Origin of the sequence: Pseudochrobactrum algeriensis, from assembly GCF_018436245.1 — a bacterium.
Classification (GTDB): domain Bacteria; phylum Pseudomonadota; class Alphaproteobacteria; order Rhizobiales; family Rhizobiaceae; genus Pseudochrobactrum; species Pseudochrobactrum saccharolyticum.
Map to the genome: position 1 here is coordinate 1,664,466 of NZ_CP075361.1, position 115,343 is coordinate 1,779,808.

General features: G+C 51.4%; 110 protein-coding genes and 3 tRNA genes (2 of these 113 cut by a window edge). 36 read left to right on the forward strand and 77 right to left on the reverse strand.

All coding sequences use genetic code 11. The annotated features are described in order from the left end of the window. From KHQ09_RS09810 to KHQ09_RS09920, 23 genes are all read right to left on the reverse strand, one after another. Positions 1-453, reverse strand: partial view of a hypothetical protein gene (locus tag KHQ09_RS09810; protein ID WP_213598003.1) — the beginning only. It extends 1,326 nt beyond the left edge of the window; 453 of the gene's 1,779 nt are visible here — the first part of the coding sequence; it begins with the start codon at positions 451-453; its stop codon lies beyond the left edge, outside the window. Positions 454-461: 8 nt separating this feature from the next. After that, complete coding sequence (locus tag KHQ09_RS18585; RefSeq protein ID WP_075655064.1) at positions 462-641, reverse strand: phage tail assembly chaperone; 180 nt, start codon at positions 639-641, stop codon at positions 462-464. Positions 642-661: 20 nt separating this feature from the next. Beyond that, entirely contained in the window at positions 662-1,078 is a 417-nt protein-coding gene (locus KHQ09_RS09820) for a hypothetical protein (protein ID WP_213598005.1), read from the reverse strand. Further along, positions 1,075-1,491 carry a phage tail tube protein gene (locus KHQ09_RS09825; protein ID WP_022711860.1) on the reverse strand — a complete coding sequence of 139 codons (417 nt, stop codon included), beginning with the start codon at positions 1,489-1,491 and terminating at the stop codon, positions 1,075-1,077. Before KHQ09_RS09825 ends, KHQ09_RS09820 begins: the two co-directional genes overlap by 4 nt. 43 nt (positions 1,492-1,534) lie before the next feature. Then, on the reverse strand, positions 1,535-1,999 hold the full coding sequence (locus KHQ09_RS09830; RefSeq protein ID WP_022711861.1) for a hypothetical protein: 465 nt from the start codon (positions 1,997-1,999) through the stop codon (positions 1,535-1,537). 2 nt (positions 2,000-2,001) lie between these two features. Continuing rightward, a complete protein-coding gene (locus KHQ09_RS09835) occupies positions 2,002-2,343 on the reverse strand; it encodes a head-tail joining protein (protein ID WP_022711862.1) in 342 nt (113 codons plus the stop codon). Further along, the gene (locus tag KHQ09_RS09840) at positions 2,340-2,711 is read right to left on the reverse strand and encodes a hypothetical protein (protein WP_022711863.1); all 372 of its coding nucleotides are present in this window, start codon (positions 2,709-2,711) and stop codon (positions 2,340-2,342) included. The genes KHQ09_RS09835 and KHQ09_RS09840 overlap by 4 nt, the downstream gene beginning before the upstream one ends. Positions 2,712-2,737: 26 nt before the next feature. Further along, complete coding sequence (locus KHQ09_RS09845; protein ID WP_075655058.1) at positions 2,738-3,769, reverse strand: major capsid protein; 1,032 nt, start codon at positions 3,767-3,769, stop codon at positions 2,738-2,740. Between the two features lie 27 nt (positions 3,770-3,796). After that, positions 3,797-4,150: a head decoration protein gene (locus tag KHQ09_RS09850; protein WP_022711865.1), complete on the reverse strand. Its 354-nt coding sequence runs from the start codon at positions 4,148-4,150 to the stop codon at positions 3,797-3,799. Positions 4,151-4,192: 42 nt separating this feature from the next. Further along, positions 4,193-4,702 carry a hypothetical protein gene (locus KHQ09_RS09855; RefSeq protein WP_213598007.1) on the reverse strand — a complete coding sequence of 170 codons (510 nt, stop codon included), beginning with the start codon at positions 4,700-4,702 and terminating at the stop codon, positions 4,193-4,195. 46 nt (positions 4,703-4,748) lie between these two features. Further along, positions 4,749-5,639, reverse strand: a complete 891-nt coding sequence (locus KHQ09_RS09860; protein WP_213598009.1) for a S49 family peptidase — start codon at positions 5,637-5,639, stop codon at positions 4,749-4,751. Positions 5,640-5,650: 11 nt separating this feature from the next. Then, positions 5,651-7,285, reverse strand: coding sequence for a phage portal protein (locus KHQ09_RS09865; RefSeq protein WP_213598011.1), 1,635 nt, complete (start codon positions 7,283-7,285; stop codon positions 5,651-5,653). Next, positions 7,282-7,506, reverse strand: coding sequence for a gpW family head-tail joining protein (gene gpW / locus KHQ09_RS09870; RefSeq protein WP_213598013.1), 225 nt, complete (start codon positions 7,504-7,506; stop codon positions 7,282-7,284). Before gpW ends, KHQ09_RS09865 begins: the two co-directional genes overlap by 4 nt. Before the next feature lie 11 nt (positions 7,507-7,517). Continuing rightward, entirely contained in the window at positions 7,518-9,548 is a 2,031-nt protein-coding gene (locus tag KHQ09_RS09875; protein ID WP_213598015.1) for a phage terminase large subunit family protein, read from the reverse strand. An 11-nt stretch (positions 9,549-9,559) separates the two neighbouring features. Next, on the reverse strand, positions 9,560-10,252 hold the full coding sequence (locus tag KHQ09_RS09880; RefSeq protein ID WP_022711871.1) for a hypothetical protein: 693 nt from the start codon (positions 10,250-10,252) through the stop codon (positions 9,560-9,562). Between the two features lie 190 nt (positions 10,253-10,442). After that, entirely contained in the window at positions 10,443-11,231 is a 789-nt protein-coding gene (locus KHQ09_RS09885) for a hypothetical protein (protein WP_213598017.1), read from the reverse strand. A gap of 505 nt (positions 11,232-11,736) precedes the next feature. Then, positions 11,737-12,462, reverse strand: a complete 726-nt coding sequence (locus KHQ09_RS09890) for a GGDEF domain-containing protein (RefSeq protein WP_075655044.1) — start codon at positions 12,460-12,462, stop codon at positions 11,737-11,739. Between the two features lie 307 nt (positions 12,463-12,769). Beyond that, positions 12,770-13,420: a transcription termination/antitermination NusG family protein gene (locus tag KHQ09_RS09895; protein ID WP_075655042.1), complete on the reverse strand. Its 651-nt coding sequence runs from the start codon at positions 13,418-13,420 to the stop codon at positions 12,770-12,772. Continuing rightward, positions 13,417-14,556: a helix-turn-helix domain-containing protein gene (locus KHQ09_RS09900; protein WP_075655040.1), complete on the reverse strand. Its 1,140-nt coding sequence runs from the start codon at positions 14,554-14,556 to the stop codon at positions 13,417-13,419. Before KHQ09_RS09900 ends, KHQ09_RS09895 begins: the two co-directional genes overlap by 4 nt. Beyond that, positions 14,553-14,951, reverse strand: a complete 399-nt coding sequence (locus KHQ09_RS09905; RefSeq protein WP_075655038.1) for a helix-turn-helix domain-containing protein — start codon at positions 14,949-14,951, stop codon at positions 14,553-14,555. The genes KHQ09_RS09900 and KHQ09_RS09905 overlap by 4 nt, the downstream gene beginning before the upstream one ends. Further along, positions 14,948-15,229, reverse strand: a complete 282-nt coding sequence (locus KHQ09_RS09910) for a DUF2312 domain-containing protein (RefSeq protein WP_213598019.1) — start codon at positions 15,227-15,229, stop codon at positions 14,948-14,950. The genes KHQ09_RS09905 and KHQ09_RS09910 overlap by 4 nt, the downstream gene beginning before the upstream one ends. A 189-nt stretch (positions 15,230-15,418) precedes the next feature. Next, positions 15,419-15,907 (reverse strand): phage regulatory CII family protein, encoded by a 489-nt coding sequence (locus tag KHQ09_RS09915; protein ID WP_075655032.1) that lies wholly within the window; start codon positions 15,905-15,907, stop codon positions 15,419-15,421. Positions 15,908-16,070: 163 nt separating this feature from the next. Beyond that, positions 16,071-16,322 carry a hypothetical protein gene (locus tag KHQ09_RS09920; RefSeq protein WP_075655030.1) on the reverse strand — a complete coding sequence of 84 codons (252 nt, stop codon included), beginning with the start codon at positions 16,320-16,322 and terminating at the stop codon, positions 16,071-16,073. Positions 16,323-16,487: 165 nt separating this feature from the next. Here KHQ09_RS09920 and KHQ09_RS09925 point away from each other — a divergent pair, with 165 nt between their 5' ends. The 4 genes from KHQ09_RS09925 (at position 16,488) to KHQ09_RS09940 (ending at position 18,217) form a co-directional block, all read left to right on the forward strand. Beyond that, a complete protein-coding gene (locus tag KHQ09_RS09925; RefSeq protein ID WP_238481608.1) occupies positions 16,488-17,093 on the forward strand; it encodes a LexA family protein in 606 nt (201 codons plus the stop codon). 129 nt (positions 17,094-17,222) lie between these two features. Then, the gene (locus KHQ09_RS09930; protein ID WP_075655026.1) at positions 17,223-17,441 is read left to right on the forward strand and encodes a hypothetical protein; all 219 of its coding nucleotides are present in this window, start codon (positions 17,223-17,225) and stop codon (positions 17,439-17,441) included. Beyond that, the gene (locus tag KHQ09_RS09935; RefSeq protein ID WP_075655024.1) at positions 17,441-17,950 is read left to right on the forward strand and encodes a hypothetical protein; all 510 of its coding nucleotides are present in this window, start codon (positions 17,441-17,443) and stop codon (positions 17,948-17,950) included. The genes KHQ09_RS09930 and KHQ09_RS09935 overlap by 1 nt, the downstream gene beginning before the upstream one ends. A gap of 60 nt (positions 17,951-18,010) precedes the next feature. Next, positions 18,011-18,217, forward strand: coding sequence for a helix-turn-helix domain-containing protein (locus tag KHQ09_RS09940; protein ID WP_213598021.1), 207 nt, complete (start codon positions 18,011-18,013; stop codon positions 18,215-18,217). Positions 18,218-18,354: 137 nt separating this feature from the next. On the opposite strand, the gene KHQ09_RS09945 is transcribed toward KHQ09_RS09940, so the two are convergent. Beyond that, entirely contained in the window at positions 18,355-18,885 is a 531-nt protein-coding gene (locus KHQ09_RS09945; RefSeq protein WP_213598023.1) for a hypothetical protein, read from the reverse strand. A gap of 320 nt (positions 18,886-19,205) precedes the next feature. Here KHQ09_RS09945 and KHQ09_RS09950 point away from each other — a divergent pair, with 320 nt between their 5' ends. The 3 genes from KHQ09_RS09950 to KHQ09_RS09960 are packed head-to-tail and all read left to right on the forward strand — an operon-like array spanning position 19,206 to position 20,748. Beyond that, entirely contained in the window at positions 19,206-19,469 is a 264-nt protein-coding gene (locus tag KHQ09_RS09950) for a hypothetical protein (RefSeq protein ID WP_213598025.1), read from the forward strand. Positions 19,470-19,471: 2 nt separating this feature from the next. Next, positions 19,472-19,660, forward strand: a complete 189-nt coding sequence (locus KHQ09_RS09955; RefSeq protein WP_075655016.1) for a hypothetical protein — start codon at positions 19,472-19,474, stop codon at positions 19,658-19,660. After that, positions 19,660-20,748 carry a tyrosine-type recombinase/integrase gene (locus tag KHQ09_RS09960; RefSeq protein ID WP_213598027.1) on the forward strand — a complete coding sequence of 363 codons (1,089 nt, stop codon included), beginning with the start codon at positions 19,660-19,662 and terminating at the stop codon, positions 20,746-20,748. The genes KHQ09_RS09955 and KHQ09_RS09960 overlap by 1 nt, the downstream gene beginning before the upstream one ends. A gap of 171 nt (positions 20,749-20,919) precedes the next feature. On the opposite strand, the gene KHQ09_RS09965 is transcribed toward KHQ09_RS09960, so the two are convergent. The 3 genes from KHQ09_RS09965 to KHQ09_RS09975 all read right to left on the reverse strand — a co-directional run bounded on the left by KHQ09_RS09965 (position 20,920) and on the right by KHQ09_RS09975 (position 21,881). Further along, positions 20,920-20,993: transfer RNA gene (locus tag KHQ09_RS09965), tRNA-Cys, on the reverse strand. Between the two features lie 155 nt (positions 20,994-21,148). After that, positions 21,149-21,409: a hypothetical protein gene (locus KHQ09_RS09970; protein WP_116087900.1), complete on the reverse strand. Its 261-nt coding sequence runs from the start codon at positions 21,407-21,409 to the stop codon at positions 21,149-21,151. Between the two features lie 253 nt (positions 21,410-21,662). Continuing rightward, positions 21,663-21,881 (reverse strand): hypothetical protein, encoded by a 219-nt coding sequence (locus KHQ09_RS09975; RefSeq protein WP_213598029.1) that lies wholly within the window; start codon positions 21,879-21,881, stop codon positions 21,663-21,665. A 10-nt stretch (positions 21,882-21,891) separates the two neighbouring features. Between KHQ09_RS09975 and KHQ09_RS09980 the strand changes: the two genes are divergently transcribed. Continuing rightward, positions 21,892-21,966: transfer RNA gene (locus KHQ09_RS09980), tRNA-Asn, on the forward strand. A 271-nt stretch (positions 21,967-22,237) separates the two neighbouring features. Next, a tRNA-Asn gene (locus tag KHQ09_RS09985) sits at positions 22,238-22,312 on the forward strand. A 134-nt stretch (positions 22,313-22,446) separates the two neighbouring features. Here the strand turns inward: KHQ09_RS09985 and KHQ09_RS09990 are convergent. The 12 genes from KHQ09_RS09990 to KHQ09_RS10045 all read right to left on the reverse strand — a co-directional run bounded on the left by KHQ09_RS09990 (position 22,447) and on the right by KHQ09_RS10045 (position 35,174). Next, the gene (locus tag KHQ09_RS09990) at positions 22,447-23,142 is read right to left on the reverse strand and encodes a response regulator transcription factor (RefSeq protein WP_213598031.1); all 696 of its coding nucleotides are present in this window, start codon (positions 23,140-23,142) and stop codon (positions 22,447-22,449) included. Further along, positions 23,139-25,898 (reverse strand): sensor histidine kinase, encoded by a 2,760-nt coding sequence (locus KHQ09_RS09995; protein WP_213598033.1) that lies wholly within the window; start codon positions 25,896-25,898, stop codon positions 23,139-23,141. The genes KHQ09_RS09990 and KHQ09_RS09995 overlap by 4 nt, the downstream gene beginning before the upstream one ends. A gap of 31 nt (positions 25,899-25,929) precedes the next feature. Continuing rightward, the gene (kdpC, locus tag KHQ09_RS10000; protein WP_213598036.1) at positions 25,930-26,493 is read right to left on the reverse strand and encodes a potassium-transporting ATPase subunit KdpC; all 564 of its coding nucleotides are present in this window, start codon (positions 26,491-26,493) and stop codon (positions 25,930-25,932) included. A gap of 11 nt (positions 26,494-26,504) precedes the next feature. Further along, positions 26,505-28,565, reverse strand: coding sequence for a potassium-transporting ATPase subunit KdpB (kdpB, locus tag KHQ09_RS10005; RefSeq protein WP_213598038.1), 2,061 nt, complete (start codon positions 28,563-28,565; stop codon positions 26,505-26,507). A gap of 93 nt (positions 28,566-28,658) precedes the next feature. Beyond that, the gene (locus tag KHQ09_RS10010) at positions 28,659-28,829 is read right to left on the reverse strand and encodes a hypothetical protein (RefSeq protein WP_213656852.1); all 171 of its coding nucleotides are present in this window, start codon (positions 28,827-28,829) and stop codon (positions 28,659-28,661) included. Positions 28,830-28,835: 6 nt separating this feature from the next. Continuing rightward, on the reverse strand, positions 28,836-30,533 hold the full coding sequence (gene kdpA / locus KHQ09_RS10015) for a potassium-transporting ATPase subunit KdpA (RefSeq protein WP_213598042.1): 1,698 nt from the start codon (positions 30,531-30,533) through the stop codon (positions 28,836-28,838). A 30-nt stretch (positions 30,534-30,563) separates the two neighbouring features. After that, on the reverse strand, positions 30,564-30,653 hold the full coding sequence (locus KHQ09_RS10020) for a potassium-transporting ATPase subunit F (RefSeq protein WP_022711895.1): 90 nt from the start codon (positions 30,651-30,653) through the stop codon (positions 30,564-30,566). 381 nt (positions 30,654-31,034) lie between these two features. Next, positions 31,035-32,171 (reverse strand): aldo/keto reductase, encoded by a 1,137-nt coding sequence (locus KHQ09_RS10025; protein WP_213598044.1) that lies wholly within the window; start codon positions 32,169-32,171, stop codon positions 31,035-31,037. Between the two features lie 58 nt (positions 32,172-32,229). Then, positions 32,230-33,069 carry a substrate-binding periplasmic protein gene (locus tag KHQ09_RS10030; RefSeq protein ID WP_238481609.1) on the reverse strand — a complete coding sequence of 280 codons (840 nt, stop codon included), beginning with the start codon at positions 33,067-33,069 and terminating at the stop codon, positions 32,230-32,232. A gap of 36 nt (positions 33,070-33,105) precedes the next feature. Further along, entirely contained in the window at positions 33,106-33,768 is a 663-nt protein-coding gene (locus KHQ09_RS10035; protein WP_238481610.1) for an amino acid ABC transporter permease, read from the reverse strand. Beyond that, positions 33,765-34,406: an amino acid ABC transporter permease gene (locus KHQ09_RS10040; protein WP_213598048.1), complete on the reverse strand. Its 642-nt coding sequence runs from the start codon at positions 34,404-34,406 to the stop codon at positions 33,765-33,767. Before KHQ09_RS10040 ends, KHQ09_RS10035 begins: the two co-directional genes overlap by 4 nt. Continuing rightward, positions 34,407-35,174, reverse strand: a complete 768-nt coding sequence (locus tag KHQ09_RS10045) for an amino acid ABC transporter ATP-binding protein (protein ID WP_420801475.1) — start codon at positions 35,172-35,174, stop codon at positions 34,407-34,409. Between the two features lie 501 nt (positions 35,175-35,675). On the opposite strand from KHQ09_RS10045, the gene KHQ09_RS10050 reads away from it, so the two are divergent. Together KHQ09_RS10050 and KHQ09_RS10055 are read left to right on the forward strand one after the other, a co-directional pair. Continuing rightward, a complete protein-coding gene (locus KHQ09_RS10050; protein ID WP_116087367.1) occupies positions 35,676-36,524 on the forward strand; it encodes a D-amino-acid transaminase in 849 nt (282 codons plus the stop codon). A gap of 387 nt (positions 36,525-36,911) precedes the next feature. After that, positions 36,912-37,943 carry a DmpA family aminopeptidase gene (locus KHQ09_RS10055; RefSeq protein ID WP_213598052.1) on the forward strand — a complete coding sequence of 344 codons (1,032 nt, stop codon included), beginning with the start codon at positions 36,912-36,914 and terminating at the stop codon, positions 37,941-37,943. 61 nt (positions 37,944-38,004) lie between these two features. Here KHQ09_RS10055 and KHQ09_RS10060 read toward each other — a convergent pair whose 3' ends face one another. From KHQ09_RS10060 to KHQ09_RS10075, 4 genes are all read right to left on the reverse strand, one after another. Then, positions 38,005-38,442 carry an OsmC family protein gene (locus KHQ09_RS10060; RefSeq protein ID WP_213598054.1) on the reverse strand — a complete coding sequence of 146 codons (438 nt, stop codon included), beginning with the start codon at positions 38,440-38,442 and terminating at the stop codon, positions 38,005-38,007. 4 nt (positions 38,443-38,446) lie between these two features. Further along, entirely contained in the window at positions 38,447-39,442 is a 996-nt protein-coding gene (locus tag KHQ09_RS10065) for an LLM class flavin-dependent oxidoreductase (RefSeq protein WP_213598056.1), read from the reverse strand. Between the two features lie 154 nt (positions 39,443-39,596). Next, positions 39,597-42,689, reverse strand: a complete 3,093-nt coding sequence (locus KHQ09_RS10070) for an efflux RND transporter permease subunit (protein WP_213598058.1) — start codon at positions 42,687-42,689, stop codon at positions 39,597-39,599. A gap of 9 nt (positions 42,690-42,698) precedes the next feature. Then, entirely contained in the window at positions 42,699-43,859 is a 1,161-nt protein-coding gene (locus KHQ09_RS10075) for an efflux RND transporter periplasmic adaptor subunit (protein WP_213598060.1), read from the reverse strand. A gap of 576 nt (positions 43,860-44,435) precedes the next feature. On the opposite strand from KHQ09_RS10075, the gene KHQ09_RS10080 reads away from it, so the two are divergent. Then, positions 44,436-44,741 (forward strand): hypothetical protein, encoded by a 306-nt coding sequence (locus KHQ09_RS10080; protein WP_238481611.1) that lies wholly within the window; start codon positions 44,436-44,438, stop codon positions 44,739-44,741. 213 nt (positions 44,742-44,954) lie between these two features. On the opposite strand, the gene KHQ09_RS10085 is transcribed toward KHQ09_RS10080, so the two are convergent. Both KHQ09_RS10085 and wrbA read right to left on the reverse strand, forming a co-directional pair. Then, entirely contained in the window at positions 44,955-45,230 is a 276-nt protein-coding gene (locus tag KHQ09_RS10085) for an HU family DNA-binding protein (RefSeq protein ID WP_022711909.1), read from the reverse strand. A 381-nt stretch (positions 45,231-45,611) separates the two neighbouring features. Next, positions 45,612-46,211, reverse strand: coding sequence for an NAD(P)H:quinone oxidoreductase type IV (gene wrbA / locus KHQ09_RS10090; protein WP_213598062.1), 600 nt, complete (start codon positions 46,209-46,211; stop codon positions 45,612-45,614). 276 nt (positions 46,212-46,487) lie between these two features. On the opposite strand from wrbA, the gene KHQ09_RS10095 reads away from it, so the two are divergent. From KHQ09_RS10095 to KHQ09_RS10110, 4 genes are all read left to right on the forward strand, one after another. Continuing rightward, positions 46,488-47,234, forward strand: a complete 747-nt coding sequence (locus KHQ09_RS10095) for a competence/damage-inducible protein A (protein WP_238481612.1) — start codon at positions 46,488-46,490, stop codon at positions 47,232-47,234. Positions 47,235-47,414: 180 nt separating this feature from the next. Continuing rightward, positions 47,415-48,311, forward strand: a complete 897-nt coding sequence (locus tag KHQ09_RS10100) for a universal stress protein (protein ID WP_213630831.1) — start codon at positions 47,415-47,417, stop codon at positions 48,309-48,311. A gap of 600 nt (positions 48,312-48,911) precedes the next feature. Beyond that, entirely contained in the window at positions 48,912-49,409 is a 498-nt protein-coding gene (gene gpt / locus KHQ09_RS10105) for a xanthine phosphoribosyltransferase (protein WP_022711913.1), read from the forward strand. 355 nt (positions 49,410-49,764) lie between these two features. Further along, entirely contained in the window at positions 49,765-50,244 is a 480-nt protein-coding gene (locus KHQ09_RS10110; protein WP_022711914.1) for an NUDIX hydrolase, read from the forward strand. Between the two features lie 236 nt (positions 50,245-50,480). Here KHQ09_RS10110 and KHQ09_RS10115 read toward each other — a convergent pair whose 3' ends face one another. The 9 genes from KHQ09_RS10115 to KHQ09_RS10155 all read right to left on the reverse strand — a co-directional run bounded on the left by KHQ09_RS10115 (position 50,481) and on the right by KHQ09_RS10155 (position 61,979). Beyond that, the gene (locus KHQ09_RS10115; protein WP_213598066.1) at positions 50,481-51,227 is read right to left on the reverse strand and encodes an SDR family oxidoreductase; all 747 of its coding nucleotides are present in this window, start codon (positions 51,225-51,227) and stop codon (positions 50,481-50,483) included. A gap of 130 nt (positions 51,228-51,357) precedes the next feature. Next, positions 51,358-54,018, reverse strand: a complete 2,661-nt coding sequence (gene alaS / locus KHQ09_RS10120; RefSeq protein ID WP_213598068.1) for an alanine--tRNA ligase — start codon at positions 54,016-54,018, stop codon at positions 51,358-51,360. A gap of 297 nt (positions 54,019-54,315) precedes the next feature. Then, entirely contained in the window at positions 54,316-55,401 is a 1,086-nt protein-coding gene (gene recA, locus KHQ09_RS10125; protein WP_213598070.1) for a recombinase RecA, read from the reverse strand. A gap of 320 nt (positions 55,402-55,721) precedes the next feature. Then, a complete protein-coding gene (locus tag KHQ09_RS10130; protein WP_075654967.1) occupies positions 55,722-56,384 on the reverse strand; it encodes a YiaD family glycine zipper/OmpA-like lipoprotein in 663 nt (220 codons plus the stop codon). Positions 56,385-56,624: 240 nt separating this feature from the next. Continuing rightward, on the reverse strand, positions 56,625-57,626 hold the full coding sequence (locus KHQ09_RS10135; protein WP_213598072.1) for an ABC transporter ATP-binding protein: 1,002 nt from the start codon (positions 57,624-57,626) through the stop codon (positions 56,625-56,627). A gap of 62 nt (positions 57,627-57,688) precedes the next feature. Further along, the gene (locus KHQ09_RS10140; RefSeq protein ID WP_213598073.1) at positions 57,689-58,756 is read right to left on the reverse strand and encodes a Gfo/Idh/MocA family protein; all 1,068 of its coding nucleotides are present in this window, start codon (positions 58,754-58,756) and stop codon (positions 57,689-57,691) included. Further along, positions 58,753-59,592: a carbohydrate ABC transporter permease gene (locus KHQ09_RS10145; protein WP_022711921.1), complete on the reverse strand. Its 840-nt coding sequence runs from the start codon at positions 59,590-59,592 to the stop codon at positions 58,753-58,755. Before KHQ09_RS10145 ends, KHQ09_RS10140 begins: the two co-directional genes overlap by 4 nt. A gap of 10 nt (positions 59,593-59,602) precedes the next feature. Beyond that, the gene (locus KHQ09_RS10150) at positions 59,603-60,532 is read right to left on the reverse strand and encodes a carbohydrate ABC transporter permease (RefSeq protein ID WP_022711922.1); all 930 of its coding nucleotides are present in this window, start codon (positions 60,530-60,532) and stop codon (positions 59,603-59,605) included. 172 nt (positions 60,533-60,704) lie between these two features. After that, entirely contained in the window at positions 60,705-61,979 is a 1,275-nt protein-coding gene (locus KHQ09_RS10155) for an ABC transporter substrate-binding protein (protein WP_121993202.1), read from the reverse strand. Between the two features lie 644 nt (positions 61,980-62,623). Here KHQ09_RS10155 and KHQ09_RS10160 point away from each other — a divergent pair. Beyond that, positions 62,624-63,502, forward strand: coding sequence for a glucosamine kinase nucleotide-binding domain-containing protein (locus KHQ09_RS10160; protein ID WP_213598075.1), 879 nt, complete (start codon positions 62,624-62,626; stop codon positions 63,500-63,502). Then, complete coding sequence (locus KHQ09_RS10165) at positions 63,502-63,894, forward strand: pyrimidine dimer DNA glycosylase/endonuclease V (RefSeq protein WP_151159099.1); 393 nt, start codon at positions 63,502-63,504, stop codon at positions 63,892-63,894. Before KHQ09_RS10160 ends, KHQ09_RS10165 begins: the two co-directional genes overlap by 1 nt. An 80-nt stretch (positions 63,895-63,974) precedes the next feature. Here KHQ09_RS10165 and KHQ09_RS10170 read toward each other — a convergent pair whose 3' ends face one another. Next, a complete protein-coding gene (locus KHQ09_RS10170; protein WP_022711927.1) occupies positions 63,975-65,378 on the reverse strand; it encodes an L-serine ammonia-lyase in 1,404 nt (467 codons plus the stop codon). A gap of 945 nt (positions 65,379-66,323) precedes the next feature. Here KHQ09_RS10170 and KHQ09_RS10175 point away from each other — a divergent pair. Continuing rightward, positions 66,324-67,286, forward strand: coding sequence for a heparan-alpha-glucosaminide N-acetyltransferase (locus KHQ09_RS10175; RefSeq protein ID WP_213598077.1), 963 nt, complete (start codon positions 66,324-66,326; stop codon positions 67,284-67,286). Between the two features lie 36 nt (positions 67,287-67,322). On the opposite strand, the gene KHQ09_RS10180 is transcribed toward KHQ09_RS10175, so the two are convergent. Together KHQ09_RS10180 and mgtE are read right to left on the reverse strand one after the other, a co-directional pair. After that, positions 67,323-67,709, reverse strand: coding sequence for a MerR family transcriptional regulator (locus KHQ09_RS10180; protein ID WP_022711931.1), 387 nt, complete (start codon positions 67,707-67,709; stop codon positions 67,323-67,325). 264 nt (positions 67,710-67,973) lie between these two features. After that, positions 67,974-69,395 (reverse strand): magnesium transporter, encoded by a 1,422-nt coding sequence (gene mgtE / locus KHQ09_RS10185; RefSeq protein ID WP_116087907.1) that lies wholly within the window; start codon positions 69,393-69,395, stop codon positions 67,974-67,976. A gap of 497 nt (positions 69,396-69,892) precedes the next feature. Between mgtE and KHQ09_RS10190 the strand changes: the two genes are divergently transcribed. Beyond that, positions 69,893-70,252, forward strand: a complete 360-nt coding sequence (locus tag KHQ09_RS10190; RefSeq protein WP_022711934.1) for a hypothetical protein — start codon at positions 69,893-69,895, stop codon at positions 70,250-70,252. After that, positions 70,253-70,600 (forward strand): VanZ family protein, encoded by a 348-nt coding sequence (locus tag KHQ09_RS10195; protein WP_213598079.1) that lies wholly within the window; start codon positions 70,253-70,255, stop codon positions 70,598-70,600. Positions 70,601-70,702: 102 nt separating this feature from the next. Here the strand turns inward: KHQ09_RS10195 and KHQ09_RS10200 are convergent, their stop codons facing one another. Further along, positions 70,703-71,968, reverse strand: a complete 1,266-nt coding sequence (locus KHQ09_RS10200) for a Glu/Leu/Phe/Val family dehydrogenase (protein WP_213598081.1) — start codon at positions 71,966-71,968, stop codon at positions 70,703-70,705. Positions 71,969-72,599: 631 nt separating this feature from the next. On the opposite strand from KHQ09_RS10200, the gene metE reads away from it, so the two are divergent. The 3 genes from metE (at position 72,600) to KHQ09_RS10215 (ending at position 76,880) form a co-directional block, all read left to right on the forward strand. Further along, entirely contained in the window at positions 72,600-74,948 is a 2,349-nt protein-coding gene (gene metE, locus KHQ09_RS10205; RefSeq protein ID WP_213598083.1) for a 5-methyltetrahydropteroyltriglutamate--homocysteine S-methyltransferase, read from the forward strand. 363 nt (positions 74,949-75,311) lie between these two features. Continuing rightward, complete coding sequence (locus KHQ09_RS10210) at positions 75,312-76,166, forward strand: acyl-CoA thioesterase (RefSeq protein ID WP_225684807.1); 855 nt, start codon at positions 75,312-75,314, stop codon at positions 76,164-76,166. Positions 76,167-76,376: 210 nt separating this feature from the next. Then, positions 76,377-76,880, forward strand: a complete 504-nt coding sequence (locus KHQ09_RS10215) for a Dabb family protein (protein WP_213598085.1) — start codon at positions 76,377-76,379, stop codon at positions 76,878-76,880. Between the two features lie 69 nt (positions 76,881-76,949). On the opposite strand, the gene KHQ09_RS10220 is transcribed toward KHQ09_RS10215, so the two are convergent. The 7 genes from KHQ09_RS10220 to KHQ09_RS10250 form a co-directional block, all read right to left on the reverse strand. Then, the gene (locus KHQ09_RS10220; protein ID WP_213598087.1) at positions 76,950-78,122 is read right to left on the reverse strand and encodes an iron-containing alcohol dehydrogenase; all 1,173 of its coding nucleotides are present in this window, start codon (positions 78,120-78,122) and stop codon (positions 76,950-76,952) included. Between the two features lie 34 nt (positions 78,123-78,156). Then, the gene (locus tag KHQ09_RS10225; RefSeq protein WP_213598089.1) at positions 78,157-79,542 is read right to left on the reverse strand and encodes an aldehyde dehydrogenase family protein; all 1,386 of its coding nucleotides are present in this window, start codon (positions 79,540-79,542) and stop codon (positions 78,157-78,159) included. Positions 79,543-79,710: 168 nt separating this feature from the next. After that, entirely contained in the window at positions 79,711-81,081 is a 1,371-nt protein-coding gene (locus tag KHQ09_RS10230; protein WP_022711943.1) for a glutamine synthetase family protein, read from the reverse strand. A gap of 82 nt (positions 81,082-81,163) precedes the next feature. After that, positions 81,164-82,234, reverse strand: coding sequence for a TRAP transporter substrate-binding protein (locus tag KHQ09_RS10235; protein ID WP_075654949.1), 1,071 nt, complete (start codon positions 82,232-82,234; stop codon positions 81,164-81,166). A 96-nt stretch (positions 82,235-82,330) separates the two neighbouring features. Continuing rightward, entirely contained in the window at positions 82,331-83,656 is a 1,326-nt protein-coding gene (locus tag KHQ09_RS10240; protein WP_075654947.1) for a TRAP transporter large permease, read from the reverse strand. Continuing rightward, on the reverse strand, positions 83,653-84,213 hold the full coding sequence (locus tag KHQ09_RS10245) for a TRAP transporter small permease subunit (protein ID WP_116087403.1): 561 nt from the start codon (positions 84,211-84,213) through the stop codon (positions 83,653-83,655). The genes KHQ09_RS10240 and KHQ09_RS10245 overlap by 4 nt, the downstream gene beginning before the upstream one ends. Before the next feature lie 129 nt (positions 84,214-84,342). Further along, complete coding sequence (locus KHQ09_RS10250; RefSeq protein ID WP_213599929.1) at positions 84,343-85,116, reverse strand: N-formylglutamate amidohydrolase; 774 nt, start codon at positions 85,114-85,116, stop codon at positions 84,343-84,345. A gap of 213 nt (positions 85,117-85,329) precedes the next feature. Here KHQ09_RS10250 and KHQ09_RS10255 point away from each other — a divergent pair, with 213 nt between their 5' ends. Then, positions 85,330-86,178 carry a MurR/RpiR family transcriptional regulator gene (locus KHQ09_RS10255; protein ID WP_213598091.1) on the forward strand — a complete coding sequence of 283 codons (849 nt, stop codon included), beginning with the start codon at positions 85,330-85,332 and terminating at the stop codon, positions 86,176-86,178. Positions 86,179-86,444: 266 nt separating this feature from the next. Then, complete coding sequence (locus KHQ09_RS10260; RefSeq protein WP_213598093.1) at positions 86,445-87,680, forward strand: MFS transporter; 1,236 nt, start codon at positions 86,445-86,447, stop codon at positions 87,678-87,680. A gap of 76 nt (positions 87,681-87,756) precedes the next feature. Here the strand turns inward: KHQ09_RS10260 and KHQ09_RS10265 are convergent, their stop codons facing one another. After that, positions 87,757-88,860, reverse strand: coding sequence for a branched-chain amino acid ABC transporter substrate-binding protein (locus tag KHQ09_RS10265; protein WP_213598095.1), 1,104 nt, complete (start codon positions 88,858-88,860; stop codon positions 87,757-87,759). Positions 88,861-88,975: 115 nt separating this feature from the next. Further along, the gene (gene cckA, locus KHQ09_RS10270; RefSeq protein WP_213598097.1) at positions 88,976-91,597 is read right to left on the reverse strand and encodes a cell cycle histidine kinase CckA; all 2,622 of its coding nucleotides are present in this window, start codon (positions 91,595-91,597) and stop codon (positions 88,976-88,978) included. 551 nt (positions 91,598-92,148) lie between these two features. Between cckA and KHQ09_RS10275 the strand changes: the two genes are divergently transcribed. After that, entirely contained in the window at positions 92,149-93,291 is a 1,143-nt protein-coding gene (locus tag KHQ09_RS10275; protein WP_213598099.1) for a flagellar biosynthetic protein FliO, read from the forward strand. A 95-nt stretch (positions 93,292-93,386) separates the two neighbouring features. Here the strand turns inward: KHQ09_RS10275 and dksA are convergent, their stop codons facing one another. After that, complete coding sequence (gene dksA / locus KHQ09_RS10280) at positions 93,387-93,803, reverse strand: RNA polymerase-binding protein DksA (RefSeq protein WP_022709440.1); 417 nt, start codon at positions 93,801-93,803, stop codon at positions 93,387-93,389. Positions 93,804-94,278: 475 nt separating this feature from the next. Here dksA and KHQ09_RS10285 point away from each other — a divergent pair, with 475 nt between their 5' ends. The 4 genes from KHQ09_RS10285 to KHQ09_RS10300 all read left to right on the forward strand — a co-directional run bounded on the left by KHQ09_RS10285 (position 94,279) and on the right by KHQ09_RS10300 (position 98,230). Next, positions 94,279-94,803 (forward strand): SixA phosphatase family protein, encoded by a 525-nt coding sequence (locus KHQ09_RS10285; protein ID WP_213598101.1) that lies wholly within the window; start codon positions 94,279-94,281, stop codon positions 94,801-94,803. A gap of 172 nt (positions 94,804-94,975) precedes the next feature. Beyond that, positions 94,976-96,451, forward strand: a complete 1,476-nt coding sequence (locus tag KHQ09_RS10290) for a YcjX family GTP-binding protein (RefSeq protein WP_213598103.1) — start codon at positions 94,976-94,978, stop codon at positions 96,449-96,451. A 9-nt stretch (positions 96,452-96,460) separates the two neighbouring features. Beyond that, positions 96,461-97,516: a YcjF family protein gene (locus KHQ09_RS10295; protein ID WP_213598105.1), complete on the forward strand. Its 1,056-nt coding sequence runs from the start codon at positions 96,461-96,463 to the stop codon at positions 97,514-97,516. 177 nt (positions 97,517-97,693) lie between these two features. After that, on the forward strand, positions 97,694-98,230 hold the full coding sequence (locus tag KHQ09_RS10300; protein ID WP_210307606.1) for a hypothetical protein: 537 nt from the start codon (positions 97,694-97,696) through the stop codon (positions 98,228-98,230). A 151-nt stretch (positions 98,231-98,381) separates the two neighbouring features. Here KHQ09_RS10300 and KHQ09_RS10305 read toward each other — a convergent pair whose 3' ends face one another. The 4 genes from KHQ09_RS10305 to folP all read right to left on the reverse strand — a co-directional run bounded on the left by KHQ09_RS10305 (position 98,382) and on the right by folP (position 100,982). Continuing rightward, positions 98,382-99,047 carry an O-methyltransferase gene (locus KHQ09_RS10305; protein WP_213598107.1) on the reverse strand — a complete coding sequence of 222 codons (666 nt, stop codon included), beginning with the start codon at positions 99,045-99,047 and terminating at the stop codon, positions 98,382-98,384. Between the two features lie 69 nt (positions 99,048-99,116). After that, complete coding sequence (gene folK, locus KHQ09_RS10310; RefSeq protein WP_075654932.1) at positions 99,117-99,644, reverse strand: 2-amino-4-hydroxy-6-hydroxymethyldihydropteridine diphosphokinase; 528 nt, start codon at positions 99,642-99,644, stop codon at positions 99,117-99,119. Further along, positions 99,641-100,003: a dihydroneopterin aldolase gene (gene folB / locus KHQ09_RS10315; protein WP_022710840.1), complete on the reverse strand. Its 363-nt coding sequence runs from the start codon at positions 100,001-100,003 to the stop codon at positions 99,641-99,643. The genes folK and folB overlap by 4 nt, the downstream gene beginning before the upstream one ends. 112 nt (positions 100,004-100,115) lie before the next feature. After that, positions 100,116-100,982 carry a dihydropteroate synthase gene (folP, locus tag KHQ09_RS10320; RefSeq protein ID WP_213598109.1) on the reverse strand — a complete coding sequence of 289 codons (867 nt, stop codon included), beginning with the start codon at positions 100,980-100,982 and terminating at the stop codon, positions 100,116-100,118. Positions 100,983-101,175: 193 nt separating this feature from the next. On the opposite strand from folP, the gene KHQ09_RS10325 reads away from it, so the two are divergent. Beyond that, complete coding sequence (locus KHQ09_RS10325; RefSeq protein WP_075654930.1) at positions 101,176-101,811, forward strand: DUF922 domain-containing Zn-dependent protease; 636 nt, start codon at positions 101,176-101,178, stop codon at positions 101,809-101,811. A 203-nt stretch (positions 101,812-102,014) separates the two neighbouring features. Here KHQ09_RS10325 and KHQ09_RS10330 read toward each other — a convergent pair whose 3' ends face one another. Together KHQ09_RS10330 and KHQ09_RS10335 are read right to left on the reverse strand one after the other, a co-directional pair. Beyond that, positions 102,015-103,040, reverse strand: coding sequence for an NAD(P)/FAD-dependent oxidoreductase (locus KHQ09_RS10330; RefSeq protein ID WP_022710837.1), 1,026 nt, complete (start codon positions 103,038-103,040; stop codon positions 102,015-102,017). Between the two features lie 610 nt (positions 103,041-103,650). After that, positions 103,651-103,974: a 2Fe-2S iron-sulfur cluster-binding protein gene (locus KHQ09_RS10335; RefSeq protein ID WP_028233614.1), complete on the reverse strand. Its 324-nt coding sequence runs from the start codon at positions 103,972-103,974 to the stop codon at positions 103,651-103,653. 621 nt (positions 103,975-104,595) lie between these two features. Here KHQ09_RS10335 and KHQ09_RS10340 point away from each other — a divergent pair. The 3 genes from KHQ09_RS10340 to KHQ09_RS10350 all read left to right on the forward strand — a co-directional run bounded on the left by KHQ09_RS10340 (position 104,596) and on the right by KHQ09_RS10350 (position 112,816). After that, positions 104,596-109,335, forward strand: coding sequence for an apolipoprotein A-IV repeat region-like domain-containing protein (locus tag KHQ09_RS10340; protein WP_213656853.1), 4,740 nt, complete (start codon positions 104,596-104,598; stop codon positions 109,333-109,335). 198 nt (positions 109,336-109,533) lie between these two features. Then, positions 109,534-110,985 carry an NAD-dependent succinate-semialdehyde dehydrogenase gene (locus tag KHQ09_RS10345; protein ID WP_213598113.1) on the forward strand — a complete coding sequence of 484 codons (1,452 nt, stop codon included), beginning with the start codon at positions 109,534-109,536 and terminating at the stop codon, positions 110,983-110,985. A gap of 187 nt (positions 110,986-111,172) precedes the next feature. Then, entirely contained in the window at positions 111,173-112,816 is a 1,644-nt protein-coding gene (locus tag KHQ09_RS10350) for an ABC transporter substrate-binding protein (RefSeq protein WP_213599933.1), read from the forward strand. Between the two features lie 68 nt (positions 112,817-112,884). Here the strand turns inward: KHQ09_RS10350 and KHQ09_RS10355 are convergent, their stop codons facing one another. Beyond that, positions 112,885-113,334 carry a universal stress protein gene (locus tag KHQ09_RS10355; protein ID WP_075654927.1) on the reverse strand — a complete coding sequence of 150 codons (450 nt, stop codon included), beginning with the start codon at positions 113,332-113,334 and terminating at the stop codon, positions 112,885-112,887. 321 nt (positions 113,335-113,655) lie between these two features. Here KHQ09_RS10355 and KHQ09_RS10360 point away from each other — a divergent pair, with 321 nt between their 5' ends. Next, positions 113,656-114,228: a hypothetical protein gene (locus KHQ09_RS10360; RefSeq protein ID WP_022711693.1), complete on the forward strand. Its 573-nt coding sequence runs from the start codon at positions 113,656-113,658 to the stop codon at positions 114,226-114,228. A gap of 70 nt (positions 114,229-114,298) precedes the next feature. Here the strand turns inward: KHQ09_RS10360 and KHQ09_RS10365 are convergent, their stop codons facing one another. Together KHQ09_RS10365 and KHQ09_RS10370 are read right to left on the reverse strand one after the other, a co-directional pair. Further along, the gene (locus KHQ09_RS10365; protein WP_213598115.1) at positions 114,299-115,096 is read right to left on the reverse strand and encodes a bestrophin-like domain; all 798 of its coding nucleotides are present in this window, start codon (positions 115,094-115,096) and stop codon (positions 114,299-114,301) included. Between the two features lie 193 nt (positions 115,097-115,289). Then, positions 115,290-115,343, reverse strand: partial view of an AraC family transcriptional regulator gene (locus KHQ09_RS10370; protein ID WP_022711695.1) — the end only. Its footprint extends 756 nt past the window's final position; 54 of the gene's 810 nt are visible here — the last part of the coding sequence; its start codon lies off the right edge, out of view; the stop codon is at positions 115,290-115,292.

Below are 115,343 nucleotides of genomic sequence, written 5' to 3' on the forward strand. Positions count from 1 at the left end.
TTTGAGCCGCTGCTTGACCTCCTCCGGAGACATACCAAGCTGAGCAAAAGCTTCTGCACCGGAGCCTTTGCCAGTCTGGGCATATTCATTTGCCCGCAGGTTTAACTCACGAAAGGCATCGGCCATCGCATCAACTTCAATGCGGTTGGTTTCAGCGACATATTTCATCTGCTGGAATGACTTAATAGTCATGCCAGCTCGCTTAGCAGCAGTCTCAATATTGCCGATATCGGCAACAATTTGCTTAACGCCCTGAATGGAAAGGCCAATACCAAGACCTGCCAATGCTCCCTTTACCAAAGACATAGAACGGTTAAGACCAGCAGATAGATCAGAGAATTCCCGTTGCGCATTCTTGGCAGTTGCCTTGGTATCACCGCGTACACGGGTCATGGCATCATGGAAGCCACGGGCATTGGCGCCGATAAACGCCATGATGTCATTACGGGACATGAATTCCCCTATCTGATGGATTTGGTAGGTGGATAATGACGGGCAATCTCTGCCGCCCTTGCCGGTGTGATAATGTCTTTTGAGCGTTTACCGGTACGCCCCTCGATAGCCGACTCCAGCTCCGGCCATGTGGATCGCCAAAAGACTTCCGGCGACCACCCTAATACTCCGGTTGCAAAACTAAGCATTTGCTGGATTTGATTAGTAATTACGAGGGGCTCAGTGCGTTTCCCGATGTGGCTTGCTCAAATGCCTTTTCCAACTGATTGAGATGATCGGTCTCACCGCGCAGTTTCTTGCCATCATTGATATGGCCGGAAAGAGCTTTGGTGATAGCTTTGCGGAATGACTGTTCATCCGCGGCACTCAGCTCTGCGATGGCTTTGTGCGCTAGATCACGCGTTACCTTGTCGCCATCCGGATGCCTGGTCAGGACACGTAGGGCTGCCATCACAGTTTTGGGATGAAAGCCGATCAACCGCGTATAGAGCAGATCCATCGTGTCACAACCAGCCACCTCACAAAGCGTTGCCAACCGGCCAAATTCAACAACCAAGACCAGATCCGTATTGCCGATCCGGCAGGCAGCTTCACCACGGAGAGGATTGGGTAAAGCATCCGTCATGGTGATACTGCCGGAGTAAAGCCAACAGTGCCGGTTGCAGACATTCGCCCCTGACACTGCAGCTCATTGGTCTTATCGCCCGAGAATGTCAGCGAAATCAGGAAGTCAGCTTCGAATGTCCCGACCCCGGGCACCACCACCTGATACGGCGTGACAACCTGATTGACTGCATCACCGATCATGGCCTTGGAGGCAGTGTTGCTGACGAAAGCACCGTCAAGCTGCACATTGATACGCTGGATGCCATACATCAGCTGCAACAAAAGCTTGCTGCCTGGATCAGCACAATTGGGCTTGGTGATGTCGATTTCTTCATTGTTGATTTCCAATGAGCGGGATTCTGTCACACACACCGAGACAAAATCATCCGGCGTCATCAGACGCTTGATCACAAGCTCACGACCTAAAGCCATGGACTTATCTCCTGTTTAAATAAATGGAATAAATGGTTTGCGATCAGGCTTGCAAGTTGGGATAGCCTGCATATGTGCGGTAAATCACATCAAACACCATGCGTCCCGCACCAAGACTCTGCGCCGTACCGGCATCGATAAAATGATCTGTGGCAGACAAAATCATATCGATGACCAATCCGCCCAAATCTGATGGAGGCAATGCGCTCTCGACAGCCGCCGCCAAAAGATCAAACTCTGCAGACGGATCTTTGCGACCTTTAAAATGAATGACCACATTGACGGTAAGCCGATGATTAAGCCGCGTCAGTTCTTGGCGAGTGACATCATCATAGACCACACCATCAGGCGTCGTCTGGTCACTGGTGTAGAGCACTGTGAAGGAGGGCAAATCCTCCTCCGGCACTGCCGTTGAGCGCATTGGTGTAACAATGCCCAGATATTGTGCTGCGACCGGCTGGAGCTGCTCTCTGATCTTATCAAGGATCGTTTGTCGAAGATGCACCATGATTATTCATCCTCATGCAGAAGTAGGCGTTTCATCGCTCGCCCGTCATCAACATGACCAGCCACCACAAAAACCCTACCGATATCCTGCGCATCATCACTACGAATGATTGTGATCGTATCAGACTGACGAACACCATCGAGCGCTGTGCCAGAAGCTGCAAAGCTATAGCTCACCCCTTCCAGCCCCATACCTTCGATGTCGAGCAAATCTGTCTCCCGAACTTTTCGCAAAATACCGGTCAACAGGACAGGACTACCCTTGATAGTGACACTGGCTTCGACGTTGCCGAGACCAGAAACAAAAGCATCGGCCATATCGGAGAAAATGGCAGGACGGCTCATTCGCCGCCCGCCTTTTCCAATGCCGCTTCCGCAGCATTCAGGCGCTCTTCCGCTGCTTCAAAAGCCGCGAGCTGCTCATCACCGGCATCCGGCTCTGCAAGCGCTTCCTTGGTATTGTCATAGACAAGCTGAGCCGCTTCAAGTTCCGCATTCAGCGCATCCAGATCAGTAGTCTTTACCGGCGCGGGAGGTTTTGTCACTTCCTGTAGCTTCGGTAGAGATCGATCCTCCGGCACAGTGCCAAACAAAGCGGCGATTTTATCCGCTTCCTCCTGTGGCAGGGTGACTGCGGTACCAGGCGGCACATCTTTACCAGCAATGGTCAGCGTTACCGCATAGGCCTGCCGCACAGTTTTGACTTTCGCCATAGTTTCATTCCTCTCAAATTAAGTGGTTAGCGAACCATGGCAAAGAGCGATGCAGACGCATCACCTGGTACCGGCAGTGGCGCACTCTGTGTCATCAGGAAGGTTGCCGACGGATCTTCGACATTCCACATTTTCGGGAAGCGAGACAACGGCCTCATCTGCGCTGCCACATCCTGAATGGCACCATGCGCCATAAAGCCCTGGAACTGGCTTGGAGCAACCACACCAACGCCGAAACTTGGCCACAGTTCAAGATTGTTTCCCTGATCATCTTCAAACAGCTGGGTATATTGCCAGAAGTTGAACTGCCCGACAGTGCCAAGATAAATCGCCACCATATCCTCAGAACCGGCAGCAACAGGGCCGAATTGCATTTCACCGCCCATCTGGCGGCGGTTATCCAGAATTTCACGAATTTCAGGATCGCTTTGCAGCAATTCTGCTGCCTCTGCCCCAAGGATCACTTCTGTGGCTGCACCGCCCGATGTGGTGGCAACACGTGTCGCCCATGAGCGGATAGATTTGCGGATGGATACGCCCGCCTCGCCCCAGCGATCCGCACCGGTCAGAGCAAGCGTGTGATTTGCTGGCCGATTATAATCAACAATCTGGGTTTCATAGTCCTCACCGCTGACGATGATCTTGCCCGTGCGCAGTGCCTCTGCCGCCATCACTTCTTCACGGCGCGTCACCTCATCATCCTGATCGGCCAGAATGTCGGTGACAGTCTGCAGGTAGCGATCTTCCGCAGACATATTGCCGTTGAGCGGCTCGCCGGGACGGCGGCGGAAGCCTTCGCCCGGGCGCACTGTGTTTTTCGGCTTTACATAGGCAGGCGTAAATGTTGAGGTCTGCCGGCCACGAATGGCGCGTTCTTTGCCCGGCACCAAAGGCGAGACGAACGGCGCCACATTGCGGCGGCGTTTCAGTTTATCAAAGGCGATTTCTTCCGCATCGGACTGAAAACCGTTCGGGAAGAATGTATCGCGGATAAAGGCTGTTGGCCGGTCGCGGGCTTCAATCACCGTCAACAGCGCGGCTGTGCTAAATAAATCCATTTGAGATTTCCTTAAATGAGCGCCGGATCAGGCGAGATTGTGCAGGAAGAGCGGAGCAGAAGCTTTGCGCCATGCGCTTTCGACACTCGCTGCCGTATGGCCTGCCCCGTAGATCAGTTTGGCCGCATCAAAATTACCGGATGCATAGGCATCCGTGATCACATCACCGGCAGTGGTATCGACATCGATAGCCAGCACCATGCTTGGCACTTCAGAACCATCCGAGGATGCAGAGGCTGAGACCAGGAATTTGCCACTGGCCTCACCCAGCACTGTGCCACGTTTGAGAACACCCTGCCCGCCTGCAATAGGCACAACACGGACAGCAACGGGAAAATCACCGACGAGCAAATCGCCGGGAATATAAGTTTCAGTGCGCATAGCGACACTCCTGAAAAAGTTAAGGGAACAGAATTACCGAGCTTAACGCTGCGGTTTACGTGACGCGGAACGCGCTTTGGCATGGGCAACCAGGCGCTCATCAGCACTACCGGCTTTAGGGGCAGCACCACCATTACCAAGCGCCGGTACACGTCCCTGCATACGGCCAGACAGGCTGGAAACTGCACGGGAGGAGCCGGAAGCCGCCAATGTGGCGACGGCCTGTTTGGCCGACATATTGGTATTGAACGCCAAATGAGCTGCCAGTGACGGGTTCTGTTCCGCTTTAGCCGAGCCTAAGATTGCCGACATGCGACTACGCTCAGCCTTGCGGCCACGGGCATAATCGCCGAGCTTTTCTTCATCATCGGCAACTGGCTCCTCTTCCTCTGCATCCGGATCTGGATCGGTTTCAGCGTCGGGATTTTCCGGATCATCCTCAGCCTCATCCGGCTGCAGATCGTCTTCCAGTTCTTCCGGCTTATCCTCTTCGAGGCGTTTGCGTGTATTGCGGCCACCAACAGCCGCGCGGATAGCGCTTGCAAGCGACATCAGCGTGTTCCTTTTGATAATGTTGAGAGTTTTTAAAGGGGAGAGATCAGCCACTCATCGCGGCAAGAAATGCCTCGAAGACTTGTTTTGGGCGCCCCACCGCATCGGCAAGACCAAGATCAACTGCCGCCTGCCCACGAAACGTATCCGCTTGCGTGGCAAGTGCGGCCTCTACCGAGAGACGTGAACCACGGTAGCGCGCAACCGTCTCAGCAAATAAGGTGCGCATGGCTTCAAGATCATTGACGGCTTCGGAATATTCTTCCTCGCTCATCGTCTCGAACATGCCAGGGCGGGCTTTTTTTTCACCGGCACGTAGAATGGTAACTGCAAGCCCCTGATTTTTTGCCCAGCCGGATGCATCGACATGCATGGTGATGACACCAATCGAGCCGGTATAACCGGTGGTAGGGATCACGATCTGGCGACAGGCTGCTGCAAGGAGATATGCGGCAGAACACGCATGATCGGTGAGAATGGCAATCGTCGGTTTTTCCTGTGAAAGTGCATAAAGCTCCTCGGCACAGGCGAAACATCCGTCCACTTCACCACCGAAACTGTCAAACTCAAAGACAACAGCCCTGATATCATCACGGGCAAGACAATCAGCGATCTGGATATTCAACCCCTCATATGAAGTCATGCCGGAGGTTTTCCCCACCCATGAACCCTTATTGACGAGGGACCCTTCCACCTCAATGACTGCAACATTGCCAACCATTTTGGGGCCACTATAGATTTTCTCGCCCGTCCAACCGTCGCGCAGTTCCCGCATATTCTCTGACAGCACACCCATTTCCGGTGAGTCTGCCATCGCAACATTCTGCCCCAGCACACGCGGTCCGAAAGCGCGAGCGATAATATTGGCTTTGGCCTCATGCAGCATCAGCGGCGTATCGAACAAACGCGCCGCAATTTCCGGCATTGCAAATGTCATTTACTCTGATCCTAATTGGTTTCTTCCGGGTCATCTTTCGGTGTCTCACTTCCAAAGCGTGACACCACGCCGGAACTGGCCACTTCACCGGAGGTAACACCATGCTTGGCTGCAAACCGTTGTTCACGGGCACGTTGCAGCATGTCTTCCTTCCAATCGCGCCCCTGTTCGGCGGACTCGGATTCCTGCGTTGAAAGGCCAGTAGCCAAACGAATAGCGGCAGCACGCGCTTCTTTCTCGGGATCAACCCAGCCACGCCCCGAGCCGATCCAAGCCGCTCTTGCCCAACCAATCGGATTGGCCTCAAAGGAAACGGCATGTGCTGGTAGTTTGATACGCCCCTGATCGAACACTTCTTCCAGCCATGCCATATAAATCGGCTGCATAAAGCTATGCGCAAAGCTGGTTTTGCGTGCAGTCAGCCCGCGCCAGATTTCCAGAAGTGCCGCACGCGCACTGGAATAATTGACCTTTGACCAGTCCATGGTCAGCTGCTCATAGGTCAGGCCAATGGATGATGCGATATTGCGCAATGCTGCATTGACGAAAACCTCAAACGCAGCGTTCGGATGTTCGGATTTGGTAAAAACCACATCCTCACCCGGATTGAGGAAGTTGAGCTGCGCACCCTTGAGTCGGATCGGATCAGCTTTATACGCTGCCGCCTGAGCTGAAGCCTGCGCATCAAAAAATGCGTTAATCGACTTGCCACTATCACCGGCACTGAAACTATCAGCCAGCTGATCCATATCCAGCGGCGTTTTGATGAAAGCCGCCATTACCGCATTGAGTGATGCTGCCTGCAGCTCATAATTATTGTAATCAGAGACTTGCTTGAGCTGCTGCAACACGGATGCCCAAGGGCTGACACCGCGTGTCATACCGGCACGACTGGCCTCAAAAGCATGAACAGCTGTCGGCCTGCCCCATTCAGTCTCCCGTTCTACCCGATCCCAGATAAACATATCATGCATCGGTCTGGTGATATCGCCGGGATGTGTGCGTCGCACATGATAAGCCAGTGGCGCGCCATAGGCATCAAGCTCAACACCATCACGCAGAAACTCGCTATCCATCGCCCCTTTCGGATTGGAGATCCGCGCCGGATCAATCACATGCACACAGGTACCATAACCATTGGCTCCCATCCGATATGGCAAAACCGCAAAGGCTTCGCCGTCAGAAAATCGGTGTCGTGCTGCCAGACCCAACAGGCCAGCAACAGACTTGGTACGTTCTGCATCAAACCAGTTACCGGGATCGGTCGCCACATCCGACCATAGCCCTTCGATCTGGTCGCCAATCTCATCGGCCTCATCAGCGCTCAAATTCAGAGTTCTGGCATTTGGTTGACTGGATAAGCGCCATCCGGAACCAATCACTGTATCCACGAGACGGGACACACCAGCCGATGCCCAACCGTTATTACGCACCGCATCATTGACACGATCAATAACAACATCGCGCGACAATGTGAGTGCAGCTTGTCCGGAATATGTACCAGGTCGCCAACCAGCCATAGACGAATGATCCGAACCGGCAGCGCTATAAGCTGCCGCATTCATCGCATAACGTCTGCGGGCTGCAACACGCACCTCCGGTGGCATTGGAGCGCCGTGAGCGTCCAGAATAACCGGTTCGCTCATAGAAACACCACACGGCGCGAGCGGGTACGTGCTGCACTGGCAATCCCCAGCTGAGTCCGTAGCTCACCAATATAAAGCCGCAACCGCCCTTCATCTGCTGTGGTGAAATTCACACTTTCTCCCTGATAGCTGAGTTGCACTGATGCTTTACCAACCATGAGTTTATGCAGCGCTGCCTCTGCTTCTGTGAGGCGCGCCAATAAAATGCTTCTGTCTGTCATGTTGTTTCCGATCAGCCGCGGCGACTGGCACGCGCCATCGCACGGGCGATTGCCGCTTTTACCAAGGGCGATTGTTTCTGTTCATCTGCAAGTTTGGCTACCGACACCTGAGGCTGGCGTAAAAGCTGGTCTTCAAGATCCAGCTGTGCCGGTGGCTGCTCTTGTGAAAGACGTTCTGCCAATGCGTCCCATTCATCCTCAGTCCAGTAATTGATCCCTAAGCGCAGGGTCGCGGCCAAAGACTGGTTGAGCATATCCAGCGCCTCATTGCGTTTTCCAGCTGGCAAATCCCATTCATAATAAGGATGGCCAGAACGGCCACGGCGCTGAACACGTATCTCGGATGTTGCCTGTTCAAAGAAGTCATCCCCCAAACCATGCACAAAATCGATATAGCCAGTCTGTTCCGGATCTTCCTTGCGGTATGAACGGTAAAGAGCTGCTTTCATCACCGAAGCATTGAAGTTAAAAAAGCGCCGTGAGTATTTGAGTTGCCTACCTTTTTTGTCTTTCTCTTTTTTAACTTGCGCCAGCATTGGAGCGGCTTCGCGATTATCACCACGCACCATAATCACATCCGTGATCGGATGACACCGCGCCCACTCCCAAACATCTTCGGTATAGGCATTACCATCAATCGCCGTCAGATCGACCTTGCGCCGATTACCCCAACAATCCAGCCATTCACGTTTAACCAGTTGCGACAATGCCTGTTGCACTGCAGGCTCGGAGATATGGCCGGAATGCGCTGTAAAACCCGGTAGATTACGACCGGTATTATCGTCAAATATCCCGCGATCTATCACCACGCGGTAACGGTTCTTGCCATAACCAACCAGCAGCCATTCAACACGATCCCCCTGCACGTCTATGCCAATTGTCAGGATCAGTGCCTTTGGTGGGATAATCCCACGCGGCAGGCCAGTTTGCGCTGCCCTATCGCGCAACACTTCCCAGCCAATAGATTCCCCGTCAGTCTCAAAGGGTTGTCCCAGCCAGTCATTGAAGAATACCTGCTCAGCACCGGCCTTCTTACCTTTATCATCGGGACCGCCACGCTGCACATTGAGATAGGCACGCGCCAGCGCCTCCCAACTTTCCAACGGCGAATAGGCAACCCAGATATGAAATGAGCGATGATAGCGTGCTCGTTCCGGATATTTAGCAATCCATTTGGCACCATTCTCTCTCGCTACCATCCATGCGCGATGATGCTCCTTGATTTCGCCGCCACATTTAACGCAGTAAAAACACGCTTTCTCAGGATGCTCCGGATCAATGAGATCACGCATCTGCTCCCATTCGAGCGGTTGCAACTCCAAACAATGCGGACACGGCACATGGTAACGCTCCTGCGTGCCCTGCTCAAAGTTGGAGCTGATACGGCAGCCCGGCGCAATCAGCGGCGTTGAGATTTTCAGGATCTTCGCCGCGATGAATGCTTTTGACCGGCTCTCTGCCTGACTTTCCGGATCACCTGCCTCATTGTTTTGCCATTTCGACAGATCATCCTGCACCTGCTTACGCGGTGAGATCATCGACAAGCCGGAAGGTGAATTGGCGCCCGCTGCCTGAATAGCCCCGCGCCCGTCTGCACGCTCCTTATAGTGGATGGAATTACCACCCTCGCGGCTTTTCTCAGGAAACAGTGCCGTCAAAGACGTAGTTTCGCGGATCAGCGGCATCAGCTTCTGTTTCGACCAACGAGAGGCATTTTCCTCTGTCGGATGCACATACAGAAAATCGCACGGATCCATATCCATAGTGCCGAGCGTGAAGATATTCGCCAGCACCGTGCCGCCGACCTGTGCCGATTTGGCAATAGTCACAATCCGGCACGGGTCTTCCGGTGAAATAGCTTTCAATATCTCCGAGAAGAACGGAAACAGCGTTTCATTATAGGGACCAGGAAACTGTGTGATACGATCAGAAAAGACAATATTCTGTTTTGCCCAAGCTAGATAATCAACCGGTGGCGGTGGCATCGTCTCCTGTGCCAGAATGGAATATGTCAGCCATGCCGGATTGCAAAGCAGTGTCATGTACCAACCATTCAGTCTGGGTGTTGATCCTCACTTTCAAATAAATCAGGATCAATCACGTTTTCCGGCTCTGAAGCCTGTTGCTCTATGAAACCCTGTGCTGCTCGCTCACGTACTTTGCGGAAAGCTTGCTGCAGGTGATGTAGGATGTCGCGTTGTGGTAGTTCAAACTGGCCGGCCAGATGCGTTGCCATATCAGCCAGCCCGCCCTCCATCACACGGTAAGCCATCGCCACTGATCGCGTGATTTCTGATCTGGCTTCATCCGCCAACATGAACCGGCCAGATGCTAATGCTTCTTCGCGTTTGGCACGCGCTGTCTGCATTTTGGCTTGTTCAAGCTTTTCGCGGGCTATCTGGTCAGCAACCAGATCACTTGGTGTCTGAAACACTTCCGGTGGCCGCTTTTCTGCATTCTGCAGTAAAGGTGCATCCGTTTGTTCGACTGCAGCGCGTGGTACCGGTGAAACAGATATTCGCGTGCCTAGACCATTAATGCCTACACGCTGTGAGACATCAAGGCGCCCGCTCAAGTGGCGCTTGGCGCGTTCCACTACAATACGGGCGCTTCGTCCTTCGCCTTGCAAAGCATCCGGTCCAATCTGGCCGGACGCAATATATTGAGATATTCGTCCGGCAGAGACATTGATCAGCTTGGCAAACTCGCCCTTGCTCATCGTCTGATCTGACTGGATGGCCGTCATAACTTTTCCTGAGAATACAGCCGGATATTTAATCCTCTGAGTTTAGTGCCTGACTTTAGTTCTTTAGCCTTCGACTTTAGGCTTTGATTTCACGCTCAGACTGACCAAGACCCGCGGTGCGAAATACCCGCAGGCAAGGTGCGTCAGGAAGGACCCGAAATGTTAGAAATGATCCATATCGACTGACCAACTATCGGTGGCTTCGCTTGCCGACCTCTTCCGCGAAGTATCGGGCGAAACGTTCTTCTGCCACGCGCTTTACTGTCTCATGGAAGTTAACGGTTTGAACATAGGAGCGCATACGAACAAAGAGCAGCATGGGTTTTATTGAGTTATCCATGGGGTTTCGCTGCCATACCCCCGGATGCAAATGTGATCCGCGCTCTGGCACAAAGAACCGGGCATTCTTGTATCGCGCATTGCGCTTGGTGGAAGCTGCCGTTCGCTTACGATTATAACCAGCAGTACGTTCAGCAATTTGCAAATCAGCCAGAATGCGTACAATCAATGCCACGCGAACATTGCCATACTGATCAAGAGGACAATCCTTTGAAGGAACGACATAAAGCCCCTTGTCCATATGCCCTGCGGAGATCAGCTGGCGCTCAAAGGATTTGAGATTGCGCTGACCACCGAAAAATTGCGGCGTCAGAAAATTAGCAGGCGGCGTTGAATTCTTAGCCCATGACTTTCCTGCAATGATAACAGCTACTGAAAGACTAGAACTACTTGCCTGCTCATAGGCAACACCCCGTTTTGCAAAAGGTGTCACTCGATCAAGCTTAGCCTCCATCTCATCCTGCACAGCCAATCGGCCAACTGCCGCGGTTCTGTTCAATGCACTGATCGTTGCCTTTGGAACTACTTCCTGCTCGAACCGGTCAAGCTCCTGCTCCCACCCCTTCGTGTCAAAACTCATGAACACGGATGGACCATCAGATAACAATGGTCCACTCAATGATGAGGTGACATTCAGCATGGTCAATTATTCCAGTGAAAGAGAGATCAGCAATACTCAGTCCTGACCGCCAAATATTCGCGCATGTTGAAATGTGCATGAATCTCAACACTCATGGTCCGCACGCATTTTACCGCGCACTACATTAATTCATACGCATTTGACGGAATAATATTCGCATGATTAGTGAAAGATGCTGCTGGCGGGGAAAATAATCCGGTCGGCAATTTCTATTGTACTTACGTGCAGCAAAGTCACGACTAGAACGTGGCTTGAGTGACGGGCTCGCCCCCGTCTGCACCGGAGTGTGAATACAATGGAAACAAAGTTGAAACGCAAGTTAGTCGCCGTTCGGGCTTATGTTCGTAAGCGATGTGGAAAGTTAGAATATGTATGTGCGCATTTTCGCTCACATCCTAATCAGCTTTCCTTTAACTTTTAGGAAGAGTCACGCCCTTTCCCCTCAGCCAGCAGCACCCATCACTAAGCACCTTCATTATCTGGTTTGCGCCCCGCCATAGGGGCGCTATCTTGCTCTTTTCTTGCGATACATTCGCTCATCAGCAAGAGACATAATATCTTTGAATTTCTGCTTGGATTTTAATGGCATATATCCAACAGAAAGCGATAAAACATGCGTAATACCTGTCTGTCGCTGCTGAAACTCATCATGCGCTTTCGCATTCATCTGCTCAATTGCACCATCAACATCAGCACATGAGGCCTTTGATATGAAAGCGCAAAACTCATCCCCTCCAATACGAGCAATCAAACTATCTGTCGGCAATACGTTGACCATTGCGTGAGCGACAGAAACAACAGCATCATCACCGACAAGGTGACCATATTTGTCATTGATCACTTTCAGATAATCAATATCAGCTAACATAAACCAGCCTCGAACACCCGCTGCGCTTGCTGCATTAAACTGCTCGATAAAACTACGGCGGTTAAGGATACCGGTTAAAGGGTCAACACTTGCGATGCGCGCAAGCTCATTGGCTCTGCGGATGGCGCTGCGATAAGAGAGTTCCAGTTTTTCCAGACGAGAAAACCAATAAATACCAATCGGTATTGCGATCAGAAATGGTAGCGTCAATCTGACAAAGACCGTTATTAAATCGGACTCTGTTCCTGTGATTATTCGAATACCAGTTGAAAATGATATTGAAATAGCCGCTGCAAATATTGCGACTATTGCCGTTCGTTTCAACACAAACTTCGATAACAACCGCCCACCTTCCGGGATCATATCTTATTAAAAAACTGCAATCTAGCTTTTTAATCCGCCATGCAGTTTTACCGATATGGATTTCAGAAACATCTACATTTGTGCTTCGTCCGAATATAATCCACAACTCAGGTATGATGCAGTTATATTAATTTCTTAGGGTACGAAATTTCCTCATAGCTTCGCACTGGAGGAGAAGCGGTTGCCGAGTTATCGGTCGCTTCTCCGGGATCCGCAGGGAGCTCACTGCGGCTAATGCCGACTTACACCGCTCACCGTCTCGGAAGCATTACGCTTCACAGTCTACAGGTCGTCCCTGTTCATAGGGCTATGCCGATTTTATTAAATTGGCAAGGGGCACTTCTATCGTCCGCTGTTGACCAAATATAAAGGCGAGAACACGGGCTGCTCTTGTCCCGACATAGCCTTCTATGACGCCCTCAAAAACACCTGCAGAGCCAACCGGAAACGATACGCGTTCACCGTTTTTGTAACGCGGAAAATCCTTTAAATCATTAAATGAACCAACCTCGGTCAAATATCTGAGATCATTCATATATTTATCATTAACAATAATTGCTCCATTCTGTCCAAAAATGAGAGAAATTGCCCCATCAACACGTGATAATCCCACCCAACTTTCCACACATGGGACTACTCTTACAAACAAGTATCCATTGAAAATAGGCACTTCAATTTTCTTTGAACGGCGTGTGTATTTGACTGAACGTGCCTCCGATTTCATGGGCAACCATGTCTCAATTCCAAAGTTACTCACCGATTTACTAACAGCTTTCTCTTGTTTGTTCGCAGTTTTGAGAACAAACCATTGTTTTTCAGACTGCTCATTACCGGCAGCAATAGCCAAAAATTTCTCTTGCATCCGTATTTTGATACGATCTGGATCGCGCTCATCGAGCTGTCGTGCTATTTCCAAGATACGCGCTTCCTCAAATGGTCTGTTATTTGGCATCATCATTTTTCAATTCCTCGCAACAGAGCCTGTAATTCTTCCAGTGCATCGGGACCGCCTTCCGGCAGATAGACATATTCCATAGTTCCGGTATTCGGCAGCCAAGGCCAGCCACGCGCAGCATGAGCATCAAACCACGCCTGCCACAAATCACCACCAACCTTCACCGCAATCATGCGCTCAGCCACTGGCTGAAGATAAGCCGGGACAAGCGCACCACGTCTACCAGCTGCACGATCGAACAAATCATTCACTGCCGGAAACCCGAACTTGATCTGTTTCTCAGCCAGCAAATGCTCGACAGTAAAAGTACCAGCCTCAACCATGCGCTGCTCCAACGCTGTCAACTGGCCGAGATGAGTGGCACCAGTCAGTAACAGCTCATAAACTCGTGCCGCCCACATCTTGCCGAATGGCGCAGCCTGTGCCGGAGCGTTCGCAGAAAGGTGAGCAGAAGCTGGCAGCTTTTCCCAACGCTTTTCGCTCAGATAAACCGCAAACGAGCAAATGTGCTTGCGTCCTGTTGCCCGTGCTGCCTCGACATAGCGCCCGATTTCCTCAGAAGCCAACTGCCGATTATCAACCGAAAGATTCAACCACGCCCGATAAGCACCCGGTTCGCTGTCAGTCAGCCAAGTAGGCCAAGAAGCGAAAGCTTTTTTGAACGCCTTTTCGTTCGCCTTCCGAATTTCCTTGCTTTCCTGCTCATCCCCGCGCTCTCTCACTGTTACTGGTTCTATTACTGGTTCCCTTACAAGGTTAGTGTCCGAATTCCGGACACGGTTTTCGCCATTTTCCGGACACGGCTCCGGCTGTTTTTCGGACACGGCTTCACCCTGCCCGAGTCCGGATTTCGGACACGGAAAATCAACCTGAAAAGCGAAACGATAATAGGTAGAAATCTGCTTTCTGGAGTGCCTGTCGCGGCGCTGCTCTCGCAAAATCAAACCGGCCTGCTCCAATACAGCCAAATGGTCATTCAGGGCAGAACGCGACATTTCACAATCATTTGCGAGCGTTTCCTGACTAGGAAAACAGCCATGGTCTGGGTGATAGCGGTCGCATAAGTGCCAAAGAACCAGCTTTGTAGCCGGTTTAAACCCACGCTGTTTTAAGGCCCAGCTGGTAGCGTCGTGGCTCATTGTACAGCCCTCCGCAGTTCGCGCAAATTCCGCCCCATAGCAGCCCGTTTGCGCCGGTAGGTTCTAATCCCATACAACACGGTGGTGTGATCACGATTACCCATGCGACGGCCGATCTGGGAGGATGAAAGCTCGGTCAGGCGCCAAGCCCAATAATAGATGGCCTGCCGTGCCATAGAGACTTCACTATCACGGCGTTGAGAACGGATTTCCGTTAAGCTGACATTGAACACACGGCAGAACCGGTGCGCAATCTTATCAAGACGCGGCCTATACCCCTTATCGCCTGGCATTTGTGCAATCAGGGCCGCGTCATTTACAACGGAAGCAATAAACCGCTCGAATTTGACGGCTGTCGCATTGCGCATCGCAATAACTGCAGGATTGAAATTCATATCAGCCCCCGAAACAAAGTCATGCCAAGCGCATCAGCATAGAGCTGCACCATGGCCTCCTCTTCCTGCCGCTCAAGACCCTCTTTTTTGCGTAACCGGATGATCGTGCGTACAGCCTTCGTGTCGAAGCCGGAGCCTTTCAGTTCGGCAAAAACCTCTTTGATATCAGCACCGACAGTTTTCTTTTCTTCCTCAAGACGCTCAATTCGTTCAATAAAAGCACGAAGTTGCCCCACTGCGATGGTCTGCGAGCTGTCTCCTCCAACATCGTCAGTCATGATCTTGCCTCCGCTTTTTATCGGAACGAACAGGCACGAGACAAAGCCGCTGCAAACGGCCTTCTATGGTCAGCCGCGCCAGTCGGTCAGCATTATTAGGAAATTTTTTCAGCACGGCTTTAGATTTGGCCGCACCATACCGAGAGTGGGAAACAAACGGTTCGGAGCCGTGGAAGCGAAAGTGGCACATCATGCGTCACCGCCTTTTGAAAGCGCGCCATCAACCTTCCGTTGAAATGCTCGAAGCATTTGCACGGCTTCCTCAATTTCAATGTCTATTTGCTGCTTTTCACGGGGTGTGATTGAACCGTCTGCAATCGCCTGCGCGTATTCCTGCATCACATCAGATACAGACTTACTCAGGCGCGACATATCCCCGATATCCGGCAAGGTGTTGCCGAAATTCTGATTGCCAAGCGAAACCAGTTTATAGCCGAGCTGTGCAGCCATGATGGACACAATGCCGTTCGAGCGGGTGTCGAGCATCAAATCCATAGCCACATCAATCGGCATATGGTTGATCGCCTCATCAGGTGCGCCGTATCGAGAAAGCGCAGAGGCATTAACCCGTGTCACTTTTTCAAAAGCAGAAACGCCACCGGCCATTGGCAGCAAACGGCGCACGGCCGCTTTCAGCGCCTGCCTATCATGCTCAGTTGTGGGGCGAATTTTCACCATGACAGAACCTCATAAAAAAGACCTGTCTTCGCGCACACGGGAGCCAAAGCACGAAGACAGGCCAGCATCTGCCGTGAGAGGTGCCGGCAGAGATAAGGGAAAAATCTTTTGTGTGATTTTCGGTGACAGCCGCACTGCTGTCGTGTTTTGTGAGGAGGCACACTCATTGCACCACCTCAGCAACAGAAGGACGAATGATATTCTCAGGCCACACAGCCTTTTCCGGCCAATTGTGAGAAAACCACAGGACCACGTCATCGAATTTTTTAATCGTGAAGGTTCTACCGCCACGAATTCTTGAAAAAAAACGAGCATCAGCAGCGCATTGCCTACCGACCGTTGTCTCCTGCAATCCTATCGCAGCACCATAAATCGTGCCGAGAGTAATGAGAGTATTTGCGAGTTCTTTTTCCATATCCGCACAATAGTTGGTTTAAACCAACTTTCAAGCGGAAATTTCCAATTTTTAACCAGAAGGGATTTCCAATATCTTAAACACATGACAAATTTTAGAGACATTGTTGCTAAACGACTTGAGGAATTAGACCTGGGCCCTGTAGAAGCAGCCGTCCGTGCAGGCATGGAACGCAGCTATATTCGAGATATTGTTGAGGGCCGCAAGAAATCAGTTCGCAATGACAAACTTCAAGACTTGGCAAGAGCACTCAAATTGGATGCCGCTGCCCTTGCAAGCGGCGAACTCGTACGAGTTGACACCCAAGAAGGTCTAAAAGCCACGAATGCACCGGCGGGTTACGTAGCTGTGACAGGCAAAGTTGCAGCTAATACATGGCTAAGCGTTGATGATATGGACTTTAGTTACGACGATGTTGAGTATGTGCCAAGCATAGGAGACTACCCAATCGGCCATCAATTTGGCCTGATTATTGACGGTAACTGCCTAAATAAAATTGCAAATCACGGCGATCGCCTGATCTGCTTGGATGTAATTAAGGCCAATATTGATGTCGTACCGAACGATCTTGTGATCGTTGAACGCAGCCGATTTTCAGGCCAAATGGTAGAGCGGACAGCTAAACGAATTCGCCAAACTTCTGACGGATATGAGTTATGGCCGGAAAGTAATGACCCATCCCACCAAGCACCTATAAAATTAAACGGTGCAAACGAAGATGAAACAGTACGCATCGTCGGAAAAGTCCTCTGGATAGTCAGAAAACCATAAGTATGATTCTCTTATTTTCCAACTCCTTAAGCTCCCCACAATTAAGAAAGTTGGATTAATCCATTTTTACAGTTGACGAGTTGGTTATATCCAACTAGCATTTCATCAAATCAATGATGAGGTGCATTTATGATTATTTATGAAACCAGCCCCGCCCGAACACCCACAGCATGGGATACGCTGACTGTATCTGAAATGGCCGCGACTATGCAGGATATGGATGCTGCAGGCGATCCGGTAACACCAGACAATCTTAGACTGCGCGGCTACTCATCCGAAGATATTACACGCTATGGGCTCAAAGCCGCCCATCTTGCACGTTCTCTCTCTGTCAAAACGGTGATGTGATGAGCATCGCAACAACACTGGAACCACGGCCACACCAGCTCACCGATACCCTCCGCATGAAAATCGCGCGTGAAATCGCGCAAAAACTCTTCGACGATGACCTGATCAACGGTGAGGAAAGCATAATACCATGTGCAAACGATATATCGAACAATGCTTTAATCAGCATGGACGGCTATGAACTTGCCAGAGAATTAGAAGAGCGTTGCGGCTGGATACCGACACTCGAAATCGCGCAAATTCTTGACAACTACGGAGATGATGCACGGAGCGCCATAGATGATCTGCAAAAAGATTGGGTCATCCGGAATAACATACAGCCACCCTATTCTGTCGGCACACGTGTAGCCGTAAAACGCGGCTGGGATGACCGTTGCGGAGTCATCGTTAAAATATTCGAACACGGTCCAGCAAAGTACATCGTCAGGCTTGACGGGCAAAGCGCGACCACTGGTGCAATTGTGAACTTTGAAGACGTTACAACTGAACTGAGCAACCAGCCAACCTAATCACCCCAACAACCAGACACTGCCACAATTGCCGCACCTTCCGGCAGAAGGAGAACTTGTATGCAAATTAAGGTCAATATTAAAACACGTATGGCTGAAGCAGGCATCCGCGGCCGCCAATTGGCACCACTGCTCAATATCACCGAGCCAAATGTCTCCTTGCTCATAAACGGCAAATCCAAATCCATTTCTTACAAGCAGATGGCTACACTGTGCCAACTATTAAATTGCCAGCCCAACGACCTGTTTGAGTTAGTGCAGCCATGACAAAGGAACAGGCAAAGCTCATACACAGCTACAAGCTCCTGCTATCCAGTGTCTGCTGTACGAAGCGCATTACGCTGCAGACTGTAGATCTGCAAGCACTGCTGAATGTCGCCAAGGTTAATCATGTAGCACCACGCTCAACGATTGATTTCACTCGCCTTTTGGTACGTATGCCCTTCAAAGGAGTTCCAATTTTTAAACACCAAATGCCAAAAGGGAATGACCAAACGATCATCTGCGGGCAATTCCATCGCGGCATGCGCATCATTGTAAGCCTTAGTATCAATCGCACACATCGTCGGAGGCTCATCTCCCGTAATGCGAACCATATTACTATACCAATGAGCACATTGCTGCTCATCTGGATTGAGCGTAACTTCAATATCCGCCAGCAGGTTGTAATAATCACGTTGCAATTGTTGATGTGTCCTAGCCATACCACCGAGATCGAAGACCAGCTGAGCCGCAGCTATTATAGCAACGGCCGCACCGATCCAGGATTGCGGAATAGACAGACCGGAGAATATCTCACTGAAAGCAGCCGCACCCAGCAAGACTACTGCGAAATTCATAAATCTATTCAAGCGCTCAAAACGCAAACGTCTGGCCGTGTGATACAGCGCATTTCTGAGAACGTTGAAACGGATATTCTCAAGTCTGTCTTCCATAGTTCCTACTTTCCGGGCTTCGGCGCGCTAGGCCGTGTCGCTGGCTGGCGCGGACCTACACCAGCACCAACTCCACCTGAGGAGGTTGGTCGCGGCTGGCGCGTTCCCAAACTTCAGATTTCATATTCAAGATTTCTATTCATTCAGACCGTTCCTTTGTGCTGTTTCCATGAAGGAATGAGAGGTGATGGATCGCGTTCCCGCGCGATTCATCACCGCCAATCTTGCTACAAATATTTGATTTTGTCCGTTTATAAGGCCGCAAAAACAGCTCTCTCCCAGCTATTCACAGGCCATGCAGCACTATTGGAGGCAGGCAAATGAAACTGACAAAAAGACAGCAGGCGAAAGCGGACAAGCTGCAGGCCATTTGTGACAAATTCAATGCCTCCTATCCAGTCGGAACAGCCATGCTTTTGAAAAAGGACGGCCACGACGAATTGTTCCCGACAAAGACACGCAGCACGGCAAAGGTATTGAGCGGCCATTCAGCAGTCATTTGGCTTGAGAATGTGTCGGGCTGCTACCTGCTCGACCGAGTAACGCCAGCAGGCCGCGCAACCTTGGCGCAAGGAGGTAAATAAGCATGGATCACAAAGCCGAAAGAGAGAAAATGCGCTACACCCGCGCGCAAATCCGCAGTGCAGCGATCATTGCCAAAGAACAGGGCGTGAGCGTGCGCCTAGAAGCTGATGGCTCTTTATCAGTGCAACCTGCACCACTCACAGATACCTATCCTCATTTGATTGAACATAAAAATATAGTGCGGCTGTAATGACCAAACTGAGACGCAAACTCCCACCTCATGTTGTGCGTGAAGTGAGCCGCCACGGCAAAGTGAAATATTTTTACAGGATCGGGAAAGGTTTACGCGTGCGCCTGCCCGATGATGTGAACTCACGGGAATTCAAAGAAGGCTACAAGCAGGCTGTAATGGGCTATAAAATCGAAGAAGCCCCGCGTGGTATTCCTGCCCAGCCCTACAGCTTGCGATGGCTTATTGACCGTTATCGCGAAAGCTCCACCTGGAGAGCATTTTCGATTGCAACACAGCGCCAACGAGAGAACATTTTTATTGAGGCAATAAAACGCTCCAATAATACCCGCTACACAGCAATTGACCGCCGCTCGTTGGTTATGGCTCTTGAAGCACGAGCTGATACACCTGCCCAAGCTAATCACTTCCTGAAAGCAATGCGAGGCTTGTTCAGTTGGGCGCTCCAAAATGATTACGTGACCATTGACCCAACTGCAGGCGTATTACCATTGAAGTACAAACCCGTGGGCTTCGCACCCTGGACAATGGAGGATCTGCTACAGTTCTATGATAAATGGCCAGTAGGCACCAAAGCCCGCCTTGCTGTTGAGCTACTACTTCATACCGGATTGCGTCGATCTGACGTTGTACGAGCTGGCCGCCAGCACATGCGCGGCAATATTTTCAGCATTAAAACTCAAAAAACCGGTTCCCAGATAACAGTGGAGTTTCCTAAGGCGTTGCTAGACGTAATTTCCGTTACTGAAACCGGCATCAACACATTCCTCATCAGTGAATCTGGTAATGCATTTGAAGTTGCCAGTTTTGGAAACTGGTTCAGAGACAGATGTAATGATGCCGGCATCAAGAAAAGCGCACACGGGTTGCGCAAACTTTCAGCAACTCTATCTGCAGAAGCCGGTGCAGCCACACATGAGCTAATGGCACAATATGGTTGGTCTAATGTTAAACAGGCAGAACTCTACACCAAAGGCGCAGACAGAGTTCGCCTGGGCATTAAAAACTCCAGACGAGTTGCAGACCAGATTGAGAGTGAAATCGCTCTCACCCGCTCAAGAAGAAAAAATAAAAAACAAGCCGATTAAAAACGGAATTTTACAACCATAAATGCCAGCTAATTCTCTAGCTGGCTTTTTAATTTCATTGTTTTTCATGATAGAAATTTAGAGATTATCTACGCACTTTGCCCTCACCTAGTTGGCTAGTGAGGGATTTAAGCAAAATAAATCATATATAACAAATGCTTAGATTTTGGATGGAGGCCTCGCCCGGAATCGAACCGGGGTGCAAGGATTTGCAGTCCTCTGCGTAACCACTCCGCCACGAGGCCATCCGTATGTGGTTGAGTGCTGAATAGGTTAAGCCGCATGACTCGTCAAGTACCCCCGCCATGCTTTCCGCGAAATTTTAAATTTCCTATCAAAATAATGCAGATAGCCGGAATTTTATTCACAGCACATACAATAATCACTCAGGAAAAGCCGGTCACTCCTTCTGCTCCGCCTTCTCTGCTTTCTTGCGCGCCCTGTATTCACGCCAGCGACGCAGCAAACCAACCTCAGACTTGCGCCTGATCCGTCTTATTCGGCTGGAATCACGGGAAAGGATAATCAGCCCGAGCGGAAGCATCCAAACGCCGAGCACCGGTAAAAAGCTAAATACGCCACCAACGATAAGCCCGCCACCGAGGATTCGCCTGAGCCAGACAGACTGCGGGAGCGGCAAATGTTTCCCAAACAATCTGATCCGGTGCTGCGTAGCCGCCTCCCCGCTTTCAGTGCTCTGCTGTTCTGCAGCATTATTTATATCAGCATCCGGTTTCAGCAATCTGTCTGTCCTGCCTGCACTCTCTCTGTTTATATGCCCCTTATATAAGTGCCCTTTTGTTCAAAAAAATACCACTTCCGCCAAAGCTGCATTTTTCTGAAAATTACGACTGCTGTGAATGTGATTATGCAATGCTCTTCCACTGAGCATCAGGAATCAGAACGCATAATCATTACTCCTGATTCCGCAGTTTGTTGCGTGCAATGCACAGCGCCAGCAACTCTAAGATGTTGGAAACACTCAAAGCAGCGTCTTTAAACTGCGATATTTCAGATTTTAACACCTGAAATGCACGTCTCATCCACAGTTCCGCTAAAAAGTTGATTGAAAAGCGAAAAAGGGCTTGGCAAAACCAAAATGCTTTTGCTATACGCCAAATCGCTGAAAGCAAGAGCACCTGTTCCTCGGTAGCTCAGCGGTAGAGCAACCGGCTGTTAACCGGTTGGTCGCTGGTTCGAATCCGGCCCGGGGAGCCACTCTTTTCTCATAAAGAGCGTGCATAAAATTTCCAAAAGCTAAAATCAGAAATGCCTGTACTGCGTATAGTAGCGCTCGTTTTCACGCATCATCTAATTATTTGAAATAAATGATTTTTATCATTTTCAGATGATGGTCGCTGTCTTTCAAACTGGAAAACAATACTCCCTGTCATAAATCTGCTTTTTTCCTGTACAATATCAAAATTAGGGCTTGGCAAGAGCATTTTGCGTTGCTATACGGCTGTCATTGCAAATGCAGAGCAACTATTCCTCGGTAGCTCAGCGGTAGAGCAACCGGCTGTTAACCGGTTGGTCGCTGGTTCGAATCCGGCCCGGGGAGCCACTCTTCTTTAAGAGTTTCAATCTGCATAAATCACCCAATCAAAACTATCTTAATTCTATTACTCAAAGTTTTTCGACGCGTATAAAATACGTTTCGCCAGAGACTTTGTAAAATATCCGGCGAATCCGTCACATTTAAACGTCCGGTTCGCGTAGCCGGTAGCCGACACCTGTCTCTGTCAGAATATAAAACGGCTGATCGGGCGAATCTTCGAGTTTTTGACGCAACTGGCGCACATAAACGCGCAGATATTGCACATCACTCATGCCGCCCCAAATCTGATTGAGAATGAAGCTATGAGTCAGCACCTTGCCTGCGTGCTGCACCATGATCCGCAAAATATCATATTCTTTCGGCGAGAGCTTAATCTCCTGCCCTTTGAGCCGTACGATACGCTTCACCAGATCAACCGACAGCTCGCCGGTTTGGAAGACCGGCTTTTCGCCCTGCTCCTGCAATTTATGGCGCAGTGCCACGCGGATTCGTGCTGCCAGTTCTTTCATACCAAACGGCTTGGTCACATAATCATCAGCACCAAGCTCAAGCGCTTTAACGATTCCGTTTTCATCTGTGCGGCTTGAAAGAATAATCACAGGCAGATCAATCAGTTCCGAGCGCCACAGCGTCAGAAGATCATGCCCCGACATATCCGGCAGGCCGAGATCCAGCAGCACCAGATCAGGCCGGTCATCGCGCATAATCTCTCGGGCGATGGCCGCTGATGGTGCCTCAAGGATCAAAAAACCTTCCGTCCCCAGCCCTACGCGCAAAAGTTTACGGATTGGCGGCTCATCATCCACCACAAGGATTTTGACAATATTCTGTGTCATCGGGGAGATAATCCCTCTTCTGTTCCGCTCATCATTTCAGCGCAGCTGCTGAGCGGTAATCGGATTGTAAAAACAGCACCACTGCGACCGCCATGATCGCTGCGATTGGCAGCTGTAATGGTGCCGCCCATCGCCTCTGTAAAGCCCTTGCAGATTGCCAGCCCCAGCCCTGTACCGGCACGCACCTGATCGGTTTTGCGCACACGGTAGAAACTGTTGAAAATCCGCAATTCATCACCCGCCGGTATGCCCGCGCCCTCATCACTGATGCGCAATACAATATCGCCTTGCTCCGTCTGCCCCTGAATATAAACCAGACTGCCTTCCGGTGCGTATTTAGCGGCGTTGTCCAGCAAGTTGAACAACACCTGCTCAAACAAAACCGGATCAAGTTTCAGCATCGGCAGATCAGCGGCAATATCGGTTTCAACACGGTGATGTTGCAGAATTTTCGCGGCACGTTTCAAAGCACTGCCCACAATGTCGCCCAGATAATGCAGCGATTTATTCGGCTGCATGGCACCTGATTCAATCCGTGTCATATCCAGCAAATTGGCGATAAAGCGGTTGAGCCGCTCGGACTCATCCACCACGGTGGTCAGCAATTCAGCACGGTCAGTATCGGGCAGAGAGCCGGAATAGCTCTTCAATGTGTCTGCAGCGCCAAGAATGGCAGCGAGCGGCGTTTTCAAGTCATGAGAGATCGAGGTCAGCAACGCCGAGCGCAACCGGTCTGCCTCAACAGCAAGCTGCGCGCGATCCAGATCATCCACCAGTTGGATACGCGCAATCGCCAGTGCCGCCTGCTCTGCCAGTGCATCAAACAACCGTTGCTGCTCCGGCGTGAGGATAGGCCCTTGCCGGTCATCATCCAGCCCGACCACACCAATTGTATTACCGACTGCACGCAACGGCAGATAAAGACGCTTGGCACCGGGTAAAGTGTCTGCCCCACGTCCTGCAGGATGGTCATGCTCCCACGCCCAGCGGGCAGCAGCAATATCTGCATCGGCCAGCGTATCATCCGGCGGATAACCGGCACGCACGGAAATAGACGTATTGGCTGTACCTTCATCCGGCAACAGCACCACCACACGCACTTTGAGCAGCGCTGCAATCTGATAAACCGTTGCCCAGAGCACATCTTCCAGCGTTCCTGCACCCGCCAGCTTTTTACTGAACTGATAGAGCCCTTCCATTGTTCTGGCACGGTTACGCGCCGCGGAAGCCTGCCGCTGCACACGCGCTGTCAGATTACTGGCGACCAGCGCCACACAAATGAAGAATGCCAGTGCAATCACACTCTCCGGCCCTGCAATATGCAATGTGTAGAGTGGTGGCAGGAAGAAGAAATTGAAAACAAGCGCACTGACCAGCGAGGCAAACAAGGCAGGCCGCAGACCGGAGGCCACAGCCGTCGCCAGCACCGCCATCAGAAATACCAGCGCGATATTGCGCACATCCAGCACATGATCGAGCAAAGTGCCAACAACCAGCGCAATCGCGATATAGCCAAGGCTCAGCAGATAAGGCCGTAGCGAAAATGCTTTTTCCTCAGCGGTTGCCACCTGACGCACCGGCGCAGCCTCCTGCTGCGTACCGGAAATAATATGGATACTGAGATTACCGGCCTTACGGATCAGGTCGTGCGAGACTGACCCTTCAAACATTTCACGCAGACGCGATTTATTCGGCTTACCGATAACAATATGGCTGAAATTATGCGCCAAGGCATAATTGATAATGTCTTGTGCCACATCATGGCCGGTCAGCGTAATAATTTCACCGCCGAGCTGCTCTGCCAGCCGTGAGGTGGCGGCAATACGGTCTTTCTCTTCTTCCGAGAGCGTTGCCGCGCGGGATGTCTCCACATAGAGCGCTGTCCACGGCGTACGCAGCCGGTCGGCCTGTCTGCGGGCATAGCGGATCAGTGCCGCACCATGCGGCTGTTCATCAATGCAAACAAGCACACGTTCACCCGCCGACCAAGGGCCAGAAATGGCATTAGCCTGCATATGGCTGAGTAGCTGATCGTCCACACGTTGCGCCGTGCGCCGCAGAGCAAGTTCGCGCAATGCTGTGAGATTACCGGCCGAGAAGTAATTCTGTGTGGCGCGTTTCGCCGTCTTGGGCAGATAGACCTTGCCTTCTTTCAGGCGTTTAATCAGGTCTTCCGGTGTAATATCAACGATCTCAATATCATCGGCGCGGTCGATAATACTATCCGGCACGGTTTCGCGCACGCGGATACGGGTGATCTGCGCCACCACATCATTGAGGCTCTCGACATGCTGGATATTCAGCGTGGTATAAACATCAATCCCGTTGGCAAGCAGTTCTTCAACATCGAGATAGCGCTTGGGGTGCCTGCTGCCCGGAGCATTGGTATGCGCCAGTTCATCCACAAGCACCAGCTTGGGGCGACGCGCCAGCACAGCGTCGAGATCCATCTCCTCAAGTACATGGCCTTTATAATCGACACGTGCACGGGGAATAATCTCATAGCCTTCAGTCAGCGCCTGTGTTTCCTGACGCCCGTGGGTTTCGACAACCCCGATCACCACATCCTCGCCGTCAGCCAAAAGACTACGGCCGGACATCAGCATTTCATAGGTTTTACCAACGCCCGGAGCCGCCCCGAGAAAAATCTTGAGGCGGCCGCGTGTTTCCTGTTCGGCTTTGGCGAGCAGCGCATCCGGCGACGGTCTGTTGTCACCATTGCGCATGCTTTCCTGCAGCTGACTGTCATCATTCATCAATTATGATCCGGACTCTGCATGTTCTGTCTTATTTAACCTGATCCAGTGCGAGATTAAGCGCAAGCACATTCACAACCGGCTCGCCCAGCACACCCAGCAAACGCTCCTGTATCTGAGCATCCACCAGTGTCTTGAGTTTGGCCTCATCCAGCCCGCGTGCCTTGGCAATGCGCGGTATCTGGAACAAAGCCGCTTCCGGCGTGATATGCGGATCAAGTCCGCTGCCGGATGCTGTCACCAGATCAACAGGCACAGGCTGATTTGGATTCTCTGCCTGCAGCTTGGCCACATCGGCCTTTACGCGATCCAGTAACGCAGCGCTGGTTGGCGCAAGATTGGAACCGCCGGAGGATGCAGCATTATAACCATCACCTGCAGCACTCGGGCGACCGTGGAAATAACGATCAGAAGTGAATTGCTGGCCGATCAGTGATGAACCGATCACCTTATTATCCTTCACAATGAGACTACCATTAGCCTGAGAAGGAAACAGGGTCTGCGCCACGCTGGTCATAGCCAGCGGATAGGCAATACCGGTAATCACAGTCAGACTGACAATCATCACCACAGCAGGACGTAATTGTTTCAACATGTGTCTATTCCTTACACCAGAGCCAAAGCGGTAATCGCCATATCAATCAGCTTGATCGCCACGAAAGGCACGATAATCCCGCCAAGACCGTAGATCATCAGATTGCGGCTCAGCAGTGCGCCCGCACCAACCGCCTGATATTTAACCCCGCGCAGTGACAGCGGGATCAGCGCCACGATAATTAACGCATTGAAGATGATGGCCGAGAGAATGGCACTCTGCGGACTATGCAGCCCCATAATATTCAGCACCCCGAGTTGCGGGTAGAAAGCGAGGAACATTGCCGGAATAATCGCGAAATATTTGGCAATATCATTGGCAATCGAGAAGGTTGTCAGCGCACCGCGTGTCATCAGCAATTGCTTGCCGATTTCCACGATCTCGATCAGCTTGGTCGGATCACTATCGAGGTCGACCATATTCCCTGCTTCACGCGCAGCTACTGTACCGGTATTCATCGCCACGCCCACATCAGCCTGTGCCAGCGCCGGCGCATCATTGGTACCGTCACCGCACATTGCCACCAGCTTGCCCTTAGCCTGCTCCTCACGGATCAGCGACAGCTTGTTCTCCGGTGTTGCCTGCGCCAGAAAATCATCCACGCCCGCTTCTGCGGCAATCGCGGCAGCAGTCATCGGATTATCACCGGTAATCATCACCGTGCGGATACCCATGCGGCGCAGTTCTGCAAAACGCTCACGGATACCGCCTTTGACAATATCCTTCAGCGAGACAACGCCCATCAGCTGCCCGTCTTTGACCACAGCCAGCGGTGTACCGCCCGCCTTGGCAATCTGCGCGGCAATTGACTGGATTTCCTGTAGCTGGGCAGGTGTAGAAGCTTTGCTGCCTTCCGCCTCAACATATTTCAGCACTGCATCCACCGCGCCTTTACGGATGATACTGCCATCCACGTCCACGCCGCTCATCCGGCTTTGTGCGGTAAAAGGCACAAAGCTTGCGTGCAGGCTTGCCATATCACGGGCACGGATGCCGTATTTCTCTTTAGCCAGCACAACGATGGAGCGGCCTTCCGGTGTCTCATCGGCAAGTGAGGCGAGCTGTGCCGCATCGGCCAGTTGCTGTTCGCTGACACCTGTGACCGGACGGAACTCTGTAGCCTGACGGTTACCAAGCGTAATCGTCCCGGTTTTATCCAAGAGCAGCGTATCCACGTCACCGGCAGCTTCCACCGCACGGCCGGACATTGCCAGCACATTGAACCGCACCAAGCGATCCATACCGGCAATACCAATGGCTGAGAGCAAAGCGCCGATTGTGGTCGGGATCAGCGTAACGAACAAAGCCACCAGCACAATCACCGGCACGGAACCGCCCGCATAAGTGGCAAAGCTCGGAATGGTCACAACAGCAAGCACGAAGATCAGGGTCATACCGGCAAGCAGAATGTTCAGCGCAATCTCATTTGGTGTCTTCTGGCGTTCTGCGCCTTCTACCAATGAGATCATCCGGTCAATAAAGGTCGATCCGGCAGCGGCGGTAATGCGCACGCGTATCCAGTCGGACAGCACTTGCGTGCCGCCGGTCACCGCCGAACGGTCACCGCCGGATTCACGGATTACCGGAGCGGATTCACCGGTAATCGCCGCCTCATTGACCGAGGCCACACCTTCAATCACCTCACCATCGGACGGAATAATATCTCCGGCTTCCACCAGCACAATATCACCGACTTTTAGGCTGTTGCCTGCAACGATAGTGTAATTGGTTTTGCTGTCACCACTCAGCAATTTTGCTTCGGTTTCGGTACGGGTACGGCGCAGAGATTCCGCCTGCGCTTTACCGCGCCCTTCAGCCACCGCTTCGGCAAAATTGGCGAACAGAATAGTAAACCATAGCCACAGAATGATCTGGAACGAGAAGCCCAGATCCGCTCCGCCGCTTGCCATATCTTTGATAAACAGCACGGTTGTCAGCACGGTGACAACGGCAACGACAAACATCACCGGATTTTTCGCCAGCACCCGCGGGTCGAGTTTGCGAAAAGCGCCGCCTATCGCAGGCAGCAGGATTTTGGCATCCAGAATACTGGAAGATTTTGACTGGCTCATGAGAGCCCTCCATCTTTATTTTATGCAAGTTATTTTAAAACTGCATAGAATTTTCATTGATGTAGAGTGATAAGTTAATGTTTTAACTTAAACTCAGGTCAGCGCCTTCACGAGGAAAACACCGGCCAGCATCGCCAGCACAAGGATCAGCATGATACTGGTGAGTTTGGGACAATCATCCTTGTCCGTGCCGCGCAGATTTTGCTTCTGTGCAGTTTTGGAGCAGAATAATTGCTTCATCAGAAAAGAATTCTTCGCCATCATGCACCTTTAAAACAGCTGACCGGAGAGCATTGCGAAATGCTCGACAACCGGCCCCAGCGCCAAGGCCGGAAAGAAAGTCAGACCGCCGACAATCATCGTCACGCCAAACACCAGACCAACAAACAGAGGGCCTGTGGTCGGCAATGTACCGGCAGAGGCAGGAACGGTTTTCTTGGCGGCTAATGAACCGGCAATCGCCAGCACCGGCACAATGAGGAGAAAACGCCCCATCAGCATCGCAAAACCGATGGTGAGATTGTAGAAAGGCGTATTGGCATTGAGACCGGCAAAGGCACTGCCGTTATTGTTGGCACCGGAAGAGTAAGCGTAGAGCACTTCGCTGAAGCCGTGTGGCCCTGCATCCTGAATGCTCGACAACCCTTGCGACAAAACCACAGCCAATGCAGCAAAACCGAGAATGGCAAGTGATGGTCCGAGCGTGGCTAGCAGGCTCATCTTGACCTCTTTGGCCTCGATTTTCTTGCCCAGATATTCCGGTGTGCGGCCAACCATCAGACCGGCAATGAAGATCGCCAGAATGAAGAACAGCAACATGCCGTAGATACCGGCACCAATACCGCCGAGATTAGGGATCTGCATATTGAACAGCGGTACCAAACCACCGAGCGGCATCAGGCTGTCATGCATATTATTGACCGCGCCGGTAGAGGCGGCTGTGGTCACTTCGGAGAACAAGGCAGACAATGCAATGCCGAAGCGCGCTTCTTTGCCTTCCATATTGCCGCCGACAACGCCCAGAGCCTGCATCAGCGGATTACCACCGGATTCTGCCCAATAGAGTACCGATGTTCCCAGCACCACCAGCACACCGAAGACCGCGAACAGCACCCAGCCCTGACGTTGATTGCCGACCATACGGCCGAACACATTGGTCATGGCAGTAGAGATAACGAAAATCGACAGCAGATGGATAAGGTTAGTCAGTGCAGTCGGATTTTCAAACGGATGCGCTGAGTTAGCATTGAAGAAGCCGCCGCCATTGGTGCCCAGATGTTTGATAATCATCTGCGATGCCACAGGCCCTTGTGCAATAGTCTGCTGTGCACCTTCCAGCGTGGTTGCAAGCGTATAGGCATTGAGGTTTTGCGGCACACCCTGCCAGACCAGCACAAGCGTGCCGATAATGCAGATCGGCAGCAGCACATAGAGCGTGGCGCGGGTCAGATCGACCCAGAAATTGCCGATTGTATTGCTTGAAGAACGGGCAAAACCACGGGTAATCGCCATAGCACCAGCGATACCCACTGCGGCAGAGACAAAGTTCTGTACTGTGATACCGGCCATCTGGGTGAAATAGCTCATCGTACTTTCACCGCCATAGCCCTGCCAGTTGGTATTGGTCATAAAGCTGATTGCTGTATTGAAAGCAGATGTCGGCTCCACAGCCTGCATACCCGCAGGATTATATGGCAATGCCCCTTGCAGGCGCTGCAACAGATAGAGCGCCACAAAACCGGCAATGCTGAACATCAGTAGCGACGCCGCATAGACTGTCCAGTGCTGCTCTTCTTTTTCATGGGTTCCGGCCAGTCTGTAGAGGCCGCGTTCAACCGGTGCGATCACTGGCGAGAGGAAGGTTCGTTCTCCGGTGAACACGCGGGTCAGATACCCGCCAACCGGTTTCACCAGCAGAATTGTGAGCCCGAACAGGATCGCAATCTGCAATATTCCGTTGAAAGTCATTGGAAAATACTTTCCGTTTCTAAAACAGTTTTAAAAGCGCTCAGGTCGTGCCAGTGCATAAAGCAGATAGAGGCTGAGCAATGCGGCTACCGAGCCGCCGAGAACATAATCAAACCACATGACGCGCCCTCACAGCCGGTCACAAACAAGGGCGTAGAAATAAGACAAACCGATAAATCCGGCGCCTGCGGCAATCATGATGACATCCATTTTTCAAACTCCTGAATTTCAGCCGGTGCAAGTGCAGCAGCTGCTTCCGGCAGCAGCGCTAAGCGCGACGAGCCGAAATCAGGCGGAACTATGGCGCCAAAACGCATAGTGGTTCGAGAGAGGGAAAGAAGGAGAGATATAAAAATCTCATATATAAAACGCAGTGATTTTGCGTATCACACCAAGTGAAATAAACTAAATTAATTATGATAATTCATAATTTTATTTAAATATCTTAAGATATAAATTTAATGAAAGCGGCATTACATACCACTCTCCGTATAATAAAAATCAGCCCTTACCATAGGTGAAATCATCCACCTTCGGCATCCATTGTGGCGGCGCGTAAGAAGCAGGCTTATCACCAACCGATGCACCGGTGTTCAGCACCCCTGCCTGATAATCCGCATCAAATAAAGCATAAGGCTGCGGTGAAGGCAGAGCACTTGCGGCATCCAGTCTTGCGCTCAGTTCCGCAGGTATCTGCAATTCAAAGGCCGCAATATTATCCTGCAACTGTGCCAGTTTACTCGCACCGATAATCAGTGATGCAACAGACGGGCGGTTCAGCACCCAGCTCAAAGCCACCTGTGCCATTGGACGCTCAAGCTCTGCTGCCACATCCTGCAAGGCCGAGAGAATGGCGTGATTGCGCGCCGTAAACAGCCCCATGCCTTTGCCGGATGCATCTGTAGTCAGACGACCTTCTCCTGCCCAGCGATCACCCTCAACGCGGTATTTCCCTGAAAGCAGCCCCATGGATAACGGGCTCCAGACAGTAATACCCAAACCCATATTTTGCGCCAGCGGCACAAATTCCTGTTCGATATTCCGTTCAGTAAGTGAATATGGCAGTTGCAGACCTATCAGTGGTGTCAGCGCATGGCATTCCGCCCATGTCTGCGCCCGCGCAGCATACCATGCCGGCACATCAGACAGCCCGCCGTAACGGATTTTACCCGCCCGCACCAGATCATCCAGCGTGCGCACCACCTCTTCCGCAGGCGTTATGCGATCCCATGTATGCACCATATAGAGGTCGATATAATCGGTTCCCAAACGGCGCAGGGAATCTTCAACCGCCCGCATCATGGCCTTGCGGCTGTTACCGCCTGCATTGGGATTGCCGGGTTCAAGACTGTTGCTGTATTTGGTCGCCAGCACCAGCCGTTCACGATTACCTTTCTCGCGCATAAACTGCCCGATCAGGCTTTCACTGGCACCTGCACCATAGGAATTGGCAGTATCAATAAAATTGCCGCCCATATCGGTATAATGATCAAATATCGCGCCTGATATCTCATCGGCACTGCCCCAGCTGCCGCCGATCCCGCGAATAGCTGCATTGCCGAAAGTCATGGTGCCGAGCGCCATCCGGCTAACCCGCAAACCTGAGCGACCAAGCGTATAATAATGATCCAGCGCCATGAGCTTTCTTCCTGCAAAAGAGAGACCGGACTAAAATTAATCCGGTCTTTTATTATTTTTAGTCAATCAGACGTGGCTCGCCGACATCACCGGCTGAAGCTTCCATACCATTGGCAGTCAGAATAGATTTGATTGTACCATCTTCATGCAAGGCCTTGATATTGGCATCAAGCGCCGCACCAAGTTCAGGATTTTTCTTGGAATAAGGAAAGCTGCCCTGTCCGGCCTCAGTCGTGGCTTTCACACGATCATCACTCTTGGCAACCTTCACTTCAATATCCGGCATGGCTCCGGCTTTCTTGGCGACAACACCGGTAGAATAACCGTCAATACCAACAGCAATACGTCCGGCAGCCAGATCCTGCTGCATGCTCACGGAATTCGGATAGAGTTTGAGATTGCTGCCGAGCAGCTTCTTTAGGTCAGCAACCCAGAGATAACCCTGCACGGTGCCAACGCTTTTGCCCTCAATATCCTTGACCTCTTCAAAACCTTCCTTGGTATAAATACCCATCTGGTCATTATAGAGCGGCCATGACAGGTTCATCACCTTGGCGCGTTCTGCCGTGCGATACCAGTCACCGGTGGTGATATCGGCCTTGCCTGACAGCACATATTGAATACCGGCAGCGGTATCCACGGCCACAGCCTTAACTTTCAGACATTCCATCTCGGCGATCTTATTGGCAATATCGCCGTCAACGCCTTTGGCTTCACCTTCCGGTGAGAGATAGGAATAAGGCGCATAAGTGGTAACAGCGATGGTCAGCACACCTTCTTCAACTGTTTTAAAACTGTTTTTCGGTGTGCAGCTCTGTGCATTGGCCTGCACTGCAGCCAGTGCCGTCGCACCGGCAAGAACCGATGCTGCGACGATCATTTTTCCCATTAATTTCATATCACTACCCCATATTGTTTATGTTTATTGTTATATTTACCGCGAGAAACGTCCCGCACGTTTTTCAACCCAGCTTACCAGCATAGATGCCGGAATGCAGATCATTGCATAGAGAATACCTGCCGCCAGCAGAGCCGGAAAATACAGGAAGGTCGTCGAACCGATTTCATAGGCACGGCTTATCAGTTCCGGCATGGCAATGGTGAAACACAGAGATGTTGCCTGAAAAATCAGGATCGAAAAACCGAGCAAGGCAGGCACAGCCACCCGTAATCCCTGCGGCAGGATCACATAGCGCAAACCGTCAATCCGGCTCATATTCAGCGCCATCACCGCTTCTTTCTGCCCTGCAGGCACAGATTCAAGCCCTGCACGGATAATCTCGCTGGTATAAGCGCCGGTGTTCCAGCTCAGCGCCGCAATCGCCGCCACAATCGATGTCATCGTGATACCGGCACTAGGCAATCCGAAATAGATGAATTGCAGCAGGATCAGAGCCGGAGCACCGCGCCCGATTTCGACAATCACCAGACACAGCCCGCGCGTGAATTTCGACCTTGCCTGCACACCCAGCGCCAGTAGCAAGCCAAAAGGAATGCCAATCGCCAGACTGGCCAGCGTGACTTTGACGCTCAGCGCCAGACCATCAAGCAGTTCCGGCATCCATGAAATGACATCATCAATCGGAAAATCAATCATCGCGCCACCTTCGCCCGCAGATAGATATCCGCAGTCCGTGACAGCCATGCAACCGGCAGGCTGAGAAGAATATAAAGCAAGGCCACCACGGCAAATACCTCAAGGCCACGGAAGGTCATTTGCGACAGCTGGCTGCCCTGATAGGCCAGTTCTGTCACGCCAATGGCTGAGGCAATCGCACTGTCTTTAAGCAGGCCAATCGCATAGCTGGCGGCAGAAGGCAGCGATACGCGTAACATTTGTGGTGCCACCACATCCTTGAAAGCATGATAACGGCCGAGATTAAGCGCCTCTGCGGCTTCAAACTGCCCGTGATGGACAGCCATCATGCCACCACGAAAAATCTCTGCCATATTGGCTCCGGCAATCATGCCGAAACCGGTCAGCGCCGCCATAAACGGATTGATGGTAATATAACCGGTGCCAAGACCGAAAAAGATCACAAACAGCCACACCAGAGGCGGGATACCGCGAACCAGATTGATATAGGCGGTTGCCAGCAGGCGCAGCGGCCAGAACTTGGAGCGCCGCATCAACATCAGGATCAGCCCGAGTATCGTACCCACAGCCAGAGCCGAGACTGTCAGCGCAACAGTCCAGGGCAAACCGCGAATGATATAGGAGAAATCTGCCAGCATTTAACGCTCATTCACCGCTTTGAGGAAACGCTGCGCCCGCTCCGTCTGCGGATTGCGCATCACTTCGCGGCTGGGCCCGCTTTCAATCACATTGCCGTCGGCCATTACCATCACCGTGTCAGAGACATTCTCCGCAAAGCCCATCTCATGCGTCACGACAATCATCGTCATGCCGCTGTCAGCCAGTTTGCGCATGACGCTCAGCACTTCCAGCCCCAGTTCGGGATCAAGCGCCGAGGTCGGCTCGTCAAACAGCATCACTTTCGGATCAAGTGCCAGAGCGCGGGCGATGGCGATACGCTGTTGTTGGCCACCGGAACAACGCATCGGATATTGCTGCGCTTTGTCGGCAAGACCGACTTTCTCCAGCAGATCCATCGAGCGCTCATCGGCCTCTTTTTTAGAGCGGCCAAGCACACGCTCCTGCGCCAGACTGACATTGCGCAGCACACTCATATGCGGAAACAGATTAAACGACTGAAACACCATGCCGATTGAATGGCGCAGATCATGCAATTGTTTGGCAGAGGCTTTTTTCTCGGCCTGCAGGGTCACATCACCAACCGTGACAATACCGGCATCCGGCGGCTCGATATAATTGATGCAGCGCAGCAATGTGCTTTTGCCCGAACCGGAAGGCCCGATAATCGCCAGCACCTCACCGGAGGTCACAGTCAGATCGATCTCTTTGAGAACAATATGCGCGCCATAATGCTTTTGCAGTTTTTCAAGCCGGATAACCGTTTTCTGACTGGTTTTCACCCGCAGTTTCTCCCCTTATGCATTCTCCATGCCTGTCCGCAGCATTGCACAACCGGCACAGGATATTTCAACGGATCACAGCGTTCTTTTATCTGATTGCAGACCGACGCTTTATGCCGTCCGGCTTGTTTCTGTTTTTATTGTTATAAAACAAAGCCCGTCATACATATTTATAAACCGGACAGGCTGAGAGCCTGTAACCGGCATAGTTCCTCTTATGCTTATCAGCTTAGGCAAACTGGCCGTGCCAGCGAGAGCATAAAAAATAGCGGTTCCGATAACCCGTGGTTATGACTTGACCGCTATTAAAAGTTATTGCTCTTTTTGCGCCCCGAAACACGCTTTTCCGGCATTTTATGTCGCATTATCACAGACAGAATATCTGTCATGCAGAATATGCAAATCTTGCATAACAACCAAAAAACAAAGCATTGGCTCTGCCGGATTTTTTTTCATAGCTTCAGTTTCAGCAGATTCCCATAAAATTTTAACGCCAAGGAATGCGTTGTGAGCCGAATTGTATATGTAAACGGTGCCTATGTCCCTGAAGAAGAAGCCAAGATCTCGGTCTTTGACCGCGGTTTCGTATTTGCAGACGGGATTTATGAAGTCAGTGCAGTTATCGATGGCAAGCTCGTTGACAATGATGCCCATATGGCACGTCTCGGCCGTTCCCTGAAGATGATTGATGTACCGGCGCCGATGAGCGACGAAGACATCATCGCCATGCAGAAAGAGCTGATCAAGCGCAACAATCTCACTGAAGGTGTGGTCTATATGCAGATCACCCGTGGCGCTGCGGATCGTGACTTCGTTTACAGCGCGGATATGAAACCGACACTTGTTGCTTTCACACAGGTGAAAAAGCTGATCGGTTCCGCCTCCCAGCAGAACGGTATTGCCATTCATGTTGTGGATGATATCCGCTGGCAGCGCCGCGACATTAAAACTGTGATGTTGCTGGCTCAGGTACTTGCCAAGCAGGAAGCAACCGCGCATGGTTGTCAGGACGCATGGATGCAGGAAGACGGCTATATTACTGAAGGTGCGTCCTCCAGTGCATTCATCATCACCGCAGAAGGCTCACTGATTGTGCGCCCGAATTCGAATGCAATTCTGCCGGGCTGCACACGTCTGGCCATGCTTAAAATTGCTGAAGAACAGAGCCTGAAGATTGAAGAACGCCGCTTTACGCTTGAAGAAGCCTTCAAAGCGAAAGAAGCATTCCAGACCAGTGCTTCCGGTTTTGTGACCCCTGTTGTGAAAATTGCAGGCACAGTCATTGCAGACGGCAAGCCGGGTGCAATTACCCGCAGCCTGCAGGAAAAATATATCGAGATTGCTAAAGCAGTTTAAAAAACAGAACCGGTTTTCTTTGAAAACTGTGTTTCTAAAAACTGTCGGCTTAATTTTTCGATAAAACTGAATTCATCCGGCCATAATTTCGTAATTCTGGCCGGATACCGTCATGATCGCAAGCGCCCCGTAAACGGTTCTGATCTTTTGGGCCTCCCCCGGAAAAGACCGTTTAATTTCCTTGGCACTGATCATATGTCGGGCATTAGCACCACACTGAAACGGCAGTATCGCCGCAGAAGTGATACTACGTTTCTTTTTAATGCCTGATGATAATGCCCTGACAGCCCCTCCGGAAACCGGTCGGGCTGTCATTCTTTATCTACAGAATCTTGGCTTTATCTGCATCTTATCAGCCTGCATTTACGGATTTTACAGGAGTATCCCATGTCTGCTTCAGCACGCGATTTCGGTATTGTTTGCGGCATCATGCCGACCGGTGCGCATAATGCCATTACCGATGTTCCGGGCGTTAAAGTCGGCCACACCACCATCCGTGAAGGCAATGTGAATACCGGTGTAACCGCGATTGTGCCGCATGACGGCAATATGTTCCGCAAGAAGGTTCTGGCAGCATCCGAATCCATCAATGGTTTTGGCAAAAGCGCCGGTCTTGTGCAGGTCAACGAACTTGGCTCGCTGGAAACGCCGATCCTGCTGACCAATACACTCAGCACCGGCACCTGCGTGAATGCACTTATCAAACGTGCGATTGCTGCGAACAGCGATATCGGCCGCACGACCTCGACCGTCAATGCGGTTGTCGGCGAATGCAATGACGGCCCGCTCAATGATATCCAGGCTATGGCCGTTACCGAAGAGCACGCTTATGCGGCACTCGATGCTGCAACCACCGGTGCAGTGGCACAGGGCAATGTCGGTGCCGGCACCGGCATGACCTGCTTCGGCTTCAAAGGCGGTATCGGCACTTCATCCCGCCGCATCAAACTGGATGGCAAAGACTATCATCTGGGCACTTTGGTGCTTTCCAATTTCGGTCGCAAAGGCGATCTGACGCTGCCGGATGGCCGCCATCCGACACCGGATTTCCCCGATCAACCTGAAAAAGGGTCGATCATGATGATTATGGCGACCGACATTCCGCTGGAACACCGCCAGTTACAGCGCGTCATTCGTCGCTGCGGTGCGGGTATCGCACGTCTTGGTGCATTCTGGGGTCATGGCAGTGGTGATATTGTTATCGGCTTCACCACCGGCAACACTATTGATCACGACCAGAAGTCCGATCTGGTGACCATGCAGGCACTGAATGAAGACAAGATTGACCAGCTGTTCCGCGCAGCAACAGAATCCACACAGGAAGCCATTCTCAATTCCATGTGCGCTGCAGAGAGCTTTACCGGCCGTGACGGTAACAGCCGAAAATCACTGGCAGACTGGCTGAAGCTCAATAGCTAATCGCCAATATTCCACCCAATGAAAAAGCCTGCCGTGATAATCGCGGCAGGCTTTTTTTAATTTATCCAGAGACCGTGAAAGCCACATCAGCATTGGCCTTCAGTGTATTGCTGACCGTACACATGGCTTCAGCCGCTTCTGCCAGTTCATGACGTTCTTCATCAAACAGTTCACCGGCAATCAAAAACTGCACAGTGAACCGCGTGATGCGATACGGCTCATGCTCCGTCTTCTCACCGCTGACTTTGACCTCATAGCTGCTGATACGCTCAATCAAACCGAGCTTGCGCGCGGCTATGCGTGCACTCATCACCAGACAAGCCGAGAGAGACGCATAAAGCAGATCAATCGCATTGAAACCCGCACCGGAGACTGTATTTTCCAATGTCAGTTCACCGCCGGTCAACGAGCGGATCAGCGGCTTCTCTTGCCCCTGTCCCTGCCCTTGTAATGTCGCCATTGCGCCTGTTTCTCTGGTACGTACTGCCAATCCAACCATGCTCTTATTCCGGTTTCAGTCCGACTGCTTCCGCCAGCAATTCAAATGAATGCAGGCGCGCCTGATGGTCAAAAATTTGCGCTGTAATCATCAGCTCGTCAACATCAGTGCGGGCAACAAAAGCATCAATCTGCTGGCGTATCGTTTCTTTATTGCCCACAGCAGAGCAGGCAAGTGCGGCCTTGATAATCGGCACAAAGCGCGGATCGAGATTTTCCTCATAGCCTTCGACCGGCGGCGGCAACTGCCCTGCATTGCCGGTGCGCAAATTCACAAAAGCCTGCTGGATGGAAGTGAACAACAAACGGGCTTCCGCATCCGTATCGGCTGCAAAGACGTTAAATCCGGCCATCACATAAGGTTTATCGAGATATTGCGACGGCTCAAACCGATGGCGGTAAAGCGCAATCGCATCATCGAGATCACCCGGAGCAAAGTGGGAAGCGAAAGCATAAGGCAGACCAAGCATAGCCGCCAGCTGTGCTCCAAACAGGCTGGAGCCAAGAATCCACACCGGCACATTCAGGCCCGAACCCGGATAAGCACGCACACGTTGTTCTGTAGTCGGCTCGCCGAAATAGCCCACCAGCTCCACCACATCCTGCGGAAAGGACTGCGCATCCGAACTGGAATTGCGCCGCAAAGCATAGGATGTCACCTGATCCGTGCCCGGTGCACGCCCTAAGCCCAAATCAATACGGTTCGGATAAAGCGAGGCCAAGGTGCCGAATTGTTCGGCAATCACCAGTGGCGAATGGTTCGGCAGCATAATACCGCCTGCCCCGACACGGATGGATTTTGTGGCACCGGCCACATGGCCGATCAGCACGGCTGTCGCCGCACTGGCAATGCCCGGCATATTATGATGCTCGGCCAGCCAGTAACGCCGGAAGCCGAGTTTCTCGGTATGTTGTGCAAGCTCAACACTGTTCTGCATGGCTTGCGCTGCGGTGCTGCCGAGTGTGATCGGCGCGAGATCGAGTACGGAAAATTTGGTCATGGATCATATATATAGTAATGACTACATAATACCAGAGCCTGAAATCACCACAGTGAAAAATTTTGTATTTTTACCGGTAAAATTTGGAAGCAACATCTTCAAATAAAAAGGCCGGTCATGAAGACCGGCCTTTTTCTTATTTTACAGAACCACCTTAGTGATGGGCAGACTGCACTTCCGCCTTCAGCTCTTCCTCTGTAGGAACCGAAACCAGAGGTTTAACGGTCTTCGCAGAGATCAGCGTGTAGAACATCGGCACCACAAAAAGGGTGAACATTGTACCGACCATCAGACCGGTGAAGATCACCAGACCCATGGAGTAACGCGCTGCCGCACCGGCACCGGTTGCCATCATCAGCGGCACAACGCCGAGCGCCATAGCTGCAGTTGTCATCAGGATCGGACGCAGACGGGTTTTAGCCGAAGCGATAATCGCATCGTGACGGCTCAGTCCATGTTCATGGCGCTGCTGATTGGCGAATTCCACCATCAGAATACCATGCTTGGTAATCAGCCCCACAAGGGTAATCAGACCAACCTGCGTATAGATATTCAGCGTACCGAGACCAAGGTTCAGCGGCACGATCGCACCGAAAATCGACAGCGGAACGGTCATCATAATGATGAACGGATCGCGGAAGCTTTCGAACTGTGCAGCCAACACCAGATAAATCACAACAACAGCCAGCGAGAAGGCGATCAGGATTGTATTACCCTGCTCGATTTCCAGACGCGACTGCCCCGAATAGTCAATGAAGAAGCCTTCAGGCAGCTTGGCATTGGCAATATCAAGGATCGTTTTCAGACCGTCACCGGTTGTAACACCTGGCAGAGGCAGAGCCGAAATTGTTGAGGAGTTCAGCTGGTTGAACTGTTCAATTGCAGTCGGGGAAGCCTGATTTACAATCTTCACCACGGCAGACAGCGGCACCATCTCACCCGAAGCACTGCGAACATAGAATTCACCGAGCTTGGACGGATTGCGGCGATACTCATCCGGCACCTGCATGATAATATCATAGCTGTTATTATCACGGTCGAACTGAGCAACCTTACCACCACCGGTCATCAGACCGAGGGTCGCACCGATTTCGCTGACAGTCACACCCATTGCGGATGCACGTTCACGGTCAACTTCAATCGTTGTCTGCGGAGAATTGAACGACAGGGAGTTCTGAACAATGATGAACTGTCCCGAAGCCTGCGCTTCATTCTTGATTTCCTCAGAAATTTCGAAAACCTGATCCGACGAACCTGTCGACTGGATAGCGATCGAAATCGGCAGACCACCACCGGTACCCGGCAGCGACGGCGGAGCAAAGATGAAGGCCTGTACGCCGGTCACATCTTTAATACGCTTGGTCAGGTCTTCCTGAATCTGCTTCTGCGAACGGTCACGCTGCGACCAGTCTTTCAATGCCCACAGAGCAATACCTTCATTTGTCGCACTGCCGAAACCGACAATGTTAAAACGGGCTTTCAGTTCAGGCAGATCTTTTGTCAGTTCATCGATCTGGTCTGCATAAAGCTTGGTATAGTCTGATGTCGCATATTTAGGGCCGCTGAACATCGAGAACAGCGCACCGGAATCTTCTTCAGGAGCCAGTTCCGATGAGGTGTTCACGAACAGGAAGCCCATAACACCAACCAGAGACACAACGACCAGCATGGTGATCGGACGATAGTTCAGAGAACCGGAAACCCAGCGTTCATAGCCGTTTTCAAAACGGGTGAACAAACGGTCTACAAACTGGGCAAAGCGGCTGGCTTCACCATGTTTCAGCATGCGCGAACACATCATCGGAGAGATGGTCAGCGCCGCCACACCGGACAGAATAACCGCACCGGCAAGTGTGAACGCAAATTCACGGAACAGCGAACCGGTCAGACCACCGGTAAAGCCGAGCGGTGCAAACACCGCAGCCAGTGTAATCGTCATCGCCACGATGGAAGATGTGATTTCCTTCATGCCCACAAAGGATGCATGGATCGGTGTCAGACCTTCTTCAATATGGCGGTGAATATTCTCAAGCACCACAATCGCGTCATCCACCACCAGACCGATGGCAAGAACCATCGCCAGCAAGGACAGAAGATTGATCGAGAATCCGAGAATGAACAGGAAGAAACACACACCGATCAGCGAGATCGGAATGGTAACAATCGGGATCAGAACCGAACGGAACGAACCAAGGAACAGCAGGATCACAATAACAACGATAATCATCGCTTCTGCAATTGTTTTGAAAACCTCAACAATCGAAGAAGAAATCTGCTCGGTCGCATCATAAACCAGAATGATGTTCATGCCCTGCGGCAGGCTGTCCTGAATGCTCGGCAGTTCCTTGTTCACGGCTGTTGCCATGTCAATCGGGTTAGCCGAAGGCGTCGGGAACACACCGATAAATGTACCGCTGGAGCCGTTGAAAGTCACAACAGTATCCGTGCTCTTTGCTGCCAGTTCAACATTGGCAACATCGCGCATACGGATAATATCGGAACCTTCCGCACGGATCGGCATCTCCGCAAAAGCCTCAGGCGTCTGCAAAGTGGAACGCAGGGTAATCGCAGTTGCGAAATATTCGTTCTTTGTTTTACCCGGTGCCGACAGGAAGTTGGATGCTTTAATCGCAGCCAGCACTTCCGAAGCTGTCACATTACGGGCAGCCATACGGATAGGATCAACCCATACGCGCATGGAATATTCCTGACCACCGAGGATCTGCGCATCAGCCACACCTTCAATGGTGGACATGCGCGGACGGATCACGCGGTCAATATATTCCGTAATCTGCTCATTGGTCATATTCGGGTTCTGAACGGCCAGATACATGGTCGCAAAGGACTGACCGGTACCTTTGGAGATGACCGGATCTTCCGATTCACTCGGCAGATCGCCGCGAACCTGATTGACCTTGGAGATAACCTCTGTCAGCGCCGCATCGGGATTAGCCCCGAGCTTCATCTGAACCGTAACAGTGCTGAGTGACTGGCTACTTTTGGAAGTCACATAGTCAACATTTTCAGTCGTCGCCACTGCTTTCGCAATAGGCGCGGTGATGAAGCCCTGAATGAGCTCCGCGCTGGCACCGGCATAGGCGGTCGTAACGGTAATAACCGTTTCGTCCACTTCCGGATACTGCCGCACTGACAGATTGAAAATTCCCTGCAAACCAAGCAGGATAATCATCAGCGCAACAACAATCGAAAGAACCGGCCTGCGTATAAAACTATCAGAAAAGCTCATCTCTCGACCTTATGGTTTCTTCTGGGCATCAGCAGGATTGACCTTATTGTCAATATGCGCACCCATCCCGTTGCTCAGGCGGTTCTGGCCGGAAGTCACGACAATATCGCCTTCCTTGACGCCGCTCAGAACTTCAACATTATTACCGGTACGGCGGCCAAGCTTCACAAACACCTGATGCAGAACCAAATCATCAGCTGTTGCTGCTGCATCTGTCTTTGGTGCATCTGCTGCCTGAGCGGTATCGGTTTTCGCAGCTTCTTTTTTCACCACAGTGAAAACATAGTCACCATAAAGGCTGGTCACGACACTGGTCAGCGGCAAAACAATCACATTGTTTTCTTCTGGCAGAACAACACGAACCTGTACGAACTGACCCGGTACCAGTGATTTTTCAGAATTATCAACCTGTGCCTGAATGGAAACCAGACGGCTTGCAGGGTCGATTTTCGGGTCAATACCGATGATTTTGCCTTTGAAAGCGTAATCTGCAGCGGATTCACCGATCTGAACTTCCTGACCGATCGACAGGTTCTTCAGTTCCTGCTCCGGTACGGTGAAGTCCACACGCATCGTGTCAACATTCTGCAATGTTGCCACAACATTACCGGGTGCCATGAACTGGCCGATATCCACGCGGGAAATACCGATCACACCGGAGAAAGGTGCAATAAGGCGTTTCAGATCAACTGTTGCCTGTGCCTTGGCAACATTTGCCTTTGCGGAAGACAAAGCCGCAGCAGTTGTATCAACATTGGATACAGCGCCGACGCCCTGTGTGCGCAATGTCTGCGCACGCTTGTAATTCTGCTCGCTCAGCTCGGCTTCAGCCTTGCTTGCTACGAGATCAGCTTTCTGGATTTCATCATCCAGCTGCACCAGAAGATCGCCTTTTTTGACGTGCTGGTTAGGCTTGAAGAGGATTTCTTTGACAATACCGTCGATCTGGAAAGTCAGATTGACACCGTCTTCAGCACGGGCGGAACCGATTGCTTCAACGCCGGGCAGCCACTGGCCCGGTTTGACCTCAAGGGTTGAAACGGCCTGTGACGGCTGCTTCATATTTGCAAAGAAGTCCTTAATGGCCTGCGCACGGAACAGGTTAAACCCGATCAGCCCTCCGCATACCAGAACAAGCAATATAATCGCGATGATGAAACGCTTAATCATCTTATGTGGCACTCCTGCCGCAGAATGGATACAGAACGAAGAATGTCCAATCGGCATGGCTGGACACACGTTTTTATTAAATAGGGTGCGATAACTGTACGTTAAGCTGAAAATTGTCAACTCATGCTTGGTCACGCTATGGTCATCAGCATTGTCCGGCAACGAAATTACCGGCGCATATCAGGCCGGTTGGTAAACCCGTTTCCGGCTCAACGCATTCACAAGAAGGAAAATGCGGATCAGAAATGTCAGGATTTGCCCAATTTCGGCGCAAGATTTTGTCTGCAAACGGTAAATTTATCTCCGATCAATATAATTTTTGCCGTTTTCACATCAATTCTTTGAAGCTTAGACTAAAAACCGGATTTTTACACCTTATATTATCGGCCGCGCATCTTCCGGCATTACTCACGAAATTGTTATGAATTTTAACCATTCCGCCGGCGCGATCCGGCGGTTGTGCACTACGGGAATTGTTTTCCTGCACTATATTATGCCATGATTCATTGCTGATTATGAAGACAGCTATTATGCCTAAATTCATCTCAGCCAGTTACAAACGGACAATGCTTTCCCATGAGAAAACGACAAACGGCAACATTATCCGCATTCATGACAGGGGCAGCCCTGCTGCTGACCTTGCCCGCCACGGCTCAGGACATGCGCGCACCGGTAAAGGCAACGCAGGAAGCTCCTGAACCTGTCTACTCCCTGCCCGGTGTTAAACCTGCCAAACCCATTGTGACACCCCCGCAGGCAGAACCGGATGAAACCTATCTTCAGAGCAATCCGGACGGCAGCTTTATGGTCGGCAAGACAAGAGTGAAAATCAGCGGCTCGATCATCATGGATATCGGCAACAATCCGCCAAGCAATAAATAACAAGCGCCGCTCAAAATTCGGGCCACATATATTCCTGCATAAAATAAAAGCCGCAGAGACCAGACAGTCTTCGCGGCTTTTTTATATCAATTCAGATCGGCCGGAAATTACCGGCACTTGCTGCTCTTGTTAAAAATCACAGCAATGCCGTTTCCGCAGATCTCTGGCAGAGCAGGAATAATCTGAATTTCCCCTGCCCTCGTCACAGACTGATTAGCTGTTAACAGCGTCTTTCAGGCCTTTACCAGCCGAGAATTTTGGTACGTTGCGCGCAGCAATTTCAACTTCCTTGCCGGTCGAAGGATTACGGCCTGTGGAAGCTGCGCGATGGGAGACGGAGAAAATACCAAAACCTGGCAGACGAACTTCGCCGCCGTCCTTCAATGCACCGGTGACGGATTCAAGCACAGCGTCAACGGCTGAAGCAGCATCGGTCTTGGTGAGACCTGATTTTTCTGCAACGGCAGCAACCAGTTCATTCTTGTTCATGAGGTAATTCCTTTCGTGTTTTTTTCCGCTGGTTACGACTCAGCCGGATTGGCGAAGTTTATTCAAAGAAACAGCTGAACCAAGCAGAGTTTTCCTTTTCGACCCCGCAAAAGCAGGGTTAAACACAGAAATAACCCCTGAAAACCGGCATTTTGCCCTCTGTAGCACCAAGTGGTTCCCAATTTTACACAATCCAAGGCACGAAATGCCGGCATTGCGAATCTGCAGACTGCTAAGGGATTCTGTCGCTGACAGGCCAGGATTCACCTGTTTGCCGGTCATTTTTCATGCAAGTTTCCGGCCGTGAGCGCACAATAAAAAAAGCGGCCGGAGCCGCTTTTTCAGATTATCCGCGAGGGTATTCCTGCCCTGCTCTATAAATCAGCCGTGAACTTTAGCGGCGATTTCTGCAACGCGCTTGCCCTGGAAACGTGCACCTTCGAGCTCCTGCTCGGAAGGCTGACGGGAGCCGTCACCATCGGCTGTGGTTGTCATACCATAAGGTGCACCACCGCGAACAACATCATTACCGAGCTGACCCTGATAGGCATAGGACAGCGGAACAATGATCATACCGTGATGCTGCAGCTGCCACTGGGTGGAGATCAGCGCCAGTTCCTGACCGCCATGCTGTGTTGCAGACGAAGCCATAACGGAACCGATTTTATTCACCAATGCGCCTTTGGCCCACAGACCACCGGTCTGGTCAAAGAAGTTTTTCATCTGTGAAGACATGGTGCCGAAGCGCGAAGAAACGCCAACGATGATCGCATCGTAATTTTCGAGATCTGCAGGTGTTGCAATTTCTGCTTCCTGATCCAGTTTGAAGCCGGAAGCCTTGGCAACTTCAGCAGGCACCAGTTCTGCAACGCGCTTAATATCCACCTGAGCACCGGCTTCGCGCGCACCTTCTGCAGCGGCTTTTGCCATCTGTTCCATGTGACCATAAGCGGAATAATAAAGTACCAGAACCTTAGCCATATTCGAAAATTCTCCGTTTTAATCAGGTCTGCCGATGCTGTTCTGAGACAAAACCGACAACCACATTGATATCCATGCATCCTATTTAATACAGAAATTGAAATGCACCAGTCGCGACTTACAGGACGCACTGTTCAACATTCAGGACAATAACCGGCCGTTAGCACAGCAATGCTTCCGCTTTATGAAACAATGCGGATCGCAAATCAGCACATCAGGATCACTTGACGATCGGTGCCCAGTCCGGTCATGTTCTGGTTGTGAATGGAGTCTCCCATGACGAATAAACAACCCGTGATTATCCGTGCGGCAATGCTGGCAATCGGCGACGAACTGCTCTCCGGCCGTACCAAAGATAAAAATATCGGCTATATGGCCGACCGCCTTTATGATGCTGGTATCGACCTGACCGAAGTTCGTATTGTCGCCGACGATCAACCGGCCATTGTTAAGGCCGTGCTTGAGCTGAGCGAAGCATATGACTATCTGTTTACGTCCGGCGGTATCGGCCCGACCCATGACGATATCACTGCGGATGCCGTATCTGCCGCTTTCAGCCTGCCTTGTATTTATGATGAAAAAGCCATGGCATTGCTGGCTGCGCATTATAAATCCAGAGACATGGAATTCACACCGTCGCGGCAGCGCATGGCGCGTATGCCGCAAGGCGCACAGCATATTGACAATTCGGTTTCTGTTGCCCCCGGTTTCATTATTGCCAATGTCTATGTGATGGCCGGTGTGCCTTCCGTTTTTCAGGCAATGGTCGAGAATATTCTGCCGACTTTGCGTACCGGCAGCCGCTTTCATTCCCGCACAATTATCTGCCCGTTTGGCGAGGGCGTGATCGGCATTCCTCTGCGTGAAGTTCAGGAAACCCATCCTGAAACAATCATCGGCTCTTATCCTAAATTCGAGAACGGCAAGTTTTCAACAGAGCTGGTTGTGCGTGCACGCGACGAGGAAAAACTCGCCGCAGCAGCCGCAGCCGTTGAAAAAATGCTGGCAGATATTCAGCAATAATTGCAAGCATTTGCGTTTATCACCGCCATAAAATACGTTATAATACACGTCAGGCATTATTGAGGAAACGGACAGCAGATTATGACTGATCCCCCCGCTATAAAAGGGGGATTGGTGCCGAGAAATAAAGTCATCTGAATTTGCGCAGCTTTCACGCGTAACGAATACGGAGTGTTATCCATGTCCTATCGTACCGTCATCGCCTATATCCGCAGCACACAGGAATTGCAGAGAATATACAGGGCTCTTGCGCTGCTCGCGCAAGACGGGGAGCCCATGCATGTAACCGGCCTCTATGTTATTCCGACACCGGTTATTTATTCTGATGCAAGCGGCTTTATAGATGCCAGTTTTTATGAAGGGCATCTTCGGCATCATCAGAAAAATGCCGAGGCTGTTGCCCACCTCTTTCAGGAACAAATTGCCCGCTATGCCACAACGTCTGAATTCCTGATCGTCCGCTCCGAAAGCGACAATGCGAGCCAGACCATCAATGAATTCGGCATGGCTGCAGATCTCATCCTGGCCGGACAGGCCGATCCGGATGATCCGGACACACAGATCACCCCTCTGGATCAGCTCGTATATAATACCAAAACCCCGACACTTATCGTGCCGTATAATTTCCATCCGCCCCGCAGCATCCGTCAGCTCGCTATCGCTTTTAACGGAAAATATGAAGCGTCCAGCGCTGCTTTCGATGCTTTGCCGCTGGCACGCCATTGCGCAACCGTGCGCATTGTCTGGGTCAATGCACCAAAGCCCGAGAGTGAAGAAGCGGCAACAACGGTTATCCCTGCCCCGCAACGCGACCCTGACGCGCCGCGCGAAGCACCGGAAATCGCGGTCAGATTGCAGCAGGCCTATCAGCGCCACGATATCTCAGCCAGAATTGATCTGATCCCTTCCGAAGGGCAAACCGTTCAGGATCGCCTGCGTGCCTATGTCGAAGCCAATGAAATTGATGTGCTGATTATGGGGGCCTACAGCCAGTCGCGCCTGAAAGAGCTGATCTTTGGCGGTGTCACACGCTCATTTTTGGCGAATATGCCCTGTCTGACACTGTTTTCACGCTGATCCTTGTTTCCAGAGCATTTCCGGCAAAAGTGCGAAGCGGTTTTGCGTAGGATAATGCGACAAACTAAAGAATCTAGAGCGAGTATTGCGACCAGCATGGACGTAAACCGCTCTAGAGCGTGTTGCGTTGAATTGCATTCACTGCGCTCGCTCTATCTCTTTGTTTTTACGCATGTCACTATCGGAAAACCGGTACCCACTTTTCCGCGACATGCTCCAGCGCAGAAGTACTCTATATCCGGCACGAGAAACGAAAGAAAACGAAAACAAGTGAAAATCATACACAACTGCAGATTTATCTGCGGTTGTGGCAAAGTTAATATTGCCAGAAAAGCGTTTTTTCGTTTATCACGGTAAATCACCTGAAAACGGTAAATCTGCAATGATGTGCCGAATTTAGGGTCTTGTACTCTGCCGGAATACCGTCATTATTTCTGATAAGAAGCGGATGTAATGAATCCGGTTCCCGGCGGATATTTTACTGTTTTCAAACTCTCTGCCGGTTTGAATCATACTGAAACGAAACAACAGTACAGAGCCACCGCAACTTTCATCTGAGACGGCGGATCTGTCAGACTATTTTATAAACGGAGCATTTCGATGTCCTTGCCTGATAAAGCTTTCCCGGTTTCCTGGGACCAATTTCATCGCGATGCCCGCGCACTCGCATGGCGTATTTCCGGACAGGGTAAAGACTGGCACGCAATTGTCGCCATCACCCGCGGTGGTCTGGTACCGGCAGCCATTATCTGCCGTGAGCTTGGCATCCGCATGATCGAAACCGTCTGCATTGCCTCCTATCATGATTACAGTGAACAGGGTGAATTGCGCGTTATCAAATCCATCGGTGAAAAACTGCTGGAAAATGGCGGCGAAGGCGTTCTGGTCATTGATGACCTCACCGACACCGGCAAGACCGCAAAAATTGTACGCGATATGATGCCAAAAGCACATTTTGCGACTGTTTATGCCAAGCCGCAGGGACGCCCGCTGATTGATACATTCGTCACCGAAGTCTCGCAGGACACATGGATTTATTTCCCTTGGGATATGGGTTTCACCTATCAGGAACCGATTGCCAAAGGCCATCGTGGTTAAATGATTTGTGTCGCCGTCAGATTTTTCTGATGGCGACACTGCAATGCCGGCTCCGAGCAACTGATAAAACCGGCAGCTGTGCTAAATTTTTATCTGCATAAACTACAAAAAATAAGCGCTGCCAGATCATACTGACCGGAATGGGTGGTCAACATGATATCCTGACAGATAAAGCGCCGGAACTTAACAAATATAATTCGCCTTATTCTTAAGACGATCACACCTCAGACAATTTAAAACCATATTGATGAGGATAATGATTTGCATAAACAATATGCATCTCAGAATAAGTATATGAATAAATGCCATATATTCAAAATGGCCAACAAAATATATAAAAAGGTAAGTAAACTCAGTGAATATACAGGGAAGCGGAATTGTCGCGACAGATAAACGGATTTTAACAGCTGCAGGACGCCTTCTGCAGGTTGCGGCATTGGTCTATCGAAATCCCGGCCCCTCTCCTGAAATTCTGTTGATTACAAGTCGCGGCACCGGTCGCTGGATTACACCAAAAGGCTGGCCGAAAGCCGGCAAGACATTGCATGACATGGCATTGCGTGAGGCTTTTGAGGAAGCGGGCATTCGCGGCTCTGTTAATCCTGATCCTGTTGGTCAGTTTGATTATATGAAATATGATCTGCCAGCCGAAGCCATTCCAAGCTTTACCGTTAATGTCTATGCCGTTGAATTTGAACGCATGGCGAAGAACTGGCCGGAGCGCGGTCAGCGTATCAGTGAATGGGTCAGCCCTGAAGAAGCTGCAGCGCGCGTTGATGAACCGGAATTGAAAAAACTGCTGCTGAACCTGCCGGACTTCATCTACAGCAAATAAATTTCAGTAGAGCGCCATGTGCCGGACTTGGCACACAAAACTCGCTTTAACACTTTAAAATCAGAGCATAATGTTGCCTTGAACTGATCCAAGTTTAAGGTAATATGCTCTAAAATTGTAAAGGCGTCGTGCATCAAACACAGCGCCTTTTATTTTGACTCAGATTTCCGCTGCAATGCTGCCGCGCCTCACATTTTCGCCTCTGCTTAAATCAGCACGGTTTTGGGCATTATGCTTCAGCGACCACCGGATACATCCAGCAGCGCACCGGATGTATAAGATGAAGCATCACTCAGCAGCCAGACAATTGCTTCGGCAATTTCAACAGCCTCCCCCGGCCGCCCCAGTGGCGTATTCACTCCCAGCCTGTGTGCTCTGTCCGGCTGCCCGCCGCTGGCATGAATATCCGTATTCACCAAACCCGGGCGCACAGCATTGACGCGCACCTTTTGAGCGCCGAGTTCTTTCGACAGACCGAGCGCCAATGTATCCACGGCAGCTTTTGAACCGGCATAGTCAATATATTCAAACGGAGAGCCAATCCGCGAAGCAACGGATGACACCAGAACAATCGAACCGCCCTTGCCGCCCCGTTCAACAGACAGGCGTCGTGCACTTTCACGCGCGCAGAGATAAGCACCCAGCACATTTACGTCGAACATGCGTTTCAGCCGTTCCGCACTCATATCAGCCAATTGCTGTGACGGCGCAACAATACCGGCATTGACCACAACGCCATCCAGCTGACCAAACTGCTTTTCAGCCTCGTCATACATGGCAATGACATCGGCTTCAACAGCGACATCGCCCTGTAAGGTGGTCGCTTGTCCGCCTGCTTTGCGCACATCCTCGGCAGTCAGCTCTGCAGCTTCGTGATTTCCGGCATAATTAATCCCGACTGACCAGCCTCTTTCACCGCATAAAATTGCTGCCGCCCGACCGATACCACGGCTTGCACCTGTAATCAGAACAACTTTACTCATAGTTCTCCGCCCGTTTCCTCAACCCAAATTCGTGATGAAGATACCACCTCCGGCATCTTGCATATCTTTTATAAACAAAAAGCCGCCGGAAAATTCCGGCGGCTTTCTTATCTCAGCATTTTATCAAAGTTCAGCCTTCAATGGCTTTAGCAAGGGCAGCCAGTGCTTCATCAGCCTTGCTGCCATCAGGACCACCAGCCTGCGCCATATCTGCACGGCCGCCGCCGCCCTGACCGCCAAGCGCTGCCGACGCAACACGCACCAGATCAACGGCACTAAAGCGGGATGTCAGATCATCCGTTACAGCAACAACTGCACTGGCCTTACCGTCTTCGCTTACACCGATGAAAGCAACAATGCCGGAGCCAAGTGCCTTTTTACCTTCATCCGCCAATGGCTTCAGGTCTTTCGGTGCAACACCGGTCACACTGCGCCCCATGAACTGAACGCCATTAATGGTCTTCGCTTCATTATCCGATTTGGAAGAACCGCCGCTGAGAGCCAGTTTCTTACGCGCTTCCGTCAGCTCTTTTTCCAGCTTACGGCGTTCATCAATCAGACTGTTCACGCGATCAAGCGCTTCCGACGGCGTGGTCTTCAGAGCAGATGCAATCGCTTTAACACGGTCATCCTGTTCTTCCAGATAAAGACGCGCAGCCTCACCGGTCAGCGCTTCCATACGGCGAACACCGGCTGCAACCGCGCCTTCCGATACGATGCGTACCAGACCAATATCACCGGTCTGACGGACATGCGTACCACCGCACAGTTCCAGAGAATAGGTTTTACCGGCTTTATCGCCCTGTGTCGCAGTACCCATGGAAACCACGCGCACTTCGTCGCCGTATTTCTCGCCGAATAACGCCATAGCACCGGCTTCAATCGCATCATCCACTGCCATCAGGCGGGTAGTTACCGGTGAGTTCTGCAGAATGATCTCATTGGCAATGCTCTCAACCTTACGCAGCTCTTCTTCGCTGATCGGTTTCGGATGTGAGAAGTCAAAACGCAGACGTTCAGGAGCAACGAGAGAACCCTTCTGCGCCACGTGATCGCCAAGCGTTTCGCGCAGAGCTTCGTGCAGCAGATGGGTTGCCGAGTGATTGGAGCGCATACGGCTGCGGCGGTCATGTTCAACCACCAGCTCAACGGCATCACCGGTTGCGAGCTTACCCTCACGGATTGTTGCCTGATGGACAAAAACGCCGTCAGCTTTTTTCACCGTATCGGTCACTTCAATGACAAAACCATCGCCATAGATGAAACCGGCATCACCCTGCTGACCACCGGATTCCGCATAGAATGGTGTCTGGTTGACGATAATGCTGACAGTTTCACCCTGTGCTGCTTTATCGATGATCTGACCATCACGAACCAGAGCGGTTACAACGCCCTCAGCCTTCTCGGTATCGTAACCGAGGAACTCTGTCGCGCCGACTTTATCGCGTACAGAGTACCAGACTTTTTCCGTTGCCGCATCACCGGAGCCTGACCAATTGGCACGGGCTTCAGCCTTCTGGCGTTCCATAGCAGCGCTGAAACCATCGGTATCAACAGTAATGCCGCGTTGGCGCAGTGCATCCTGCGTCAGGTCAAGCGGGAAACCATAAGTGTCATAGAGTTTGAACGCAGTCTCACCATCAAGGCTCTGACCTTCACTCATATTCTCTGTTGCATCGCTTAAGAGACCAAGGCCGCGTTCCAGTGTTTTACGGAAACGGGTTTCTTCAAGCTTCAGCGTTTCAGAAATCAGAGCTTCTGCACGCACCAGCTCCGGATAAGCCTGTCCCATTTCGCGAACCAGTGTCGGCAGCAAACGGTACATCAGCGGATCGCGTGCACCAAGCAACTGTGCATGACGCATGGCGCGACGCATGATACGGCGCAGCACATAACCACGACCTTCATTGGACGGCAAAACACCATCGGCAATCAGGAAGCTGGCAGAACGCAGATGATCCGCGATCACGCGATGGCTGGCACGCTGTCCGCCTTCAGCTTTCACGCCGGTTGCTTCTTCCGAAGCACGGATCAGTGCTTTGAACAGATCAATATCATAATTGTCGTGCACGCCCTGCAAGACGGCAGCAACACGCTCCAGCCCCATACCTGTGTCGATCGACGGACGCGGCAGGTCAATGCGCTCTTCTTTTGTAATCTGCTCGAACTGCATGAAAACGAGATTCCAGATCTCGATGAAACGGTCACCGTCTTCATCAGCTGATCCCGGAGGGCCACCCCAGATATGGTCGCCGTGATCGAAGAAGATTTCCGAGCAAGGGCCGCAAGGGCCGGTATCACCCATCGACCAGAAATTGTCATTGGTTGCGATACGAATGATACGATCATCCGACAGACCGGCGATCTTCTTCCAGTAATTCGCAGCATCGTCATCCGTATGATAAACGGTAACAAGCAGCTTATCTTTGTTCAGACCAAATTCTTTGGTGAGCAAATTCCATGCAAAGGTAATTGCCTCTTCTTTGAAATAATCGCCGAAGGAGAAATTCCCCAGCATTTCAAAGAATGTGTGGTGGCGTGCAGTATAGCCGACATTATCCAGATCATTATGCTTACCACCGGCGCGCACGCATTTCTGCGCAGTTGCAGCACGGCTGTAAGGGCGCGTTTCAAGACCGGTAAAGACGTTCTTGAACTGAACCATACCGGCATTGGTGAACATCAAAGTCGGGTCATTGCGTGGCACAAGCGGGCTCGACGCCACCGCTTCATGGCCATTCTTACGAAAATAATCGAGGAATGTTGACCTGATCTCGTTAACGCCGCTCATTATTCACCTTTGGGTTCTGCCCGATTTAAACCGTAGTAACACGGCCTGTCATATCTCAAATAAGTATGGGATCCGGTTTGCGCAACAGCTTGATCCGGCCAGATAATTACCCGATCGCCTTCAGCATGTAACCATATCCGTTATTGTTACTGCCTGCTTTTAAACAGATGATCATGCAGTGTCCAGATATCCGCCCATATATCTGCATGCATTGAAGTGCCGCAGCAACAAAATACCCCGCATCACGGCATGTAATGCGGGGTATTGCGATCTTATCAATGATCTGAGCGCAATCAATTACGCTTCAGCGGCATCCGGTGCATCATCTGCACCGCCGCCATTGTCGAGCATCTGCTCGGCAATCAGACCGGCATTCTGACGCAAAGTCAGCTCGATCTCATTAGCCACTTCCGGATTTTCCTTCAGGAAGTTTTTCGCATTGTCGCGCCCCTGACCAAGGCGCTGCGAATTATAGGAGAACCATGAACCGGATTTCTCAACAATACCGGCCTTTACACCAAGATCGATCAGCTCACCGGTCTTGGAGACACCCGCACCATACATGATATCGAACTCAACCTGCTTGAACGGAGGAGCCAGCTTGTTCTTAACAACCTTAACGCGGGTCTGGTTACCTACGATTTCATCGCGCTCTTTGATCGAACCAATACGACGGATATCCAGACGAACCGAAGCATAGAACTTCAGCGCATTACCACCGGTGGTAGTTTCAGGCGAACCGAACATCACACCGATCTTCATACGGATCTGGTTGATGAAGATAACCATCGTATTGGACTTGGAAATCGAAGCGGTCAGCTTACGCAGAGCCTGACTCATCAGGCGTGCCTGAAGACCCGGCAGGGAATCGCCCATCTCACCTTCAATTTCCGCACGCGGTGTCAGAGCCGCAACGGAGTCGACAACCAGCACGTCAATCGCACCGGAACGCACAAGCGTATCCGTGATTTCCAGTGCCTGCTCACCGGTATCCGGCTGCGAGATCAGCAGGTTTTCAAGATCAACGCCGAGCTTGCGGGCATAGACCGGATCAAGTGCATGTTCCGCATCCACGAAGGCACAGATGCCGCCTTTTTTCTGCGCCTCAGCAATTGTATGCAGCGCCATTGTTGTTTTACCCGAGCTTTCAGGCCCGTAAATTTCAACAATACGCCCTTTAGGCAAACCACCGACGCCCAGCGCAATATCTAGAGACAGCGAACCGGTCGGGACAGTTTCAATTTCCACTACCTTGTCATTCTGGCCAAGGCGCATGATCGAGCCCTTACCGAATGAGCGCTCAATCTGTGACAGTGCCGCGTCCAGAGCCTTTGATTTGTCCACTGATTTATCCTCAACAAGTCGTAATGAATTCTGAGACATTTTACACTATCCCTTTGCGTCACTTGAAGTCCGCAGAATGAAACTTTATGGATAATATGTATCCTATTTGTTCTCAATCTGCAATAGGATTAAGTCATTGATTTTAAATCAATATAACATTTTGTTCTTCTGATGTTCTAATTTATAAATAATGCAACGCTAAAAAAGATTTCGAAAATTAAAACAAGACGGGAACGAATTTAGCCAAACGTCGATTCGATCATATTGTCGTACCGGCACAGACTTAGCCCTCTTCCAGCAGGCAATAAAAAACCGCCCCGGCATGACCGGAGCGGCTCTTTGAAACAGCTTTAAAAGCCTTACACGCCTTTGAGCGGAGAAATCTCGATTTCCACGCGACGGTTCTGCGCACGGCCATCCGGTGTTGCATTGGAAGCAACCGGCTGGGTTGAGCCGAAGCCCATAATCGCAAAACGACGGCCATCGATGCCCTGACCGCTCAGATAATTACCAACGGACATAGCGCGGCGCTGCGACAGGTTCTGGTTATGTGAAGCAGAACCGGTTGAATCCGTATGACCTTTAATATCAACCAGTGTCTTGTCGAATTTGCGTAGAACAATCGCCACTGAAGACAGTGTCGAATAGAATTGCGGCATTACAACATCCTGATCGGTGTTAAAGGTAATGCTGGAAGGCATGTTCAGAATGATGCGATCACCGTTACGGGTAACCGAAACGCCGGTTCCCTGCAGCTGCGCGCGCAGCTCATTTTCCTGACGATCCATATAGTTACCGATTGCACCGCCACCCAGCGCACCAAGACCGGCACCGATCAGAACAGCATTACGCTGCGCAGTGCTCGAGCCGCCGACCATCAGACCGCCCAGCGCGCCGACAGCAGCACCAATACCTGCACCGCCGGCGGTGTTGGAGATCTTCTGTTCGCCTGTATAAGGATCTGTTGTACAACCGGCCAGAAAGGTCGCTGCGGTTGCGGCAATAGCAATCTTTTTCAACATGGTTCAATTTTCCTGATTCAAGATGTGCCGCAGGATAACGGCAAATACGGCAGCATGTTGGTTAATTTTGGACGTAAGGTCAAATTCATATCGCGAAAAGCATGTTTTAAAGTTTCACACTTCAATAAACACGCTTTAAAGCTGATAATTACATCCATAATTGCCCGTAATATTGGGCAATGCAGAAGTGCAACCGGAAAATCCGCAAGGATTTTGCTGTTATTTCAAGAATCGCAGCACTTAGCGGATCGCACGCCCCTCGCCGTCAAAACGGTGAATTTTATCACTCTCCGGCGTCGCATAAATGACAGTTCCCGGTTCCACGCGATACTGGCCGAAAATACGCACTGTCAGCAGCCCTGCAGTTTCGGTATCCAGATAGACATTGGTATCAGCACCAAGTTGCTCAACATGAACAACAGAGCCTTTCCACTGACCTGAATTACCATCCAGCGTAATATGTTCCGGCCGGATGCCGATGCGCTTTGCCTGACCGTCATTCAGCGCAGCAGCATCGACGAAATTCATCTTCGGTGAACCGATAAAGCCCGCAACAAATTCATTATCCGGTGCATTATAGAGATCCATCGGCGCACCGACCTGCTCAATCTTACCGGCATTCAGCACAACAATCCGATCAGCCAGTGTCATCGCTTCCACCTGATCATGAGTCACATAAATCATGGTTGCAGACAGCTGGCGATGCAGCTTGGCGATTTCCAGACGCGTATTCACACGTAATGCTGCATCAAGATTGGAAAGCGGCTCATCGAACAGAAACAGTTTCGGCTCGCGTACCAGTGCACGGCCAATCGCCACACGCTGACGCTGACCACCGGAAAGTTCGGCCGGACGGCGCTGTAGATAGCTTTCAAGCGAAAGCATGCCGGAAGCCTGCGTAACCCGCTCACTAATTTCAGCTGCCGGTTTACCAGCCTGTTTAAGACCCAGCCCCATATTGGCTTCAACTGTCAGGTGCGGATAGAGCGCATAACTCTGAAACACCATGGCAATACCGCGCTTGGCAGGCGGCGTCTGATTAACCACCTGATCGTCAATACGCACTTCACCGGAATTGGCATCCTCCAGCCCCGCAATAATACGCAGCAGTGTGGATTTTCCGCAGCCAGACGGTCCGACGAAAACGACCAGTTCCCCGTCCCGCACATCCAGATCGATACCTTTGATAATATCGACCTGACCATATGATTTACGGATATTATTGAGTTTCAGAGTTCCCAAAGTCGTTTTCCTGTCAGAATGTTTTCAAGGCCAAAGCTACGCAATGCAAATCGCAGGCTGTTTTATAATTTCACAGCCAGACCGCTGCGCACGCTTTCATCCGCCGCAAGACAAATACGCAAAGACTGCACTGCATCATCCATATGGCGGGTCAGATCAATATTCTCTGTGATTGCCTTGAGCATAAAAGCCTGTTCGCGGTCACACAGTTCCTGATGATCCGGCTCACCCTGCATGGACAAAAGCTCATCCTGCTTTTTGAATTTGCCGTCAGCATCCGTTTCAGCCTGATGCACACGGATGACCGATGTCTTGGTATGGGTGTTAATGTCAGCAGAACTCGCGCCTTCTTCCATCACGATGGAAACACAGCCCTTCGGCGAGATCACATCTTTCACGAAGAATGCAGTTTCCGACATCATCGGCCCCCAGCCCGCTTCATACCAGCCCACCGAGCCATCCGCGAACAGCACCTGCAAATGGCCGTAATTATACATGCCTTCCGCAACTTCATCGCTCAACCGCACGCCCATGCCGCGCACTTCCACAGCTTTGGCATCGGTGATCTGGCACATCACATCCAGATAATGTACACCGCAATCGACAATCGGCGATGTGGTTTTCATCAGCTGTTTATGGGTCTGCCAATGGGCGCCGCTGGACTGCTGGTTCAAATTCATACGGAAAACATAAGGCCCGCCAAGATTGCGCGCCTCTTCAATCAGACGTACCCATGACGGATGATGGCGCAGAATATAGCCGATCACCAGCTGGCGGCCTGTTTCCTTGGCTTTTGCAACCACACGTTCAGCATCAGCTACGGTAGTCGCCAGCGGTTTTTCAACGAAAACGTCACTGCCTGCTTCCATTGCCATGATCGCATAATCCGCATGGCTGTCCGAATAGGTCGCAACACAAACCAGATCAGGCTTCAACTGCTGCAAAGCCTCTTCATAGGAGGTCAGCAGCGGATAGGAGCGCAGCTCTTCAGGCAGATTGATGCTTGAGCGATTGACCAGACCGACAATCTCGAAGCCCGGATTTTTATGATAGGCCAGCGCATGGCTAAGCCCCATATTCCCCAGACCGGCGACCATTACGCGCAGTTTTTTTGCCCCGACTTCACTCATTTGACTGCTCCTGCGGTAATGCCGCGAATTAACTGACGGGAGAATATGAAATACAGGATCAGTACCGGCAGGATTGCCAGCGACAGCGCGGCCAGAACCGCATTCCAGTTGGTTACATATTGCCCGATAAACATCTGTGCGCCCAGCGTAACGGTTTTGGTTTCCTCAGACGGCGCAAGGATCAGCGGGAACCAGAGATCATTCCAGATCGGGATCATCGTAAACACCGCAACTGTTGCCATAGCCGGACGTACCAGCGGCAGCACGAGGCGGAAGAAAATGCGATACTCACTCAGACCATCCATACGGCCGGCATCTTTGAGATCTTTCGACACCTGCCCCATAAATTCAGACAGGATGAAGATCGCCAGCGGCAAACCCTGTGCCGTATAAACAAGGATCAGTGATGTCAGCGTATTCACCAGACCACTGGCAACCATCAGCTCCAGAATGGAAACGGTGCCGAGGCGGATCGGGATCATGATGCCCAGCGCCAGATATAGCCCCATCAGCGTATTGCCGCGGAAGCGATATTCCGACAGTGCGAAGGCGGCCATTGCCCCGAAAATCAGCACCAGCGCAATCGCCACCACGGTGACAATCATACTGTTTTGGAAATAGAGGAAGAAATTCCCCTGTGATGTGACTGTCTGATAGCCGATAAGACTGAATGTTTCCGAATTCGGCAGCGACAAAGGCGAGCGAAAGATTGCCGCCTTGGTCTTGAAGGAGTTGATGATGATAATCACCACCGGAAACAGGGCGATCAGCGTATAGAGGATAAGGATCGCATGGGCGGCGATACTGCGTACCGGAGACTGTGTTGCGCGGCTCATATTAATATCCTCAGAACTGGTAGCGACGCAGACGTCGCTGAATACCGAACAGATAGACACAGACGCCGATCAGAATGATGAAGAACATCAGCGAGGCGATCGTTGCACCCATATTCTTGTCGCCAACCTGAAGCTGGAAGCCGAAGAAGGTGCGGAACATGAATGTGCCGAGAATATCGGTGGAATAATTAGGCCCTGCCAGCGCACCCTGCGCCGAATAGATCAGATCGAACGCATTGAAATTGCCGACAAAGGTCAGAATGGAGATAATCCCGATGGATGGCAGGATCAGCGGCAGTTTGATCTTCCAGAACTGCGATGCGCCGGTAATCCCGTCGCATTCCGCAGCTTCAATAATCTCGTCAGGAATAGACAGCAGCGCCGCATAGATCAGCATCATCGGAATACCGATAAACTGCCAGACCGAAATCAGGCCAAGGGCTGTCAGCGCATATTCTTTCTGGCCGAGCCATGGTGCGAACAGGCTCTTCAGCCCAACCAGATCCAGCATATTCGGCGCCACGCCCCAAAGCGGTGACAGGATCAGCTTCCACACGAAGCCGACAATCACAAAGGACAGAATGGTCGGAATGAAAATCGCCGAGCGGTAGAAAGCGGCAAAGCGCAATTTCGGATGGCTGAGCAATGCGGCAAGCAAAATACCGATCGGGTTCTGCACCACCATATGGATGATAAAGAACCACATATTATTGCCCAGCGCGTTCCAGAAACTCGCCGACCAGCGCTCATCACCGAGCAATGTGCGGAAATTATCCAGACCGACAAAAAAGCTTTCCTGATTTTCAACGCGGAACAGCGACAATTGCATGGTTCCGAAAAGCGGCAGGATCATAATAGCCGTATAAACCAGCACCGCCGGTGCCAGAAAAACCGCTATATGCCAGCGGAAAGGCGGTTTGCTTGTCGAATTTCGCGCCATACCGGTCGTAAGCTTTCAAACAGGGCATTTCCGGCAGAGCAACTTTCGTCTTGTGCCGGAACATGCATAAAAAACAGGTAACAATAATAACTGGCAAAAAGCCACCCGCCTGCTCCGCACCACATCTTCATCAGACAGTGGCACGGGTTGCGGCGAATGGCTTTAATTCATGTTATTTCGCAGGCTTGTACCAGCTGTCGAGGCCTTTTTGCAGCTTTTCGCCGGCCTGTTCAGGTGTCACTGTACCATTGATAACATTCGCGGATTCAATCCAGGTTTCGTTTTCCAGATTTGGTGTACCGCGTGAGAGGATCTGGTAGGTCGAACGGATGGTCGACTTACAATCCTTACGCCAGCCAACCATTTCCGCAGCCAGCGGGTCTTCCAGTTTGATTTCATTGGAAGACAGGCTGAAGAAGCCCGGCAGCGCATTTGCATAAATGGTTGCGAATTCATCCGATGCCACCCAGTTCAGGAACTTGGCAGCCGCTTCCGGATTTTTTGTCTTGGCATTCATGCCGATACCCAGATCGTTGTGATCGGAGATATAGCAGGTGTCGCCGTCTTTACGAACCGGAGGCGGAAACGCGCCCATTTTGAAATCAACCTGCGGGTTGAAAACGCTGATTTCCCATGAACCGGTCGGATAAATTGCGGCGCGGCCGAGGGTGAACAGGTTCTGGCTGTCCGGATAGGTCTGTGCTTCGAAACCGTCGCCCAGATAATCTTTCCATTTTGCAAGGGTCTTATAAGGGTCAACCCAGTCTGCATCGGTCAGCTTCTGTGTACCGGCGATCAGAGCCTTACGGCCTTCCTCACCCTTCCAATATGTCGGGCCGATATTCTGATAGCCCATCGTTGCGGCTTCCCAAAGATCTTTGGTGCCCATAGCCATCGGAATATAATTGCCGTCAGCTTTGATCTTGTCGAGCGCTGCGAAGAATTCTTCTTCAGTCTTAGGAACGCTGACGCCTACTTTTTCAAAGGCATCTTTGTTATAGATGAAACCGTGAATAACCGAGGCAACCGGCACGCAGAAAGATGTCTTGCCGTCATCGGTCTGCCATGCGGATTTTGCCACATCGCTGAAATTCTTCATACCATCGAGATCGTTGAGCGAAGACAGCTGACCTTTTTCATAAAGCGCCAGTGACTTGTCGAACGGACGGCAGGTGATGATATCACCGGCAGTACCGGCATCAAGCTTGGCACCCAGCGCCGCATCATATTCGGTTGGTGTAGAAGGATTGAAGGTAACTTTAATACCCGGATTAGCTGCTTCAAAAGCCGGAATGAGCTTTTCCTGCCAGATCGGCAGATCATCATTACGCCAGCTTTCAATAGTCAGCGTTACATCCTGCGCCGAAGCGGCTGATACAGCACCCAATACGGAAGCACCAAGAACACTTGATGCCAGCAAAGCGGAACTGAAGTTTTTAAAGTTCATTTTACTCTCCCCGCGCGCACTCATTCAGAGGCGTCATTGAAATATGTTTGTTTCTGTTCTCAGAGCACTTCCGATTTTCCGGATAGTCACTTTCAGATTTACCGTTGCAAAAAGCTGCACCGGTTGTTCATTATCAGCTGCCAATTCCGGCATACGGACAAAAATCATGTCCCTCAGCCTCAGAACAGAACCATTGATTGCAGAAAGAAAAACTTCGGGAATTTTTATGATGCAGGTTGCGGTATATTCCTCAAAATACCCCGTCCGGCACTCACAGCTCCCTTAAGACCTCTTCTCCCGTCTGTCCTCGCATAGAGTAATGCGTAAATATCTTTTCCTGTCCAGCAAAAGCAAAGATTTTATCACCATTACTTGCATTCTCGGGCAGTCGTCTTATTCAAACAGCAATATTGGTTCTATTTTTTTCGACCATATGGATCATCATAAAAGACCATCCTTGAATACCAATTCACGTAACCGGAGTGAAAGCAGAGAGATGCGACTCGCAAAAGCATTTGGCGGGCAATTAACTGGCCTTGCGGATAATTTAAAACGGTTTAAATGAAAATATTCTCGGAATTGGCAATTTGTGTTACCTGCAATAAAACCCGTATCAGAAACGGGCAGAGAATCGGGAGCATAATGTGGCGGATTATATTCTTGGCATAGACGGTGGCGGCACCGGATGCCGTGCAGCAATTGCAGATACAACAGGTAAAGTCTTGGGTACCGGTCAGGCTGGACCTGCCAATATCATGACCGATATGGATATATCTGTCGTGAATATTCTTGCGGCTACCGATGCTGCACTGCTTGCTGCCGAATTGCCGGTAAAATCCTATAGCCGCATTACCGCCTGTCTTGGATTGGCGGGTGCCAATGTTTCCGGCGTTGCCGAACAATTGCAGCAAGCCCTGCCCTTTGCCAGAAGCAGCGTGGTCTCCGACGGTATTATCGCGTTACAGGGCGCTATCGGCGATCAGGACGGCGTTGTGGTTATCCTCGGCACCGGCTCTGTCTATATTTCCCGTCGTAATCATACTGTTACTATGAAAGGTGGCTGGGGTTTCAAAGTCAGCGATCTGGGCGGCGGTGCACGCCTTGGCCAGAAACTTCTGGAAGAATCCCTGCTGGCCTATGACGGTATTTATCAGCGTACACCGCTCAGCAATGCGCTGCTTGATCATTTTGACAATGAGCCGCACGCGATTGTGCGCTTTGCCCATGATGCACGCCCGAATGATTTTGGTCGTTTTGCGCCAATGGTTTTTGAATATGCTACGCAAAATGACCCGCTGGCAGAAAAAATCCTCAAACACTCGGTCGAGACGATTGAAGCAGCTCTCGACGTATCCATGAGTGATGATCAGCCGGTTTTGTCTCTGATTGGCGGTCTCGGCGCGCTTTATGGCCCGCGCCTCTCTGCCCGCTATCAGCCACGCCTGCGCGCACCAGAAGCCGACGCTCTGACCGGTGCAGTTGCTCTCGCAGCCAAACTGAACAGTAAAGCCGCTGCGCTCTGATGACCCGTATCAATTGCATACCACCACAGGAGCTGACGGGCCCGCATCTGGTAGCTGAATATCGGGAACTGCCGCGGATTTTCACCCTTGCCCGCGCAGCCATTGAGCGCGGAGAGAAGCCGGATGATCCGCGCAATCCGCGCAGCTATACTTTGGGCAAAGGCCATGTGCGATTTTTCTATCCGCGTCTGGGCTTTCTCGTGCAACGGCAACAGGCATTGATTGATGAAATGCTGCGCCGCGGTTATCAGCCGTCTTATCAGTCAACAGCACATCTCATTGAAGGCATTCCGCAACACTGGTGCGCTGACTGGCAGCCGGATGAAGCGGCAATTGCTATCAACAAAGCACGCATTGCTGAACGGCTGAATAAACCTGTTTCAAAAGATTAAAATATTACAATATCTTATTGATAAAAATAAAAAAACTCCGCATTCATCATGCGGAATTTTTATATTCTATAAAGCTGAAATCAGCACTCAACCACATTCACGGCAAGCCCGCCGAGACTGGTTTCCTTATAGCGCTCGTTCATATCCACGCCGGTCTGGCGCATGGTTTCGATACAGGCATCCAGCGGCACGAAATGCGTACCATCACCCTTCACGGCCAATGATGCACCGGTTACAGCCTTCACCGCACCCAGCGCATTGCGCTCGATGCAAGGCACCTGCACCAGTCCGGCAATCGGATCACAGGTCATGCCCAGATGATGTTCCAGCGCAATCTCGGCTGCGTTTTCAATCTGCTCCGGCGTACCGCCCAGCACAGCGGCAAGCCCTGCAGCAGCCATAGCCGAAGCCGAGCCGACCTCACCCTGACAGCCAACCTCAGCGCCGGAAATCGACGCATTATGTTTGATAATACCGCCAACCGCTGAAGAGGTCAGCAGAAAGTCACGAATGCCCTTCTGGTCAGCATCATCATGGAAATGCAGGTAATAGCGCATGACGGCAGGTACAACACCAGCTGCACCATTGGTCGGTGCGGTAACAACGCGGCCACCGGCAGCGTTTTCCTCATTCACCGCCATTGCATAGACGGACAGCCAGTCATTAGCGAGCAGCGGATTATGACGGTTCTGGCGCCATTCTTCATTGAGCCGGTCATGCAGCTGCTTGGCACGGCGGCGCACCTTCAGTCCGCCCGGCATAATGCCTTCCTGTGTCAGTCCGCGCTCAATACAGCTGCGCATGGCATCCCAGATTTTATCCAGTCCCGCATCCAGCTCTTCACGGCTCATACGGGTTTCTTCATTGGCGCGTTTCATTTCCGCAATGGAAAGGCCGCTTGCCGCCGACATTTGCAGCATCTCTTTCGCTGTGGAGAAAGGATAAGGCACATTATCGTCAACCTGTTTTTTGCCGCCGCTTACACGCGTTGCATTCAGCTCTTCTTCGGTAACGATAAAGCCGCCGCCGATCGAATAATAAACGCGGCGCAGCAAAACACGGTCGTCACGATCCAGCGCTTCAAATGCCAGACCATTGGCATGACCCGGCAAAGCCACTTTACGATCCATTACCAGATCGGCTTTGGGGTCAAAATCATAGGCGGGATGACCGCTCGGGCGAATTTTGTGCTCTTCATTCACTTTGGCCAGCAGATCGTCCATTTTATCCGGATCAATATTGGCCGGCAAAAAACCGCAAAGGCCGAGAATAACCGCCCGATCCGTCGCATGGCCGATACCGGTAAAAGCCAGCGAACCATGCAGATAGGCTTTGATACGCGTCACTTTCGCATTATGCGGACGTGGCCACTCGCCGTCTTTCAGCTCTTTCAGAAACTGATGCCCTGCCGTCATCGGCCCCATTGTATGGGAGCTGGACGGCCCGATGCCAATTTTAAACAGATCAAAAACTGACAGGAACATAGAAGATACCGTTCTTTCATATCCAGAGCATATCGCAGTTAAATGGACTCATTTAGCGTCCGCGAATATGCGACAAAGCAAAGAATCCAGAGCGAGCGTTGTAGCTACAATTATGCGCCACACGCTCTAAAAAGCGCAGGCAAATCACCGCCCGCAAACTCCCTCATCTCAAGCTCTATATAACCCGTTATGCGGTTCTGTAAAACCGGATCAGATAAGTGTCTCATTTAATATGGTGGCAACATGCGCGGATTGCACCAAAAAACAGCAAGAAAGCGACAATGTTTGAAATATCGCCCTTTGAAAAAGCAGGTTCCAGCAAAACCGGAAGCACAATAAAAAATCACCGGGCTTTGTAAGCACCGGTGATCTGAACGCTCTGAAATTTCTTTTGAATATCCGTAATTACACGGAGAACAAATAGGTCAACAAAATTACAGCGGCCAATCCAATAACTGCCCAAAGGGTTACACCCCAGCAGGACTTCTGAACTGTTTCATCCATGGAATATTTTACTCGTTTCCGGTATTTCATTCATGAGAACATGCACCGCACTCATTGCTATGCCTGTCCTTTATTTATAATCCAAAGCCGGTTCACAAGCAATCTGCAATTGCGACGAAACCATGACATAGCAGCTATGCAAATTTACCATGATATAAATTATCATTTAAATTCAATAATTTAATTACAAAACCTCATCTTGTCATATTTACCATTTCGGCCAAAATCTGTCTGAACTGCATGTAATAACCACACATTAAAGCCAGTTACCCTCCGTTACCACACCAGTCTGACCACCAAATCACGACAAATCTCCTGTCATCTGTCAGCTTGTCACCGGCATGAACTCATTATAGCTATAGGCAATCAAATCCGTACAAACGCATCAGCTGAAAGTCTGCAATGAATCCGGCCAGCACTGCCCTTAACGCTGAAACACCCATGAAATCCGGCTCACGTCTCGGACGACTGGATATTGCCCGCGGGCTGGCACTGATTGCCATGGCGATCTATCATTTCGGCTGGGATCTGGAATTTTTCGGTTATCTGGTGCAAGGCAGCGCCAGTCAGGGCTGGTGGCGGATTTTTGCCCGCTGCATTGCTTCCAGCTTTCTGTTTCTGGTCGGTTTCAGTCTGGTGCTTGCCCATGACCGCACCATTCGCTGGCAGCCATTTTTCAAACGTCTGGCGCAAGTGGTTATTGCCGCCGCCGCAATCAGCCTGCTGACATGGTTTTTCATGCCGCAAGGCTTTATCTTCTTCGGCATTCTGCATCAGATCGCACTGGCAAGCCTGCTCGGCCTGTTATTCCTGCGCATGCCCGTATGGATCACTATTGCACTGGCCGCAGCAATCATAGCAACACCGGTTTATTTCCGCGCAGAAATTTTCGACCATCCGGCACTGTGGTGGGTTGGCCTTTCGACCGTTAATCCGGTTTCCAACGATTATGTGCCGCTGTTTCCGTGGTTTGGCGCAGTGCTGCTTGGCATTGCGGCGGCGCGCATCATGCAGTCAACCGGTTTGCTGCGCTTGCTGCAAGGCGGGATCAAACCGCAATGGCTGGAACGCCTGCTCATCTTTATCGGCCGTCACAGCCTGATCTTTTATCTGGTGCATCAACCGGCTCTGATCGGTCTGCTCTATGGGGTTTCGGCAATCTTTCCGCCATCACCGGCAATTCAGGCGGCCAATTTTGTCCAGCAATGCACTGTTCAGTGCAGTGCCGACAGCGATCCGCAACTATGCCGGATCTATTGTGGTTGTATGCTGGAAAATATCCAGAGCAACCAGCTGACCAATCTCTTGAAAAGCAGCACCACAACAGATGAAGAGCGCGAAAAACTCAGCACATTCTCCGCGCAATGTGTCGCTAAAACGCAAGAAGGGCAGCCTGTTCAATAAGAATAGACTGCCCTTCCGCTTAATTAAAACTCGCTGTCAGGTACGCACACCCAGCTCAGCCATACGTCCGATGCAGGCTTCTTCAACCTGATCCAACTCGCTCAATGTCTCGTCAATATCGCGGCGTTTCTGGCGTAAATCCTCGCGCTTTTCTTCAACGCGCTTAATGAGCAGACGCAGCTGACCGGCCTCACCCGGCGGTTCGCGATACATCTGGATAATTTCGTGAATTTCAGCAATCGAAAAGCCGAGCCGTTTGCCACGCATAATCTGTTTAAGCAAATGCCGGTCTGAAGGACGGAAAAGACGTGTCCGACCACGACGCAGAGGATGAATTAACCCCTCGTCTTCATAAAAGCGCAGAGTTCGTGTGGAAATCCCAAACTCCCTCGTCAGCTCCGTAATCGAATAATATTCACGCATTCAGTCCACCAACTTGTTTTCTTCTCTTTGTGACATCGCATTTACGTAAAAGTCAATATTTCATTCGCAATTGCTTGATAGTCATTGCCGGATTGTTTTTGGGAGTGCCCGAAAAACAATCCGGCCTGTAAAAATCTCATTTTTGCTGTAAATCGCGAAAATCCCCGCTCACAAAGCAAAATATCATTCAATATTAAATAATAAAAAATACGCAACAAAAAATCGCATAAGACGCATATTACGCAACTTTAAAACACACAGGATTTAAGAGAACGAGAAGCCGAACCACCAGGTCGCCAGACCGAGAAAGGCGAAGAAGCCGATCACATCCGTCACTGTGGTCACAAAAACCGCAGATGCAATGGCCGGATCCGCCCCCAGACGGTGCAGCAGCAGCGGAATGAGAATACCGCCCAAGGCTGCCGCCAGCATATTGATAATCATTGCACTGCCAATAATGCCGCCGAGATGCCAGTTATCAAACCAATAACCCGCAACTGTGCCGATCATAATTGCAAACATCATGCCGTTCAGCAGCCCGATCAGCGCCTCACGGCGGATAACGCGTGCCGCATTGTGAATATCAATATTACGGGTGGCAATTGCACGCACAGTCACTGTCATCGTCTGGGTCGCTGCATTACCGCCCATTGAGGCAACAATCGGCATCAGCACTGCCAGCGCGACCATTTGCTGGATTGTCCCGTCAAACAGACCAATCACTGAGGCAGACAGAAAAGCCGTAAACAGATTGACGAACAGCCACGGCGAGCGCGAGCGGGCAATCGTCATGAAGCTGTCGGACAGTTCTTCATCACCCACACCACCGAGACGCATGATGTCTTCTTCGGCTTCTTCCTGAATAACATCCACCACATCGTCAATCGTCAGCACGCCGACGAGACGTTCATTCTCATCGAGAACAGCGGTGGACAGCAGGTTATATTGTTCAAAAATCTGCGCCGCTTCTTCCTGATCCATCGTCGCGGGAATAGCGTGGCGTGCCTCAACCATCAGATCTTCCACACGCACAACACGCTGCACACGCAACAGGCGGTCAAGATCAATCGTGCCAAGCAGATGAAAAGCCGGATCGATTACAAAAACCTGCGAAAACCTGTCCGGCAGATCATTATCCTCGCGCATATAGTCAATCGTCTGCCCGATCGTCCAGAATGGCGGCACGGCGACAAATTCCGTCTGCATACGGCGCCCTGCACTGTCTTCCGGATATTCCAGCGCACGACGCAACCGGATACGCTCGGTAAATGGCAGCTTGGCCAGAATCTCGTCCTGATCCTGCTGGTCCATATCCTCAAGAATATAAACCGCATCATCGGAATCGAGTTCCTGCACGCCCTCGGCAATCTGCTCGTTGGGCATGGCATCCACGATCTCAAGACGGATCGCTTCATCAACCTCGGTCAGCGCTTCAAAGTCAAATTCCTCGCCGAGCAATTCCACCAGCGACTGACGCTCAGTGGCATCCAGAGCTTCAAGCAAATGGCCAAGTTCTGAAGGGTGCAGATCGCGCACTTCATCGCGCAGAAGATCGGCATCGCGCGCTTCAAGCGCAGCCTCAATACGGGTTACAAGCGCCTCACTGACAGAACCGTCCTCATCATACACATCGTCGCGGATATGTTTTTCGGAATCAATATTTTGGGACGGGTCAGTGTGCTGCATATGAACCGTTTCAGTGAGAGAGCAGAAAATGGACGGGAAAGAACGCAATCCGGAAAACAGCGTCTAACAGAACTGTATATCCGTTTTGTGTCGTATCTGTGCAATGCGCACAGCAACTCTATAAAAAGCCATAAGCATAATAACAAGGTACTGCACCGCAGCAAACCACCGGAAAAATGACTTATCATCGCCAATATGTCCGATGTGCAACACAGCTGAAATACGGGCAAAAAGCACTGATCCATAAATCTGCCCTGTAAAGCTGTCATAATTCATTCAAGCGTAGTCTAGAGCGGTTTGCGTTCAGATTGAACCATAGCGTCCGCTCTAGATTCTTTATTTGGTCGCATTTTCACAGCCGTCAAGTTGATCCAACTTGGCGAATTTAAGAGCGTCGAGTTGACCCAACTTGACTGTGAAATGCTCTAGCCCTCAATCCCCCTCCGTGCTAAGGCGGCAGACAGAAGCCTTCCAAACCCGCTCCAGACAGGTTTACGATGAGAAAAGCAGTCATTGCATTGATCGGCATTGGTGGTGTGGTCGCAGCATCCTGCGCTGGCACCTATTTCTATACAATGTCTGCCGGACAGCAGTCTCTGAAACAGCTTGCTCAGGAAGGCGGGTTTTGTAAAGACACCCGTCAGACAGATTGCGCAGACGGCGTAGAATATGCCAAATCCTATCTCTCGACGGAGTTCGGGCTTTCCCCGCGTGGCGTGCAATGGTGCATCGGCGTCGATGAAATCGCCGGCCGTGATTTCCTTCTCGGCGAGACCGTCAAAACGCTGTTTACCGAAATGCTGTATCTTCCCTGCAATGAGGATGAAACCCAGCAGCTACCGACTGACGAGGAATAAATGCGTCGTTTTCCTTTATTGCCTGTTCTTGCCTGGTTGATGCTGGCCTTGCTTCTTGCAGTCACCATTAGTCCGATCGGCTTTCGCCCGCATATTCCGGGCTATGTTACAGCTGAGCGTTTTACAATGCTGCTGGTGATCGGCCTGTTGTTTTGTCTGGCCTATCCGAAGCGCTGGGCGCTGGTTCTGATTATGCTAATTTCTGCTGCTGGTTTGTTTGAACTGATGCAGCGCCTGACGCCGGACAGACATGGTGAAATCTCGGATTTCATCGTCAAATCCGCGGGTGCTATTGCCGGTGTTACACTCGGAAAAATCATTCTTTTCTGGAAACAATCTTTAAAATAATCAATTAGATATTTCATCTTCTTTATAAAATGGAAAAGGCCGGTTTTCACCGGCCTTCATTATATTTTGTATATGCATCGGGGATCAATTCCCGTTACCTTTTCAGGCAACAAAGTCACTTTGCGTGCCGTGTGCTTCAATCGCCTGCGAGAGACGCAGCAGCGCATGAACATAAGCGGCGGTGCGCATGGTTACGCCTTTGTCCTTGGCAACATTCCAGATAGCGCGACCTTCCCGCTCCATAATCACGCGTAAACGCGAATGGATTTCTTCCAGCTCCCAGTAATAGCACTGGCGGTTCTGGACCCACTCAAAATAAGAAACGGTTACACCACCGGCATTGGCCAAAATATCCGGCAGAATGGTCACGCCCATTTTTTCCAGAATAGCATCGGCTTCCGGTGTCACAGGACCATTGGCCAGTTCCACAATCAGCTTGGCTTTCACAGAAGCGGCATTGCGCGTATGGATCATATCTTCCATCGCCGCAGGCACCAGCACATCGCAGGCAACGCCGACCAGATCTTCCGATACCAGTGCCTCATGACCGCCATGCCCGACTGTTGCCAGTACCGAACGGCCATTCTGCTTCGCATGGATCAGTGCGGCAACATCCAGACCGGATGCACAATAAACCGCGCCCTCAGAATCCGACACCGCAACAATCTTATGACCATCACTGGTCATCAGCTTGGCCATATGCTGACCGGCATTACCAAAACCCTGAATGGTGACATGCAGTTCTTCTGACAGCCCGAGATCGGCAGCCAGATGACGCACCAGATAGAAACCGCCCCGCGCTGTTGCATCATCACGACCAAGCGAACCGCCGAGCGCAATCGGCTTACCGGTAATTACCGCAGGCGATGACTGGCCGACAATCTGCGAATATTCGTCAGCCATCCAGCCCATAATCATCGAATTGGTGTAAACATCCGGTGCAGGAATATCGCGGTCAGGCCCCAGAATACGGGCAAAAGCCTGAATATAAGCACGTGACAACCGTTCCAGCTCTGCCTTGGAGAGTTTACGTGGATCAACCTGAATTGCACCCTTGCCGCCGCCATAAGGCAGATTCATCACTGCGCATTTGAAGGTCATCCAGAAAGCCAGCGTTTCCACTTCTTCAGCTGTTGATTCAGGATGGTAACGGATGCCGCCTTTTGTCGGGCCGCGTGTGTCATCATAACGGCAACGCCATGCAATAAAGGATTTTCGAGATCCGTCATCCATACGGATCATCAGTCGCACCTTGGTAGTCTCTCGGGCAAATTTCAGCTTTTCGATAACATCCGCGTCAATATCCAGATGGCTGGCGGCTTCATCAAGACGAACGAGTGCATTTTCGAGAGGATTATCCTGCGACATCGAAATTTCCCTTTCTTGCGATTGCAGCATGAAAAATTACGTTTTGCATAACTTTTGCCAGCCATTCGCGCAATAAAAATATGACAGCTATACTGACATTATGCAAAATCAGCACAATATCAGACCGTAAGCACATGATTAATGCGACATGTGCTGACGCGGAAATGTATATTAGAAAAATAATCTGACACCGTGTCCGCACAAATCCCTGTCGGCGCATATTTTCACCACTTGATTCGTATCAGCGGGATTTCAGTTCTATGTCCTGCCAATGATTTTTTGCGCATTAATGCGCAATTTAATGCAATTTATAACTATATATCCATATAAACAAATCTTTATATCATTATTGACATTCGTTTTTTGATGAGGCAGTCTCTCTATATCGTGGTTCTTCCTGCAATTGCGCAATCCTCCCAAACCTTTGCCCGATTGTATGAAAGCTAAGAGGGAATGCGGTGCGGCCAACGGATCGGCTTTCAGGCAACTGAAATGGCAACATTTCGGGAAGACCGGAAGCGAAGGATAACCCGCAAGCCAGGAACCTGCCCGTTACATTTTTAAGAGACAGAAAGGGCTGCGCGCCTCCTGTCCGAAGCAATAATTTGCCAGCATTCGTCGGGGTATTGAAATGACCATTACTACAGCCAATCTCGGTTTTCCGCGTATCGGAAAACAGCGCGAACTCAAATTCGCCCTTGAATCCTACTGGGCAGGCAAATCCTCACAGCAAGACCTGCTTGCCACGGCCAAATCCTTGCGCGCCGCCAACTGGAAACTGCAGCAGGAAAAAGGCATTAAGAACATTCCGTCCAATGACTTCTCCCTCTATGACCATGTGCTTGATCTGGCTGTAACGCTCGGCGTTATTCCGGCAGCCTATGGCTGGAAAAGCGGCAAGGTTGATCTGGACACCTATTTCGCACTGGCACGCGGGGGTAAGGTCATTATACCGATAGAACTGGCAAGCTGCAGCTGCGGCCGCGATCACGGCAACGGCGCCTCCGGTAATGGCGTGCCTGCGCTGGAAATGACCAAATGGTTCGACACCAATTATCATTACATGGTGCCGGAATTCAGCGCGGATCAGACATTCACCCTGACCGACAATAAAGCACTCAACGAATTCAACGAAGCCAAAGAACTCGGCATCCATACCCGCCCTGTTCTGCTCGGGCCTGTCTCTTTCCTCAAGCTCGGCAAATCCAACGATGCAAGTTTTGATCTGAACAAGACACTGGAATCCCTGCTGCCAGTCTATGCGGAAATTCTTGCGCAGCTTCATGCGGCAGGTGCTGACTGGGTGCAGATTGACGAGCCGGTTCTGAGCCTTGATCTCGATGCCCGCGATCACGAAGCCATCCGCACGGGCTATGAGTTTCTGGCGGGAAAACTGCCGGAACTGAAAATCCTGCTGGCCAATTATTTCGGCTCCTATGGCGACAATCTGCTGACCGCTATCACACTGCCGGTTGCCGGTTTGCATCTTGATCTGGTTCGCGCACCACAGGATCTTGATGCCGCTGCTAAAATCGCCCGCCCCGATCTGGTGCTTTCGCTCGGTGTGATCGACGGCCGCAATATCTGGCGAGCTGATCTGCGTGGCATTAGCGAGCGAGTGAAATCAGTCATCGCCAAGCGTGGCACCGATACTGTGCAGATTGCACCATCCTGTTCGTTACTGCATGTGCCGATTGATCTGACATCGGAGAAGAAACTCGATGCGGAAATCCGTCAGTCATTGGCTTTTGCTGTGCAGAAACTGGAGGAACTTGCCGTGCTTGGCACAGTTCTTGGCGACAATCCGGAAGCTACTGAGCCCGCATTGAAAGCCTCGGATGAAGCTATTGCCGCCCGCAAGGCCTCAGCCAAAGTCAATAATAAAACAGTGCAGGCACGCGTTGCAGCGATTACCGATGCACAGTCGCATCGTAACAGCCCGTTTGATACACGCGTCAAATTGCAGGCAAATCATCTGAAACTGCCGCTTTACCCGACAACAACCATCGGCTCTTTCCCGCAGACAACAGAGGTTCGTCAGGCACGTTCGCGCTTCACCAAAGGCGAATTGTCTGCTGCCGACTATCAGACCTTCCTTGAGCAGGAAACCGAAACAGCAATCCGCTGGCAGGAGGAAATCGGCATTGACGTTCTGGTTCACGGCGAATTTGAACGCAATGACATGGTGCAATATTTCGGCGAACAGCTCGACGGCTATGCCTTCACCCAATCCGGCTGGGTACAAAGCTACGGCTCGCGCTATGTGCGCCCTCCGGTAATCTATGGTGATGTTTCCCGTCCGGTTGCCATGACGGTTGAATGGGCAAAATTCGCCCAGAGCAAAACCGACAAGCCGATGAAAGGTATGCTCACCGGCCCTGTCACCATGCTGCAATGGTCATTCGTGCGCGATGATCTGCCACGTTCGGAAGTCTGCCTTCAGATTGCTCTGGCGTTGCGTGATGAAGTGACTGATCTGGAAGCCGCAGGTATCAGCATTATCCAGATTGATGAACCGGCGCTGCGTGAAGGTTTGCCGCTGCGTAAAAGCGATTGGGCAGCCTATCTGGAATGGGCTGTGACAGCGTTCCGTCTCAGTGCCGCAGGTGTGAAAGACGAAACCCAGATCCACACTCATATGTGCTACTCGGAATTCAACGATATTATGCCTGCAATTGCGGCGCTGGATGCCGATGTGATTTCGATTGAAACCTCCCGCTCCAAGATGGAACTGCTAAGCGCGTTCTCTGAACAGGGTTATCCGAATGAAATCGGCCCGGGTGTCTATGACATTCACTCGCCACGTATTCCTGATGTGGAAGAAATGGTCGATCTGATCGAGAAAGCAGCCCGGAAACTCAAAGCGCAGCAGATTTGGGTTAATCCCGATTGCGGCCTGAAAACCCGCGGTTGGGCAGAAACCAAGCCGGCGCTGGTTAATCTGGTGGAAGCTGCCCGTCAGCTGCGCGCTGCCGCCTGACAATAAAGGTAATTTGATAAAGGTCGTGACAGTCCCCACTATCACGGCTTTTTCATTATGTGACAAATACGGATTGAATATTGAAAAACAATAAGATGGAATATCTTCCTGATATAACGGGTCAATAACCGGCATCACTATGCCTGCACCAAACCTTGTGTAATGGCCTTATGCACCGTAAAAGCGCGACAGATAGAGTATGTCGCAGCTAAATGGACTCATTGAGCGTCCGCGAACATGCGACAATTAAATGAATCTAGAGCGAGCACTGTGATCCAATCTGGACGTAAACCGCTCTAGTGTTTAAATACCGGATAAGGACATGCCTTCTGCGACCCGACAAAGGCATGCAAGGACAAATCCATGACAGCGCCCCTGAATGATGACCAGAAAATCCAACCATCTGATGAGATGATTTATGGTCAGGATGTGCCACTGATTTCACGTCTCGTGACAGTTGTTTTCCCCGGAGACACCAATCATCACGGCACATTATTCGGCGGTGCAGGCTTTGCGCTGATGGATCGCGTAGCGTTCATTGCGGCCACCCGTCATGGCCGCGTGCCTTTTGTAACCGCCTCCTGCGAACGTATTGATTATACAGCGCCGGTTAAGCTCGGGCAGATTGTTGAACTGACTGCCAGAGTTATCCGTGTCGGCCGCACCTCGCTTTCGGTTGAAGTGGAAATGGTGGCAGAAAATATGATCGGCGGCGAGCGTGTGCTCTGTACCCGCGGACTGTTCCACATGGTTGCCAAGACGGAGCTGACAAAAGACAAAGCATGGAGCCTGCCGCCTATGCCGAAGACAGAAACAGCAGAGATTATTGACGACCAGCCGACACTTTTACGTATGTCGGATGTGGTTTTTGCGGATCAGGCCAATTCCTATGGCACCATGTTCGGTGGCGAGGCTATGGCTGAAATGAGCAAAAGTGCTTTCATTGCCGCTACCCGTTATTGCCGCCTGCCAACCGTGCTGGCTTCTTCCCGCAGAATGGATTTCAAATATCCGGTGCGTGTGGGTTCTATTCTTGAACTCGTCTCTAAAGTCATCAAATCCGGTCGCAGCTCTGTGGTTGTTTCCACCGAACTCTGGTCGGAAGATCTGATGAGCGGCGAACGCCTGATGACTGCAAAAGGTGAATTCACCATGGTAGCGGTGGATGAAAGCGGCCATCCGGTGCCGGTGCTGGCTGAAGAAGGCTCACGCCCTTAACTGCATCAATTCATGCCGGCAAAATCGTGTAATTTTGCCGGCGCATCCGGCCATTTAACCGCCAATTGCACTACAAATACAACAGCTTACAAAAAACACTTTTATTAAAATCATATTTTGTATATTTCTCAAATCCATAATATTTCATACTAAAGTGTATTTAATTTCAGAATACTTATTGAATATCATAAAATAAATTTTGAGGCCATTATGCATCAATTCATTAAAGCCACAGCATTATTACTCTTCTTCACCCCTTCCGCACAGGCGCAATCTATCTGGCACGGAAATCATATTCCCGTTACATTCCAGCAGGATGAAAAACCGGAAATTTTTACCGCACCGGATTATAAACCCGGTGTCATTCGCCACATTGTCCTGTTTCGCTACAGACCTGATGTAAGTGATGCACAACGCATGGCCGTTTTACTGCGTTTCCGGAATATGAAGCACACAGCAAGGCGCAATGGTGAGCCTTATATTGTTTCCATTCATGCGGGCAGACAAAACAGTTTTGAAAATCTTGGTCAGGGCTTCGATCAGGCATTTATAGTCAAATTCCGCTCTGAAGGTGACCGGAACTATTATGTCGGCACACCGGCCGTGATCGATCCCGCTTTTTACGATCCGGAACATCAGAAGTTCAAAGAATTTGTTGCACCGCTATTGGCCGATCGGGGCTCGCTGGTCTTTGATTTTGTCTCCGACAAATAATCCATGCTCCAAAAATAAAAAGGCGGCAGCTTCATGCTACCGCCTTATTCTGTACAGCAACTCACACTGTCAGACTGTGCCTTTAAGCGCCTGATTAAGCAGCTTCAATGCGCCTTCTTTTGTCAGTTCAACCGGATTGCCACCGGCTGTCGGATCAACAATGGCCATTTCCGCAATCATATCCTTGCGGGCATCATCCATTTCCAGACCTTTGATAAATTCCGGCAGGCTGTCCGGCACATTCAGCTCTTTGCGCAATTTCATCACTGCCGCAACGAAGCCGTCAAAGCCACCTGCAATGCCCAGATAGTCAGCCAACCGTCCGATACGGGTTTCAATCGCCGCACGGTTATGATGCAGCACATAAGGCATAAAGACTGCATTGGTCATGCCGTGATGCGTATCATAAAGCGCGCCGATCGGATGCGACAGCGAATGGATAGCGCCAAGCCCCTTCTGGAAAGCTGTTGCGCCCATTGCCGCCGCAGCCATCATATTGGCACGCGCTGTAATATCGCGCCCGTTTGCATAGGCGACCGGCAGATTTTCAAACACCAGCCGGATACCTTCCAGCGCAATACCATCCGCCATCGGGTGATAGCCCGGTGCGCAATAGGCTTCCAAGCAATGCGCCAGCGCATCCAGCCCTGTGCCTGCGGTGATGAATGGTGGCATGCCAACGGAAAGCTCAGGATCAGCAATCACTGTCACCGGCAGCATTTTCGGATGGAAAATCACCTTCTTGGTATGTGTCGCCTCATTAGTCAGCACACCGGCGCGACCAACTTCCGAGCCGGTACCGGCTGTTGTCGGCACTGCAATCACCGGTGCAATCACTGCGCTGTCTGCGCGTGTCCACCAATCGCCGATATCTTCAAAATCCCAGACCGGACGTGTCTGCTTGGCCTGAAACGCAATCAGCTTGCCAAGATCAAGAGCCGAGCCACCACCAAAGGCAATCACACCATCATGATTACCGTCATTATAGACCTTAACACCGGCTGTCAGATTGCTCTCGACCGGATTAGGCTTCACTTCGGTAAATGTGCCGTATTTCACACCGGCTTCATCCAGAACTGCCAAAGTCGATGCCACAACCGGCAGTTTCGCCAGTCCCGGATCAGTAACGAAGAGAGGATTGCTGATACCTGCTGCTTTCAGCACTGCAGGCAATTCTTTAATACGACCGGCACCGAACAGCACAGTGGTCGGAAAATTCCATTTTGAGATCAATGTTGTCATTGCATTTGCTTTCACATCAAAATTCAAAGGCAGATCAGATTTTTTCACGCAGATGATAGGATTTCGGACGGGTGAGATTGCCGTAACCGATAGAAGACAGCGAAGCACCCTTGCCCGTATCTTTAACACCGGTCCAGACCAGACCCGGATCGAGATAATCACAGCGGTTCATAAACACGGTGCCGGTTTCAATCTGATCGGCAATATTGGCCGCGCGATCCGTGTCCGGTGTCCAGAGTGATGCTGTGAGGCCGAAATTGCTGTCATTCATCAGCGCAACAGCCTCTTCGTCGCTGCGCACCTTCATAATGCCGACAATCGGCCCGAAGCTTTCTTCGCGCATCACGCTCATCTGATGATCGACATTGGTCAGTACTTCAGGCGCGATATAAGGCGAACCGGCACGGTCATTCTCAACCTGCATATTGATATGGGCTTTTGCCCCCTTACGCAGTGCTTCCGCCTTCTGTTCGCGGATCAGATCGGCAAAACGCGCATGTGCCATCGGCCCCAGTGTTGAGGAGGCATCCAGCGGATTGCCCACCACATATTGGCTGGTCAGATCAACGAAACCATCAACAAATTTGTCATAGACCGCCTCATGCACATAGATGCGCTCAATACCGCAGCAGCACTGGCCGGAATTGAAAAATGCACCATCCACGAGATTGGCAACCGCATGTTCAACATTAACATCCGGCAGCACATAGGCCGGATCTTTACCGCCAAGCTCCAGTCCAATACTCATGAAAGTACCGGCTGCCGCTTTTTCAATCGCACGACCACCACCGACTGAACCGGTGAAATTCACATGGTCAATTGTGCCGGAAGCCAGCAGCGCTTCCGTCGTCGCATGTCCCAGCACCACATTACTGAACACGCCTTTTGGTAAGCCAGCAATTTCAAAAGCTTTGGCAAAGCGCTCACCGGCCAGTAATGTTTGCGTGGCGTGTTTGAGGATAACCGTATTGCCCGCCATCAACGCCGGAATAATCGTATTCACCGCAGTGAGATACGGATAGTTCCACGGCGCAATTACCATCACCACACCAAGCGGCACATGCTTCACATAGCGCCGGAACCCGTCTTTCTCTTCCGGTACCAGAGGCTTAAGCGCCTCTTCGGCTATATTAATCATATATTGGCCGCGCTCCTGCACGCCGCCATTTTCTCCGCCATAGCGTACCGGCCGTCCCATCTGCCAGGCGATCTCCGGCACCAGCTCGTCGTTCATTGCAGCCAGAGCAGCGAGTGCCGCCGAGCAATATTTTGCGCGCTCGGCAATGCTCAGCGCTGCCCAACCTGCCTGCGCCTGTCTGGCCGCAGACACAACAGCCTGCACCTGCCCCAGATCGAGGCAGGCACGTTCCGCATAAACAGAACCGTCAATCGGAGAAATCAGTCTCGCCACTTCGCTCATGGCTTCATTCCTTTTATAATTTGCTGTGTGTTTGAATCAAAAAGCGGCAAGCCGTGGCGAAAATAGTGATTTCGAGAACCGGAACGCAGCGTACGTGTAAGTACGTGAGTACCGGAAGCACAGAAATTGCTATTTGCAGACCGGCATGATGTCTTTTGGATCAGACACTTAATAGCGTTCAAAGCCACGATGCAGCTCCCAGTCAGTGACACGGCGGTCATACTCAACCTGTTCCCAATCAGCCGTATGAACGTAGTGATTGAGAACCTTCTCGCCCAAAGCCTCTTTCAGGAATTCAGAGTTCTTCAGCGTTTCAATAGCATCACGCAGGGTGTATGGAATTTCTTGCAGCTTCACCGCCGCATAGGCATCACCGACAAACGGCTCCTCCAGTTCCAGCTTCTCATCAATACCGCGTAAGCCCGCAGCAATCAGTGCCGCAAAAGCCAGATAAGGGTTGAGATCAGAACCGCCTATACGGCATTCAATACGAATACCTTTGGTGCCCTCGCCGCAAAGGCGGAAACCGGCTGTGCGATTATCCCGGCTCCAAGTGATCTTGGTCGGAGCGAAAGTGCCCGCCTGAAAACGCTTGTAAGAATTGACATAAGGCGCGAGGAAATAGGTGTAATCGGCGGCATATTTCAGCTGTCCGGCCACCCATGAGCGCATCAGCGGCGACATGGTATAAGGCGCATCCGGATCATAAAACAGCGACTTGCTGCCATCCAGACTCCACAGGGAATTATGCACATGGCTGGAACTGCCAGCTTTGCAATAATCATACTTCGCCATGAAGGTGATGCATTTGCCCTGCGCCTCGGCAATTTCCTTCATTGCATTTTTCATGATGACATGGCGGTCGGCCATATCCAGCCCTTCGGCATAGCGCACATTGAGTTCCTGCTGACCGGAACCTGCCTCGCCTTTTGAATTCTCAATCGGAATACCGGCTTTGGCGAGATGATTACGCATCGCACGCAGCACTGGTTCTTCCTTGCTGGTCAGATGGATCATATAATCCTGAATATACGGAGAGGATGTATCCATATGTTTCCAGTATTTATCGCGGGCAGATTTATAAGTCTCATCAAAGAGATAGAATTCAAGCTCTGAAGCAAAATAGGCGCGGTAACCACGCTCTTTCAACCGAGCCAGCTGTTTCTTCAGCATTGCACGTGGTGAGTGCGCGAGATCGGAGTGATCGTGATGATCGAGCACATCGCATAATACCAGAGCGGTTTTCTCCAGCCATGGCGCAATCCGCAGCGTGGACATATCCGGCTTGATGACAAAATCGCCATAGCCCTGATCCCAGCTGGCAGCCTCATATCCGGCAACCGGTTCCATATCGATATCATCGGCCAGCAAATAACTACAACCATGGGTTTCATCATAGGCAGATTCAACAAAAAACTGCGCATAGAAACGCTTGCCAACCAGTCGTCCCTGCATATCTGTCAGGCAGACGAGCACGGTATCAATCTCATCATTCGCGACCGCTTTTTTCAGCGCATCAAAAGTCAGGTTTCCGGTCATTTACAACTCCGTGCTTCATCGGCATTTTATTAGAATGGAGTGTCGCCGCCCCTCCGGCGGCGACAGTTTTTGTAAATTTTGGTTATGCTCCGTAGCGATATGGTGCACCGGCTTTGCGCATGGTTTCCTGATATTTCTTCAGGATTTCGACCACTTTGGCATTGCGCGGGCTCTTGGCAGCAATTTCATCCCAGAACTTCATGGCCTCATCTTCAACCTTGCCCCATTCCGCTTCCGGAATAGTTGTCAGTTCAAGCTTACCTCCGGTGGTGCGGTAATGGGCTTCACCCCACCAATACCAATGCTGGCGGTAGTAATGGGAGCTGTCCATGCTGAGTTTAAACAGCTGCTGCAAATGCGCTGGTACGGCATTCCATTTTTCCGTATTGGCAAAATAGGAACCGGCCCAGGCACCGCTGATATTATTGGTGAGATAATATTTATTAATATCAGCCCAGCCGACTGTATAAACTTCAGTCGCGCCCGACCAGCACACGCCGTCAAGTTCACCGGTCTGAATAGCCACTTCAATATCTTCCCAAGGCAGGGTTACAGGCACCACACCAAAACGGGTGAGGAACTGACCACCCGTCGGGAAGGTAAAGACGCGCAGGCCTTTGAGGTCTTCCAGCGAGCGGATCGGCTTGGTGGTTGCGAAGTTGCACGGGTCCCATGAACCGGCGCTGAGCCATGTCACACCCGGAATTTCCTTATAGGCTTCTTCCCAGATTTCATTCAGGCCGTACCAGTTGAACAGTACCGGCACATCAAGGCTGTAACGTGAGGCGAACGGGAAATACGCCCCGAACACCGACACATCCACCGGCGATGCCATGGAGTCATCATCAGACTGCGCCGCATCAATGGTACCCGCCTGCACAGCACGGAACAATTCGCCCTGCGGCACCAGCTGATCGGAAGTATAAAGTTCGATCACCATCTCGCCATTGGCAGCCTTGTTGAAAGCATCAATGGAAGGCTTGATGACGTGTTCGGCCAGAGCAGGCCCTGCATAGGTTTGCAGGCGCCATTTAATCGGGCTCTGTGCTTTCACATAAGGGGTGGCGAGTGCAGTTGCGCCAACTGCCCCGACAGTGGTCAATGCAGACTTTTTAAGAAAGTCGCGCTTATTCAGAAATTTGCTGTCACTCATTTGCGTGTCTCCCGTCGCAATAGAATTCAAGGTTCCTTTCACCGCAGTTTTGGCTTGTTGCCTTTTTTTGAACTGCGTTATGCACTTCACACTTTATCAGCGTCCCGAATACCAGTTTGGCAGCCACAGAGCGATCTGCGGGAAGATCATCAGAATGATGACCGTCAGCACCATCAGGAAGAAGAACGGAACGATAGATTTATAAATATCAACCATGGTCACGCTGGACGGTGCGAGCGCCCGCATCATGAACAGATTATAGCCGAAAGGCGGGGTGATATAGGCAATCTGACAGGTGATCGTGTAGAGAATACCAAACCAGATCGCATTGAATCCGAGGCTTTTAACCAACGGAATATAAAGCGGCGCCACGATAACCAGCATCGCTGTGTCATCCAGAAACATGCCGAGCACCACAAAGGACAGCAGCATCAGGATCAGAATTGTCCATGGCGACAGATCAAACGTACCGATCAGCAGTTTTTCAATCGCCTTTACTGCGCCAAGACCATCATAAACGGATGAGAAGCACAGCGCCGCGAGAATGATCCAGAGGAACATACAAGAAATCATCAGCGAGTTGCGGGTTGTGGTTTCCCAAACTGCTTTGGTCATCCGTCCGGTGAACAATGCCGCCAAAGTTGCCAGCAAAGCGCCGACTACCGAGCTTTCGACCAGACTGGTTACACCGGTCAGAAACAGCCCCATCATTGTGCCGAAAATAATCAAAGGCAGCAGACCGGCGCGCAGCGTTGAAAACTTCTCCGCCCAAGTAATGCTGTCCAGCTCTTCTTTAGGCAATGTTGGCCCGAGCTCAGGATTAATCCGGCAGCGGATATAGATATAGACTGCAAATAATGTAGCCATCAGCAAGCCCGGCCCGATACCGGCCAGCCATAATTGCAGTACCGGCTGACGCGCAATCATCGCATAAAGCACCAGCACCACACTCGGCGGGATCAGAATACCCAGCGAACTACCCGCCTGAATAACGCCGGTCACCATAATCTTGTTATAGCCGCGCTTCAGCAGCTCCGGCAGAGCAACGGTTGCACCAATGGCCATACCGGCCACACTCAGGCCGTTCATAGAAGAAATCACAACCATCAGCCCGATGGTACCGAGTGCCAGACCGCCGCGAATACCGCCGAACCAGACATGGAACATGCGGTAGAGATTGCTGGCAATGCCGGATTCTGAGAGCATATAACCCATGAAAACGAAGAACGGCACGGTAATCAGAGGATACCAGTTCAGCACTGCAAAAGTGGCATTGAACGGCATTTCAAACGCGCCGTTACCCCAGAGCAGCAGCGCCGCCAGTGAACCGACAAAGCCGATCACACCGAATACGCGCTGCCCTGTCATCAGCAGCACCATCATTGTGGCAAACATGAAAAGAGTAATGAATTCCGAACTCATACAGTTTGCCCTTCCTGCGGTGCGGCATCAGGTATGTAAGCAGCAGGTTTGATCGGCGTGCCGCGCCAGATCGCGAAATCTTTGATAAGATTGGAGATGCACTGCAGCAGCAGCAGGAAAACACCAAGCGTCATCAGCGTTTTGATCGGCCACAGAACCGGAGCCCATGCCGTGTAATTGCGCTGATTATAGACATAGGCGTAATTGGTGCTGGAAAGCCCGCCCGCGAACATCACAACGAGATAGAAGATCACGCAAAGAATAGTAATGACATCTGTCAGCGCCTTCTTTTTCGGCGCGAAACGGTCATAAAACAAATCCATCCGCACATGAGCGCCCTGTTGCATCGCATAGGCACCGCCCAGCAGATAATAGGCCGAGAGAATGAACTGGGACATTTCCAGCACCCAGTTCACCGGCGCGCCCAGCACAACCCGCGAAAAGGTGGAGTAAAGCAGGCAGGCTGCCATCAAAAAGATGAGATACATCGCACAGCGACCGACCCGATAATTCAGCGCATCGACATATTTTACGAAGAGTCTGAGTATTTTCGGCACTTTTTTGTTCCCGTTGTTTCAGGCGTTTTATGGCCGGTTTTCCGACTCTTTTGCCTGTATTCACCAGTTACCTGTTTCCCTTAAATCCCGCCTGCTCCTCAACAGAATGCGGTTAAGGTCATCATCTCCTCACTTCAGCTCAATTTCCTGTAAGATTGATGACAATCGTGCAGCCCAAAGCGCCTGCCCTTTCTCATCAGCAATTTCATTATTGCGGATTTCCACCATCGCGCAGAGATCACCGCGTTTACGCGCATGACATTCCACGGTGTAATAAACACGGTCATCCGGCGAATAAGGCTGGTTCACGCCAACATTGATGCCAGAGCTTTCGCCGTCTTTGCGCAAACCCGCGATCATACGCGCACCCAGCCTGTCATCAGCATCATGAATGATCCCGATTTCCCATGGCCGCCCGACACCTTTATAAACCGGCGTATAGGAGTGGATGGTTATAACGCGGCTTTCCTGTCCGCGTTTTTTACGCGCCTCGATAACCTCTTCAATTTTATCGTGAAAAGGCTTGTGCGACAGGGATATTCGCTCCTGCCGCTCTGCCTCTGACAGATTGTGATTGCCCGGTATCACCGTAAACTCGCTGATCTCAGGAATAAGATCCGGCGCGGAAAGCGGCCGGTTACAATCAATCAGCAAGCGGGAAAGACCGGCCTCAACAAGCGTAGCATCCAGCGCTTTGCTCATACGCCGCGCGACCTCAGCCGCACCCGGATCCCATGCAATATGGGCGGACATATCAGCCTCGCTCAATCCGAGGCGTGCAAATTTCTCCGGCATAAAATTTGTGGCATGTTCACAGATCAGCAGATACGGGCTTTCACCCTGCTCATTGAGAACAGTAACAGCCGGTATATCGCCACCGGCACCAGAATAACGGGTATGCATATCATTGCCGTGAGAATCGCGAATTTCCGCCATTCTTCCCCCCTCATGCGAGTAAATTTTCTCATTTACGCATGTAACTTATGTTACGTTATTTTTTATTTCGCACTATTGTGTATCATCTCATACGCATTATTATCTTTTGTCAAATGGTATTTTTAAATGGGTTGAATCAAAGATCCGGCCATTCAGTCCACTGATGCAAACAGGTGTTTTATGATGAACAACTTCACCAGTATCGCCGAACTGATAACCGAGCGGATTGATTCAATGCCCCCCGGTGAGCGCAATGCCGCACAAACGCTGATTGCCAGTTATCCGATGCTTGGCCTTAAAACCGTTGCCGAATTCTCCGCTCAGGCCGGGGTGAGTTCACCGACTATTCTGCGGTTTATCAACCGGCTCGGTTTTCAGAATTATTCTGATTTTCAGGCACGCCTGCAGGATGAACTAGCCGCTCAGCTGCAATCTCCCCATAACCGCAATGAAAACCGGCAAAGCCAGCCCGACACCGATGATCCGGCGGTTGAACACAGTCTTGAAAATATCCGCGAAACTTTCCGCCATATCAGTGAGAAGCAGTTGAGCGATATTGTCACTGCGCTGGCCTCTGCCCGTGGCAATATTTATCTGATCGGCGGGCGTTTTACCGATCCCATTGCGCAATATATGGCTGCACATATGACCGTGATCCGCCCGCATGTTTTCCACCTGTCAGGGCAGGAAAGCGCGTGGCGCGACAGGCTGCTGGATATGGGTAAAAAGGATATTTTGATTGTCTTCGACATCCGCCGTTATCAGGACAGTCTGCTACATCTGGCTGAAACCGCCAAGAGCCGCGGCGTTGATATTGTGCTGATAACGGATCAGTGGCTGTCGCCGATTGCCCGTTTTGCCCGTCATGTGATTGCAGGGCGTACCGGCGTTCCCTCGGCATGGGATTCTTCCGCCGCGTTGTTCGTACTGGCGGAAAGCATCATTCGCGAAATGACCATACAGCTGGAACAAGACAGTGCCGCGCGCATTAAAGAACTGGAAGGTCTGCGCTTCAGAAACCGGCCATAATAAGCTTCACATTTCTCCGGTAGAGATTTTTATAAAAACTCTTTTCTTCCAACCATGCATCTTTCGATGTAATGGAAAGGCGACAAAATTTCAGACGAGCCGCGTGTGTGGGAGGCACAAACGGATTTGGCTGAATTCCTCTTCAGGCCGGATCACGCCCTGAGCTTTTAAAATAAACACACATAATGAGAGTTGCCTCAGACACTTTCAATTTGTGTCCGCCCCCTATCAGAAACAGTTGCATATGCTGTTTCAGGAAAAATGAAATGACAGATTCCTCCCCTGCCATGGTTCTGGACGCCCCAGCTCTGGCCAATGCTGAAACGCTTGCTACAAGCGCAGATACAACAAATTTCAAACTGGTTTTGCTGGCACTGGCAATGGGTGGTTTTGCTATCGGCACCACCGAATTTGCGGCCATGTCCCTGCTACCTTATTTCTCCGCAGGCTTAGGTATTGATGAGCCAACCGCCGGTCATGTCATCAGCGCCTATGCGCTGGGTGTGGTCGTCGGCGCGCCAATCCTCGCTGTCTTCTTTGCCCGTATGTCACGCCGCACGCTGGCTATGGGGCTGATGGCTGTATTTGCCGTCGCCAATGTGCTCAGCGCTCTATCGCCATCCTATCACTGGATGCTGCTGTTTCGCTTTATGAGCGGCCTGCCGCATGGCGCATATTTTGGTGTGGCCGCACTGATGGCCGCCTCACTGGTGCCGATGAACCGACGCGCATGGGCTGTTGGCCGTGTGATGCTCGGCCTGTCTATCGCAACCGTGATCGGTGTGCCTTTTGCCACATGGCTCGGGCAGCATCTCGGCTGGCGCTGGGGTTTCGGCGTTACCGGCATTCTGGCCACGCTCACATTCCTGATGATTATGGCTTTTGCCCCGAAAGACCCGCCACGCCCCGGTGCCACGCCACTGCGTGAACTGGCCGCTTTGAAAAACCGCCAGGTCTGGCTGACACTCGGCATTGGTGCTGTCGGCTTCGGTGGTCTGTTTGCAGTCTATTCCTATATTGCCTCAACGCTTTTGGAAGTCACCGGCGTTGCGCCCTATTGGGTTCCGGTTGTGCTGACTGTTTTCGGTGCGGGTATGACCTGCGGCACGCTGATTGGCTCATGGGGCGCTGACCGTGCACTCATGCCGACTGCCGGTATTCTGCTGCTGTCAAATGCAATCTTTCTGGCAATCTTCCCGTTCGTGGTGATGAATGTCTGGATTTTGACTGCGCTGGTCTTCCTGATCGGCTGTACCGGTGGCCTCGGCACCGTGCTGCAAACCCGTTTGATGGATGTGGCGCAGGATGCTCAGACCCTTGCCGCAGCGCTTAATCACAGTGCCTTCAACGTTGCCAATGCCCTTGGCCCATGGCTGGCTGGCATGTCCATTGCCGCAGGCTATGGCTTTGCCTCTTCCGGTTTTGTTGGCTGTGCACTGGCGCTGGGTGGTCTCATCATCTGGGCAATTGCCCTGTGGGATGCACGCCGCAGCGGCACTTGAGACATAAAATATAACCAATAAAAAAGCCGGTAGAACGATGGTTCTGCCGGCTTTCTCTTTAGCTCAATAGATCTGATTAATTGGCAACGATTTTGCCGTCTTCCCATTTATAGACCACGAAGGTCGGGGAAGTCAGGTCGCCGTTTTTGTCATAGCTCAGATCACCGATAATGGTTTTTGCTTCAAGACCATCATGCAGTGCCTTGGCAACCGCAGCTGCATCATCAGCTTTACCGACTTTTTCGATACCGGCTTTAAGAACCTGAACAGCAGCATAACCATTCAGTGTGAACACTTCCGGCGCAATATTCTTGGCCTTCAGCGCGTCCACAGCTTCAGCAGCAGCCGGATTCTGCGTCACATCAACAGCATTGGTGAACAGTGTGCCTGCACCGGTTTCACCGGCAATCGCCCAATATTCAGTATTGGACAGGCCTTCACCACCGATCAGCAGCAGTTTCACGCCCTGATCCGAAAGCTGACGGGACAGAAGACCGGCTTCCGGATGATAGCCACCGAAATACAGCACTTCCACGCCGCTGTTTTTGATCTTGCTCACCAGTGCGCTGAGATCTTTTTCACCCGGTGTCAGGGATTCATACAGAACCTCTTTCACACCGGCCTTGTTCAGGCTGTCTTTGAAGCTGTCTGCAAGACCCTGACCGTAAGGGGCTTTATCGTGCAGAACACCGACTTTTTTGTCAGCCAGATTTTTTGCCACATATTCAGCAGCAACAACGGCCTGCTGGTCGTCACGGCCGCAGGTACGGAAAACATTTTCCAGACCGCGATTTGTCAGGTTAGGTGAAGTTGCTGTCGGTGTTACCATAACCACACCGGCTTCAGCCAGCGCATCGGAAACGGCCATAGCGGAACCGGAGGTCACAGGACCAACAACAAATTTAACGCCATCACCGATCAGCTGGTTGGCGCCGGAAACACCCTGTTTCGGATCTGCCGCATCATCAACAAGCTTCAGAACGACTTTCTCACCAAGAATACCGCCGTTTTTATTGATATTTTCTACAGCGGTTTCGGCACCGTTTTTCACCTGAATACCATAGGCAGCCACGCTGCCGGTAACCGGTGCGATCAAACCAATGGTGATATCAGCCTGAGCCTGGGAAGCAAACGCAAGTGTTGCAGCAAAGGCTACTCCGGATAATAAAGACAGACGCATTTCTTCCTCCAATACAGTCCCCATCGGGACAGTTAAAACATAAGCCCCGTATGCGCTTAAAGTTGCGCACCGGTTCAACCTCGCCCCCCGCCTGTCCCAATAACTGGTCAGACACTCAGTCTTCTTTCTCCAGCATCTCCTTCACAGCGGTTGCCAGCTGCTTCAGGGAAAACGGCTTCGGAAGGAACCCGAATTGAGCATCTTCAGGCAGATTCTTTGCAAAAGCATCTTCAGCATAGCCTGAAACGAAAATAAACTTAATGTTTGGATAGGATTTGCGCAACTCTCTTAACAGCGTAGGACCATCCATTTCCGGCATAACCACATCGGAAACGATAATATCGACCTTGCCTTCCAGTTCTTCCAGCACTTCCAGCGCCTCAACGCCGGATGAAGCTTCATGAACTGTGTAACCTCTGGTCTGCAATGCGCGGACACCGCCCATACGCACCGCATCCTCATCCTCAACCAGCAGCACGGTTGCGGAACCGGACAGATCAGCCTGTTTTTCTGCTTTCTTTTCAACGGCAGCAGGCTTTTTGGCGACCACAGCCTGCTCATCAGGCTGCCCATTGGCATCCAGCACAACCGATGCTTTTTCTTCAATGAAACGCGGCAGATAGATACGGAAAATCGTGCCTTTACCCAGTGTCGAGTCACAGAAAATGAAGCCACCGGTCTGTTTGATAATGCCATAGACCATCGACAGACCGAGACCTGTACCCTTGCCTACTTCTTTAGTCGTAAAGAATGGCTCGAAAATCTTGGCAAGAATATCCGACGGAATACCTGTGCCCGAATCTTCAACTTCATAGAGCACATAATCGGCCTGCGGTAATTCGCGATAGCCAAGCGCAACAGTCTCGGCTTCTTCAACATTGCGGGTGCGGATTGTAATCGTACCGCCATCCGGCATCGCATCACGGGCATTGACCACGAGATTCACGGCAACCTGCTCAAACTGGCCAAGATCGGCTTTCACCGGCCAGAGATCACGGCCATGCTCAATTTTCAGCGCAATATCCGTACCGACGAGGCGTGCCAGCAACATACGCAGGTCAGCCAGAACATCGGTGAGATCAAGCACTTCAGGGCGCAAGGTCTGACGGCGCGAGAATGCCAGCAACTGGCGTACCAAAGATGCGGCACGGTTAGCGTTCTGCTTGATATTCATAATATCAGGGAATGACGGGTCAGACGCGCGATGATTGCTCAGCAGCAAATCCGACGACATGATAATGGCAGTGAGTACGTTGTTGAAGTCATGGGCAATACCGCCTGCAAGCTGGCCGACAGCCTGCATTTTCTGGCTCTGCGCCATCTGGCCTTCCAGCGCCTTCTGCTCTGTGGTCTCCACCGCAGAAACAATCGCTGCTTCTTCTATCGCCTCGCCGCCAATGTCGGACACCGGACTGACATAGAAACGGATATGACGTTCATCATTGCCAGGCAAAACCGTATCAATCGGCGAAATCGTCGCCTGCCCCGCAAAGGCGGATGCCAGTGCACGGGAAATCGTCTCACGGTCACGCGGATGCACCACGCTTTCCAGAGAAATCTGTTTGTCCAGCGTATCACGATCCACGTCAGAGCCGAAAATATCCAAAAAACGTGCATTGGTCGAAAGGATACGGCCATTCACATCCACCGAAGCAATCGCCATCGGTGCGGAATTGAAGAAACGGGTAAAGCGCACTTCGGCGGAACGCTGTGCAGCGGAGGAATCATTGCCCTCGGCGCGGTTCAGCACAATGGTGCGGCTGGTGCCGCGCGAACCGTCACGCGGCTGCTGCACACGGTGATAAAAGCGCACAGCAAGGCTCTGGCCGTTGCTTTTTGTCAAATCAAGATCAATCACCGTATTGCGGCTGGAACCCGGATCGGCACGAACCGCATTAATCAGCGACATGCCGTTACCGGCAACAATATCCTGCAAGGTCAGTGAACCGGCCGTGAATTTGGTGAGATCAATCCCCAGCCATTCAGCCAGTGTGGCATTGATATAAATGATGCGGCCTTGCGCATCAGCTGAGAAAAATCCGGCAGGCGCATGATCCAGATGGTCGATTGCTTCCTGCAAATCCTGAAAGAACCGCTCCTGCTCAGCACGCTCTTCCGAAATATCGGTAATCTGCCACGCAAACAAAGGTCCTGCGGTTTCGCTGAGCGGATTGGTCTGCGGTGCAATCACCGGCCGTGCTTTCACACGATACCACGCCGCAGCTTCCATCCCCTTCGGCGAGGCACCCGTAAGACGGATTTCTTCCTGTGCGGCCAGACCATCACGCACAGCATTATTCAGGCGATAAACCGCTTCAAGCGCCGAAGGCTCTCCGGCCAGCACAGCATCAAGCGTCGGCAATTCTGCCGCATTATCCGCACCCATCATCTGCGCATAGGCCTGATTGGCATAGACAATATGCCCTTTGGCATCGGTGATTACCGTACCTTCAGGCATCGAATCCAGTAGTGTATCGACCACATCGTCATGATCTTCACGCGGACTGAACTGGATCAGGCCGGTTGCCCAGCCGATCAGGCAGAAAACACCCATAATCGACAGCAGACCGAGCAGGATCAGCAAAAAGGCATCACCCAATTGTTCACGGAACACAAAATATAATCCCGCTACGGCAATCAGCAAAATACCCAGCGTCAGCAATCTGAGTGCAGCGGGGTTTTTCTTGGCAGGAGCAGTGGATTTCGGAAAAGAATGCGTCCGTGATGGCTGAGACATAAGCCCCATTATCCCTTTTCTTGCGCCGTAACATCGGCGGTTCAGCAGATCCGTCGCTGATGCGTCGTCCGCAATTTCGGGCATCGGCCTATCGGATCAGGCTTGTGATATCAGGCCTGAACAATTCTGATAAAGCGTAGCCTTATGAGGTTTTTCAGAATTATGCTTTAGAGTATTTCACAGTCAAATGGAATTATCTCATAGTGCCATTATTGCCTGCACAGTCTTCACAAGCCATTAATTCCGGACTGTTTTCTTGTTAAATTGCGAATTTTAAAGACATAATTACTAATTATGACGGGCGTCAGTCACGGGCATTTTCAAGCCGATAAATATGTTTTAAAGTTTCATTCAGCTTAAAGATTTACTTTCCGGGCAATATGCGTTTTTACAAATGCAGATTATGTTCCGATTTTTTACAGGATACCGGTTTCAAGCGCCCGTTACGGCCTGAAAACCGTGTTGAAAAACAAGCCGATTATGCAATTTGTCTGATTATGCGTTTATGAAACGCTACAGAAATTGCATGATTCTTATAAGGACGATTAAATATGATGGATTGGCTGAGCGGGCTGGTGGGCGAAAATACAGCTCATATAATCAGCTTTATCGGGCTTTTTGCACTGTTTCTGGCAGGTGTTTTTGTTGTTTTTGCTGCTATCAAGCGCATGACAGCCGGAACCTATGTGACCAAAAACCATGATGCGGCTCCGCGCCTGACCGTAACTGATGCCGCCGCCGTTGACGGCCAGCGCCGTCTGGTACTGGTGCGCCGCGATGATGTGGAGCACCTGATCCTGATCGGCGGACCATCCGATATTGTGATTGAGCAGAATATTACCCGCCATCAGCGCAATCAGCCTGAACAGGCAACGCCCCGCGCCCGTCCGCAGGAAGAACTGGCACCGGTTGCTGCAGCAATCGTTGCTGCACCTGCTGCCCCGCAAATCTCTGCGGCGATTGCAACACCGGAACTCAATATTGCTCCGGCTGATATTATCTCAGCCGTACCGACCTATAAGCCGGAAGCAGAAGCTACACCTGCACAACAGCCGCGCCCTGCGGCTGCCGCTGCTGCGCAAACACCTGTTGCCGCGCCAAGTCAGCCTTTGCAAACCCATGCCCAGCAGGTAGCGGCTGCCGCCCGCCAGCAACAGCAGCGTCAGGCTCCGGTTGCGCGTCCGGCAGAAACAGCGCCAAAGCTGCATCCGGTTTATCCGCTGGGTCAGGTTTCACGCGGTGTGGTTGCAGCAACATCCGGTCTGGCCGCCGCAAGCAATGCAGCGCAGCAGGAACTAATTGCCGCTGCCAAGCGTGATAATCGCAGCGCCTCACCTTCGCTTGATGATGTGCGTCCGGGTCCTGATGCAAAAACCGCAGAAGGCACACCTCTGGTCTTGCAACGGGCAACTCCGCAAATCGCTCGTCCGGCACAGCAGGAACCATCCTTCAGTGCCGCGCCTGCTCCGGCAGCCAAGCCTGCAGCGCAGCCGAATTTTGAGCTTGATCTTGAAAGCGCGGTTGCAGATGCCCTGTCGGATAAGGACTTGTCATCCGACAATGAAATTTCCTTTGAAGATTTGCTCTCGTCCGAAATGGAACAGCATTTCGCAAGCACGGAAAAAGCGGAGCCTGCTGAAAAACCGCAATCGAGTTTGCCAGCCGGAATGCTTGATATTTCTCCGCGCAAATAAGCTCCGAAAAACAGATAATAAAAAAAACGCAGCGCCCTCCAGCACTGCGTTTTTTAATTTCTCGCGAGTATGTGCGAAGCACAAAACCCTATAATTTAGTCGTCGCGATAAACTTTTTCACGACGTTCGTGACGTTCCTGCGCTTCGATCGACAAAGTAGCAATCGGACGGGCATCCAGTCGCTTAAGGTTGATCGGGTCGCCGGTTTCCTCACAAAAACCATAGGTTCCTTCATCAATACGAAGCAAAGCCGCATCAATTTTGGAGATTAGCTTACGCTGGCGGTCACGGGCACGCAGCTCGATAGACCGATCCGTTTCTGATGAGGCCCTGTCAGCCAGATCAGGATGATTAGCATTTTCACGCTGCAATGCTTCCAGCGTTTCGCGTGCTTCACGCAAAATGTCATTCTTCCAAGCGATTAGCTTGGCACGGAAATATGACTTCTGCCGTTCATTCATGAACGGTTCGTCATCCGTGGGCTTGTAGTTAAGGTCGATTAATTCACTCATTTTGAATCACCCCACACCTAGGAGACGAAGCGCCTTATAGGTCTATAAGCGACACGATACAACCTGAAAAAAACAGCTCCTCAAGTATTTTCAACCTGCACCTGAAAAAATAGCCGCATTATCCTAAAGTCATATAAGCAGATATCTGCAAATTTTAAAATCGAAGATACGGCATCAACTTAAGTATAACAAAATTTTCACATGACACTATTTTAAAATATCAATGTATAAAAACAAAACCCTAAAAATTAACGATACAATTACTCAATATTATATCATGATTTACAGAATTTTCGTTATCGCAACCTCCGGATAAATTTCTGCTTTGATATATTCCCCTCTCAATCCGGCAATAACTTCAAAAACAATACGCTGCTGACATAACAAACAAGTTACAGAAAATCAGCTTTTTACCCTTGTTTTCAGTCTGTTCAGCACACTATCTTTTCGGTGCAAAACCTGCAAAATTGCTCCCATGCGCACAATCTTATTCCTTCGCCATGCCCAAGCCGTTCTGCCTGACAGCAGCGGAAAAGATTTTGACCGGCGCCTGAATGCGGCCGGTGAGACCGATGCTGAAAATCAGGCAAAGCGCCTGATCAATGCAGGTATTCTGCCCGATTTTATCCTCTGTTCTCCGGCATCACGCACGAGGCAGACGGCAGATATTTTCAAAACCGCCCTCGCCAATGCACATCCAGCACATCCGGTCACGTTACAGGAAGCCCCTTCGCTCTATCGTGCAAATGCCGCCGGTTACATTCAGGAAATCCGCAGTCAGGTACCGAATACATCCCGATGCGCCCTGATTGTCGGACACAATCCGAGCATTGAAGATTGCGCATTACTGTTTGCGCGTAGCAGCCATCAATTTGAACAGCGGATCGGCTATGGCTTCCCAACAGCCGGACTGGCTGAAATTAAAACGCAGGCAGATTTTTCAGCCTTCTCTCCTGAAAATGCACAACTGACAGCCCTTTACCTTCCGCATGAAGATTAAGGTCTTAAAGGCTGTTTATAAAACATAATTGTCCGTGATAATGCGGATATAAATCAGCATAATAGTTTAACACCCTGCAATTACGGATTTCACATCTTATATTCAGAGAACTGCGTTAAACACCAGAGCGTATTGCGCTTAGCGAATATCAACAGTCTTTACGGGGGCATCTTTGGCCAGACTGACCACTTTAACGGATGAAGCCAAAATTGCTTTTGATACATTGATGGAGCGCACCGGCAGCTTGGTAACACCATCACTGCGCCTCGGTGTGACAGGTCTTTCCCGTGCCGGTAAAACCGTTTTCATCACCTCACTGGTGCATAATCTGGTACAGGGCGGACGCCTGCCCTTGTTTGATGCCTATGCATCCGGCCGCATAGCCCGCGCCTATCTCCAGCCGCAGCCGGATGATGCCGTCCCGCGTTTCCAATATGAAGATCATCTGGCAGCCTTGGTAAAAGACCGTATCTGGCCGGATTCCACCCGTGCAATCTCTGAGCTGCGTTTGACCATTGAATATCAATCGGCCTCTTCATGGGGGCGCATGCTCTCTGCGGGCAAGCTGTCGATTGATATTGTCGATTATCCGGGGGAATGGCTGCTCGATCTACCCCTGCTTGGTAAAAGCTACGCCGAATTTTCCCGCGATTCCTTTGCGCTCGCCAATGAGACAGCACATCTCGGCTTTGCCGGAGACTGGTTGCGGGAAGCTGCAACTGCTGATGCACTGGCTCCTGCTGATGAAATGACGGCGCAACGGCTGGCTCGCAGTTTCACCGATTATCTGCGTGCAGGTAAATCTGACGAACAGGCATTATCTACCCTGCCACCGGGGCGTTTTCTGATGCCCGGTGATCTGGAAGGCTCTCCGGCTCTCACCTTTGCGCCTTTGCCCGATCTGCCTGAAGGCAGTTTCAAAACCGGCTCGCTGGCGGCGATGATGGAGCGGCGTTATGAATCCTATAAAACCCATGTGGTGAAACCATTCTTCCGCGAGCATATTGCCCGTCTTGACCGTCAGATTGTGCTGGTTGATGCAATGCAGGCGATCAATGCCGGTGGCGCTGCCGTGCGCGATCTGGAGCGCGCACTCACCGAAATCCTCGCCTGTTTCCGTTCTGGGCGCTCCAATATTTTCACCGGTCTGATCCAGAAACGTATCGGCCGTATTCTTATTGCTGCGACCAAAGCCGATCATCTGCATCATGAAAGCCATAACCGGCTTGAAGCCATCGTGCGCAGACTGGTTGATCGTGCCGCCAAAAATGCGGACATGTCCGGCGCTGAGATTGATGTTCTGGCCATGGCCGCGGTGCGCGCCACCCGCGAAGCGACAGTCAACCAGAATGGTGATACATTACCGGTCATCGTCGGCACCCCGCTAAAGGGCGAAGTGATCGACGGTGAAGTCTTTGACGGCGAAACGGAAACTGCGATTTTTCCGGGTGATCTGCCGCACAATGTGCAGGCAATTTTTGACCAGCCGGAATTGTCGCCACGTGATCGTGCGCATGAAGCACCGATCCGCTTTGTCCGTTTCAGACCACCAGCAATTAAAGCGGATCTGGATGGTATTCATCTCTCGCTGCCGCATATCCGCCTTGACCGCGCCATGCAGTTTCTGCTCGGCGACCGGCTGGCATAAGGAGCAGTCATGTCGGAAAAGCCAAGAAAACCCACGAGCTTTAGCGTAGACCTACAGGCCGATAACAGTCAGCCGCAGGTGCCGCGCAAACCGGTTGCCATCCGCGACCTGTCCGCAGTCACAGCAGAGCCGGTCGATGTGTTCGAGCAGGAGGCGATTGATGCCGGTGCGCAACTGACCCCGCCGCCTGCAAGTCTCCTCAAGCGGCGCTTTACTCTGCGCAGTGTGTTTTTCACTGCACTGGGTCTGTTACTCAGTTTTGCTGTCGGCATCTGGACGGAGGATCTGATCCGCGCCATGTTCAGCCGTGCCGACTGGCTCGGCTGGCTCACATTCGGCGTTGCACTCATCGCCCTTGCCTCACTGATTGCACTGGTGGTGCGCGAAGGACTGGCATTGCGCCGCCTCTCCGCAGTGCAGGAACTACGTTTTGCAGCAGCAGAGGCCACCGAGCGCAATGATGCGGAGAAAGCCCGCAAAGTCACAGACAGATTGCTGGAAGTCGCAGCCTGCCTGCCGCAAACCGCACGCGGACGCACGACATTAGAGGCATTGCGCGGCGATATTATCGACGGACGCGATCTTATCCGCATTACCGAGCGGGAAATTCTGCACCCGCTGGATCGTGAAGCGCGGATGCTGATCCTCAACGCCGCGAAACGCGTTTCTATCGTCACAGCCGTCAGCCCGCGCGCTTTAGTGGATATTGCCTATGTGATCTTCGAATCATCGCGGCTGATCCGCCGCCTCTCTGAGCTTTATGGCTGCCGTCCGGGTTCTTTAGGCTTTTTGCGGCTTGCCCGCAGTGTGATTGCCCATCTGGCGATTACCGGCACCATCGCCATGGGTGACAGCGTGGTTCAGCAATTGCTGGGTCAGGGTCTGGCCTCGCGCCTCTCGGCCAAACTCGGTGAAGGTGTGATAAACGGCATGATGACCGCACGTATCGGCATTTCCGCCATGGATATTGTGCGCCCGCTGCCGTTTGATGCAGAAAAACGCCCGAATATCAGTGACTTTGTCAGCGATATCGTAAAAGCCACAACTCAGAAAAAACCACTCTGAAACCTGTTTATCCCTTGTTTTAATCATGCTAGAAACCAGCTGTTAACCATTCCGGCCGATTATAAGGGCTGGTTTTGGTATCTTGTTTGACAGCATTTCGCGCCCTGAAAAGTGATGATGCAAGTCCTGCAAAGAACTGAAAAGCCGCCCTCAAACTATCCGGAACAGAGTTCTGTTATGATTACACGTGCCACTGCCGCCTGCCTTATTTTATTCGCTTCTGCGGCCAGCACTGTTTCTGCGCACGCATCGGATAAGGATGAAGCTTTCTTCCGCAATGTCGAAGGTCAGTGGAGCGGCCCCGGTGAAGTTGTTGCCGGTAAATATAAAGGCACAAAATTCGTCTGCAATCTCTCCGGCACCACACCTGATGGCAGCATCGGCATGACGCTCGACGGCACCTGCCGCGTCGGCGTCTTCTCGCAGCCGATGAAAGCAACCGTAGTGCGTACCGGCAAAAGCTATAGCGGCACCTTCAATGACGGTGCAGAAGGCAAAGGCCTGAATGTGACTTCCGGTTCGGTCAATGGCAACCGCGTAGTGCTGTCACTGGCACGCAAGCAGCTCAACGGCGCGATGCTGGCACGCGTCACCGACCAGAACACCATGAATGTTACCGTATCTGTCAAAGTTGAAGATACAATGGTGCCGGTTGTCGGCATGAGCCTGAAACGCGTTGACGGCGGCACCGTCAGCAGCATTGCTCGAAATTAAAGCATTTCCAGCAAAAGTGCGAAGCGGTTTTACGAGGATAATGCGTAAAAACAAAAAAGACAGAGCAGTTCCTACAATTCAGTGATAACTGGAACAGCTCTGAAAAACAGCCCCGACAGTTTTACTCTCGGGGCATTTTTATATCAGGAACTCACTTCACAATCGCCAGCGTAAAACCGTCCCAGCCTTTGGAACCTACGGTTTGCAAAGCTGTTGCCTCAAGACGCGGCTCGGCCGCCATCATATCAAAAAACCGTCGGACACCGATCACATTGGCATCTTCCGATTGCGGATCAGTCACAGCACCGTTGCGCACGACATTATCGCCGATAATGACTGTTCCTTTGCGGGAAAGTTTCAGCGCCCATTCCAGATAGAACGGATTATTGGGCTTATCGGCATCGATAAAAATCAGATCAAACGGCGCACGATCCTGTAATTGCGGCAAGGTTTCCGCTGCCGCACCAATCAGAATTTCGACCCTATCCGCAACACCGGCGGCATCAATATTCTGCTGTGCGATTTCGGCATGCTTTGCGGAATATTCCAGCGTAACCACCTTGCCGCCCTCAGGCAGCGCCCGCGCCAGCCAAATTGTGCTGTAGCCACCGAGAGTACCGATCTCCAGCACATGTCTGGCACCGCACATTTGTGCAAACAGATTAAGCAGTTTGCCCTGATTGGCCGCCACATCATGGTTCGGCAGCCCTGCATCCGCATTGCGCTGCAACACGACATCCATAGCAGGATCTTCCGCAATCAGCTTCTCAGCCATATAGGCATCAACCCGTTTCCACTGATCTTCAGACTGGTACATAATCACTCCTGATTTTTTGAGCTGATTGGTACCATGCCGTAAAGACAGCAGAATGACAGTAACGGGATTTTACAGTCCCGTATCCTGCCACCAGCGATGGCCATAGCTCAGGCGCTGTATCTCACTACTGTCAACTTTTTGCAGAAGGTCAGAGACAATCTCGCCGCGAATTTTCAGCTCGGGGGCAATTGTTGCAAGCGGCACCAGCACAAAAGCACGTTGTTCAATGCGCGGATGCGGCAAAATCAGATCCGGCATTTCCAGCGCAAAAACGCTTTCATAAGCCAGCATATCAATATCAATCGTGCGCGGCCCCCAGCGTTCACTGCGCACACGCTTCAACCGCCGCTCAATCGTCTGGGTTACTTCCAGCAATTCCGGCGGCGTTAATATCGTTGAGATTTCAGCACAGGCATTATAAAACCAGTCCTGATCGGTATTTCCCCAAGGCGGTGTACGGAAAACCGGCGAAACGGTTATGACCCTGACATCCTGCCGTTCATCCAGCAGTTGCAGCGCCTGTGCCATTGTCTGCACAACATTTCCGATATTACCGCCCAGACACAGCCAGGCTTTGTGAACCTCGCGTGCTTTCATCTATGCGGCCACCCGACCGTCACTTCAACATAATCCAGCACACCGGCAACCGGCGCATTCGGTTTACGCACGGTAATCTCTGCATGTTGAATTTGCGGAAATGCATCGCACAGTGCCTTGGCTACATCCAGTGCCAAAGCCTCAATCAGATAACGGCGGGTTCCCGTAATAATCTTCTCGATCATGGAGAAGACAATACCGTAATGCACTGTTTTATCAATATCATCATTATCCAGCGAGTCGCCCGGATCAACCGTCAGCGCGGCATCCACATAGAAACGCTGGCCGAGCTTTTCTTCTTCTTCAAAAACGCCGTGATGCGCAAAAAACGCGCAATTTTTCATACGGATCGTGTACAAAAAGCCCTCATTTCTTTACTTTTTCGTTATGAAACAGGTGTTCACAACCAAAGTTCATAATCGTCTGCCATTCATTCGTCAGCAGACTATACCGCAATTCTGAAAAACCGGTTCACGCTTTTTTTGTAAGAGCTGCGGCATTTAAAACCGCATCCGCCATCATCAGCGCATCACGGTTCAGTGCAACATTATGCACCCGAAAAATATCCGCACCGCTGAGACGCAGCATAACACTGGTTGCCGCTGTTGCCGCATCTCTTTCCGCGGCAATTTCACGACCACTAACGGCACCGGTAAAACGCTTGCGGGAAGTGCCGACCAGCCATGGCAGGCCAAAACTCTGCAACTGCTCAAATCGTGCCATCAGCTCCACATTCTGCTGCGTGTCTTTGGCAAAACCAAAGCCCGGATCAAGCATGATCTGCCGCCGATCAACACCGGCTGCAGACGCGATTTCCAGAGAGCGCTCTAAAAACACATGCTGATCTTCAATCACATCAGCGGCAACGTCTCTGTCCCGTCCGGTATGCATAATCACCAGTCCGGCACCGGTTTCAGCCGCAAGATTGGCAATATCAGGCTCTTTCTGTAATCCCCAGACATCATTCACAATATGCGCGCCTGCTGCGACCGCCAATTTTGCAGTCTGCGCCCGATAGGTATCGACAGAGATCAGACATCCCGTTTCCCGCGCCAGCGCTTCAATCACCGGCAATACGCGATCCTGTTCTTCCTGCGCAGTCACAGTCGCCGCATCAGGACGGGTCGACTCGCCGCCCACATCAATAATCACCGCACCGGCATCCAGCATGGCACGGGCAGAATTCAGCGCTGCATCAAGCGTCTTATGGCTGCCGCCATCGGAAAAAGAATCCGGCGTAATATTGAGAATTCCCATAATTACTGACTGAACACCCGTTTCAAGAACGCGTCCGTGCGCCAGTCGCCATTCTCTTTTTATAGGGAAACTCTTAATCATATTCGGAATTAACCTTTTAAAATTGCTTTGCTTTCCAAACCAGCCATAAGTTCTTTACACATTTCATGGACTGATAAAAGCCAATGGCTGATAACAGCATAATGCAGCAGAAGACAATTCTGCCGTAATTTGTGCTACAACCGGTAATTTCTGAGTGCTCATTCCGTGAGCGCCCGCAATAAAGGAACAGACAATGTCCGGCAAATTTCTCGCGCTTACCCTCACCGGTCTGGTTCTGTTATCCGGCACGCTCGCCTCTACAACGGCAGATGCAGCCTCAGTGACACGGAAATATCGCTATTTTCCGGTTTATGGCACGACGGCAGAGCAGCTGGACAAATCTCTGGCTAAGAACGGCCCGAAACTCAATAATGGTGGTGAAAGCCATCCGGGCGCGACAAAGATCGCTTTTGATGCCCGTGTAAAATACCGTTCCGACGGCAAATATTGCCGTGTCTCTGATGTGCGCGCCAATGTGACCGCCACAATCTCACTGCCAAGCTGGCAGAGCCGTCGCCGCGCCAGTGCCGACACAAGAATGGTCTGGGATGTGCTGGTTAAAGATATCCGCCGCCACGAAGAAAGCCATATCATTATCGCACGCTCCCATGCTTCGGAACTTGAGCGGCAGATCCGCTCTATGCGTAATGAGCGTGACTGCGCAAAATTGCGCGCCAATGTTGATAAGATCACTGACCGGATTTTTGCCAAGCACGACAAAGCACAGCAATATTTTGACCGCGTGGAAACTATCAATTTTGAATCGCGGTTTGAAAATCTGATTACCAAAAGCCTTGAGAAACGCCTGCGGCAGCAGAAGAAATCCTGAGATAGTTTCAGACAAAGAAAAAGCCCTGCATCACAAATGCAGGGCTTTTTTTATTTTAACTCACATTCAAGCGCCGACATAAAAAAGTGTCAAGCCGTGGCGAAAATGGTGATTTTTGAGAACCGGCGCGGAGCGTACTTAAAGTACGTGAGCACCGGAAGCGTAAAAAATTGCCATTTGCAGACCGGCATGGCACTTTTTCATTAGCTAACGCCGAGCTTCTTCTGCAAACTCGTCGATGAAGTCGTGTACTGGAACACAACGCGTTCACCCGGGCTGACGATGCGCTTGGCGGCCTGTGTCATCAGTGCGGCTTCATGGAAACCGGAAAGGATGAGTTTCAGCTTGCCCGGATACCAGTTGATATCGCCAATGGCGAAAATGCCCGGTTCGGAAGTTTCAAACTTCTCGGTATCAACAGTAATCAGGTTCTCGTGCAGGTTCAGACCCCAGTCTGCAATCGGGCCGAGTTTCATGGTCAGACCGAAGAATGGCAGCATACGTGTTGCCGGCAGAACGGTTTCGCCGTCAGCACCTTTGATCTTCACAGCGGAGAGATCACCATCTTCACCTTCAAGACCGGATACCTGACCGACTTCAAAGCGAATCTTACCGGCATCAACCAGTTCGAACATTTTCTTCACGCTGTCCGGTGCCGCGCGGAACTCCGGACGACGATGCACAACGGTCATGCTTTTTACGATCGGCTGCAGGTTCAGCGCCCAGTCCAGCGCACTGTCACCGCCACCAACGATTACTACATCCTGATCGCGGAAGGCTTCCACACGGCGCACAGCGTAATAAACGCTCTTGCCTTCATAGGCTTCAATGCCAGGTACCGGCGGACGCTTCGGCTGGAAGGAACCGCCACCGGCAGCAATCACCACAACCTTGGTTTCAAAAACTTCGCCTTCATCGGTTTCCACATGGAAAGAACCGTCTTCCAGACGTTCAAGCTTGGTCACCATACGGTTGAAATGGAACTGCGGCGAAAACGGCTTGATCTGTTCCATCAGCTTGTCGGTCAGCATCTGACCGGAGATTTCCGGCCATGCCGGAATGTCATAAATCGGCTTTTCAGGATAAAGCTCGGCACACTGGCCGCCCGGACGATCCAGAATATCAATCAGATGGCATTTCAGGTCATACAAACCCAGCTCAAAAACAGCAAACAGCCCGACAGGACCGGCACCGATAATGACAACATCTGTGCGGATAACTTCGCTCATATCTTCAATCTCACTGAATCATAACAGCTGCGCCAGCCATTACGATCTGTCACATTAATCTTATGCTCTGCCAGCTGTCACACAGAACATGCTCTGTAAGTGCTGCCCGCGGGAGAGTGGGGCAACATCAATACCGGAAACCCGCTGACCTCCGGCGATCCTGTGCAATGCATCTGAAAAACTCAGATGAAACAGCACCGGACAAAATTCAACACGAGTTCTATAGTCAAGTTTAATTCAAATGCCTATAGTTTTTGCCGAAATTGATTTCATAAAAAGCATTTTCAGCAAAAGTGGAAACCGCCTCCGTAAGGAAATCAGTTCGCCGGACTGATTTCTTTCTTACTTCGATGCGTAGAACAATGCGTAAAAGCAAAGAATTAGAGCGGTTCCACCGTTTCATCATGACTGGGACCGCTCTAATACCTGTTCTTTTAACAGGCATGTTACGGCACTCATTCTAATGCCTGACAAAAAAACAGAGATACAGACACAAAACTGTGTTTAAACCGCTGAATGCGGAATGATATTGCGCCAAAACAAATAAATAAAAAGCGGCCTGCCTTTTATGCAGACCGCTTTAGGAACCGTAACGAATTGTCCGGACAGATCAGCCCTGACGCTCAGGCACCTGAACAACCAGACCTTCCAGCTCGTCGCGCACGATAATCTGGCAGGACAGACGCGAATTGCCACGCACATCATAGGCAAAGTCCAGCATATCTTCTTCCATCGGCTCAGGACCGCCAACCACATCTGTCCAGTCTTCATCGACATAAACATGGCAGGTTGCGCAGGCGCAGGCACCGCCGCATTCCGCATCAATACCCGGAATACCGTTGCGAATGGCATTTTCCATAACAGTGGAGCCGTTTTCAGCTTCAACTTCATTCCGCATCGCGCCGTCAGCAGAAACAAATGTGATCTTGGTCATGTAGTCATCCTGTAAAATGCCGGCAAAATCATCCGGTGCAGTGCAAACCGCAGCCGATAAAGCTGACACTCTGTAAAAATACTTGTTGCAGGGCAGATACGTGCTGCAGCCAAGGAGTTCAAGCTGTAAACAGCACCTCCCTGCCCGTCTGCGTCAATTCGATCACTCAGGCACATTCCGAAAGTTGTGAAGCGGTGCTCGGATGAGGCACATAGTAAAACAAAAAGACGAAGCCTTTTGTCACTATATATGTTAATCATTTCCGTAAAATTTAACGCTGTTTCACCGGTGCAAAACCACTAATTTCTTGCCGGACTATGGCAAAATATGCCACAATTCAGGGCATATTATATTCATATCTGATGTCTGCTTAAAGATTTCCACAATTAGATAACGCTTAAAAAAGCCCGCATTTGCTTTGTTTTCAATGCCCCTACGAGTGCCGCGTTAACCTTATCTTTAAACATTTCATCAACCGCAATTTCCGTAGTTCCCATATGGCTCCGGAAGTTTTAACCTATAGACTGCGCAACGTGTCTTTGTATCTGCCGTTAAGAATTGAGCGGCAGCAATTCAGAGCATGGTTTTTGCGTATAAGTATGAGTACGGGGTAAAACGGCTATGGCACAAAATACAAAAGCGCAAAAGCTTGAGCTTGATATGGAACAGGCCCTCTCTGACGGGCTGGATCTGGATTTCAGCGACGACTTTGAGCTGGATTTGAATTTTGACGCACCTGAAGCAGAATTCTCGCTTGATGATCTGGAAAGCCAGATTTCGCGCGCAGCAGAAGAACTGGCACTGGAACAGAACGGCGCTTCAACAATAGCCGCCGCTGCTGCGGGCACTGCCGTTGCCGCTGCCGCCGTGAAAGGCAAAGCTGAGACGCTGGCACAGCCAGAGCCGGAAAAGCCTGTTAAAGAGAAAAAAGCAGAAAAAACCGTTCTGCCTGCCGCACCGGTCACACCGGCTGCGCCTCCTGTTGTTACAGCCTCTGCCAATACCCCGGGCAGCGTGACTGTTTTACAGGCCGCAAACCAGCCGGAAGCCACAGCCCCCGTTCACAGTGTCAAATCTGAAGCAGTATCCGCACGCAGCGATGCAGAAATGCAGGCTGAAGCTGTGCTGGCAGATCCTGTAGCTGCACGCCCTGCAGCCACTCAGGCAGCACCGGTCGCTGCCGCATCACCGTTCACACCAGCCAATGACGATCTGCGCAATGATAATTTGTTGCTGCGTCGCACCAATGGCCGCAACGCAAATGTGTTCTGGACAACCACAGCCATCAGCGCCCTCTGGACAGCAGGCGGTCTTACCCTTGCCCATGCGCTGAGCCCGCAAGGTCTTACCTCATTCTCGGCAATCAAAGACTTCTTCGGCACTCCGGCCGGTATCGGCGTTGCAGCCGGTATTGCCGTCCCGGTTGTGATGTTCTGGGGCTTTGCCCAGATGGTGCGTCGTGCACAGGAACTGCAATCCGCTGCCCGTCAGATGACTGCCGCCGCTATGCGTCTCGCTTCGCCTGAAGCCGCAGCCGGTGACCGCGTTTCCACGCTCGGTCAGGCCGTGCGCCGTGAAGTTGCAGCGATGAATGAAGGTATCGAGCGCACACTCGCCCGTGCTGTTGAACTGGAAACTCTGGTTCAGACCGAAGTGCACCAGCTTGAGCGCGCTTACAGCGATAATGAAGTGCGCATCCGCGCATTGATTGCCGAACTGGGCAATGAGCGTGAAGCGGTCATCAGCCATGCTGAACGCGTACGTTCCTCGATCTCCGGTGCCCATGAGCACCTCAAGACTGAACTGTCTTCGGCCAGCGATATCATCCGCGACAATGTTCTCACCGTTTCCAGCGAGCTGACCTCTTCCCTGTCCCATGCAGGTGAAACAATGATCAGCCGCCTGAATGAAAGCGGCGCGGCCATTTCCGAAGCGATTGATACCCGCAGCACAGATATTTCAACACGCATCAGCTCTTCGGGCGGTGACTTTGTTGAAATCCTTGATACACGTATCGCCACATTGGAAGAACGCTCACGCGGCCTCACCGAAACCCTGACTGAAGCGCTGGATGCACGTACATCCAACATCGCTTCGCTGCTCGGCGATGCAACCATGAATATGGTCACCGAATTCGATCAGCGTCTGGCCAATCTGAACGCCACACTGGCAGAACGCGGCCATTCGCTGCTCAATGAATTTGAAGGCCGCGCACAGGCAATCGACAGCAGCACTGAGAAACTCAATGCGGCTCTGGAAGTCCGTTCGCGTCAGATCAATGAAAATCTGATTGCCCGTACCCGTGAGATCGCAGAAACCTTCTCCGGCGTTCGTTCGTCGATCAGCACTGTGGTTGACGAAACCAAAGACAAGCTCAACGGCGAATTGTCCGGCATTACAGATTCTGTTGCCGGTCTGCTTAATGACCGCGCCGGTCACTTCATCGCTCAGATTGCTGACAGCCGTGAATCCCTGTCATCGACACTCTCCGGTGAAGCCGACCGCATTGCAGCTGCAATGCAGCAGCACAGCCAGACGATTACAGAGCGTGGTGCCGATATTGAACGTGCCATTGCAGGCAATGCAGCCAATCTCGACCAGACTGCCAGCCAGCATGCCGCTATTCTGGAACAGCGTACCAATGATATGCGTGAAGCGATGGCTGCCCACAATGCCAAGCTCAACGATATTTTTGCGGAAGAGGAAGGCCGTTTCGAAGGCCGTACTTCAGCTCTCAAGAGCTCGCTTGACCAGCAGCATACGGAATATGCGCGGGCACTGGAAGAGCGTAATCAGCAATTCTCTGACAGCCTGCAGAACAACAGCGCTGCTGTCAGCTCGCTGCTGAATGAACATATCAATACTGTCGGCGACCGCGCCTCGCAATTGCAGGCAGCGATGCTGAGCGGTTCTGAAAGCCTTGATGCCAATCTGCGTCAGCACAGCGATACGCTGGTACAGCGCACTGTTGCCTTGCAGGATGCTGTTGCCAATGCAACCGGCGTATTGCAGAGCTCTTTTGACAATCAGACCGGTATTATTGAAGAACGCACCTCCACCATGGAACGCGCTCTGAGCATCGGTGTAGACAATGTTCGTAAATCGCTGGAGCAGAGCGCTTCGGTGGTTGCCGGAACACTGCGTGAGAAAATCACAGAAGCTGCCGGTTCCCTCACCGCAGAAGCTGCCAAGGCCGGTGATGCACTGCATGGCTTTGGTGAAAACTTCAACGACCGCCTGATTGAAAATCTGGCCGGTACAGAAGCCCGCCTCGGCGAGCGTGCCAGCCAGATTGCATCCGGTCTGGAAGCGATTGAAACCCGCCTCACCGGCGAACTCAGCGGCATTGAATCGCGCATTGCAGAAACCGCATCGCGTACCAGTGACGTGCTCGGCTCGCATAGCGAAGCTTTCAGCGCCCGTGTTCTGGAAAACCTGTCCGGCACAGAAGCCCGCCTCACGGAGCGTGCGGAAGCCATTGCTTCCGGCATCAATGATGTGAGCAACCGTCTGACCGGTGACCTCAGCGGCATTGAAACACGAATTGCGGAAACCGCATCCCGCGCCAGCGATGTTCTCGGCTCCCATAGTGAAGCTTTCAGCGCCCGTGTTCTGGAAAACCTTTCCGGTACCGAAGCACGCCTGACTGAACGCGCTGATGCGATTGCCATGGGTCTTGGTGAAATCGGCTCGCGCATTACCGGTGAACTCGGTGTGATCGAAGCCCGCATTTCCGATGCGACGCAGAACACCTCTTCCACACTGGAAGAACGTACCCGTGAGCTGAATGCGGTTCTCGCAGCCCGCTCGCAGGAAATCACCCGTATTCTGGCCGATACCGCAGAACCTCTGGTACAGCGCCTTGCCGATAGCGGTCAGGGTCTTGCAAGCCAGCTGGAAGAAGCGACCCATGCAGCAACCGACCGCCTGCGTTCAGAAAATGCAGCACTGGTCAATGCACTGGCCAGCCGTACGGCTGAGACCATCTCTGCGGTGCAGGAAGCCAAGTCCAGCCTGTCCGATGGTGTTGGCGGCCTGATTGATCGCTTAGCAAGCTCCAATGCGGAACTTGGTCAGCTGATCGACAAAGCCACGCTCAACCTGAACGATATTGATACGCGTCTGGTTGAAACAACGTCGAACTTTGCTGACAGCACCAACAAGGCTGCGCAGATCTTCTCCAGCTCCAGCGTTGTGATCGATAATAATATCGGTGCCCTGCGCTCGCTTTCCGGCAATACGCTGTCACAGATTGCAGATATCGCCAAGCGTTTTGAAGATCACAGTGCGGTTCTGTCCCGTGCATCTGACCTGATCAACACGGCTCAGAATGGCCTGACTGACACATTGTCCGACCGTCAGGATGCTCTGGAACGTCTGTCTGCCGGTCTGCTTGCCAAATCTGAGAACATTGAGAAAGTAATGCAGGGCTTTGAAACCCTTGTTACTTCCGCTCTGGAACGCACAGAAGGCCGCACACGCAACTCGACCGAACAGCTGCGCGCTGCCATTTCCGAAGTTGTGGAACAAGCCAGCCAGAAGTTTGCAACAGCAACGGATGAAATCCGCCGTTCGGCCGCTGAAATCCGCGGTGAACTGGATGCAACCCGTGGCGAGCTGAAGCGCGGCGTATTGGATATGCCGGCGGAAGCCAAGGAATCCACCACTGCAATGCGCAAGGCGGTTTCCGAGCAGATCAATGCGCTGAAAGAACTGGCATCCATCGTCAATAAATCCGGCCGCCTGGTCGATGTGGGCGACAGCCGTGCAGACCGCACTATTGCAAAACAGACAGCCGCAGCGCAGCCTGCTCCGGCCTATGTTGCACCAGTGGTCACGCAGACTGCGGCTCCGGTACAGCAGCCACAGAGCTACACAGTTTCCGCAGCACCTGCTCCACAGGAAAGCGCACGCGGCGGCTGGGTTTCCAATCTGCTGGCACGTGCTTCCGCAGATGAGGAAACAGCTTCTGCACCGCGTAACCAGAGCAATGTAACGCCGCAGCGTTCTGCCGCCCATGTGGTCGACAGCCTGAATTCCCTGTCGGTTGATATTGCCCGTGCGATTGATCATGAAGCATCGGTAGAGCTTTGGGATCGCTATCGTCGCGGTGAACGCAATGTCTTCACCCGCCGTCTCTACACTCTGAAAGGTCAGCAGACCTTTGAAGAGATCAAACGCAAATACCAGATGGATGGCGATTTCCGCCGTGCGGTAGACCGCTACATGGATGATTTCCAGCGCCTGCTGGAAGATGTTGCCCGTAATGATCGTGATAATATGGTCACCCAGACCTATCTCACATCCGATACAGGCAAAGTCTACACCATGCTGGCGCATGCATCGGGTCGTCTGCGTTAACCGGATACCACATTCAGAAAGGCGGGATTTATCCCGCCTTTTTTATTTTCTGACGCCCCCTGACAAAGCGTCTCAGCTGCTCATAATTTTACCATACCGCTCTTGCCAAATGACGGGGCAGAGCTTCTATAGTGAGTTCTACAGAATTACATTGCGGCATGTCATTTGCTGCTCACAAGCATATATACCGGAGGAACTATGTCTCAGACTGCACCGCGCTATCCAGATACCCAGCTTTTGATCAACGGCGAATGGCGCAATGCGCAAAGCGGGCGTACAATTGATGTGTTCAATCCGGCCACCGGCGAAGTGATCGGCAAGGTTGCTCATGCTGAGAAGGTTGATCTCGACGCTGCACTGGATGCCGCTGCCAAAGGCTTTAAAATCTGGAGCGCAAGCTCGCCATTCGACCGTTCCAAATTCATGCGCCGCGCGGCAGATTTGCTGCGTGAGCGGGCAGATGCCATTGCACCGATCCTGACCCTTGAGCAGGGCAAGCCGGTAGCGGAAGCCAAAGGTGAAATCCTTGCCGGTGCAGATATTATCGACTGGTTTGCTGAAGAAGCACGCCGCACCTATGGCCAGATCATTCCGGCACGCGCTGCCGGTGTATCGCAGATGGCATTCAAACTGCCGGTCGGCCCTGTAGCGGCCTTCACCCCATGGAACTTCCCGATCAATCAGGTGGTGCGCAAGCTCTCCGCTGCCATTGCTGCCGGTTGCTCAATCATCGTCAAAGCACCGGAAGAAACACCGGCCTCACCTGCCGAACTGATCCGCGTTTTTGTTGATGCCGGTATTCCGGCCGGTGTGGTCAATCTGGTTTATGGCGTACCGTCAGAAATCTCCGAATATCTGATCCCGCATCCGGTAATCCGCAAAATCTCGTTCACCGGCTCCACACCAATCGGCAAAATGCTGGCCGGTCTTGCCAGCCAGCATATGAAACTGTCGACCATGGAACTCGGCGGCCATGCACCGGCGATTATCTTTGACGATGCCGATGTGGAAGGCGCGGTTAAAACACTGGCTATGTCCAAATTCCGCAATGCCGGTCAGGTTTGCGTTTCGCCGACCCGCTTCCTCGTGCAGGAAAATGTCTATGAGCAGGTCGTTGAATCCTTTACCGAAAAAGCCAAAGCCATCAAAGTCGGCAATGGTTTTGACGAAGGTGTGCAGATGGGACCGCTGGCCAATGAACGCCGTATCCCTGCCCTTGAATCCCTGATTCAGGATGCCGTGGACAATGGCGCACGTCTGATGACCGGTGGCCGCCGTATCGGCAATGTCGGCAATTTCTTTGAGCCGACCGTGCTGGCTGATGCGCCTAAAACCGCACGCATCATGAATGAAGAGCCTTTTGGCCCTGTGGCAGTCTTCTCTTCCTTCAAAACACTGGATGAAGTGATTGATGAAGCCAACCGTCTGCCATTTGGTCTGGCGTCCTATGCCTTTACCCGTTCCGCTGAAAATGCACGTGAACTGGGCATGCGCATTGAGGCTGGCATGACAACAATCAACCATCTCGGCCTCGCACTGCCGGAAGTGCCGTTCGGCGGCATCAAGGATTCCGGTTATGGTACAGAAGGCGGCTCAGAAGCGATCAATGCCTATCTGACCACAAAATTTGTGACCCATCTGGTTATCTGACATTATTTTATTGCCAGACATTACGCCCCGCCGGTGATCACACCGGCGGGGTTCATTTTATCCTCATGACTAATAAAATTAATCAGAATTCGTTTGATCTTTCAGATTGTTGCGTTACGCTCCTGACCGAGCCGGCCAAAAACAAAAACACGGCCGCGTGAATGAGGGGAACTACAGCATGACACTGATGACAACAGTCAAAAAACACAAGCTGAACAAACTCGCACTGGCGCTGGCATTCAGCACAGCTTTAACAGGCTCAGTGCTGATGAGCGCAGCCAATGCAGCCACACCGGCGGATACGCTGGTGATCGCTATGGCGACCGATGATGTGATTTCGCTGGATCCGGCGGAATCCTTTGAAATTACCACAGCAGAAATTCTGGCCAACAGCTATGGCCGCCTGCTGCGCACAGACTATAAAGACCCGTCCAAGCTGGTTGCAGATATTGCCGAGAGCTGGGAAGTTGCCGAAGACGGCAAAACTTTCACCTTTAAAATCCGCAAGGGTCAGAAATTTGCCTCCGGCAATCCGATTACCGCACATGATGCTGCTTTCTCTCTGCAACGCGCGGTGAAGCTCGATCAGAGTCCTGTTTTCATTCTCAGCCAGTTCGGCCTGACCAAAGACAATGTGGATGAGAAAGTCTTCGCCAAAGATGATGACACGCTGATTTTCACCTCGGAAAAAGCCTTTGCACCAAGCTTTGTTTATAACTGTCTGACTGCCACAGTCGGCTCTGTTGTTGACAGCAAGCTGCTCAAAGAACATGCCAAGCCGGTCACACCGACTGCGGATTCCAAAGCAGATAATGATTTCGGCCATGAATGGCTGAAGCGTAATTATGCCGGTTCCGGCGCTTATGCGATCAAAGACTGGCGTCCGAATGAAATCATTATGATGGAACGCAATGAGTCTTACGACGGCGAGAAACCGCCGCTCAAGCGCATTATCTATCGCTATGTGAAGGAAAGCGCGTCGCAGCGTATTATGCTGGATGCCGGTGATATCGACATTGCCCGTAATCTCGAACCGGGTGATCTTGAAGCCATCTCCAAAGATGAGCGCTTCCACACCGCCAGCGCGCCAAAAGGCACCATCTATTATTTCAGCCTCAACCAGCAGAACGAGACATTATCAAAACCGGAGGTTCGTCAGGCTGTAAAATATCTGGTGGATTACAGCGCTATTCAGTCCACCCTGATTAAGGGTATCGGCACGATCCATCAAAACTTCCTGCCAGCAGGTATGCTTGGTTCAACGGACGAAAACCCGTTCAGCCTTAATGTTGAAAAAGCCAAGGAACTGCTGGAAAAAGCCGGTCTGAAAGACGGTTTCACCATTACCATGGATGTACGCAACACCCAGCCGGTCACCGGTATTGCAGAATCCATTCAGCAGACTTTTGCCAAAGCCAATATCAAACTGGAAATCATTCCGGGCGACGGCAAGCAGACACTCACCAAATATCGCGCTCGTAAGCATGATATTTATATCGGCCAGTGGGGCATCGATTACTGGGATCCGCATACCAATGCCGATACATTCGTGACCAATCTGGACAATAGCGACAATGCGGTTTCAAAAACCAGTGCATGGCGCAATTCGTGGGAAATCCCTGAACTGACCCAGAAAACGCTGGCCGCTGTCATGGAAAAAGACGCTGACAAACGCGCGCAGCAATATCTGGATCTTCAGAAAGAGTTCCGCGATAACAGCCCGTTCACAATGATCTATCAGCTGAATGAAGTGGCGGTTGTATCCAACAAGGTGAAAGATTTCATCATTTCACCGGATACCAACTATGTGCTGAAAGCCTCAAAAGAATAACCAACAGAAACGGCCGCAGACTTATATCTGCGGCCGTTCTCATATCCTGATGCTAAGAGGTCGCTTTTTTAGCGCACAACCAGAATAGCCGTTTTGGTATGTGTCAGCACTTCACTGGTCTGGCTGCCCAGCAATAAGCGGCCGATACCGCGGCGGCCATGGGATGTCATCACAATCAGATCAACATCGCTGTGCTGGCTGAAATCGATAATCGCCTCGGCAGGCCAGCGCTCATCAATATGTTTCAGCGTGGCAGTAATACCGGCTTTCGTAGCCGCCTCACCGGCTGCTTTGAGAATATCCTGCGCCTGTCGCGCCTGATTTTCATTATAGATTTCGATATCTTTCGGGCTGGCAATCCAGCCTGCGCTGCTGGCGGTTGCCATCATCGGAAACGGCTCGGTCACAGTCAGAATAGTCACTTTGCTTCCAAGTTTAGAGGCCAGTTGCAGCCCCTGTTCCAGACCTTTTTGTGCAAGCTCAGATCCGTCCGTAGCAATCAAAATATGCTTATACATTATGCTGTCCCTGCCCCGTTAAATGACCTGTCTTCAGTGAAGCCGGAGCCAAAGCATCAGTAAACCTCACGCTGAAGCAGATTTTATCTTAAAACGCATAATACCATGTGTGAAGCCGGATTCCGCACATAGAGATCAACAAACTAGCGCAAAACGGCAGAGATCCAAGAATTACTGGCAATTACAACTTAAAATAATAAAATATTGTGATACCATCATTTCAGTAACATGGTAAAATTATCATGTTACTTCAAAGATAATAACTTTGAAGAAGGCAGACTTTATTCCGGAAAGGCACTCAAACGCTGCAGGAGAAATAAAATGAAACTTATTTCTAGAATTTACGATCATTACGGCTCTGCAAAACAGGTCGTGCATAATCTTGAGGCTGCAGGCTTTCCTCACTCTGACATTGTCATTGTCAGCCGCAAATTTGCGGAAGAAGATACAACCATGTGCGATGAAATCGTCAACTATGCCGGTATCGGCACTGTGATTGGCGGTATTGCCGGTTTGATTACAGGTTTCGGCCTGATCGCGGTGCCGGTTGTCGGCTCTGCTGCCTTAACCGCCGGCTGGCTGGTTGCTGCTTCGATCGGTATGCTGACCGGCGCTGCCATCGGCGGCATTATCGGCAGTGTTATCAGCTCCTTTGCCTCTCACGGCATCAGCAAGGAAGATGCCCGCCTGTGCATTGAGGCCTCCAAGCTCGGCAATACGATTGTCAGCTTGCGCCTGAAAGGCGGAGCCGGAAACCTCACTGAAACACAGGTCAGCCAGATTATGGATGTTCAGGGGGCAATGACAGTCGACCAGTTCCGCGACCGTATCCAGCAACAGCGCAATGCGAAAAATGCGGGTTCCTATACAGGAAAACCGGTTCACCGCACCTGAACTGACAGCGCGACTATGCTGGCTGAGCTTGACGTAATGCCGGTATAACCGGCATCAGATAATGAATAGGCTATCCTTTTTTCTGGAAAGCCTCCGGCAAGCTCATCGCATTTTTCTGGCTCGTAAACAGCACAGTCGGATCAATACGCCCGACACCGCGATAAGGGCTGGTATGGATCGCCAAAATCCACATACTCATCGTTGCAGTCACAATATAAATGGCGAGCGCTTTGCGCCCTGCTTTCGGCCGATCCGCATGAACAGAAGCTATAACGACCAGAGTCAAAACAGTGAGGAAAAATACCAGATACCACTTGTAATGATTGACAGAGCTTGATCCCAACGCAAGACGCGCATTACGGGCATCCTGCATTTCATCAAAATCCCGCACCATCTGCGACATCAAAGCCCCCGGTATATCGCCGCGTGCAAGGCTGATCATCGAGACACGGATATTCTGCAACGCCTCCTCAACCGCGCGGGCGGGCTGAGTGTTGTAGCCTTTATGCCATTCCTCAGAAATCACTGTCACACGGTAAACTGTGAGCGCCTTAAGTAAAACCGGATCATTCAGAGCCTCCGGCCGCGCCATACCGATCAGACGGGTAATGGATGAGCGTTCTTCGCTTGCCGCCTGATCTGCACGGCCATTCACCGTCCAGATATCAGCAGCAACAAAGCCCAGCGCCAAAGCCCATGCCGTTGCAATTGTGCCGACAAATGCTGCGATCGGCAGCGTCAGAATGTCTTTCGATGCCTGTCTTGCGAAAATGCGCAGAAACACCAGTCCGATTGCATAGAAAATGATGCCACAAACACAAAACAGCAAGAACATCAAAGCTGGTGATATACCGAACAAATGGTGCATTCTGCCCCCTCCGAGCAAATAACGCGCAAACTATATTCTAAAAAGTCCGGAGTGCTTTTGCGCTCTCTTCACTGTTTGCACAATATACTGCCGTACATTAAATAACAGTTCAATGCCAGAGCATGTCTCGCAAAGGTGGTGACTGATTTGAGTACCAAAACATGCGTAAAAACAAACAATATCTCATCACTTTTTATCCGGCATAACCGGCTTGCTGGCGCATATAATCTCGCGGAGAACTGCCCAG

What these genes read in the sequence shown, in the direction of transcription:
- KHQ09_RS18585 (WP_075655064.1), bottom strand. Translation starts at nt 641, where the DNA reads ATGCTTAGTTTTGCAACCGGAGTATTAGGGTGGTCGCCGGAAGTCTTT.
- KHQ09_RS09820 (WP_213598005.1), bottom strand. Translation starts at nt 1,078, where the DNA reads ATGACGGATGCTTTACCCAATCCTCTCCGTGGTGAAGCTGCCTGCCGG.
- KHQ09_RS09825 (WP_022711860.1), bottom strand. Translation starts at nt 1,491, where the DNA reads ATGGCTTTAGGTCGTGAGCTTGTGATCAAGCGTCTGATGACGCCGGAT.
- KHQ09_RS09830 (WP_022711861.1), bottom strand. Translation starts at nt 1,999, where the DNA reads ATGGTGCATCTTCGACAAACGATCCTTGATAAGATCAGAGAGCAGCTC.
- KHQ09_RS09835 (WP_022711862.1), bottom strand. Translation starts at nt 2,343, where the DNA reads ATGAGCCGTCCTGCCATTTTCTCCGATATGGCCGATGCTTTTGTTTCT.
- KHQ09_RS09840 (WP_022711863.1), bottom strand. Translation starts at nt 2,711, where the DNA reads ATGGCGAAAGTCAAAACTGTGCGGCAGGCCTATGCGGTAACGCTGACC.
- KHQ09_RS09845 (WP_075655058.1), bottom strand. Translation starts at nt 3,769, where the DNA reads ATGGATTTATTTAGCACAGCCGCGCTGTTGACGGTGATTGAAGCCCGC.
- KHQ09_RS09850 (WP_022711865.1), bottom strand. Translation starts at nt 4,150, where the DNA reads ATGCGCACTGAAACTTATATTCCCGGCGATTTGCTCGTCGGTGATTTT.
- KHQ09_RS09855 (WP_213598007.1), bottom strand. Translation starts at nt 4,702, where the DNA reads ATGTCGCTTGCAAGCGCTATCCGCGCGGCTGTTGGTGGCCGCAATACA.
- KHQ09_RS09860 (WP_213598009.1), bottom strand. Translation starts at nt 5,639, where the DNA reads ATGACATTTGCAATGCCGGAAATTGCGGCGCGTTTGTTCGATACGCCG.
- KHQ09_RS09865 (WP_213598011.1), bottom strand. Translation starts at nt 7,285, where the DNA reads ATGAGCGAACCGGTTATTCTGGACGCTCACGGCGCTCCAATGCCACCG.
- gpW (WP_213598013.1), bottom strand. Translation starts at nt 7,506, where the DNA reads ATGACAGACAGAAGCATTTTATTGGCGCGCCTCACAGAAGCAGAGGCA.
- KHQ09_RS09875 (WP_213598015.1), bottom strand. Translation starts at nt 9,548, where the DNA reads ATGACACTGCTTTGCAATCCGGCATGGCTGACATATTCCATTCTGGCA.
- KHQ09_RS09880 (WP_022711871.1), bottom strand. Translation starts at nt 10,252, where the DNA reads ATGACGGCCATCCAGTCAGATCAGACGATGAGCAAGGGCGAGTTTGCC.
- KHQ09_RS09885 (WP_213598017.1), bottom strand. Translation starts at nt 11,231, where the DNA reads ATGCTGAATGTCACCTCATCATTGAGTGGACCATTGTTATCTGATGGT.
- KHQ09_RS09890 (WP_075655044.1), bottom strand. Translation starts at nt 12,462, where the DNA reads ATGATCCCGGAAGGTGGGCGGTTGTTATCGAAGTTTGTGTTGAAACGA.
- KHQ09_RS09895 (WP_075655042.1), bottom strand. Translation starts at nt 13,420, where the DNA reads ATGATGATGCCAAATAACAGACCATTTGAGGAAGCGCGTATCTTGGAA.
- KHQ09_RS09900 (WP_075655040.1), bottom strand. Translation starts at nt 14,556, where the DNA reads ATGAGCCACGACGCTACCAGCTGGGCCTTAAAACAGCGTGGGTTTAAA.
- KHQ09_RS09905 (WP_075655038.1), bottom strand. Translation starts at nt 14,951, where the DNA reads ATGAATTTCAATCCTGCAGTTATTGCGATGCGCAATGCGACAGCCGTC.
- KHQ09_RS09910 (WP_213598019.1), bottom strand. Translation starts at nt 15,229, where the DNA reads ATGACTGACGATGTTGGAGGAGACAGCTCGCAGACCATCGCAGTGGGG.
- KHQ09_RS09915 (WP_075655032.1), bottom strand. Translation starts at nt 15,907, where the DNA reads ATGGTGAAAATTCGCCCCACAACTGAGCATGATAGGCAGGCGCTGAAA.
- KHQ09_RS09920 (WP_075655030.1), bottom strand. Translation starts at nt 16,322, where the DNA reads ATGGAAAAAGAACTCGCAAATACTCTCATTACTCTCGGCACGATTTAT.
- KHQ09_RS09925 (WP_238481608.1), top strand. Translation starts at nt 16,488, where the DNA reads ATGGAACGCAGCTATATTCGAGATATTGTTGAGGGCCGCAAGAAATCA.
- KHQ09_RS09930 (WP_075655026.1), top strand. Translation starts at nt 17,223, where the DNA reads ATGATTATTTATGAAACCAGCCCCGCCCGAACACCCACAGCATGGGAT.
- KHQ09_RS09935 (WP_075655024.1), top strand. Translation starts at nt 17,441, where the DNA reads ATGAGCATCGCAACAACACTGGAACCACGGCCACACCAGCTCACCGAT.
- KHQ09_RS09940 (WP_213598021.1), top strand. Translation starts at nt 18,011, where the DNA reads ATGCAAATTAAGGTCAATATTAAAACACGTATGGCTGAAGCAGGCATC.
- KHQ09_RS09945 (WP_213598023.1), bottom strand. Translation starts at nt 18,885, where the DNA reads ATGGAAGACAGACTTGAGAATATCCGTTTCAACGTTCTCAGAAATGCG.
- KHQ09_RS09950 (WP_213598025.1), top strand. Translation starts at nt 19,206, where the DNA reads ATGAAACTGACAAAAAGACAGCAGGCGAAAGCGGACAAGCTGCAGGCC.
- KHQ09_RS09955 (WP_075655016.1), top strand. Translation starts at nt 19,472, where the DNA reads ATGGATCACAAAGCCGAAAGAGAGAAAATGCGCTACACCCGCGCGCAA.
- KHQ09_RS09960 (WP_213598027.1), top strand. Translation starts at nt 19,660, where the DNA reads ATGACCAAACTGAGACGCAAACTCCCACCTCATGTTGTGCGTGAAGTG.
- KHQ09_RS09990 (WP_213598031.1), bottom strand. Translation starts at nt 23,142, where the DNA reads ATGACACAGAATATTGTCAAAATCCTTGTGGTGGATGATGAGCCGCCA.
- KHQ09_RS09995 (WP_213598033.1), bottom strand. Translation starts at nt 25,898, where the DNA reads ATGAATGATGACAGTCAGCTGCAGGAAAGCATGCGCAATGGTGACAAC.
- kdpC (WP_213598036.1), bottom strand. Translation starts at nt 26,493, where the DNA reads ATGTTGAAACAATTACGTCCTGCTGTGGTGATGATTGTCAGTCTGACT.
- kdpB (WP_213598038.1), bottom strand. Translation starts at nt 28,565, where the DNA reads ATGAGCCAGTCAAAATCTTCCAGTATTCTGGATGCCAAAATCCTGCTG.
- KHQ09_RS10010 (WP_213656852.1), bottom strand. Translation starts at nt 28,829, where the DNA reads ATGATGGCGAAGAATTCTTTTCTGATGAAGCAATTATTCTGCTCCAAA.
- kdpA (WP_213598042.1), bottom strand. Translation starts at nt 30,533, where the DNA reads ATGACTTTCAACGGAATATTGCAGATTGCGATCCTGTTCGGGCTCACA.
- KHQ09_RS10020 (WP_022711895.1), bottom strand. Translation starts at nt 30,653, where the DNA reads ATGTGGTTTGATTATGTTCTCGGCGGCTCGGTAGCCGCATTGCTCAGC.
- KHQ09_RS10025 (WP_213598044.1), bottom strand. Translation starts at nt 32,171, where the DNA reads ATGGCGCTGGATCATTATTATACGCTTGGTCGCTCAGGTTTGCGGGTT.
- KHQ09_RS10030 (WP_238481609.1), bottom strand. Translation starts at nt 33,069, where the DNA reads ATGAAATTAATGGGAAAAATGATCGTCGCAGCATCGGTTCTTGCCGGT.
- KHQ09_RS10035 (WP_238481610.1), bottom strand. Translation starts at nt 33,768, where the DNA reads ATGATTGATTTTCCGATTGATGATGTCATTTCATGGATGCCGGAACTG.
- KHQ09_RS10040 (WP_213598048.1), bottom strand. Translation starts at nt 34,406, where the DNA reads ATGCTGGCAGATTTCTCCTATATCATTCGCGGTTTGCCCTGGACTGTT.
- KHQ09_RS10055 (WP_213598052.1), top strand. Translation starts at nt 36,912, where the DNA reads ATGTCTGCTTCAGCACGCGATTTCGGTATTGTTTGCGGCATCATGCCG.
- KHQ09_RS10060 (WP_213598054.1), bottom strand. Translation starts at nt 38,442, where the DNA reads ATGGTTGGATTGGCAGTACGTACCAGAGAAACAGGCGCAATGGCGACA.
- KHQ09_RS10065 (WP_213598056.1), bottom strand. Translation starts at nt 39,442, where the DNA reads ATGACCAAATTTTCCGTACTCGATCTCGCGCCGATCACACTCGGCAGC.
- KHQ09_RS10070 (WP_213598058.1), bottom strand. Translation starts at nt 42,689, where the DNA reads ATGAGCTTTTCTGATAGTTTTATACGCAGGCCGGTTCTTTCGATTGTT.
- KHQ09_RS10075 (WP_213598060.1), bottom strand. Translation starts at nt 43,859, where the DNA reads ATGATTAAGCGTTTCATCATCGCGATTATATTGCTTGTTCTGGTATGC.
- KHQ09_RS10080 (WP_238481611.1), top strand. Translation starts at nt 44,436, where the DNA reads ATGAGAAAACGACAAACGGCAACATTATCCGCATTCATGACAGGGGCA.
- KHQ09_RS10085 (WP_022711909.1), bottom strand. Translation starts at nt 45,230, where the DNA reads ATGAACAAGAATGAACTGGTTGCTGCCGTTGCAGAAAAATCAGGTCTC.
- wrbA (WP_213598062.1), bottom strand. Translation starts at nt 46,211, where the DNA reads ATGGCTAAGGTTCTGGTACTTTATTATTCCGCTTATGGTCACATGGAA.
- KHQ09_RS10095 (WP_238481612.1), top strand. Translation starts at nt 46,488, where the DNA reads ATGACGAATAAACAACCCGTGATTATCCGTGCGGCAATGCTGGCAATC.
- KHQ09_RS10100 (WP_213630831.1), top strand. Translation starts at nt 47,415, where the DNA reads ATGTCCTATCGTACCGTCATCGCCTATATCCGCAGCACACAGGAATTG.
- gpt (WP_022711913.1), top strand. Translation starts at nt 48,912, where the DNA reads ATGTCCTTGCCTGATAAAGCTTTCCCGGTTTCCTGGGACCAATTTCAT.
- KHQ09_RS10115 (WP_213598066.1), bottom strand. Translation starts at nt 51,227, where the DNA reads ATGAGTAAAGTTGTTCTGATTACAGGTGCAAGCCGTGGTATCGGTCGG.
- alaS (WP_213598068.1), bottom strand. Translation starts at nt 54,018, where the DNA reads ATGAGCGGCGTTAACGAGATCAGGTCAACATTCCTCGATTATTTTCGT.
- recA (WP_213598070.1), bottom strand. Translation starts at nt 55,401, where the DNA reads ATGTCTCAGAATTCATTACGACTTGTTGAGGATAAATCAGTGGACAAA.
- KHQ09_RS10130 (WP_075654967.1), bottom strand. Translation starts at nt 56,384, where the DNA reads ATGTTGAAAAAGATTGCTATTGCCGCAACCGCAGCGACCTTTCTGGCC.
- KHQ09_RS10140 (WP_213598073.1), bottom strand. Translation starts at nt 58,756, where the DNA reads ATGAGTGAAGTCGGGGCAAAAAAACTGCGCGTAATGGTCGCCGGTCTG.
- KHQ09_RS10145 (WP_022711921.1), bottom strand. Translation starts at nt 59,592, where the DNA reads ATGAGCCGCGCAACACAGTCTCCGGTACGCAGTATCGCCGCCCATGCG.
- KHQ09_RS10150 (WP_022711922.1), bottom strand. Translation starts at nt 60,532, where the DNA reads ATGGCGCGAAATTCGACAAGCAAACCGCCTTTCCGCTGGCATATAGCG.
- KHQ09_RS10155 (WP_121993202.1), bottom strand. Translation starts at nt 61,979, where the DNA reads ATGAACTTTAAAAACTTCAGTTCCGCTTTGCTGGCATCAAGTGTTCTT.
- KHQ09_RS10165 (WP_151159099.1), top strand. Translation starts at nt 63,502, where the DNA reads ATGACCCGTATCAATTGCATACCACCACAGGAGCTGACGGGCCCGCAT.
- KHQ09_RS10170 (WP_022711927.1), bottom strand. Translation starts at nt 65,378, where the DNA reads ATGTTCCTGTCAGTTTTTGATCTGTTTAAAATTGGCATCGGGCCGTCC.
- KHQ09_RS10175 (WP_213598077.1), top strand. Translation starts at nt 66,324, where the DNA reads ATGAAATCCGGCTCACGTCTCGGACGACTGGATATTGCCCGCGGGCTG.
- KHQ09_RS10180 (WP_022711931.1), bottom strand. Translation starts at nt 67,709, where the DNA reads ATGCGTGAATATTATTCGATTACGGAGCTGACGAGGGAGTTTGGGATT.
- mgtE (WP_116087907.1), bottom strand. Translation starts at nt 69,395, where the DNA reads ATGCAGCACACTGACCCGTCCCAAAATATTGATTCCGAAAAACATATC.
- KHQ09_RS10190 (WP_022711934.1), top strand. Translation starts at nt 69,893, where the DNA reads ATGAGAAAAGCAGTCATTGCATTGATCGGCATTGGTGGTGTGGTCGCA.
- KHQ09_RS10195 (WP_213598079.1), top strand. Translation starts at nt 70,253, where the DNA reads ATGCGTCGTTTTCCTTTATTGCCTGTTCTTGCCTGGTTGATGCTGGCC.
- KHQ09_RS10200 (WP_213598081.1), bottom strand. Translation starts at nt 71,968, where the DNA reads ATGTCGCAGGATAATCCTCTCGAAAATGCACTCGTTCGTCTTGATGAA.
- metE (WP_213598083.1), top strand. Translation starts at nt 72,600, where the DNA reads ATGACCATTACTACAGCCAATCTCGGTTTTCCGCGTATCGGAAAACAG.
- KHQ09_RS10210 (WP_225684807.1), top strand. Translation starts at nt 75,312, where the DNA reads ATGACAGCGCCCCTGAATGATGACCAGAAAATCCAACCATCTGATGAG.
- KHQ09_RS10215 (WP_213598085.1), top strand. Translation starts at nt 76,377, where the DNA reads ATGCATCAATTCATTAAAGCCACAGCATTATTACTCTTCTTCACCCCT.
- KHQ09_RS10220 (WP_213598087.1), bottom strand. Translation starts at nt 78,122, where the DNA reads ATGACAACATTGATCTCAAAATGGAATTTTCCGACCACTGTGCTGTTC.
- KHQ09_RS10225 (WP_213598089.1), bottom strand. Translation starts at nt 79,542, where the DNA reads ATGAGCGAAGTGGCGAGACTGATTTCTCCGATTGACGGTTCTGTTTAT.
- KHQ09_RS10230 (WP_022711943.1), bottom strand. Translation starts at nt 81,081, where the DNA reads ATGACCGGAAACCTGACTTTTGATGCGCTGAAAAAAGCGGTCGCGAAT.
- KHQ09_RS10235 (WP_075654949.1), bottom strand. Translation starts at nt 82,234, where the DNA reads ATGAGTGACAGCAAATTTCTGAATAAGCGCGACTTTCTTAAAAAGTCT.
- KHQ09_RS10240 (WP_075654947.1), bottom strand. Translation starts at nt 83,656, where the DNA reads ATGAGTTCGGAATTCATTACTCTTTTCATGTTTGCCACAATGATGGTG.
- KHQ09_RS10250 (WP_213599929.1), bottom strand. Translation starts at nt 85,116, where the DNA reads ATGCATACCCGTTATTCTGGTGCCGGTGGCGATATACCGGCTGTTACT.
- KHQ09_RS10255 (WP_213598091.1), top strand. Translation starts at nt 85,330, where the DNA reads ATGATGAACAACTTCACCAGTATCGCCGAACTGATAACCGAGCGGATT.
- KHQ09_RS10260 (WP_213598093.1), top strand. Translation starts at nt 86,445, where the DNA reads ATGACAGATTCCTCCCCTGCCATGGTTCTGGACGCCCCAGCTCTGGCC.
- KHQ09_RS10265 (WP_213598095.1), bottom strand. Translation starts at nt 88,860, where the DNA reads ATGCGTCTGTCTTTATTATCCGGAGTAGCCTTTGCTGCAACACTTGCG.
- cckA (WP_213598097.1), bottom strand. Translation starts at nt 91,597, where the DNA reads ATGTCTCAGCCATCACGGACGCATTCTTTTCCGAAATCCACTGCTCCT.
- KHQ09_RS10275 (WP_213598099.1), top strand. Translation starts at nt 92,149, where the DNA reads ATGATGGATTGGCTGAGCGGGCTGGTGGGCGAAAATACAGCTCATATA.
- dksA (WP_022709440.1), bottom strand. Translation starts at nt 93,803, where the DNA reads ATGAGTGAATTAATCGACCTTAACTACAAGCCCACGGATGACGAACCG.
- KHQ09_RS10285 (WP_213598101.1), top strand. Translation starts at nt 94,279, where the DNA reads ATGCGCACAATCTTATTCCTTCGCCATGCCCAAGCCGTTCTGCCTGAC.
- KHQ09_RS10295 (WP_213598105.1), top strand. Translation starts at nt 96,461, where the DNA reads ATGTCGGAAAAGCCAAGAAAACCCACGAGCTTTAGCGTAGACCTACAG.
- KHQ09_RS10300 (WP_210307606.1), top strand. Translation starts at nt 97,694, where the DNA reads ATGATTACACGTGCCACTGCCGCCTGCCTTATTTTATTCGCTTCTGCG.
- KHQ09_RS10305 (WP_213598107.1), bottom strand. Translation starts at nt 99,047, where the DNA reads ATGTACCAGTCTGAAGATCAGTGGAAACGGGTTGATGCCTATATGGCT.
- folK (WP_075654932.1), bottom strand. Translation starts at nt 99,644, where the DNA reads ATGAAAGCACGCGAGGTTCACAAAGCCTGGCTGTGTCTGGGCGGTAAT.
- folP (WP_213598109.1), bottom strand. Translation starts at nt 100,982, where the DNA reads ATGATTAAGAGTTTCCCTATAAAAAGAGAATGGCGACTGGCGCACGGA.
- KHQ09_RS10325 (WP_075654930.1), top strand. Translation starts at nt 101,176, where the DNA reads ATGTCCGGCAAATTTCTCGCGCTTACCCTCACCGGTCTGGTTCTGTTA.
- KHQ09_RS10330 (WP_022710837.1), bottom strand. Translation starts at nt 103,040, where the DNA reads ATGAGCGAAGTTATCCGCACAGATGTTGTCATTATCGGTGCCGGTCCT.
- KHQ09_RS10335 (WP_028233614.1), bottom strand. Translation starts at nt 103,974, where the DNA reads ATGACCAAGATCACATTTGTTTCTGCTGACGGCGCGATGCGGAATGAA.
- KHQ09_RS10340 (WP_213656853.1), top strand. Translation starts at nt 104,596, where the DNA reads ATGGCACAAAATACAAAAGCGCAAAAGCTTGAGCTTGATATGGAACAG.
- KHQ09_RS10345 (WP_213598113.1), top strand. Translation starts at nt 109,534, where the DNA reads ATGTCTCAGACTGCACCGCGCTATCCAGATACCCAGCTTTTGATCAAC.
- KHQ09_RS10350 (WP_213599933.1), top strand. Translation starts at nt 111,173, where the DNA reads ATGACAACAGTCAAAAAACACAAGCTGAACAAACTCGCACTGGCGCTG.
- KHQ09_RS10355 (WP_075654927.1), bottom strand. Translation starts at nt 113,334, where the DNA reads ATGTATAAGCATATTTTGATTGCTACGGACGGATCTGAGCTTGCACAA.
- KHQ09_RS10360 (WP_022711693.1), top strand. Translation starts at nt 113,656, where the DNA reads ATGAAACTTATTTCTAGAATTTACGATCATTACGGCTCTGCAAAACAG.
- KHQ09_RS10365 (WP_213598115.1), bottom strand. Translation starts at nt 115,096, where the DNA reads ATGCACCATTTGTTCGGTATATCACCAGCTTTGATGTTCTTGCTGTTT.